General features: G+C 70.4%; 112 protein-coding genes and 2 riboswitches (2 of these 114 cut by a window edge). Of the genes, 66 read left to right on the top strand and 46 right to left on the bottom strand.

From position 1 onward, the window contains the following. The 4 genes in view from TTY48_RS11870 to mnhG are tightly spaced (each overlapping or abutting the next) and all read left to right on the top strand, a layout consistent with a single transcriptional unit that may run on beyond the window. A protein-coding gene (locus TTY48_RS11870; protein WP_220657683.1) for a Na+/H+ antiporter subunit D crosses the window boundary here: on the top strand, positions 1 to 1406 show its 3' portion. Its footprint begins 274 nt before the window's first position; the window shows 1406 of its 1680 coding nt (coding positions 275-1680); the start codon falls outside the window, past its left edge; it ends in the stop codon at positions 1404 to 1406. Next, positions 1399 to 2100 carry a Na+/H+ antiporter subunit E gene (locus tag TTY48_RS11865; RefSeq protein WP_220657682.1) on the top strand — a complete coding sequence of 234 codons (702 nt, stop codon included), beginning with the start codon at positions 1399 to 1401 and terminating at the stop codon, positions 2098 to 2100. Before TTY48_RS11870 ends, TTY48_RS11865 begins: the two co-directional genes overlap by 8 nt. Continuing rightward, positions 2097 to 2396, top strand: a complete 300-nt coding sequence (locus TTY48_RS11860; protein ID WP_220657681.1) for a monovalent cation/H+ antiporter complex subunit F — start codon at positions 2097 to 2099, stop codon at positions 2394 to 2396. The genes TTY48_RS11865 and TTY48_RS11860 overlap by 4 nt, the downstream gene beginning before the upstream one ends. After that, positions 2396 to 2728 carry a monovalent cation/H(+) antiporter subunit G gene (gene mnhG / locus TTY48_RS11855; protein ID WP_220658562.1) on the top strand — a complete coding sequence of 111 codons (333 nt, stop codon included), beginning with the start codon at positions 2396 to 2398 and terminating at the stop codon, positions 2726 to 2728. Before TTY48_RS11860 ends, mnhG begins: the two co-directional genes overlap by 1 nt. Here the strand turns inward: mnhG and TTY48_RS11850 are convergent. From TTY48_RS11850 to TTY48_RS11795, 12 genes are all read right to left on the bottom strand, one after another. After that, positions 2725 to 3738: a pyridoxal-phosphate dependent enzyme gene (locus TTY48_RS11850; protein ID WP_220657680.1), complete on the bottom strand. Its 1014-nt coding sequence runs from the start codon at positions 3736 to 3738 to the stop codon at positions 2725 to 2727. The two genes, mnhG and TTY48_RS11850, sit on opposite strands and share 4 nt — an antisense overlap. Next, positions 3735 to 4652 carry a hypothetical protein gene (locus tag TTY48_RS11845; protein WP_220657679.1) on the bottom strand — a complete coding sequence of 306 codons (918 nt, stop codon included), beginning with the start codon at positions 4650 to 4652 and terminating at the stop codon, positions 3735 to 3737. Before TTY48_RS11845 ends, TTY48_RS11850 begins: the two co-directional genes overlap by 4 nt. Next, positions 4649 to 5872, bottom strand: a complete 1224-nt coding sequence (locus TTY48_RS11840; protein WP_220657678.1) for an MFS transporter — start codon at positions 5870 to 5872, stop codon at positions 4649 to 4651. Before TTY48_RS11840 ends, TTY48_RS11845 begins: the two co-directional genes overlap by 4 nt. Continuing rightward, positions 5869 to 6663, bottom strand: a complete 795-nt coding sequence (locus tag TTY48_RS11835; protein WP_220657677.1) for a Rossmann-like domain-containing protein — start codon at positions 6661 to 6663, stop codon at positions 5869 to 5871. The genes TTY48_RS11840 and TTY48_RS11835 overlap by 4 nt, the downstream gene beginning before the upstream one ends. Further along, the gene (locus TTY48_RS11830) at positions 6660 to 7658 is read right to left on the bottom strand and encodes an ABC transporter substrate-binding protein (RefSeq protein ID WP_220657676.1); all 999 of its coding nucleotides are present in this window, start codon (positions 7656 to 7658) and stop codon (positions 6660 to 6662) included. The genes TTY48_RS11835 and TTY48_RS11830 overlap by 4 nt, the downstream gene beginning before the upstream one ends. A 22-nt stretch (positions 7659 to 7680) precedes the next feature. Next, positions 7681 to 8433: an ABC transporter ATP-binding protein gene (locus TTY48_RS11825; protein WP_220657675.1), complete on the bottom strand. Its 753-nt coding sequence runs from the start codon at positions 8431 to 8433 to the stop codon at positions 7681 to 7683. After that, entirely contained in the window at positions 8430 to 9413 is a 984-nt protein-coding gene (locus TTY48_RS11820; protein ID WP_220658561.1) for an iron ABC transporter permease, read from the bottom strand. Before TTY48_RS11820 ends, TTY48_RS11825 begins: the two co-directional genes overlap by 4 nt. A gap of 155 nt (positions 9414 to 9568) precedes the next feature. Then, the gene (locus tag TTY48_RS11815) at positions 9569 to 10207 is read right to left on the bottom strand and encodes a LysE family translocator (protein WP_220657674.1); all 639 of its coding nucleotides are present in this window, start codon (positions 10205 to 10207) and stop codon (positions 9569 to 9571) included. Further along, the gene (locus tag TTY48_RS11810) at positions 10204 to 11340 is read right to left on the bottom strand and encodes a glutamate--cysteine ligase (protein WP_255585753.1); all 1137 of its coding nucleotides are present in this window, start codon (positions 11338 to 11340) and stop codon (positions 10204 to 10206) included. Before TTY48_RS11810 ends, TTY48_RS11815 begins: the two co-directional genes overlap by 4 nt. Positions 11341 to 11342: 2 nt before the next feature. Then, positions 11343 to 12080 carry a superoxide dismutase family protein gene (locus TTY48_RS11805; protein WP_220657673.1) on the bottom strand — a complete coding sequence of 246 codons (738 nt, stop codon included), beginning with the start codon at positions 12078 to 12080 and terminating at the stop codon, positions 11343 to 11345. A gap of 84 nt (positions 12081 to 12164) precedes the next feature. Beyond that, entirely contained in the window at positions 12165 to 12590 is a 426-nt protein-coding gene (locus TTY48_RS11800) for a LytR C-terminal domain-containing protein (protein WP_220657672.1), read from the bottom strand. Between the two features lie 67 nt (positions 12591 to 12657). After that, positions 12658 to 12984, bottom strand: coding sequence for a DUF3263 domain-containing protein (locus TTY48_RS11795; protein ID WP_220657671.1), 327 nt, complete (start codon positions 12982 to 12984; stop codon positions 12658 to 12660). Between the two features lie 116 nt (positions 12985 to 13100). Here TTY48_RS11795 and TTY48_RS11790 point away from each other — a divergent pair, with 116 nt between their 5' ends. Genes TTY48_RS11790 through TTY48_RS11780 form a run of 3 tightly spaced genes read left to right on the top strand, consistent with a single transcriptional unit; the run spans position 13101 to position 15036 of the window. Then, a complete protein-coding gene (locus tag TTY48_RS11790) occupies positions 13101 to 13697 on the top strand; it encodes a peptide deformylase (RefSeq protein ID WP_220657670.1) in 597 nt (198 codons plus the stop codon). Beyond that, positions 13697 to 14566: a GNAT family N-acetyltransferase gene (locus tag TTY48_RS11785; protein WP_220657669.1), complete on the top strand. Its 870-nt coding sequence runs from the start codon at positions 13697 to 13699 to the stop codon at positions 14564 to 14566. Before TTY48_RS11790 ends, TTY48_RS11785 begins: the two co-directional genes overlap by 1 nt. After that, positions 14563 to 15036 (top strand): DUF1990 family protein, encoded by a 474-nt coding sequence (locus TTY48_RS11780; protein ID WP_220657668.1) that lies wholly within the window; start codon positions 14563 to 14565, stop codon positions 15034 to 15036. Before TTY48_RS11785 ends, TTY48_RS11780 begins: the two co-directional genes overlap by 4 nt. A 10-nt stretch (positions 15037 to 15046) precedes the next feature. Here the strand turns inward: TTY48_RS11780 and TTY48_RS11775 are convergent, their stop codons facing one another. Further along, positions 15047 to 15382 carry a GNAT family N-acetyltransferase gene (locus TTY48_RS11775; RefSeq protein WP_220657667.1) on the bottom strand — a complete coding sequence of 112 codons (336 nt, stop codon included), beginning with the start codon at positions 15380 to 15382 and terminating at the stop codon, positions 15047 to 15049. Between the two features lie 126 nt (positions 15383 to 15508). Between TTY48_RS11775 and TTY48_RS11770 the strand changes: the two genes are divergently transcribed. From TTY48_RS11770 to thiD (TTY48_RS11750), 5 genes are all read left to right on the top strand, one after another. Further along, positions 15509 to 16348: an ABC transporter ATP-binding protein gene (locus TTY48_RS11770; RefSeq protein WP_220657666.1), complete on the top strand. Its 840-nt coding sequence runs from the start codon at positions 15509 to 15511 to the stop codon at positions 16346 to 16348. Next, positions 16345 to 17481: an ABC transporter permease gene (locus TTY48_RS11765; RefSeq protein WP_220657665.1), complete on the top strand. Its 1137-nt coding sequence runs from the start codon at positions 16345 to 16347 to the stop codon at positions 17479 to 17481. The genes TTY48_RS11770 and TTY48_RS11765 overlap by 4 nt, the downstream gene beginning before the upstream one ends. A 31-nt stretch (positions 17482 to 17512) precedes the next feature. Next, a riboswitch (TPP riboswitch) is annotated at positions 17513 to 17624 on the top strand. Then, positions 17621 to 19303 (top strand): phosphomethylpyrimidine synthase ThiC, encoded by a 1683-nt coding sequence (thiC, locus tag TTY48_RS11760; RefSeq protein WP_220657664.1) that lies wholly within the window; start codon positions 17621 to 17623, stop codon positions 19301 to 19303. It overlaps the preceding riboswitch by 4 nt. Further along, positions 19300 to 20187, top strand: coding sequence for a bifunctional hydroxymethylpyrimidine kinase/phosphomethylpyrimidine kinase (gene thiD, locus TTY48_RS11755; RefSeq protein WP_255585647.1), 888 nt, complete (start codon positions 19300 to 19302; stop codon positions 20185 to 20187). Before thiC ends, thiD (TTY48_RS11755) begins: the two co-directional genes overlap by 4 nt. 10 nt (positions 20188 to 20197) lie before the next feature. Then, positions 20198 to 21040: a bifunctional hydroxymethylpyrimidine kinase/phosphomethylpyrimidine kinase gene (gene thiD, locus TTY48_RS11750; protein WP_220657663.1), complete on the top strand. Its 843-nt coding sequence runs from the start codon at positions 20198 to 20200 to the stop codon at positions 21038 to 21040. Here thiD (TTY48_RS11750) and TTY48_RS11745 read toward each other — a convergent pair. The 3 genes from TTY48_RS11745 to TTY48_RS11735 form a co-directional block, all read right to left on the bottom strand. Further along, positions 21006 to 22175 (bottom strand): AbrB family transcriptional regulator, encoded by a 1170-nt coding sequence (locus tag TTY48_RS11745; protein ID WP_255585646.1) that lies wholly within the window; start codon positions 22173 to 22175, stop codon positions 21006 to 21008. The genes thiD (TTY48_RS11750) and TTY48_RS11745 overlap by 35 nt on opposite strands. A gap of 165 nt (positions 22176 to 22340) precedes the next feature. Then, complete coding sequence (locus tag TTY48_RS11740) at positions 22341 to 23105, bottom strand: hypothetical protein (RefSeq protein WP_220657661.1); 765 nt, start codon at positions 23103 to 23105, stop codon at positions 22341 to 22343. Beyond that, the gene (locus tag TTY48_RS11735; RefSeq protein WP_220657660.1) at positions 23102 to 24040 is read right to left on the bottom strand and encodes an ABC transporter ATP-binding protein; all 939 of its coding nucleotides are present in this window, start codon (positions 24038 to 24040) and stop codon (positions 23102 to 23104) included. The genes TTY48_RS11740 and TTY48_RS11735 overlap by 4 nt, the downstream gene beginning before the upstream one ends. A gap of 166 nt (positions 24041 to 24206) precedes the next feature. Between TTY48_RS11735 and TTY48_RS11730 the strand changes: the two genes are divergently transcribed. Together TTY48_RS11730 and TTY48_RS11725 are read left to right on the top strand one after the other, a co-directional pair. Further along, positions 24207 to 25067 (top strand): LuxR C-terminal-related transcriptional regulator, encoded by an 861-nt coding sequence (locus tag TTY48_RS11730; protein WP_220657659.1) that lies wholly within the window; start codon positions 24207 to 24209, stop codon positions 25065 to 25067. 142 nt (positions 25068 to 25209) lie between these two features. Next, positions 25210 to 26562 (top strand): MFS transporter, encoded by a 1353-nt coding sequence (locus TTY48_RS11725; protein ID WP_255585752.1) that lies wholly within the window; start codon positions 25210 to 25212, stop codon positions 26560 to 26562. Between the two features lie 10 nt (positions 26563 to 26572). On the opposite strand, the gene TTY48_RS11720 is transcribed toward TTY48_RS11725, so the two are convergent. The 3 genes from TTY48_RS11720 to thiO form a co-directional block, all read right to left on the bottom strand. After that, on the bottom strand, positions 26573 to 27349 hold the full coding sequence (locus TTY48_RS11720; RefSeq protein WP_220657657.1) for a thiazole synthase: 777 nt from the start codon (positions 27347 to 27349) through the stop codon (positions 26573 to 26575). Next, a complete protein-coding gene (gene thiS / locus TTY48_RS11715; RefSeq protein WP_220657656.1) occupies positions 27342 to 27539 on the bottom strand; it encodes a sulfur carrier protein ThiS in 198 nt (65 codons plus the stop codon). Before thiS ends, TTY48_RS11720 begins: the two co-directional genes overlap by 8 nt. Further along, the gene (thiO, locus tag TTY48_RS11710) at positions 27530 to 28558 is read right to left on the bottom strand and encodes a glycine oxidase ThiO (RefSeq protein WP_220657655.1); all 1029 of its coding nucleotides are present in this window, start codon (positions 28556 to 28558) and stop codon (positions 27530 to 27532) included. Before thiO ends, thiS begins: the two co-directional genes overlap by 10 nt. Beyond that, positions 28553 to 28678, bottom strand: a riboswitch (TPP riboswitch). It overlaps the preceding gene by 6 nt. A gap of 32 nt (positions 28679 to 28710) precedes the next feature. Here thiO and thiE point away from each other — a divergent pair. Then, positions 28711 to 29382, top strand: coding sequence for a thiamine phosphate synthase (gene thiE / locus TTY48_RS11705; RefSeq protein ID WP_220657654.1), 672 nt, complete (start codon positions 28711 to 28713; stop codon positions 29380 to 29382). On the opposite strand, the gene TTY48_RS11700 is transcribed toward thiE, so the two are convergent. Beyond that, positions 29369 to 29839 (bottom strand): NUDIX hydrolase, encoded by a 471-nt coding sequence (locus TTY48_RS11700; protein ID WP_220657653.1) that lies wholly within the window; start codon positions 29837 to 29839, stop codon positions 29369 to 29371. The two genes, thiE and TTY48_RS11700, sit on opposite strands and share 14 nt — an antisense overlap. Before the next feature lie 148 nt (positions 29840 to 29987). Here TTY48_RS11700 and TTY48_RS11695 point away from each other — a divergent pair, with 148 nt between their 5' ends. From TTY48_RS11695 to TTY48_RS11685, 3 genes are read left to right on the top strand one after another with little or no spacing between them, the layout of a single operon-like run. After that, on the top strand, positions 29988 to 31325 hold the full coding sequence (locus TTY48_RS11695; protein ID WP_220657652.1) for a hypothetical protein: 1338 nt from the start codon (positions 29988 to 29990) through the stop codon (positions 31323 to 31325). Beyond that, positions 31322 to 32302 (top strand): glutamate ABC transporter substrate-binding protein, encoded by a 981-nt coding sequence (locus TTY48_RS11690; protein WP_220657651.1) that lies wholly within the window; start codon positions 31322 to 31324, stop codon positions 32300 to 32302. Before TTY48_RS11695 ends, TTY48_RS11690 begins: the two co-directional genes overlap by 4 nt. A 12-nt stretch (positions 32303 to 32314) precedes the next feature. Beyond that, entirely contained in the window at positions 32315 to 34621 is a 2307-nt protein-coding gene (locus TTY48_RS11685) for a serine/threonine-protein kinase (protein ID WP_220657650.1), read from the top strand. Between the two features lie 4 nt (positions 34622 to 34625). On the opposite strand, the gene TTY48_RS11680 is transcribed toward TTY48_RS11685, so the two are convergent. Genes TTY48_RS11680 through TTY48_RS11665 form a run of 4 tightly spaced genes read right to left on the bottom strand, consistent with a single transcriptional unit; the run spans position 34626 to position 38125 of the window. After that, on the bottom strand, positions 34626 to 35081 hold the full coding sequence (locus TTY48_RS11680; protein ID WP_220657649.1) for a hypothetical protein: 456 nt from the start codon (positions 35079 to 35081) through the stop codon (positions 34626 to 34628). A gap of 31 nt (positions 35082 to 35112) precedes the next feature. Then, positions 35113 to 35937 carry an ABC transporter ATP-binding protein gene (locus TTY48_RS11675; RefSeq protein WP_255585645.1) on the bottom strand — a complete coding sequence of 275 codons (825 nt, stop codon included), beginning with the start codon at positions 35935 to 35937 and terminating at the stop codon, positions 35113 to 35115. Further along, entirely contained in the window at positions 35934 to 37034 is a 1101-nt protein-coding gene (locus TTY48_RS11670) for an iron chelate uptake ABC transporter family permease subunit (RefSeq protein ID WP_220657648.1), read from the bottom strand. Before TTY48_RS11670 ends, TTY48_RS11675 begins: the two co-directional genes overlap by 4 nt. Further along, positions 37031 to 38125: an iron ABC transporter permease gene (locus TTY48_RS11665; RefSeq protein ID WP_220657647.1), complete on the bottom strand. Its 1095-nt coding sequence runs from the start codon at positions 38123 to 38125 to the stop codon at positions 37031 to 37033. Before TTY48_RS11665 ends, TTY48_RS11670 begins: the two co-directional genes overlap by 4 nt. A gap of 45 nt (positions 38126 to 38170) precedes the next feature. Between TTY48_RS11665 and TTY48_RS11660 the strand changes: the two genes are divergently transcribed. Further along, a complete protein-coding gene (locus TTY48_RS11660) occupies positions 38171 to 39121 on the top strand; it encodes an ABC transporter substrate-binding protein (protein ID WP_220657646.1) in 951 nt (316 codons plus the stop codon). 6 nt (positions 39122 to 39127) lie between these two features. Here TTY48_RS11660 and TTY48_RS11655 read toward each other — a convergent pair whose 3' ends face one another. The 5 genes from TTY48_RS11655 to TTY48_RS11635 form a co-directional block, all read right to left on the bottom strand. Beyond that, positions 39128 to 40696, bottom strand: a complete 1569-nt coding sequence (locus TTY48_RS11655) for an adenylate/guanylate cyclase domain-containing protein (RefSeq protein ID WP_220657645.1) — start codon at positions 40694 to 40696, stop codon at positions 39128 to 39130. Continuing rightward, complete coding sequence (locus TTY48_RS11650) at positions 40696 to 41856, bottom strand: acetate kinase (RefSeq protein ID WP_220657644.1); 1161 nt, start codon at positions 41854 to 41856, stop codon at positions 40696 to 40698. The genes TTY48_RS11655 and TTY48_RS11650 overlap by 1 nt, the downstream gene beginning before the upstream one ends. After that, positions 41853 to 43985, bottom strand: a complete 2133-nt coding sequence (pta, locus tag TTY48_RS11645; protein WP_220657643.1) for a phosphate acetyltransferase — start codon at positions 43983 to 43985, stop codon at positions 41853 to 41855. Before pta ends, TTY48_RS11650 begins: the two co-directional genes overlap by 4 nt. 21 nt (positions 43986 to 44006) lie before the next feature. Beyond that, positions 44007 to 45017 (bottom strand): glucose-6-phosphate dehydrogenase (coenzyme-F420), encoded by a 1011-nt coding sequence (fgd, locus tag TTY48_RS11640; protein WP_220657642.1) that lies wholly within the window; start codon positions 45015 to 45017, stop codon positions 44007 to 44009. A gap of 95 nt (positions 45018 to 45112) precedes the next feature. Then, positions 45113 to 46039: a SpoIID/LytB domain-containing protein gene (locus tag TTY48_RS11635; protein WP_220657641.1), complete on the bottom strand. Its 927-nt coding sequence runs from the start codon at positions 46037 to 46039 to the stop codon at positions 45113 to 45115. 232 nt (positions 46040 to 46271) lie between these two features. Between TTY48_RS11635 and TTY48_RS11630 the strand changes: the two genes are divergently transcribed. Further along, the gene (locus TTY48_RS11630; protein WP_220657640.1) at positions 46272 to 48140 is read left to right on the top strand and encodes an ABC transporter ATP-binding protein; all 1869 of its coding nucleotides are present in this window, start codon (positions 46272 to 46274) and stop codon (positions 48138 to 48140) included. Positions 48141 to 48147: 7 nt separating this feature from the next. Here TTY48_RS11630 and TTY48_RS11625 read toward each other — a convergent pair whose 3' ends face one another. Both TTY48_RS11625 and TTY48_RS11620 read right to left on the bottom strand, forming a co-directional pair. Then, positions 48148 to 48501: a VOC family protein gene (locus TTY48_RS11625; protein WP_220657639.1), complete on the bottom strand. Its 354-nt coding sequence runs from the start codon at positions 48499 to 48501 to the stop codon at positions 48148 to 48150. Position 48502: 1 nt separating this feature from the next. Then, positions 48503 to 49327: a MerR family transcriptional regulator gene (locus tag TTY48_RS11620; RefSeq protein WP_220657638.1), complete on the bottom strand. Its 825-nt coding sequence runs from the start codon at positions 49325 to 49327 to the stop codon at positions 48503 to 48505. A 57-nt stretch (positions 49328 to 49384) separates the two neighbouring features. Here TTY48_RS11620 and TTY48_RS11615 point away from each other — a divergent pair, with 57 nt between their 5' ends. Next, positions 49385 to 49879, top strand: coding sequence for a nucleoside deaminase (locus TTY48_RS11615; RefSeq protein WP_220657637.1), 495 nt, complete (start codon positions 49385 to 49387; stop codon positions 49877 to 49879). Further along, a complete protein-coding gene (locus TTY48_RS11610; RefSeq protein WP_220657636.1) occupies positions 49876 to 50601 on the top strand; it encodes an ankyrin repeat domain-containing protein in 726 nt (241 codons plus the stop codon). Before TTY48_RS11615 ends, TTY48_RS11610 begins: the two co-directional genes overlap by 4 nt. Positions 50602 to 50605: 4 nt before the next feature. Here TTY48_RS11610 and TTY48_RS11605 read toward each other — a convergent pair whose 3' ends face one another. Together TTY48_RS11605 and TTY48_RS11600 are read right to left on the bottom strand one after the other, a co-directional pair. Then, a complete protein-coding gene (locus TTY48_RS11605) occupies positions 50606 to 51184 on the bottom strand; it encodes a hypothetical protein (protein WP_220657635.1) in 579 nt (192 codons plus the stop codon). A 129-nt stretch (positions 51185 to 51313) separates the two neighbouring features. Beyond that, a complete protein-coding gene (locus TTY48_RS11600; protein WP_220657634.1) occupies positions 51314 to 52303 on the bottom strand; it encodes an alpha/beta hydrolase in 990 nt (329 codons plus the stop codon). A 152-nt stretch (positions 52304 to 52455) separates the two neighbouring features. Here TTY48_RS11600 and TTY48_RS11595 point away from each other — a divergent pair, with 152 nt between their 5' ends. Then, on the top strand, positions 52456 to 56364 hold the full coding sequence (locus TTY48_RS11595; protein WP_220657633.1) for a Pls/PosA family non-ribosomal peptide synthetase: 3909 nt from the start codon (positions 52456 to 52458) through the stop codon (positions 56362 to 56364). Positions 56365 to 56378: 14 nt separating this feature from the next. Here TTY48_RS11595 and TTY48_RS11590 read toward each other — a convergent pair whose 3' ends face one another. Further along, complete coding sequence (locus TTY48_RS11590; protein WP_220657632.1) at positions 56379 to 56678, bottom strand: zf-HC2 domain-containing protein; 300 nt, start codon at positions 56676 to 56678, stop codon at positions 56379 to 56381. 180 nt (positions 56679 to 56858) lie between these two features. Between TTY48_RS11590 and TTY48_RS11585 the strand changes: the two genes are divergently transcribed. The 30 genes from TTY48_RS11585 (at position 56859) to TTY48_RS11440 (ending at position 85657) form a co-directional block, all read left to right on the top strand. After that, positions 56859 to 57449, top strand: a complete 591-nt coding sequence (locus TTY48_RS11585; protein WP_220657631.1) for a sigma-70 family RNA polymerase sigma factor — start codon at positions 56859 to 56861, stop codon at positions 57447 to 57449. A 13-nt stretch (positions 57450 to 57462) separates the two neighbouring features. Next, positions 57463 to 58476, top strand: a complete 1014-nt coding sequence (locus TTY48_RS11580) for an ABC transporter substrate-binding protein (protein ID WP_220657630.1) — start codon at positions 57463 to 57465, stop codon at positions 58474 to 58476. Between the two features lie 8 nt (positions 58477 to 58484). Further along, positions 58485 to 59519: an iron ABC transporter permease gene (locus tag TTY48_RS11575; protein WP_255585643.1), complete on the top strand. Its 1035-nt coding sequence runs from the start codon at positions 58485 to 58487 to the stop codon at positions 59517 to 59519. Further along, positions 59516 to 60307 (top strand): ABC transporter ATP-binding protein, encoded by a 792-nt coding sequence (locus TTY48_RS11570; RefSeq protein ID WP_220657628.1) that lies wholly within the window; start codon positions 59516 to 59518, stop codon positions 60305 to 60307. The genes TTY48_RS11575 and TTY48_RS11570 overlap by 4 nt, the downstream gene beginning before the upstream one ends. A gap of 41 nt (positions 60308 to 60348) precedes the next feature. Then, positions 60349 to 61590 (top strand): cytochrome P450, encoded by a 1242-nt coding sequence (locus TTY48_RS11565; RefSeq protein WP_220657627.1) that lies wholly within the window; start codon positions 60349 to 60351, stop codon positions 61588 to 61590. Beyond that, positions 61587 to 62501 (top strand): isocyanide synthase family protein, encoded by a 915-nt coding sequence (locus tag TTY48_RS11560; RefSeq protein ID WP_220657626.1) that lies wholly within the window; start codon positions 61587 to 61589, stop codon positions 62499 to 62501. Before TTY48_RS11565 ends, TTY48_RS11560 begins: the two co-directional genes overlap by 4 nt. A gap of 23 nt (positions 62502 to 62524) precedes the next feature. Next, complete coding sequence (locus TTY48_RS11555; RefSeq protein WP_220657625.1) at positions 62525 to 63745, top strand: cytochrome P450; 1221 nt, start codon at positions 62525 to 62527, stop codon at positions 63743 to 63745. Next, positions 63742 to 64320, top strand: a complete 579-nt coding sequence (locus tag TTY48_RS11550; protein ID WP_220657624.1) for a TetR/AcrR family transcriptional regulator — start codon at positions 63742 to 63744, stop codon at positions 64318 to 64320. The genes TTY48_RS11555 and TTY48_RS11550 overlap by 4 nt, the downstream gene beginning before the upstream one ends. A 2-nt stretch (positions 64321 to 64322) precedes the next feature. Then, positions 64323 to 64802 (top strand): GNAT family N-acetyltransferase, encoded by a 480-nt coding sequence (locus tag TTY48_RS11545; RefSeq protein ID WP_220657623.1) that lies wholly within the window; start codon positions 64323 to 64325, stop codon positions 64800 to 64802. Between the two features lie 50 nt (positions 64803 to 64852). Further along, complete coding sequence (locus tag TTY48_RS11540) at positions 64853 to 65680, top strand: hypothetical protein (RefSeq protein WP_220657622.1); 828 nt, start codon at positions 64853 to 64855, stop codon at positions 65678 to 65680. Positions 65681 to 65718: 38 nt separating this feature from the next. Beyond that, complete coding sequence (locus tag TTY48_RS11535) at positions 65719 to 67083, top strand: M1 family metallopeptidase (protein ID WP_220658557.1); 1365 nt, start codon at positions 65719 to 65721, stop codon at positions 67081 to 67083. Positions 67084 to 67116: 33 nt separating this feature from the next. After that, the gene (locus tag TTY48_RS11530) at positions 67117 to 67749 is read left to right on the top strand and encodes a PaaI family thioesterase (RefSeq protein WP_255585642.1); all 633 of its coding nucleotides are present in this window, start codon (positions 67117 to 67119) and stop codon (positions 67747 to 67749) included. Between the two features lie 42 nt (positions 67750 to 67791). After that, on the top strand, positions 67792 to 68859 hold the full coding sequence (locus TTY48_RS11525) for a S9 family peptidase (protein ID WP_220657621.1): 1068 nt from the start codon (positions 67792 to 67794) through the stop codon (positions 68857 to 68859). After that, positions 68856 to 70052 (top strand): saccharopine dehydrogenase family protein, encoded by a 1197-nt coding sequence (locus TTY48_RS11520; protein WP_220657620.1) that lies wholly within the window; start codon positions 68856 to 68858, stop codon positions 70050 to 70052. The genes TTY48_RS11525 and TTY48_RS11520 overlap by 4 nt, the downstream gene beginning before the upstream one ends. Further along, a complete protein-coding gene (locus tag TTY48_RS11515; RefSeq protein ID WP_220657619.1) occupies positions 70037 to 70870 on the top strand; it encodes a PaaX family transcriptional regulator C-terminal domain-containing protein in 834 nt (277 codons plus the stop codon). The genes TTY48_RS11520 and TTY48_RS11515 overlap by 16 nt, the downstream gene beginning before the upstream one ends. Before the next feature lie 108 nt (positions 70871 to 70978). Then, positions 70979 to 71350 (top strand): YciI family protein, encoded by a 372-nt coding sequence (locus TTY48_RS11510; protein WP_255585640.1) that lies wholly within the window; start codon positions 70979 to 70981, stop codon positions 71348 to 71350. A gap of 30 nt (positions 71351 to 71380) precedes the next feature. Next, a complete protein-coding gene (locus TTY48_RS11505) occupies positions 71381 to 72652 on the top strand; it encodes an RNA polymerase sigma factor (RefSeq protein ID WP_255585639.1) in 1272 nt (423 codons plus the stop codon). Positions 72653 to 72693: 41 nt separating this feature from the next. Further along, positions 72694 to 73698 (top strand): dTDP-glucose 4,6-dehydratase, encoded by a 1005-nt coding sequence (gene rfbB, locus TTY48_RS11500; protein ID WP_220657617.1) that lies wholly within the window; start codon positions 72694 to 72696, stop codon positions 73696 to 73698. 124 nt (positions 73699 to 73822) lie between these two features. Further along, entirely contained in the window at positions 73823 to 74449 is a 627-nt protein-coding gene (gene kstR / locus TTY48_RS11495) for a cholesterol catabolism transcriptional regulator KstR (protein WP_220657616.1), read from the top strand. 129 nt (positions 74450 to 74578) lie between these two features. Beyond that, complete coding sequence (locus TTY48_RS11490) at positions 74579 to 75397, top strand: ABC transporter permease (RefSeq protein WP_220657615.1); 819 nt, start codon at positions 74579 to 74581, stop codon at positions 75395 to 75397. Continuing rightward, complete coding sequence (locus TTY48_RS11485) at positions 75397 to 76218, top strand: ABC transporter permease (RefSeq protein ID WP_220657614.1); 822 nt, start codon at positions 75397 to 75399, stop codon at positions 76216 to 76218. Before TTY48_RS11490 ends, TTY48_RS11485 begins: the two co-directional genes overlap by 1 nt. Positions 76219 to 76226: 8 nt before the next feature. Further along, positions 76227 to 77261 (top strand): MlaD family protein, encoded by a 1035-nt coding sequence (locus TTY48_RS11480; protein WP_220657613.1) that lies wholly within the window; start codon positions 76227 to 76229, stop codon positions 77259 to 77261. Positions 77262 to 77264: 3 nt separating this feature from the next. After that, complete coding sequence (locus tag TTY48_RS11475; RefSeq protein ID WP_220657612.1) at positions 77265 to 78263, top strand: MlaD family protein; 999 nt, start codon at positions 77265 to 77267, stop codon at positions 78261 to 78263. Beyond that, positions 78260 to 79252 (top strand): MlaD family protein, encoded by a 993-nt coding sequence (locus tag TTY48_RS11470; RefSeq protein WP_255585751.1) that lies wholly within the window; start codon positions 78260 to 78262, stop codon positions 79250 to 79252. The genes TTY48_RS11475 and TTY48_RS11470 overlap by 4 nt, the downstream gene beginning before the upstream one ends. Beyond that, positions 79222 to 80337, top strand: a complete 1116-nt coding sequence (locus TTY48_RS11465) for an MlaD family protein (RefSeq protein WP_220657610.1) — start codon at positions 79222 to 79224, stop codon at positions 80335 to 80337. The genes TTY48_RS11470 and TTY48_RS11465 overlap by 31 nt, the downstream gene beginning before the upstream one ends. Beyond that, positions 80334 to 81353, top strand: a complete 1020-nt coding sequence (locus TTY48_RS11460) for an MlaD family protein (protein WP_220657609.1) — start codon at positions 80334 to 80336, stop codon at positions 81351 to 81353. Before TTY48_RS11465 ends, TTY48_RS11460 begins: the two co-directional genes overlap by 4 nt. Further along, positions 81350 to 82432 carry an MlaD family protein gene (locus TTY48_RS11455; protein ID WP_220657608.1) on the top strand — a complete coding sequence of 361 codons (1083 nt, stop codon included), beginning with the start codon at positions 81350 to 81352 and terminating at the stop codon, positions 82430 to 82432. Before TTY48_RS11460 ends, TTY48_RS11455 begins: the two co-directional genes overlap by 4 nt. A gap of 21 nt (positions 82433 to 82453) precedes the next feature. After that, positions 82454 to 84538, top strand: a complete 2085-nt coding sequence (locus TTY48_RS11450) for an acyl-CoA dehydrogenase (protein ID WP_220657607.1) — start codon at positions 82454 to 82456, stop codon at positions 84536 to 84538. A gap of 126 nt (positions 84539 to 84664) precedes the next feature. After that, on the top strand, positions 84665 to 85450 hold the full coding sequence (locus TTY48_RS11445; protein ID WP_220657606.1) for a 2-keto-4-pentenoate hydratase: 786 nt from the start codon (positions 84665 to 84667) through the stop codon (positions 85448 to 85450). An 18-nt stretch (positions 85451 to 85468) separates the two neighbouring features. Beyond that, the gene (locus tag TTY48_RS11440) at positions 85469 to 85657 is read left to right on the top strand and encodes a ferredoxin (RefSeq protein WP_220657605.1); all 189 of its coding nucleotides are present in this window, start codon (positions 85469 to 85471) and stop codon (positions 85655 to 85657) included. Positions 85658 to 85746: 89 nt separating this feature from the next. On the opposite strand, the gene dmpG is transcribed toward TTY48_RS11440, so the two are convergent. Continuing rightward, complete coding sequence (dmpG, locus tag TTY48_RS11435; RefSeq protein WP_220657604.1) at positions 85747 to 86796, bottom strand: 4-hydroxy-2-oxovalerate aldolase; 1050 nt, start codon at positions 86794 to 86796, stop codon at positions 85747 to 85749. Next, positions 86793 to 87701: an acetaldehyde dehydrogenase (acetylating) gene (locus TTY48_RS11430; protein ID WP_220657603.1), complete on the bottom strand. Its 909-nt coding sequence runs from the start codon at positions 87699 to 87701 to the stop codon at positions 86793 to 86795. The genes dmpG and TTY48_RS11430 overlap by 4 nt, the downstream gene beginning before the upstream one ends. A 40-nt stretch (positions 87702 to 87741) precedes the next feature. On the opposite strand from TTY48_RS11430, the gene TTY48_RS11425 reads away from it, so the two are divergent. Together TTY48_RS11425 and TTY48_RS11420 are read left to right on the top strand one after the other, a co-directional pair. Continuing rightward, a complete protein-coding gene (locus tag TTY48_RS11425) occupies positions 87742 to 88500 on the top strand; it encodes an IclR family transcriptional regulator (RefSeq protein WP_255585638.1) in 759 nt (252 codons plus the stop codon). A 129-nt stretch (positions 88501 to 88629) separates the two neighbouring features. Then, complete coding sequence (locus TTY48_RS11420) at positions 88630 to 89526, top strand: DUF559 domain-containing protein (protein ID WP_220657601.1); 897 nt, start codon at positions 88630 to 88632, stop codon at positions 89524 to 89526. 53 nt (positions 89527 to 89579) lie between these two features. Here the strand turns inward: TTY48_RS11420 and TTY48_RS11415 are convergent, their stop codons facing one another. From TTY48_RS11415 to TTY48_RS11405, 3 genes are read right to left on the bottom strand one after another with little or no spacing between them, the layout of a single operon-like run. Continuing rightward, a complete protein-coding gene (locus TTY48_RS11415; protein WP_220657600.1) occupies positions 89580 to 90275 on the bottom strand; it encodes a nuclear transport factor 2 family protein in 696 nt (231 codons plus the stop codon). Continuing rightward, positions 90276 to 91037, bottom strand: coding sequence for a glucose 1-dehydrogenase (locus TTY48_RS11410; protein ID WP_220657599.1), 762 nt, complete (start codon positions 91035 to 91037; stop codon positions 90276 to 90278). It abuts the gene before it with no gap. Positions 91038 to 91042: 5 nt separating this feature from the next. Beyond that, positions 91043 to 91933, bottom strand: a complete 891-nt coding sequence (locus TTY48_RS11405) for a 3-oxoacyl-ACP reductase (RefSeq protein WP_220657598.1) — start codon at positions 91931 to 91933, stop codon at positions 91043 to 91045. Between the two features lie 122 nt (positions 91934 to 92055). Here TTY48_RS11405 and TTY48_RS11400 point away from each other — a divergent pair, with 122 nt between their 5' ends. The 4 genes from TTY48_RS11400 to TTY48_RS11385 are packed head-to-tail and all read left to right on the top strand — an operon-like array spanning position 92056 to position 97519. Beyond that, positions 92056 to 93240, top strand: coding sequence for an acyl-CoA dehydrogenase family protein (locus TTY48_RS11400; RefSeq protein WP_220657597.1), 1185 nt, complete (start codon positions 92056 to 92058; stop codon positions 93238 to 93240). Positions 93241 to 93259: 19 nt separating this feature from the next. Beyond that, positions 93260 to 94342: an acyl-CoA dehydrogenase family protein gene (locus TTY48_RS11395; RefSeq protein WP_220657596.1), complete on the top strand. Its 1083-nt coding sequence runs from the start codon at positions 93260 to 93262 to the stop codon at positions 94340 to 94342. After that, positions 94339 to 95982 (top strand): GMC family oxidoreductase, encoded by a 1644-nt coding sequence (locus TTY48_RS11390; protein WP_220657595.1) that lies wholly within the window; start codon positions 94339 to 94341, stop codon positions 95980 to 95982. The genes TTY48_RS11395 and TTY48_RS11390 overlap by 4 nt, the downstream gene beginning before the upstream one ends. Positions 95983 to 95989: 7 nt before the next feature. Beyond that, positions 95990 to 97519: a long-chain-fatty-acid--CoA ligase gene (locus tag TTY48_RS11385; protein ID WP_220657594.1), complete on the top strand. Its 1530-nt coding sequence runs from the start codon at positions 95990 to 95992 to the stop codon at positions 97517 to 97519. Here TTY48_RS11385 and TTY48_RS11380 read toward each other — a convergent pair. Next, a complete protein-coding gene (locus tag TTY48_RS11380) occupies positions 97505 to 99097 on the bottom strand; it encodes an ATP-dependent DNA ligase (protein ID WP_220657593.1) in 1593 nt (530 codons plus the stop codon). The two genes, TTY48_RS11385 and TTY48_RS11380, sit on opposite strands and share 15 nt — an antisense overlap. Before the next feature lie 63 nt (positions 99098 to 99160). Further along, complete coding sequence (locus TTY48_RS11375; RefSeq protein ID WP_220657592.1) at positions 99161 to 100741, bottom strand: succinic semialdehyde dehydrogenase; 1581 nt, start codon at positions 100739 to 100741, stop codon at positions 99161 to 99163. 57 nt (positions 100742 to 100798) lie between these two features. Between TTY48_RS11375 and TTY48_RS11370 the strand changes: the two genes are divergently transcribed. After that, positions 100799 to 101806, top strand: a complete 1008-nt coding sequence (locus TTY48_RS11370) for an LLM class F420-dependent oxidoreductase (protein WP_220658554.1) — start codon at positions 100799 to 100801, stop codon at positions 101804 to 101806. Here the strand turns inward: TTY48_RS11370 and TTY48_RS11365 are convergent, their stop codons facing one another. The 3 genes from TTY48_RS11365 to TTY48_RS11355 are packed head-to-tail and all read right to left on the bottom strand — an operon-like array spanning position 101807 to position 104059. Next, positions 101807 to 102448 (bottom strand): hypothetical protein, encoded by a 642-nt coding sequence (locus TTY48_RS11365; RefSeq protein ID WP_220657591.1) that lies wholly within the window; start codon positions 102446 to 102448, stop codon positions 101807 to 101809. A gap of 5 nt (positions 102449 to 102453) precedes the next feature. Continuing rightward, on the bottom strand, positions 102454 to 102951 hold the full coding sequence (locus TTY48_RS11360) for a pyridoxamine 5'-phosphate oxidase family protein (protein WP_220657590.1): 498 nt from the start codon (positions 102949 to 102951) through the stop codon (positions 102454 to 102456). 4 nt (positions 102952 to 102955) lie between these two features. After that, complete coding sequence (locus TTY48_RS11355; RefSeq protein WP_220657589.1) at positions 102956 to 104059, bottom strand: nitronate monooxygenase family protein; 1104 nt, start codon at positions 104057 to 104059, stop codon at positions 102956 to 102958. A 120-nt stretch (positions 104060 to 104179) separates the two neighbouring features. Between TTY48_RS11355 and TTY48_RS11350 the strand changes: the two genes are divergently transcribed. Then, a complete protein-coding gene (locus TTY48_RS11350; protein WP_220657588.1) occupies positions 104180 to 104971 on the top strand; it encodes a crotonase/enoyl-CoA hydratase family protein in 792 nt (263 codons plus the stop codon). A 111-nt stretch (positions 104972 to 105082) separates the two neighbouring features. Here the strand turns inward: TTY48_RS11350 and TTY48_RS11345 are convergent, their stop codons facing one another. Next, positions 105083 to 106645 carry an AMP-binding protein gene (locus tag TTY48_RS11345; RefSeq protein ID WP_220657587.1) on the bottom strand — a complete coding sequence of 521 codons (1563 nt, stop codon included), beginning with the start codon at positions 106643 to 106645 and terminating at the stop codon, positions 105083 to 105085. 76 nt (positions 106646 to 106721) lie between these two features. Between TTY48_RS11345 and TTY48_RS11340 the strand changes: the two genes are divergently transcribed. The 3 genes from TTY48_RS11340 to TTY48_RS11330 are packed head-to-tail and all read left to right on the top strand — an operon-like array spanning position 106722 to position 109935. Next, entirely contained in the window at positions 106722 to 107684 is a 963-nt protein-coding gene (locus TTY48_RS11340) for an OB-fold nucleic acid binding domain-containing protein (protein ID WP_220657586.1), read from the top strand. Continuing rightward, on the top strand, positions 107684 to 108763 hold the full coding sequence (locus TTY48_RS11335) for a thiolase domain-containing protein (RefSeq protein ID WP_220657585.1): 1080 nt from the start codon (positions 107684 to 107686) through the stop codon (positions 108761 to 108763). The genes TTY48_RS11340 and TTY48_RS11335 overlap by 1 nt, the downstream gene beginning before the upstream one ends. Next, positions 108760 to 109935 carry a thiolase domain-containing protein gene (locus TTY48_RS11330; protein ID WP_220657584.1) on the top strand — a complete coding sequence of 392 codons (1176 nt, stop codon included), beginning with the start codon at positions 108760 to 108762 and terminating at the stop codon, positions 109933 to 109935. Before TTY48_RS11335 ends, TTY48_RS11330 begins: the two co-directional genes overlap by 4 nt. 97 nt (positions 109936 to 110032) lie before the next feature. Here TTY48_RS11330 and TTY48_RS11325 read toward each other — a convergent pair whose 3' ends face one another. Beyond that, positions 110033 to 111256, bottom strand: a complete 1224-nt coding sequence (locus TTY48_RS11325) for a cytochrome P450 (RefSeq protein WP_220657583.1) — start codon at positions 111254 to 111256, stop codon at positions 110033 to 110035. A gap of 243 nt (positions 111257 to 111499) precedes the next feature. Here TTY48_RS11325 and TTY48_RS11320 point away from each other — a divergent pair, with 243 nt between their 5' ends. Together TTY48_RS11320 and TTY48_RS11315 are read left to right on the top strand one after the other, a co-directional pair. After that, a complete protein-coding gene (locus TTY48_RS11320) occupies positions 111500 to 112660 on the top strand; it encodes a steroid 3-ketoacyl-CoA thiolase (protein ID WP_220657582.1) in 1161 nt (386 codons plus the stop codon). Between the two features lie 2 nt (positions 112661 to 112662). After that, positions 112663 to 113207, top strand: the 5' portion of a protein-coding gene (locus TTY48_RS11315) for an NAD-dependent epimerase/dehydratase family protein (RefSeq protein ID WP_220657581.1). It continues 442 nt past the right edge of the window; 545 of the gene's 987 nt are visible here — the first part of the coding sequence; the start codon lies at positions 112663 to 112665; its stop codon lies beyond the right edge, outside the window.

Here is a 113207-nt window from a genome sequence, read left to right as displayed (position 1 = left end):
TGCTGCTGGTCTCCACCGTGGTGCTGCTCGGCGTGCTGGTGTACTCGGTGGGACAGGGTATCCGCGACGGCGACGAGAACCAGCCGGTGTCGATCTTCTTCCCCACCTACCTGGTGCTCGCGGCGGGTGTGTGCAATGCCTTCCTCTCGGGCGACCTGTTCAACCTGTTCGTCTCCTTCGAGATGCTGCTCGCCGCGAGTTTCGTGCTGCTCACCGTGGGCGGCAGCGCCGACCGGGTGCGGGCCGGCGTCTCGTACGTGATGGTGTCGATGCTCTCGTCGGTGGTCTTCCTGCTGGGCATCGCGTACGCCTACTTCGCCACGGGCACGCTGAATCTCGCGGACATGGCGATCAAACTGCAGGACCTGCCCTCGGGTACCCGCACCACCCTGTTCGCGGTGCTGTTGGTGGCCTTCGGGATCAAGGCGGCGGTGTTCCCGCTGTCCACCTGGTTGCCGGACTCCTATCCGACGGCGCCCGCACCGGTCACCGCGGTCTTCGCGGGCTTGCTGACGAAGGTCGGTGTGTACGCGATCATCCGGGCGCACACGCTGCTGTTCCCCGGCGGCGCGGTCGACAACGTGCTGCTCATCGCAGCGCTGTTGACGATGATCGTGGGCATCCTGGGTGCGATCGCGCAGACCGACATCAAACGTCTGCTCTCGTTCACCCTGGTGAGCCACATCGGCTACATGATCTTCGGCATCGCTCTGTCCACGCCGCTGGGCCTGAGCAGCTCGATCTACTACGTGGCGCATCACATTCTGGTGCAGACAACGCTGTTCCTGGTGGTGGGCCTGATCGAACGCCAGGCCGGCGCGGCATCGCTGCGCCGCCTCGGTGGACTCGCCGCGGCCAGCCCGGTGCTGGCGATCCTGTTCTTCCTGCCGGCGCTGAATCTGGGTGGTATTCCGCCCTTCTCGGGATTCATCGGCAAGGTGGGCCTCCTGGAGGCGGGCGTGCAGGTGGGTTCGGTGCTGGCCTGGGTGTTGGTGGCGGGCAGCGTGATCACCAGCCTGCTGACGCTGTACGCGGTGGCCCGCGTGTGGACGAAGGCCTTCTGGCGGGCCCGCGCCGATGCTCCGGAGGGCCAGCTCGCCGGTGCGCATCCCGAGGCGCTGCTGGCCGATGCCGATGACATCGAGTTCGCCGATCGCGAGGATCCGGGCCGGATGCCGATCAGCATGGTGGCACCCACGGCCGCGCTGTTCGCGGTGGGCCTGGCGATCGCGGTCTGGGCCGGACCGATGTTCGACGTCACCGACCGAGCCGCGGAGCAGCTGATCGGCCGGGTCGACTACGTCGAGGCGGTGCTCGGTCACGAGGGTGCGCTCAAGCTCAAGAACGCCGACGGTACGCCGGTGATCCACGACGATGCGGCGAAGGCGGGTGGGAACCATGGCTAAGAAGCTGGTGCACCGGATCCTGCCCGATCTGACCGACGGCCGGGCGGTGCTGGCCAAGCTCGCCCAGTTGGTGTGGCTGGACGCGGTGTGGGTGATGCTGTGGGGCCGGATCACGCCGGGCAACATCCTCGCCGGCCTACTGGTGGGCGCGGCGATCCTGTTGCTGCTGCCGCTGCCGCCGGTGCCGGTCGAGGGCCGTGTGCACATCTTCTCGCTGATCAAGCTGGGCCTGGTCTTCATCGCCGAGATGCTCAAGTCGTCGGTGCAGGTGGCGTGGCTGGCGCTGCGGCCGGGCGGCCCGCCGATGAGCGCGGTGCTCCGCGCGAAGGTTGAGGTCAAGTCCGATCTGGTGCTCACCCTGCTGGTGGACATGATGAACCTGATCCCGGGCACCATGGTGCTCGACATCGACACCAAGCGCCGCCTGCTGTACGTGCACGTGGTGGACGTGAGCAGCGAGAAGGCCGTGCGCCAGTTCTACCGCAGCACAGCGCGACTCGAGCGCCTGTTCATCAGTGCCTTCGAGCGGGACAACGAGTGGCACGCGAGCCCGCTGCACGGCGTCGACGACGATTACCACGATCTCTCGCTGAACGAGCGCACGAATCGCGATGCCCGTGCCATGGCGCAACCGGAGATCGACTACCGCCGCGAGCAGCGGGGCGAATCGCCGCAGCAGGAGGGACAGTCATGACCGTGGTCTTCGTGGTGACCGGCGTGATCCTCGTGATCGCGGCGTTCATCACCGCCTACCGGCTCCTGGTGGGCCCCAACACTCTCGACCGCGTGGTCTCGGTGGATGCGCTGGTCGCGATCGCAATGGGCGGGCTCGCGGTGTGGGCGGCGTACAGCGGTAACTCGTCGGTGATTCCCGGTGTGGTCGCGCTGTCGCTGATCGGCTTCGTCGGTTCGACGTCGGTGGCCCGGTTCCGCGTGCCCGATGATGCGGGGACCGCCAAACCCGATGCGCCGAAGGGCGGTGGCAAGTGATGGTTCTCGATGTGATCGCCGCGATCCTGATGATCACCGGCGCGGTCTTCGCCCTGACGGCCGCGATCGGCATCGTCCGGTTCCCGGATACCCTCACCCGGATGCACGCCGCCACGAAGCCGCAGACGATGGGCCTGCTGCTCCTGCTGGGCGGTGCGGCGATCGTGCTACGCGATTCGGTGGACGTGTGGATGCTGGTGCTGGCCGGGCTCTTCGCCCTGCTCACCGCACCGGTCGTGGCACACCGCGTGGGCCGCGTGGCCTACCAGGAGCAGCGGCTGCGCGATCAAACCATCGAGATCGAGGACATGGAGACCGGCGCCCGCGATTAGGCCGGCGCGGGCCTGCCCGCCCACCGCATGCGCGACCACGGCAGCTCCACGTCCTCCGGCCGGGTGACCGTCAGCGGCCGCGGCCGGGGACCTGTCGACGGTGCGGTGGCCAGTGCCCGCGCGTAGCGGTGCCCCGTGTCGGGTAGTACCTGCACGGTGGCGTCGACGGGCGCAACGTCGGGCTCGTCGTCCTCGTGCCCGGCGACCGCGTGTCCGGCGCCGGACGACAGGCCGGCGAACAGCGCGTACTCGCGCAGTAGGTCGTGGGTGCCGGTGCGGGCCACCTCGAACGAGACCCAGTGGATCACGTCGTAGAGCCCGTGCCGCACGTTGTCGAACGTGATCGACGAGCCGATCCCGGCGATCAGCATGTCCGGGTCGTCGACGTGCTGCGAGCCGAAGGTGATGCTGCCGAAGGGTTGTACGCCCACCAGTTGCACTGAGAGCCCCGAGTCCTCGAGGCCGAGCCGCAGCGCACCGCTGGAAACGCCGGAGCCGACGGGCGCGACCAGCCGGATCGATCGGATCCCGGCGTCGGTGAGTTCGGCTGCGACGGTGCGTGCGATCTCGCGATAGCCCAGGTAGTGCACCGGGTCGTGGTACTGCCGCATCCAGTGCAGGTCCGGGTCTTCCGCCAGCAGCTCGGTGACGCGGCGGACCCGCCGGTCCTGATCCAGCTTCAGGGATTGCGACGACGGCATTTGCTCGAGCTCGACGCCGAGGGCGAGCAGCTGCAGCCGAAGGGTCTCGTCGATCGTGGTGGATCCGATGATCCGGCAGTGCACTCCTCGCTCATGACAGGCCAGCGCCAGGGCGTAGGCGTAGATGCCGGACGAGGAGTCGATCACCCTGCCGCCCGGCTGAACTCGGCCGGAGTCGATCGCTGCGGCGAGGGCGGCGCGGGCCGAGGCGACCTTCATGGATTCGAACCGCAGCAGATAGCGGTGCTCGGTGGCACGGATCAGCGCCGGGGTGCTGAGTGCCTCGCCGATATGCCGAATCGTCCTCATGCTGCGCCCCCGATCGGGAGCGGTTCGGCGTCGACGTACAGGCCCAATTCCCTCGCGGCAGCGCAGGTGTGGGCGATCGCCTCGGGCGGATGGGCGGCGGCGAACAACAGGCCGGCGACGTTGCCGGAATGCGCTACCTGCACGCCGAGGGCACCGCCGTGATCGCCGACCGCGAGCAGCAGTTCCAGATCGGGTTTGTGATGCCGGGTCTGATTGAGCCGGGCACTGCGGGTCGCGACCGCACCGATCGCGGCGGCATCACCCGCTCGCACCGCGGCCCGGAGCGTGCGGCGCAGTTCCTCGTAGTCGTCGACGTCCGCGGCGCCGGTGATGGGCAGCGCCAGGGTGTCGACGGGGTCGCCGAGCCGACAGCGCAGCAACAGCATCGGCGGCAGGCCGGCGCCCAGTTCCTCGATCACGTGGCCGTGCCGGTGTGCGAACAGTACCGGCCGGTCGGCCCAGAGGGGGTCGGAAGCGCCCTCCGCTGCGACGGTGAGCCGGGCGACGACGTCGACGTCCAGCTCGACGGACGCCGAATCCGCCACGGCCCGCACCGCGGCGAGTACATCGGCGGTCGAGGAGCCGAGCCCGAGCCCGACGGGCATCGTCCGAGTCACCGCGAGCTCCCCGCCGGTGAACGGGACGCTGCCCTGCTCACGGAGGTGGCGGATCGTCGCGCGGGCCGCACTGCGGGCCTTGCGTAGGCCCCGCCCGCTCCCGCACCCGCTGCGCACCGAGCCCGATCGATCCGGCACGAAGACGGCGACCGACGCGAGGCTGCGTACCGGCACCGTCACCAGGCCGGGGCACTCACCGAGCTCGGGGCAACGGAAGCGGCCCTGGAGGATCTCGCCGTGGTGGCCGGTGCTGCGCCCCACGCCCCGGCCGCGGGGCGCGGCCCGGTGCGCGCTCACGCCGTTGGTCCCGTGCTGTTCGCCACCCGCTCGGCGGTATCCGCGCGACGGGCGCGCCATGCGAAGACGCCGGCGAGCAAGGTGGCACCGCCGAGGACCACGCCGACACCGGTCCAACCGCCCACGGCGAGCGCCGCGCCGCCCAGGGTAGCACCGGCGAAGACACCGACGCTTTGGGCCGCCCCGTTGAGCGAGAGCACGGTGCCGCGCACCTGCCCCGCCCCACGCACCAGGGTCGTCGTGACCGCCGCGGCGATCACCGCGTGCGATGCGGACACCAGCGCCACCATCACCCAGGAGATCGCCACGTGCGGCGCCGTGTACAGCACGACCATAGATAGGGAGGCGACGAGGATCGCACTGACCACGGTGCCGAACAAACGGTCGGCGCCGCGGTCCTGCATCACCCTGCCGCCCAGGAAGTTCCCGAGGAAGAAGGCGAGACCGGAGGTGGCCCACACCAGGGAGAACCATCCGGTGCCGATGCCGAATCGCGCTCCGAACGCGGCGGCGATGTAGGCCAGCGAGCCCATGAAGGCAAGCGTGCGCAGCAGCGAGATCGCCAGAGTGTCCAGCGCGCCCGGGATGGACCGCACGGTCCGGAAGGCCTGCAGATAGCTGACCTTGGTGTGCCCTCCACTCGGATCGGGGTGCCGGGCGACGAACGCGGCGACCACGAGCAGCACCACGGCCGCGGCAGCCATATCGGCGCGCCACCCCCACAGCACCGCGGGCAGGGCCAACACCGGGGCGGCGAGCACCGCAGTCAGCGTCATGGTCGACGAGACCAGGGTCGCCGCCCGCGCGGATGCCGCGGGCGAGTCAAATCGATCGGCCGCCATCGCCGACAGCGCGGGGTTCAGAACAGCTGTGCCCGCGCCGATCAACAGACAGAAGGCGATCCACGCGGCGGTGCTGCCCTGGAGCGACAGGCCGCAGCCGGCCGCGAGCACCAGCAGCGCGAGCGCGGCGACCGAGGATCGGGACAGCCGGTCCAGCAGCGGTGCGGCCGCCACCCCGACCAGGAGCGCCGCCACGCCACCGAGGCCGCGGAGGCTGCCGATCAGGTCGACGCCCGCGTGGGCATCGGCGGCGATGGCGACCAGGAAGTTGGCCATAACGGTGAACGGCACGAGCCCGAGTGCGGCGGCGGCGAGCATCGGCCACACTGCGCGGATCAGCACCCGGTCCGGCACCGGACGGTCGGCGGGGGCGCTCATGGCACGTCCCGGTAGAGATACATCGGCGAGGCGTCGGCGGAGAACTGGGAGAACGGAAAGTGCTCGGCGGAGAGGGCGGTCAGGCCGGCACCGAGGAAGGCACGGGCGACGGCGGCACCGCTCTGGGCGTACACCGCCAGCGGCAGGTCGCGCTCGCGGCAGCTGGCGATGATCTCATCGAAGGTACCGTTGCCCAGCGTCATTCCGGTGGCCAGCACGGCGTCGGCGCGTGCGATCACCTCTTGGTGGTCATCCGCCACCGGATCGCCCCAGTGCGTGAACTGCAGATTGCGATCCGCGGGCAGGGGTTCGCCGCCACGGTCGCGGATGGCGGCGACAAGGGGATTCACGACGCCGATCAGCGCGACCCGCGCGCCCGGCGCGAACGAGAGCAGTTCGGCCACGGCGGCGTCGCGGGAGACGGCGCGCACGTCCGGTGTCCCGGTCGGCAGGATCCGGGTCTCGGCGCGCGGGTCGTCACGGTGCGGAGAGACGGCACCCAGGGCGGCGTCCGCGGCCGCGATCCGCACGGGCTGGGCCGCGTGGTCGAGCAGCGCGGCGAGCGGTTCTCCGGACAGGTCGGCGATCTCCGGTCCGAGCTCGCCCTCTTCGAAGGCACAGGCGCCGAACGCCTCTCCCACGCGCACGAGGACGTAGCGGTTGCGGTAGCGCTGATCACTGCCCGCCAGGCGGGTGCCGTGCGAGACGAAGAAGACGCTGCGGGCGACCTGATCGCCGGCAGCGTCGCGCGCGAGGTCGACGACGTCGGCGACGGTGCCGGGGGCGGTCATCGGGTAACTCCGCTCTGCTCGAGGTAATCCGCGAGCGTCGATGCGGCGTCGAGATTGCGGGCGCCGGCAACCAGTTCGGCGTAGTCCACCACGCGGATCCGGTCTCCACGGACCGCGGGAGAATCCTTGATCGGCGATGCCTGGCGCAGGTAGTCGATCTTCTGCTGCGCGGGCTGCTTGTCGTAGTCGACGATGACGATCACCTCGGGCTGCGCGGCGACGATGGACTCCCAGCCCACGGCGGTCCAGCGGCCGTCCACGTCGTGCGTCACAGATCGGCCGCCGGCGAGCGAGACCACCTGGTCGGCGGCGGCGCGACGGCCGGCGGTGTAAGGCTCAGAGGTACCGGAGTCGTAGATGAACACCGACGGTTTCACGCGCTTGCGGTCGGCCCGTTCCTGCAGCGCACGTTCCCGGGCGCGCAGTTGGTCGACCAGTGCGGCGGCGCGGTCCTGCACCCGGAAGATCGCCCCCAGGTTGGTGAAGTCGGCGTAGGTGTCCGCCAGAGGGTTCGCGGCGCGGTCGGCGGGCTTGTCGCCGTAGTTGTAGCAGGTCTCCTCCTGCATGTAGCTCCCGATCCCCAACGTGTTCAGTGAATCCGGCGTCACGCCCCGCGCCGGGCTGAAGCCTGCCTGCCAGCCCGCGAAGACCCAGTCGGCCTTGGCGGCGACGAGCGGCTCCTGTGTCAGTACGCCGTCGCTCAGCACCGGCACCTTGGCGTACTCGGCCCGGTAGGGAGACTTGGCGATGACCCCGTTCACCGTCTTGGGCAGTACGATTCCCTTGATCCGATCGGTGAGGCCCAGGGCGAACATCTTCTCGATCGCGGAGACGTCATAGGGCACTGCTGCGGTCGGCGACGGATAGTGCTGCTGGACTCCGCAGTTGGTCACTTCGATCGGTGCGGCCGTCGGTTCCGCGGTGCGGGCGCCGCACGCAGCGGTGACCGCAACGGTCGCCGCGAGGGCGGCGGCGATCAGGGGACGGGTGGGCATGGTGGTCCTTTCGGTGGTTCGGTCAGAGCTCGAAGCTCACGCGTGGTGGCCGCCCGGCGGCGACCGGGGCGATGGTGGGACGGATGCCGTAGACCGCGGCGATGCGGTCGGGGTCGAGCACGTGGGCGGGGGTGCCGACGGCGGCCACCCGCCCCGCATCGAGAAGCACGAGCAGATCGCAGCTCTGGGCGGCGAGGCCGATGTCGTGGATGGCCGTCACGGTGGTCTTGTCGGTGTCGCGGAGGTACCGCAACAGGTCGATCTGGTGCCGCACGTCGAGGTGGTTGAGCGGCTCGTCGAGCAGCAGCACCGGGGTCTCCTGAGCCAACGCTCGGGCGATCAGAACGCGCTGCCGCTCTCCGCCGGAAAGATCCAGCACGCTGCGATCCCGCAGGTGGGCGACGCCGGTGGATTCCAGTGCCGCCGCGCACGCGCGCGCGGCGGGCGCGGTCCCGGCATCGCCGTGCGCGAAGCGCCCCAGCATCACCGTCTCCTGCGCGGTGTAGCCGAGGTGCCCGGTCTCGCTCTGCGTCACGGCGGCGACCCGTCGGGCACCGTCGCGCCGGCGGATGGTCGCGAGGTCGGTGCCGCCCACCCGGACCCGGCCCGAGGTGGGCGTGAGGGCGCGGTAGAGGCATCGCAGCAGAGTCGATTTCCCGCTGCCGTTGGGACCGATCAGGCCCACATGAGCGCCGGATTCCACCTGCAGGGTCACCTCTGTCAGCGCCGCCCGTCCCCCGAGTTCGACGGTAACGCGGTCCATCTCGATTCTCATGCGGCGCCTCCGAGGAGTCCATCGCGACGGCGGAGCAGATACAGGAACACCGGTACCCCGACGAGCGCGGAGACGATGCCCAGCGGCAGCTCGCGGGGCGCGACCACGAGCCGGCTGAGCAGGTCGACCCACACCAGCAGGAGCGCGCCGACCAGGGGCGCGAGCAACAGGACCCGGCGGTGCAACGGCCCGACTACCATCCGGACCGCATGCGGCACAACCAGTCCGACGAAGCCGACTGTGCCGGCGATGGACACTAGGACCGAGGTCATCACCACGACGAGCAGGAACAGCCACAGCCGCGCGCGCTGCGGGTCGAGGCCGAGCGCTGCCGCGGCCTCGTCGCCCTGCGCCAGCACGTCGAGCACGCCGGACATCCGGGCGGCGATCGCGGTGCACACCGCCACCGTGGCCGCGACCAGCGGGAGCACCGACCACTGGGCGGCGCCGAGTCCGCCGAGCAGCCAGAACATCACCGACCGCGCGGCATCGCCGACAGGGTCGAAGAAGACGATGGCACCCGCCAGGCCTTGGAAGGCGAAGGCCAGTACGACACCGGTGAGCACCAGCCGGACGGGGCTGAGCGCGCCGCCGGGCGAGCGGCTGAGCAGGTAGACCAGCGCGGAGGCCGCCAGCGCGGTGAGGAACGCCGCTCCCGCCGTGCCTGCTACACCGAGCCCGGCGACGACGCCGGTGGTGACCACGAGGCTGGCGCCCACGGAGGCACCGCTGGAGATGCCGAGGATGAACGGATCTGCGAGCGGATTGCGCACCAGCGCCTGGCACGCGACCCCGGCCACGGACAGGCCCGCGCCGACGAGGGCGGCGAGCAGCACCCGCGGCACGCGCAGTTCCCACACGATGGAGTACGCGGTGCGGTCCTCGTAGGCCAACACTCCCCCGCGCAGCGCCGCCCAGATCAACCGCGGAATGTCGCCCAGCGGCACCGTTGCCGCACCCTGTGACACGGCCACGACCATCGACGCGACCAGCGCCGCGCTCAGCACGGCGGCGGCCACTGCGGGGCGTGCGACACGCCGTCGGCGAGTGGGGGAGGAGTTCACCGAGCAAACATAACGATAATCATTATCGTTAAACAAAGACGCATGCGTCTATGCGACGCGAGCGGGTCGGTTCAGTTCGGGTTGCCGGCGGCGACCAGGCCCACGCCGAGCCCGATCATCGTGGCCCCGCCCGCTCCGCCGACGGCCCGCAGCCGCCGGGGCGACCGGGCGAACCAGTCGCGCGCACGGGCGGCGACGAGTCCCCAGATGCTGTCGCTGATCGCGGCGATCACGCAGAAGATCACGGCGAAGATCAGCATCTGGCGCGTGGTCGATCCCGCTGCGGGGACCACGAACTGGGGCAGCACCGCAGCGAAGAAAACCAGGTTCTTCGGGTTCGTCAGTCCCACCACGACGCCCTGCCGGACCGACCTCAGATGGGCGGCGCCGCGGCGCTCCCCGGTTCCCGCGTCGAGATCGAGGTCCCCTCGGCTGCGGATCGCCTGGACACCGAGGAAGCACAGGTACAGGCCGCCGATGATCTTCAGTGCGAGGAAGAAGACCGCCGAGCGGGAGATCGCGGCCCCCAGACCCACGGCCACCAGCACCGCGAGCAGGAACGAACCCAAGGTGCCGCCGAGCGCGCTGGCGACCGCGACGGAGCGGCCGTGTGCCAGCGCCCGGCCGACCACGAAGAGCACGCTCGGACCGGGCACCACGATGAGCAGGAGTGCGGCGCCGACGAAGGCGAGCAGATGCGCGGCCGTCATGGGATCACGAGATCTCCGGTGACGGAGCGCACCACCTCACGGTAGGTGTCCACGTTGCAGATCCCGTCGGCTACGGCGCGCTGCCGCTGGTAGGAGGCCCCGCGGCGCGGGATGTCTTGTACCGCACGCAGTTCCCGTTCGCAGTCGAGCCGCCGCGCGATGGGCGTCAGCTGCTCCAGCAGCTCGTCGAGGTCCTCGGTGACGAGCCGCTCGTTGTTGTCCGCATCCTGGATGATGATGGCGTCCAGGCCGTATCGGGCCGCGCGCCACTTGTTCTCCTGAACGTGCCAGGGCGGCAGCGTGGGCAGGGTCTCCCCCGCATCGAGCCGGCCGTCGAGCCACACCACCAGGCAGTGGATCAGCGCCACCACGGCCTCGAGCTCCGCGAAGCTCGACATGCCGTCGCAGATCCGCACCTCGATGGTGCCGAGATGGCACGCGGGGCGGATGTCCCAGCGGATCTCGTTGAGGTGATCGATGATCCCGGTGGTCTTCTGATCGTGGACGAAGCGCTCGAACTCGCCCCACTGCTCGAACTGGAAGGGCAGGCCCGCGGTGGGCAGCTGCTGGAACATCATGGCCCGGGTACTGGCGTAGCCGGTGTCGTGCCCGCCCCACATGGGCGAGCTGGCGGAGAGCGCGAGCAGGTGCGGGTACTGGTTGAGCAGTGCCGAGATGATCGGCAGCACCTTGTCGCGGTGATTCACGCCCACGTGCACGTGCACGCCCCAGATGAGCATCTGCCGGCCCCACCACTGGGTGCGCGCGATCAGCTCGTCGTAGCGGGGATTGTCGGTGAGCTGCTGGGCGTTCCACTGCGCGAAGGGATGGGTGCCGGCGCCGAACAGATCGACACCCAGCGCGTCGGCCGCGCCGCGCACCACGTGCAGGGTCCGCGCCAGGTCGGCCATCGCCTCGGCGGTGTTGTCGCAGACGCCGGTGACCACCTCGACGGTGTTGCGCAGCATCTCTGAGTGCACCTGTGGTGCGATCTCCGGGCTCGCGGCCCGCACACCGTCGAACAGCTCGTCCGCACGGCTCACGAGGTCCGCGGACTCCCTATCGACGAGGGCGAATTCCCACTCGACGCCGATCGTCGGCCGCGGCGACGCCTGGAAGGCGACGGGCTCGATGATTAACCGACCTTGATCACGCCGCAGGCGATCCGGCCGCCCGCGTCGCCGGTCATCAGGGTCTGCTCGTCCGGCACGGGCTGGCCCGGAACGATGTTGGCGTACTTCGACGCGGGAACGTTGCCGAAGTTGTCCGCCTTCTCGTGGATCATCAGCGCGTTGCCGTCGGCGTTCTTCTTGATGTCGGCCAGCGTGAAGGCGCCGGTGCTGGTGACGGTCTGGCCGGTGCCGTTGGCGTTGACGTACACCGAGACCAGGTCGCCGGTCATCGGGTGCCCGGTGGCGCCGGCCTTCTGCCAGTGACCGCCGGCCGAACCGAAGTTGGTGGCGGAACCGGGAGCGCCGTTCTTGGCGACGGAGTTCGGCTCGCACTTGCCGACCTCGTGGATGTGCATGCCGTGGAAGCCGGCGGGCAGGCCGGTGACCCGTACGTCGACCACTACCACGCCGTCCTTCTCGGTGAAGGTGGCCTTGCCCGCGCTGCTGCCGTCGGGCTTGACCAGCGAGGCCTCAGCCGATCCGGCGGCCGGGGCGCCGCCCTCGGCGGGCTTGTCCGCACCGTGCGCCTCGGGGGCGAGGCTGAGCACCGGGCCCTGCGCGGGCACCGTCGCACCGGTGACGACCGCAGGGGTGGTGCCGGCGCCCGGCTCGGCGGGCTTCTCGTTGTTGACACAGCCCGTCAGGGCGAGCGCCGCCACCGGGAGGATCGCGATCGGGGCGAGGTACTGGCGCTTCGTCATCGAAGACTCCTTATGCAACGGCTACCTGGGCTGAGCTTGCGCAAATCATATCGGGCCCGGATCGGCCGCTGCGGACAGGACCTACTACTTCCTCACGACCGCGACGGCGATGGCGTTGCCGCACGCCTCGAGCCCGGCCGGACGGGCCGCGGTCGTCGAGCCCGGGAGCGCGGTGGCCACGGTCTTCGCCTGCGCTTCACCGCCGTCGTCGAAGTAGACGGTGGTGGCGCGCGGGGCCGCGGGGCGCGCGGGCCACACGGCGGTCTCCTCCTGCGGGGGCATCCCCGCCTTGGTGAGGCGATCGGTGGCATCGGCGAGCGGGGCCTTGTTCACGGAGATCAGGCACACCGTGGGCTTCTCGCCCGCGGGGGCGGCGGCGGAGGTCTGCGTGGCCGCCGCGTTCAGCTTCGCCTCCTGGGCGTTGAGCGCGGCCTGCGGATCGTCGTCCCGGGTCACGTAGCCGTGCACACCCAGCGCCGCGAAGAGGATCGCGAGCGAAATGAGGATCATGACGATCGCCCGAATCGGGACGGGGCGACTGTTCGAAGTACTGCTCACAACACTGAACTGTACGGGATCAGGTGATCTCGAAGCCGAGCTTGCGGGCCGCGCGGGCCTTCTGCCGGCTGGCGCGCACGCGGCGCAGCCGCTTGACGAGCATCGGGTCCGCGGCGAGCGCCTCGGGGGTGTCGACCAGCGTGTTCAGCACCTGGTAGTAGCGGGTCGCCGAGAGTCCGAAGAGCTCCTTGATGGCGTCTTCCTTGGCCCCGGCGTACTTCCACCACTGCCGCTCGAATGCGAGGATGTCGTGCTCGCGACGGGTCAGGCCGTCGTCGCCCCGCTCCTGGTCGAGCTGCGCGTCAGTTCTGGCCAGGTTCTGCGCGGCCGCACCGGCGCCCTCCATGCGTTCCCCTCGCATTCGAAATAACACTGCTGTAGTTCGCGACAATCTAACCACGGTGAAGATCGCCGGGGTGGGGCTGCGGGGGCGTGTCGCCCAGACGACTAAGTTCTTAGGGCATGGCCGTACTTCCCATCGTCATCGTCGGCGACCCCGTTCTGCACACGCCGACCACCCCGGTCGAGCTCGACGCGGACGGCAGGCCCGCGGCCGAGATCGTCGCGCTGCTCGACGACATGCTCGAGACCATGGACCGCGCGAACGGCGTGGGGCTCGCCGGCAACCAGGTGGGCCGGGACCTGCGCCTGTTCGTCTACGACTGCCCCGATGAGCAGACGCACGAGCGGCGCCGCGGCGAGGTGATCAACCCCGTGCTCACCACCTCGGACATCCCCGAGACCATGCCCGATCCGGACGACGACTGGGAGGGCTGCCTCTCCGTTCCCGGTGAGTCCTTCCCCACCGGCCGCGCCGACTGGGCCAAGGTCGTCGGCACCGATCGCAACGGCGATCCGGTCGAGATCGAGGGCACCGGGTTCTTCGCGCGGATGCTGCAGCACGAGACGGGGCACCTCGACGGATTCCTCTACACCGATGTTCTCGTGGGGCGGTACGCGCGCCAGGCGAAGAAGTTCATCAAGAAGAACGGGTGGAATCAGCCCGGACTCACCTGGGTGCCCGGCACCGTGGACGATCCGTTCGGGCACGACGACTGATGTCCCCCGTCTCCGGTGACCGGGTGGTGGTCCGCCACCTCCTGGACACCGGTGCGGCAACCGACGTCATCGGGCGGTTGGTCGCCGACGGTGACCCGGTGGTCGTCGAGCGCGACGGCACCGAGCACGTGATCGCCCGGTCGGCGATCGTGGCGATGAAGACGGTGCCGCCCCGCCCCGTGCGGGCGAGCGAGATCCGGTCCCTGGATCTGGCCCGTGCCCGCGGCTGGCTCTCGCTGGAACACGCCTGGGTGGACGGGTGGTTCTGCCGCGCGGCTCCCGGCGTTCCGGGCAATCGCGCCACGTGCGCCGCTCCCCTGCATCCGGACGCGTCGCTCGACCGGCTCGCCGGTCCGCGCGCCTGGTTCGCCGAGCGCGGCGTGCCCCTCCGGCTCACCGTCTCGGACCGGTTGATCCGGGGCGCGCCGCCACTCGATCAACAGACCGATGTGCTCACGGGCCCGGCGGCGGCCGGTCCGGCCGATGGCGTCGGACTCGCGGACGGACCCGATGCGGGCTGGCTGTCACTGGTCGGCACGCCCGCATCCCTGGTCACCGCGGTCGACGGGGCCGTGCGGTTCGCCTCGATCGTCGACGGTGGAGCGACGGTGGCGGCCGGCCGCGTCGCGATCACGGCCGATGCGGCGGGGAACCTGTGGGGCGGGATCGGATCGGTCACCGTGGCGTCGGCGCATCGTCGGCAGGGGCTCGCGACGCGGGTCATGGCCGCGCTCGGCGCCGCCGCGGCGGAGGCGGGCGCGAGCCGGGTGTACTTGGAGGTGGTGCGCGACAACGATGCAGCGCAGGCGCTGTACCGCGGGCTCGGGTTCACCGTCCATCACGGCTACGGCTATTGGACCGAGTCGTGACCCGGCCGAGCGAGCCCAGATGGGAGGGCGCGCCGTCCGAGTACCGGCGGTCCGAGGTGAGCGCCCGGGTCGGTCGCGGCGACGAGGCCTGGGCGCGCGCCGCGCGCGAGGTGCTCCACTGGGGCGTGAAGACCGCGAGCGGATTCTCGGTCTCGACCGACGAGCGGGTGCACCCCGGGCTGCGGGTCACGGTCACGGCGAGGGTCGCGGGCGTCACGGTGACCGAGCCGGTCGAAGTGGTGGAGGTGGTCGACACGGCGGATCGCGTCGGCTTCTCCTACCGGACTCTGCCGGGACATCCGGTCCGCGGTGAGGAGGCCTTCGTGGTGCACCGGGACGGCGACGACGTACTGCTCACGGTGCGCTCACTGACCCGACCCGCGCCCCACGGATTCTGGCGTGCCGCCTATCCGGCCCTGCGGGTGGCACAGGCGGTGGCGCACCGCCGCTACCTGCGGACGTTGCGCTGATCGCAGCGATTCAGGCGCGCGCCGAGGCCACCACATCCTGGTACTGCGGGAACCGGGCGAGGAAGCCGCGCACGTAGGTGCACACGGGGATCACCTGCCGCTCCCGCGAACGCGCATCGTCGAGCACGCCGGAGACGATCGCGCGGGCGAAGCCCTGCTTGCCGAACTTCTCCATCACCACGGTGTGCAACAGGATCACGTCGCCGTGGTCGGTGAGTTCGTAGCCCACCACGCCGATCAGCTCGTCGCGGGACCAGAGTTCGAATCGATCGCGCACGGGATTGTCGTAGAGCCGCAGCTCACCCAGTTCCAGCGTGGGCGGCGGGACGTCGACCGTGTCTGCCATGAGACCTCCATCTGTGATGCGGATCACTTCACCGTACGCCGACACACTGACATGTCGCCGGACTCGGCGCGAGTGTTTTCACGCCTGTCACATTTCGCGATCATGAATCTCCGATACCTTGTTGCCATGACCATGGTCGCCCGCAGCCTCACGCGGAGTTTCAAGCAGCACGTGGCCGTCGCCGATGCCACCCTCACGCTGACTCCCGGTCGGATCACCGGCCTCGTCGGGCCGAACGGCGCGGGCAAGACCACCCTGCTGCTGATGCTGGCGGGACTGCTGCGTCCGACGAGCGGCACCGTCGAGCTCGACGGTGCGCCCATCGCACCGGAGGATCTGCGCACCCGGGTGGGCTGGATGCCCGATGTCTTCGGCACCTGGGACTCCCTGACGCCCACCGAGATCCTCACCACCTTCGCCAAGCTCTACAGCACGCCGGCCGGTGCCGCGAAGGCCCGCGCCGCGGAGCTGCTCGACCGGGTTCACCTGTCCGAGTTCGCCGACCGACCCGCGCAGGTGCTCTCCCGAGGGCAGAAGCAGCGCCTCGGATTCGCCCGCGCCGTCGTGCATTCGCCGCCGATCCTGCTGCTCGACGAACCCGCCTCCGGGATGGATCCGCGCTCGCGGTTCGAGCTCCGGGATTCGCTGCGCGCCCTGGCCGACGGTGGCTGCGCCGTTCTCGTCAGCTCGCACATCCTGTCCGAGCTGGGCGAGATGGTCGACGACGTGGTGATGATGGCCGGCGGGCGCACCGAGGCCCCACCGGAAACCGCGACGAGCACCTGGCGGATTCGGGAGGTGGGCGAACCCGCCGGTGCCGGAACCTTTCTCACCTTCGATTCCGAGGCCGACGCCGCGGCACACCTCGCCCAGCAGGTCGCCGCGGGCGTGCACGTGGTGGAGTTCGCCCGGGCCACCAACGCCCTCGAGGATTCGTACTTCGCACTGGAGGCCGACCGCACATGAGCGCTTTCATGAACTGGTGGCGCACCGTCGGCGTGCTGGTCGGGCTGGAGCTGCGCCAGCGCACCCGCGCCACCCGCTGGCGCGTCCTGCTGGGCGCCTTCTTCCTCATGGTGAGCGCGGTCGTCTTCGGGCTGCTGTGGTTCATGACCGCGACCTCTCCGGACAGCGGCCGGCAGACGTTCGGCGAGAACCTCTACTTCATCGTGCTGGGATTCGTGGGCTTCCTCGGATTGGTCGTCGCGCCGACGATGACGGCCACGTCGATCAACGGCGACCGCAAGGACGCCACCCTGGCCGTCGTGCAGGCGACCCCCGCCGGCGGGCTGCAGATCGCCGCCGGCAAGGTGCTGGGCGCCTGGATCGCCTCTTGTGCGCTGCTCCTGGTCGCGTCGCCGTACCTGATCTGGGGCACGATCGAGGCGAACTACCCGGTGTGGGCATCCGTGCTCGGGATCGCCTGCGTCGCCGTGCTCTTCCTCACCTACTGCGGGATCGGTCTGGGGTATTCGGCACTGCTGTCGCGCCCCATCGGATCCGCGTCACTCACCCAGCTCACGATGCTCTTCCTCCTCATCGGGCTGCCGATCCTCGCGGCGCTGCTCACACCCGTGACCAAGGAACGGATCGCGGCCGATCGCCCGGTGTGGACCTACAGCGACACCGGCGAGAGCGGCACCTGCCGTATCGAGCGGACCGAGGTCACCGTGGAGCACACCGAGCGGATCTGGTGGATCGTGGCACCGAATCCCGCGGTGGTGCTGGCGGATGCGGCCGCCCAACGCGACACCGGACGCGACGCCGCCCGCGAGCGGCGCAACTGGGCCGACTACGGCCCCGCCGGACGACCCCGGCCACCGTCCGAGTCGGCTCTCGGCGATATCGCGGACTCGATCTCCAAGCTCCGCACCGCGCCCCAGCCGAATCAGGACCGAACCTGCGCCGAGGTCGGGTACTGGTCGGGCAACGACACCTACTATCTGCGCTCCGGACGCCGCACCGACGGCTATCTCGGCCACACCTGGTACTGGGGTCTGCTGGCGAACCTCGCACTGGGCGGGATCGGAGTGGCCTTCGCGGCCCGCCGCCTGCGCGTTCCCGCAGGGAACCTGCCCAGGGGCGTGCGTATCGCCTGAGACTGCGCGCCGAGTGCGTTAGGCTCGGAAGCGCACACCACACGGGAGCTCGTCGCAACGAGCTGAGAGGACGCCTGACGCGGGCGTCGACCGAACGAACCTGTCCGGGTAATGCCGGCGTAGGGAGAAGGAGTCCCGCATGTCCAATTCTGTCTCCACTGAAGTCAGCACCGTCACCGTCGGCCCGATCGTCGGATCCGCGAAGCGCTACACCGAGGTCGACGGGGCGAACGGCCCGCTCCGCGTGCCCTTCCGCCGCATCTCACTGACCAACGGCGATCACCACGACGTCTACGACACCTCGGGGCCGTACACGGAGTACACCGCCGAAGATCAGCTCCACGATCTGCAGGCGGGCCTGCCCAAGACCCGTGACGCCTGGAACAAGCCCGCCGCCGTGGACGGGGCGAGCACCCAACTCGCCTGGGCCCGTGCGGGAATCATCACCGACGAGGTGCGCTTCGTCGCGGCCCGCGAGGGTTTCGATCCCGAGTTCGTGCGCGCCGAGGTGGCCGCCGGGCGTGCGGTGATCCCCGCGAACCACCGGCACCCCGAGCTGGAACCGGCGATCATCGGCAAGGCCTTCGCGGTGAAGATCAACGCCAACATCGGTAACTCGGCGGTCACCAGCTCCATCGCCGAGGAGGTCGAGAAGATGGTGTGGGCCACCCGCTGGGGCGGCGACACCATCATGGACCTGTCCACCGGCAAGGACATCCACGAGACCCGCGAGTGGATCATGCGCAATGCCCCCGTTCCCGTGGGCACCGTGCCGATCTACCAGGCCCTGGAGAAGGTCAAGGGCGATCCCACCAAGCTCACCTGGGAGATCTTCCGGGACACGGTGATCGAGCAGTGCGAGCAGGGCGTCGACTACATGACGGTGCACGCGGGTGTGCTGCTGCGGTACGTGCCGCTGGCCGCGAACCGGGTCACCGGCATCGTGAGCCGCGGCGGCTCGATCATGGCGGCGTGGTGCCTGGCGCACCACCAGGAGTCCTTCCTGTACACCCACTTCCGGGAGCTGTGCGAGATCCTGCGCGAGTACGACGTGACCTTCTCGCTGGGCGACGGCCTGCGGCCCGGCTCCATTGCGGACGCGAACGACGAGGCCCAGTTCGCCGAGCTGCGGACGCTGGGCGAGCTGACGAAGATCGCGAAGTCCTATGGCGTGCAGGTGATGATCGAGGGCCCCGGTCACGTGCCGATGCACAAGATCGTGGAGAACGTGCGGCTCGAGGAGGAGCTGTGCGAGGAGGCGCCGTTCTACACGCTCGGTCCGCTGGCCACCGATATCGCGCCGGCCTACGACCACATCACCTCGGCGATCGGCGCCGCGATCATCGCGCAGGCGGGTACGGCGATGCTCTGCTACGTGACGCCGAAGGAGCACCTGGGGCTACCGAACCGCGACGATGTGAAGACCGGCGTGATCACCTACAAGATCGCCGCGCACGCGGCCGATCTCGCCAAGGGACACCCGGGGGCGCAGTCGCGGGACGACGAACTGTCCAAGGCGCGCTTCGAATTCCGCTGGATCGACCAGTTCAATCTCTCGCTCGATCCGGATACGGCCCGCGAGTTCCACGATGAGACCCTGCCCGCCGAGCCGGCGAAGACCGCGCACTTCTGCTCGATGTGCGGGCCGAAGTTCTGCTCCATGCGGATCAGCGCCGATGTGCGGGCCTACGCGCAGGAACACAACCTGGTGACCCAGGAGGACATCGACGCGAAGCTGGCGGCCGATATGGCGGCCAAGTCGCAGGAGTTCGCCGATGCGGGTGGGCGGGTGTACATCCCGCTCGAGACCGCGCAACGGTGACCACTCCGCGCAGGGTGACGGTGGGCGCACCGTCGACCCTGCCGACCGCGCCGCGCGGCACCGCCCCGCACCGCGTACTGACCATCGCCGGATCGGATTCCGGCGGCGGCGCGGGCATCCAGGCCGATATGCGGACCTTCGCGATGCTCGGTGTGCACGCGAGCGTGGCGATCACCGCGATCACGGTGCAGAACAGCGTGGGCGTGCAGGACTTCCGCGAGGTTGACCCGGAGATCGTGGGTGCGCAGATCCGTTCGGTGGCCGGCGATATCGGGGTGGAGGCGGCGAAGACCGGGATGCTGGCCTCCACCGCGATCATCGAGGCGGTCGCGGCCGCGGTCGACGACGGGGACATCGGCAAGGGCCGGACCGCGCCCCTGGTGGTCGACCCCGTCGCGGCGTCGATGCACGGCGATCCCCTGCTGGCGACGGACGCGCTCGCCGCGCTGCGCACCGTACTCCTGCCCCGCGCCACCGTGGCCACCCCGAATCTCGACGAGGTGCGGCTGATCACGGGGATCGAGGTCATCGATGCCGCGTCGCAACGCGATGCCGCGCGCGCCCTGCTCGATCTGGGCGTGCAGTGGGCCCTGATCAAGGGCGGTCACCTGCGTGATTCCCCGGACAGTCCCGATCTGCTCACCGACGGCTCCGAGGACGTCGAACTGGTCGCGCCGCGGGTTCCCACCGGCCACGACCACGGCGCCGGCGATACCCTCGCGGCGGCGATCACCGCGGCCCTGGCGCACGGACGCTCCGTGCCGCAGGCCGTGGAATTCGCGAAGGCGTGGGTCACCGAGGGGTTGCGCTGGGCCTACCCGCTGGGCGCCGGCCACGGCCCCGTCAACCCGCTGTGGCGGGTCGCCGCGCCGGCCGAGGACTAGCCTGGCAGGCATGCAGCACCTGCCCCTGCCCGGATTCGGCGAGACGCCGGTGCGGGTGATGACCATCGCCGGTTCCGATTCGGGCGGCGCCGCCGGTCTCCAGTCGGACCTGCGCACGTTCGCCCTCGCCGGCGTGCACGGCACCAGTGCGGTCACCGCGGTCACCGTGCAGAACAGCCTGGGTGTCACGGGTTTCCATGCGATCCCCCCGGAGACGGTGGCGGGGCAGATCCTCGCGGTGGTCGCCGACATCGGCGTGAGCGGTGTGAAGACGGGGATGCTGGCGAACGCCGGGATCATCGATGCCATCGCCGATACCGCGGCGGATGTCGGGATCGGGGAGCACATCCCGTTCCTGGTCGATCCGGTGTGCGCCTCGCAGCACGGCGATCCTCTGCTCACCCCGGAGGCGCTCGACACCCTGCTGCGGCGGCTGTTCCCGCTCGCCTGGGTGGTCACTCCGAATCTCGACGAGGTGCGGCTGATCACGGGGATCGAGGTGGTCGATGAGGCCACCCAGCGCGACGCCGCGCGGGCCCTGCACGATCTGGGAGCCCGCTGGGCACTGGTGAAGGGCGGGCATCTGCGCACCGCGGTCACCAGCACCGACCTGCTGTACGACGGCACCGACTTCCTGGAGTTCGAGGCGCAGCGCATCGACACCCGGCATGATCACGGCGCGGGCGACACCCTGGGTGCCGCCACCGTCTGCGCTCTGGCGCACGGCTGGTCGGTCCCCGAGGCGATCGCCTTCGGCAAGGACTGGGTCACCCGGTCGCTGGCCGCCGCCTACCCGGTCGGGGCGGGGCACGGCCCCGTCAACGCGTCGTGGCGGCTGCGTCCGGACGCTTGAGCATCGCGAGGCGGTTCATCGCCACCACGATCAGCGGGAGCGCCAGCACCACGATGATCAATCGCAGGCTCTGCACCGTGGCTATCAGCGCCATGTTCGCGTCGCCGCTGCCGGCGGCACTGGCCACGACCGCGTTGATGCCGCCGGGGGTGGTTGCGAGGTAGGCGTCCGCGAGCGGGACGCCGGTGATCCGGGCGGCCGCCGCGGCCAGCAGGGCCACCACACCGCAGAGGAAGACGATGCCCACACCGATCGCGGGCAGCAGGTGCGCGAGGCGGCGCAGCATGCGGCGGTCGAACATGAGGCCCACCTCCAGGCCCACCACGATCAGCAGCAGCTCCTTGAAGGCGCCCTGCGGCGCGAAGCCGCGTGTCAGCTGGGCGCCGCCGATCACCGCCGCCACCAGCATCGGCCCGATGAGGCCGCCGCCGGGGAGCTTCAGCTTGCGCCCCAGCCACATTCCGGCCATGGCGAAGACGATGGCGATGGACAGTCCGGCGATCTGGTCGCCGCGGCCCACGATCTGCAGGTCGGTCACGCGGCGGCCCGTGGTGGTCGCGGCGGTTCCGGCGAGCGCGGTCATCACGAACGGAGCGGTGAGGCTCACCAGCAGCACGCGCGAGTACTGCATTACGCCCACCACGTCTTTGCGGGCGCCGAGCTCGTCGCACAGGGTGACCACGGCGGACGATCCGCCCACCATGAGTCCGAGGGTCGCGGTGCGCTGGTCGAGTGCCGCCACGAACCGGCTCAGTGCCCAGGCCGTGAACATGGACAGCACGATGGTGAGGATGGAGATCAGCAGGAAGGGCGCGATCACCGGCCCGACGATGCGGATGGCCTCGAGGTTGAGGTAGCTGCCAAGCATCACTCCGATGAAGGCCTGGGTCCACCGGCTCGCATCGGCGGGGACCGAGATCTCCCGGCCCAGGAAGATGCGCAGGGCGGCGCCGAGGGCGAGCGCGGCGAGCAAGGACGGTGCGGGGACGCCGAACAGCGAGGCGACCTCGGCGGCGATCCAGGCCACGAGCACCACCGCGAGATACCGGGGCACCCGCCCCGTGCACGCCTTACGGAGCCGCGCGGCCCGGCTCGGGGCGCGCCGCCGGGCGCCGCCGTCCTGCCCGGTGGGCATGGGCGACGCCTCCTCGACGACTGGCGGCTGCGCGGTCACCCTTCCTATGTAGCACTGCGAACGATCTGGCGAAAGGTGGGTGAGCAGATGTTCACGTGATCCTCATACAGAACGTGACCTGCGCGTTCCCGAACGCCGTACGGCGGTTCGGGTCACAGGAGCCGCTCAGGCGTCCCGTCGGGCGATCAGCGCGACCGCCCCCGCCCACAGCGCACCGATCACCACGATCAGGTAGATCAACGAACCCCACGCGGGCCACGGCATCGTGGTCGACGGCAGGGCGATCCCGAGCAGATTCTCGAAGTTCGTCATCGGGAGGTACGGCGCGGCGTCCCTGGTCTGCGGCACCGCCGAGATCACGCTCTCGACCACCAGCATGTACGCCAGCAACACGGTGATCGCACCCGCGGCGTTGCGGATCGCCGTTCCCACGGCGACCCCGAGGATCGAGGCGAGGCCCGCGGCCAGCGGCAGGGTGAGGTAGGCGCTCGCCCCCGCGCCGGTGGCGGAGAAGCCCGGCCCTCCGCCGCCGATCAGCAGGAACAACCCCATCGCCAGCCATTCCGCCACCAGGAAGGCCAGCGCGCACACCACGGCGACCACCGCGGTCTTGGCGGTCAGGGCGATCGGGCGGTTCGGCACCGCGAGGAAGGTGGTGCGGATCGTGTTGAACCGGACCTCGCTGGTGATCGACAGGATGCCGACCACCGCGGAGAAGATCACCGCGATACCGGGCATCCCGGCCAGGCCGGTGAAGGGTGCCAGGGCGAGCAGGATCCCGTCCTCCGAGGTGGACTCGGTGTTGCGGGTCACCCAGGCCACGAGCGCCACGATCACCAGCCCCAGGGCGATCGACGATGCGAGGGTCCAGCGAGTGGCGCGCACGGTGGAGAGCTTGACCCACTCGGCGCGGACGGCACGAACGATCATGCGGCACCTCCCAGGCCCCGGTACTCCACGGCCGCACCCGTGAGTTGCATGAACACCTGTTCCAGCGAACTCTGTTGCGGCGCGAGCTCACTGAGCGGAAGGGATTCCGCGGCGGCGATCTCCCCGACGGTGTCGCTGGTGGCACCCCGCACGGTGATCACGGTCCGGCCACCTCCTCCGGGCGCCGCCTCGGCGGCGATGCTCACCTGCAGGCCGCGGGCGGTGAGGGCCTGCGCGAGGTCGCGCTCGCGCGGACTGCGCACGCGCACCGAGTGTTCCGAGTTCTGCGCGATGAAGTCGGCCATGGTGCCGTTCCACACCAGGTGGCCGCGTCCCACGATCACCACGTCGTCAGCGGTGAGCGCCATCTCGGCCAGCAGGTGACTGGAGACGAAGACGGTGCGGCCCTGTGCGGCCAACGATTTCATGAACGTTCGCACCCAGACGATGCCCTCGGGGTCTAGGCCGTTCACCGGCTCGTCGAACATCAGGACCTCCGGGTCGCCGAGCAGCGCACCGGCGATCCCGAGCCGCTGCGACATGCCGAGCGAGAAGCCGCCCGCCTTCTTGTTCGCCACATCGGACAGGCCCACCATGGACAGGCATTCGTCCGCGCGGCTCGACGGCAGCCCACTCGCGGCGGCGAGCCACCGCAGATGATTGCGGGCCGTGCGATTGGGGTGCACCCACTTCGCGTCGAGCAGGGCGCCCACCTGAGTGAGCGGCCGGTCGATGGTGGAGTACTCGCGGCCGCCGATGGTCGCGGTGCCGGCCGTGGGCCGGTCGAGCCCCAGGATGCAGCGCATCGTCGTCGACTTCCCCGCCCCGTTCGGGCCGAGGAATCCGGTCACCCGGCCGGGCCGCACCGCGAACGTCAGGTCGTTGACCGCTTGCACGGCTCCGTACGTTTTCGTCAGTCCCGAGACTTCGATCATGAATTCACGCTAGCAACCGCGGACCGCCTCCGGGTGGGACGCGCTGCTACCTCGATCGGCGAAACGGACGCCGAGGAGGTGGATCGTCGACACGTGATTCAGGTCACTGGGGACAGTCGGACATGTCATGATGATTCACCTGATGTCGTAGCCCCGGAGAACCGTCATGCCCGCCCGTCCCACCGGCCTCGCGCCGGTCGTCGACCTCGACGCGGCGCGGTCGGCCCTGCGCACCATTCGCACCCGTACCGAACTTCCTGTGTCCTTCGTGGGCCTGGTCGATACCGACCGCGTGGTGCTCAGCGGCGGCGTCGGCCTGCGGACGGCGGCGCTCGACGGCCTGCCGGTGGCGCGCGGCGCCGGCCTCGGCGGGCACGTGCTGCGCACCGGGCGGCCCACGGCGGTCGCCGACTACAGCACCGCCGGGATCACCCAGCACTACCACGCGCAGGTCGCGGCGGAGGGCCTGCGCTCGATGGTCGCGATGCCACTCACGGTGAACGACACCGTGCGCGCGGTCTTCTACGCCGCCGACCGGCGCGAGTCCACGCTCGGCGACACCGTGCTCGGCGCGGTCTCGCGCACCGTCCGGGAATTGGCGCAGGAGTTGCGGATCCGCGAGGAGGTGGAGCGCCGGGTGCGGTTCGCCGAGGCGGCGGCCGCCGAGCGCAGCGCCCTCGGCGGCATCGATCGCGAGCTGCTGCGCGAGGTCTTCTCGGAACTGCGCACCATCGCCGGGGAGATCGCCGACGGTGCGGTGCGCGCCCGGTTGGAATCGGCGTGCGGCCGCATCTCCGGACTCGGCCGCAGCCCGAGCGAGGCGCCGCCGCAGCGCCCACTCACGGCGCGCGAAGTGGATGTACTCGCCCAGGTGGCCCTGGGATGCACCAACACGGAGGTCGCGCAGCGGCTGTCCATCGGCGCCGAGACGGTGAAGGCCTACCTGCGGAGCGCGGGCCAGAAACTGGGCACGCGCACCCGCTTCGAATCGGTCACCCGGGCCCGCAGCCTGGGACTTCTCCCCTGATCCACAGGGCTACCCCCTTTCGGGGGTACCGCGACTGTGACGAGCATCACTAGGTTTCTGGCACGTCCTTTCGACCCCAGGAGCGAAGTTGAGCGCACCCGAACTCCCGACCGTCCCGAAGCCCAAGCTGCGCCGGGTGGCGATGGCCAGCTCGATCGGCACCACGATCGAGTTCTACGACTTCTTCATCTACGGCACCGCGGCAGCGCTGGTGTTCCCCACGATCTTCTTCTCGAACATGAGCCCGGGCGTGGCCACACTGGCCTCGTTCGCCACCTTCGCCGTGGCCTTCTTCGCCCGTCCGGTGGGTGCGATCCTGTTCGGGCACTTCGGCGATCGGATCGGCCGCAAGCGCACCCTGGTGTGGACGCTGCTCATCATGGGCGCCGCGACGGTGATGATCGGCCTGCTGCCCGGCAGCGAGACCGGCGTCTTCGGGCTGTTCCCGAACGGCATCGGCACACTCGCGCCGGTGCTGCTCGTGGTGATGCGCTTCTTCCAGGGTTTCGCCGTGGGCGGCGAGTGGGCCGGTGCCACGCTGCTCACCGCCGAGTACGCACCGAAGGGCAAGCGCGGCCTGTACGCGATGTTCCCGCAGCTGGGACCGTCGTTCGCGTTCTTCCTCTCCAGCGGCACGTTCCTGCTGTTCACGCTGACCGCGGGCGATACCAAGAACGCCGACAGCGCCTTCATGACCATCGGCTGGCGCGTGCCCTTCCTGCTGTCGGCGCTGCTGGTGCTGGTGGGCCTGTGGGTGCGGCTCACCGTGGAGGAGACCCCCGTCTTCACCGAGGTCCGCAAGCGGGCGATGAGCGAGATCAACCGCACCAAGCTGCCCTTCCTGGATGCGATCCGCTTCCAGTGGAAGGAGATCCTGATCGCCGCCGGTGCGCTGGCCTCGCTGTTCTCGCTGTTCTACATGGGCACCGCCTTCCTCACCAACTACGCCACCAAGAACCTGGGCTTCCCGCGCACCACGGTGCTGGCGATGGGCATGGCCGGCGCGGTCTGCTTCGGGCTCGCGATCGCCGCGTCGGCGGTCTACTCCGACAAGATCGGCCGCCGCAAGGTGATCATGACCTCCTGCGGGCTGGCCGTGGTGTGGTCGCTGGTGCTGTTCCCGATCCTGGACACCAAGAGCCTGCCGATTTACGCCGTCGGCCTGATCGGCACGCTGATCATCTTCGGCATCGCCTACGGCCCGGCGGGCGCCGCGCTGCCCGAGATGTTCCACGAGCGGTACCGCTACACCGGGGCCGGCCTGGGCTACAACCTGGCGGGCATCCTGGGCGGCGCGATTCCGCCGCTGATCGCCGCGAAATGGGTGGCCGATGGCAACCAGCTGTGGGTGGGCTACATGCTGGCCGGGCTGTCCGCCGTGAGCGTGCTCTGCTGCTACCTCATGGTGGAGACCAAGGACCACGACATCGTCGAGACCCCCGTGACCGATGGCACCACGGCTCCCACCGCGGACGACGACCTCGCCCCGGTGTGACCCGGATCCGCTAGGTGCCCAGGCGTCCGTCGATCGGTGACGACGCCTGGGCCCAACGGCGTTGCGGCATGCGCCCGGCGGCACGCGCCAGCCGCCCCGCCTCCACGGCCAGCCGCATCGCGGAGGCCATCGCCTCGGGATCGGAGGCTCGGGTCACCGCGGAGGCCAGGAGCACGGCGTCACAGCCGAGTTCCATCGCGAGCGCGGCATCGCTGGCGGTGCCGATCCCCGCGTCCAGGATCACGGGCACATCGCTCTGCGCCACGATCATTTCGATGTTGTGCGGGTTGAGGATTCCGAGACCGGTACCGATCGGTGACCCGGCGGGCATCACCGCGGCACAGCCCACATCGGCCAGTCGGCGCGCCAGGATCGGATCGTCGTTCGTGTACGGCAGCACCACGAATCCGTCCGCCACCAGCTCTTCGGCCGCCTCCACGAGCGCGACCCCGTCGGGGAGCAGCGTCTCATCGTCGCCGATCACCTCGAGTTTGATCCAGTTCGTCCCCAGGGCCTCTCGGGCCAGCCGCGCGGTGAGCACCGCCTCGGCCGCGCCGAGGCACCCCGCCGTGTTCGGCAGGGGGGTGATGCCCAGGCCGCGGATCAGGTCGAGCACGCCGCCGCCCTCGGCCAGGCTCGTCCGGCGCAGCGAGACCGTGGTCAGCTCCGTCCCCGACGCCACCAGCGCGGCCCGCAGATGCTCCAGGTTCGCGCTGCCGCCGGTCCCGGTGATCAGCCGCGAACCGAACTCGCGGCCCGCGATCACCAGAGCGTCCGGCTCAGCCACCCTGGACCGCCGTGAGCACCTCCACGTCGGCGTACGCCGGCAAGGCCTCGTCCCAGCCCGACCGCGGGTGCACGGCGCCGTTCACCGCGATGGCGACGCCCTTGTCCGGCAGGCCGAGCAGCTCCAACAGCGCCACCGCCGAGGTGCCCTCGGGCACCTCCCGGTCGTCACCGTTCACCGTCAATTCCATGCGTGCACCTCCTGATCGAGCACCATATCCACCGCCCGCGCGCCCGTGACCGGTGCGAGCAGAATTCCGTTCCTACCGTGCCCGGTGGCGGCGAACACCCGGCCGTCCACCCGGCCGAGCAGCGGCAGGTTGTCGGGGCGGGTGGGCCGCAGTCCCGCGGTGACCTCCACCAGCTCGTACTCGCGGAGGAAGGGCAGCACGGTGAAGGCGTCGCCGAGCAGTTCGACCACGGGGCCCACGCGGGGCGCCAGATCACGGTCGTTCTCGTACTGGGTGGCACCCACCACCACGCCGTCGGCGCGGGGCACCACGTACACCGGTCGACCGTGCACCCGGGCCCGGACCGTCACCTCCGGGGGCGGCAGGCACGACGGTGCGCGCCGGAGCCGCACCACCTCGCCCTTCACCGGGCGCACCGCGCAGCCCGGCAGGAGATCGACGGAAGCGGCTCCAGCACAGACGATCACGGCGTCACCCGGGAGTTCCGACGGTGCGCGGACGGCCTCGGCGCGCAGCTCCACACCGGTGGCGGCACAGGCCGCGAGCAGCGCCCGGTGCACGAGCCGATTATCGACCGCGCGCTCCGACGGTGCCTGTGCGGCCGCCCGGATCCGCGGCGCGGCACCGGGAATCGTCCGCAGCGCCGCGGAGGGACGGAGCGCTGCGAACAGCCGCTCGTCCCCCACGGCGGTGGTCACGGTGGCGAGCTCTTCCGCATCACCGTCGTCGACGGCGAGCCACACGGTGCCGCGGGCGGTGATCAGCGGACCGTCGGCGTAGGGCTGCAGCGCGGTGGCGAACCCCTCCCAGAGGGCGAGCGATTGCGCACCGAGGGCGAGCAGCCCCTCCTCGCCGGGCCAGGCCTCGGAGTAGGGCGCGAGCATGCCGCCCGCCACCCACGAGGCACCGGACCCGGGCGCGGGATCGTAGACGGCGACGCGTGCCCCGGCGCGCGCCAACGACCAGGCCACCGTGAGCCCGACGATGCCCGCACCCACAACGGAGACACTGCTTTTCACCTGCAAGATCCTTCCTTCGCCGGCATTACCCGGATCAGGTCTGACGGTCAGGGACGGCTCGTGCCCCACTCTCAGCTCCTCGTTCATCGTGCGATGCCCGGAGCTCCCGTGTGTTCGGCGACCAGCCTACCCCCGGCGTCTACCCTGGGCGCATGGTCTCCCCGCGCGAACGCCTCGTTTCGGCCCGCCTGTACCTGTGCACCGACGCCCGCCGCGAGCGCGGTGACCTGGCGGAGTTCGTCGCGGCCGCGCTCCGCGGCGGCGTCGACATCGTGCAGCTGCGCGATAAGGGGTCGGCCGGCGAGCGCGAGTTCGGTCCGCTGGAGGCGAAGCAGGAGATCGAGCTGGTGGCCGAGCTGCGCGAGATCGCGCATGCGCACGGCGCCCTGGTGGCGGTGAACGATCGGGCCGATGTCGCGCTCGCGGCCGGCGCCGACGTCCTGCACCTCGGCCAGGACGATCTCCCGGTCGCGGTCGCGCGCCGGATCGTGGGCGACGAGGTGGTGATCGGCCGGTCCACGCACGACGCGGCGCAGGCGGCTGCCGCGGCGGCGGAACCGGGCGTCGACTACTTCTGCACCGGCCCGTGCTGGCCCACGCCGACCAAGCCCGGACGCACCGCACCGGGACTGGAGCTGGTGCGCGGCACTGCCGCCAGTGCGCCGGACCGGAAGTGGTTCGCCATCGGCGGTATCGATCTGGACCGGGTGCCCGAGGTGACCGCCGCGGGCGCCGACGCGATCGTGGTGGTCCGTGCGATCACCGCCGCCGACGACCCGGAGGGGGCGGCCCGCGCGCTCCGCTCGGCGCTCAGCTCTCGTTGAGAGACTGCAGCTGAACCTGAAGTTCGGGCCAGCTCTGCGCGAAGGCGGGGTGCAGGCGCCGGTCGGGCACTGCGCCCAGGTGCACCCACTCCAGCGCCGTGGACTCCTCGTTCGGGATCAGGTCGCGGGGCTCGACCAGCCGGGCCAGCACTGTGGTGTAGGTCCACCCGACTTCCGAGCGGGCGGTGACCACCTCGGAGAGCACCTCGAGCGAGGTGGGCGGAAGACCGGTCTCCTCGAAGGCTTCTCGCAACGCGGCATCGGCCGCGGACTCGTGGGAATCGCGGGCACCCCCGGGCAGCGCCCAGGTTCCACCCTGGTGACTCCACCACGCGCGGTGCTGGAGTAACACCTTCGACTCGTCTGGCGACAAGGCCAGTAGGCCCGCGGCGCCGAACCGGCCCCAGTACCGGGAACCGTCCGGGTCGCGGACCCAGCCGTTCCCGTCACCCAACATGCGTCCACCGTAGCGGACACGATGGCGGCACGGGCGGGGAAAATGCCGCGTCATGAGCGACCGATCGGCCGCTTCGCGCGATAGGGTCGAACGAGCCGGAACAGCGGAACCATCCGTTGCCGGCGGCGACACGAGAGAGGTGCGAACGGTGACGGCCACGGCGTCGAAGAATCGACAGCTGACCTCGCTCCGCCTCCGGTCCTTCCCCGAGTCATCGGTCTTCGCCGAACTCCGCGAGTTCTTCACCTCCAGCCCCGGAAAACTGGTCTCGATGGCCATCGTGCTCGTGACGATGTGCCTGTTCACCGGATGGTTCACCTCCGCCGGCCAGCTCTCCCGTACCGATGTCCTGCAGCAGAACCTGTCCGACTACGAGCCCCGCGCCCATGCCGCCCAGGTGCTCTACAGTTCCCTGTCCACGGCGAACGAATCCGCGAACGCGGCCTTCGTGGCCGGCGGTCTCCCTGCCGACGAGATCCAATCCAGCTACCGGCTGGCGCTGGCCACCGCCGGCAAGGCGCTCGTCACCTCGGCCACGAGCCTGCCGCCCGAGGACACGAAGGCGCACGAGAACCTCGACACCATCGCGATGAACCTGTCGGTGTACACCGGTCTGGTCGAAACGGCGCGCACCAACAACCGGCTCGACAACTCGGTGGCCGCCGCGTACCTGGCGACCGCGTCGACGCTCATGCAGGAGACCCTGTTGCCCGCCGCGGAGTCGTTCTACCGCGAGGAGGCCGACAACCTCCGGGACACGCACTCGAAGTTCGCGTCCCCGCCGTGGGCGATCTACGGTGTCCTCGGCATCACGCTCGCGTCGGTGCTGCTCACTCACCAGTACCTGGCCCGGCGCACGCAACGCACCATGAACCGGGGCCTGCTGGTCGCGGCCACCGCCCTCACCGTGGCCCTGCTGTGGGTGCTGATCGCCAGCCTCACCTCGACTACCTTCTCCCTCCGCGCCGAACAACGCGGCACCGCGGCGGTGGACTCGTTGACGCAGGCCCGCACGCTCACGCAGCAGGCCCGGTCGATGGAGACGATGGCGCTCGTACAGCGCGGCGCCGGCCGCGGCACACCGCCGGAGGCCTTCGCGCAGACCCTCGGCCAGGCGCAGGCGACGCTGGAACAGATGGACACCGAGGACCCGGAGATCCGCGCCGCGGTCGACGGTGCGCGGGGCGACGCCCGGCGCTGGGTCACGGCGCACCAGGTGATCGCGGCCCGCGAGGCCACGGGCGATTACCTCGGCGCCACCCGCGTCGCGATCGGCACCGATCCCGATTCCGCGGCCGTGGCCTACCGCGCGCTCGACGATCACCTCACCAACGCGATCGCCCGCGCCCGGACCCTGTACCGCGACAACGTCAACACCGCGCGGTACGCGATCGCCTACTCCGGTCCCGGCGCCTTCGTGCTGTGCATCGTCGCGGCCGCCGGTGTCGCGGCCGGTTTCTACCCGCGAGTCAGGGAGTACCGATGATGCGCCGGACCCTGGGCGGGATCGCCCTCGCGCTGAGCGTCACGCTCGCCACCTCGGCGTGCGTGGTCTCGGCGCCGGAGGCCCCCGGCGATGCGGTGACCTCCTTCCCGCAGCCGATGCCGGGGTCCGGCACGGTGGTTCCGCCGGACACGCCCCTGCCGGCCGAGGTGGCGATGTGCCCGGGCACGCCGTCACCGTCGTCGCTCCCGCCTGCCGGACAGATGGTGCCGGGCACCACGATGGCCGATATCTTCGACCGCGGGCGGCTGGTGGTGGGCATCGACATCGGCTCGAACCTGCTGTCCTTCCGCGATCCGATCACCGGTGAGATCAAGGGATTCGACGCCGATATCGCGCACCAGATCGCGGCGGCGATCTTCGGTGATCCGAACCGGGTGCACTTCCGCATCCTCTCGACGGCCGAGCGGCAGCAGGCGCTGATCGACGGCACCGTGGACGTTGTGGTCAAGACGATGAGCGCCACCTGCGACCGGGCCAAGCAGGTGGCCTTCTCCGCCACCTACTTCATCGCGCAGCAGCGCATCCTCGCGCCGCGCGGCGCGCCCATCAACACCGTCGGCGACCTGTCCGGCCGCCGGGTGTGCGAGGTGCGCGGCACCACCTCGCTGGACCGGGTGCGCCGACTGGTGCCCAGCGCCACGGTGATCGCGGCCGATTCCTGGTCGGACTGCCTGGTGATGCTCCAGCAGCAGCAGGTGGACGCGGTCTCCACCGACGATGCAATCCTGGCCGGGCTCGAGGACCAGGACCCGAACCTCACTGTGACGGGGCCGTCGATGGGCCTGGAGTACTACGCGGTGGGGGTCGGGAAGAATCGCACCGACCTCGTGCGTTTCATCAACGGCGTACTACTGCGCATGGCCTTCGACGGAACGTGGATGCGGCTGTACAACCAGTGGTTCACGCCTACCCTCGGGCAGGTGTGGTCGGCACCCGCGGCGCAGTACACCGGGTAGGAGGTGATGGACATGCCCGACGAGGAGCACACGCAGGCGCAGGTCGTCGTCTTCGACGACGAGCAGCCGGAGGAGCACAGCGGCACCGTCGGTGTGCCGATGGATGCGATCTTCGACACCGAGCCGCCGCCCGTGGGCACCCAGGTCACCGCCGTACCTCCGCCCGATCAGGCGGTGGAGACCTCCGCGACGCCGCGATTCCAGCACAATCCGATGCCGCGCGCCGTCACCACGCGGATGCCCGGTCGGCGCCGGGTGGGCGGCGGACTCGTGGAGATCCCCCGGATCACCGAGGTGGACCCGTCCGAGGCCATCACCACCAATCCGATCATCGCCGAGGGCAAGCGGTACTGCTGGAACTGCCGCAAACCGGTCGGCCGCGCGCACGACGGTGAGCCGGGCCCCCTGATCGGCACCTGCCCGCACTGCGGGGCGCGCTTCTCCTTCGAGCCCGCGCTCAAGGCCGGCGACATCGTGGCCGACCAGTACGAGATCCAGGGCGCGATCGCGCACGGCGGGATGGGCTGGATCTACCTCGCCACCGACCTCAACGTGGTCGACCGCCCGGTGGTGCTCAAGGGCCTGCTCAATTCCGGTGACGCACAGGCACAGGCGGTGGCGGTCTCGGAGCGCCGGTTCCTCGCCGAGATGACGCATCCGTCGATCGTGAAGATCTACAACTTCGTCGAGCACCCCGATCCGGACGGCACTCGGATCGGGTACATCGTGATGGAGTACGTGCCCGGCAAGACCGTCAAGGAGATCCTCGCCGAGGCCGAATCCAAGGTGGAGGTCGAACAGGCCATCGCCTACATCCTGGAGGTGCTGCCCGCGCTCGGATACCTGCACAGCCTGGGCCTGGCCTACAACGATCTCAAGCCCGACAACATCATGATCAGCGAAGAGGACGTGAAGCTGATCGACCTGGGTGCGGTGGCCCCGCTGGGCGGCTACGGATACATCTACGGCACACCGGGTTTCCAGGCACCCGAGATCGCGAAGACCGGCCCGACGGTGGCCTCCGACGTGTACACCGTGGGCCGCACGCTCGCCGTGCTGGTGGCGAAGATCGCGATGGACAAGGGCCGGTACGTGGACGGCCTGCCCTCCCCCACCGACGATGCGACCCTGGCCCGGTTCAACTCCCTGTACCGGCTGCTGGTGAAGGCCACCGCGGAACAGCCGGAGGAGCGGTTCTCCTCGGCCGCGGAGCTCAACGATCAACTCCTGGGCGTGCTGCGGGAGTGCCTGTCCACCAAGTCCGGTGAGCCTCGGCCCGGCCTGTCGATGGTCTTCACGCCGCAGCGCTCCACCTTCGGTGTCGAATTGATGCTGCGCGCCGTCGATCCGGATCCCGATGTCCACGACGATATGCTGCGGGCGCCGGAAGTGCTGGCGGCGCTGCCGATCCCGATCGCCAATCCGTCCGATCCGGCGGCCGGCGTGCTGGCGCTCACGATGCGCAGCGATCCCACGCAGGTGCTCGACTCCCTCGCCGAGCTGCGGGAGACGATGGCTGGCACCGTGGAGATCGATCTGGCGGAGGCCCGGGCGCACCTGGAACTGGGCGAGGTGGATGCCGCCACCACGTTGCTCGATTCGCTGGCCGCGCGGGAGCCGCACCGCTGGCAGGTCACCTGGTACCGCGCCGAGACGGCGCTCATGCAGGGCGAGTACGCCACCGCCTACGACCACTTCGAGGCGGTCACCGACCAGGCGCCGGGTGAGGCGGCACCGAAACTGGCCGCCGCCGTGGCCGCCGAGTTCTGTTATCTCTCCGGCGAATCCGATCCGGACGGGTGGCGCGACCGGGCGCGGGAGCGCTACGAGGGGGTGTGGCGCACCGATCGCGGCATCATCTCCGCCGCCTTCGGTGCGGCCCGGATGCGCCGCGCCGCCGGCGATATCGTGGGCACGGTCGAGATCCTGGACCAGGTGCCGTCCACCAGCCGGCACTACCACAACGCGCTCTGCTCCTCAGTGGTCGCGCTGGTGCACGGGCGCGACCTCGCCGAGGTCACCGAGGGCCAGCTGCACGAGGCGGCGCGGCGGGTGCGCACGCTCCCGAAGTCGGAGTGGCGCAGGCTGCAGCTGCGCGCCCTGGTGCTGGGCGTCGCGCTCGGCTGGGTGCAGCACCGCAATCAGCACGGCCGCCTCGACGGGACCGCCACCCTGCTCGATCACGCCCTCACCGAACGCGGTCTGCGCAAGGCCACCGAGAAGGCGCTGCGCGATCTCGCCGCGCTGGCCGAGCGGAAGCGACAACGGCACGCACTGGTCGATCTCGCCAACGCGATCCGGCCGCGCACCCTGTTCTGAGCCTCTAGGTGCTCACACGAACGTAGGCATGTTCCACTCCACGATCGGGATCGAGCAGCGTCAATCGGCTCTGGTCGACTGCCACGACCAGCGCGGTCGTGGGGTCACCCGGATCTTGGACGATCAATCTCCCTTGGGCGGAGTCTTTTTCGCGAATGATTTCCCAGTGCGACGCCGGCTGGGAGCCGGTCTCGTCGGTGGTGACCGATCCGTCTTCCTGATAGCGGATGAATCCCCAATCGGATGCCGCACCATCGAGCCGCCAGGTTCCGACAATCAGTTTCCGCGCCCGATCCAGCTCAGGGTCGACTCGCTGGTCCGCTGGGGCACTCGGGACCAACGACGTCGTGGTGGATTGCGACGATTCCGGACTCGTTTGGGACTGACCACACCCTGCCAGCGCGCCGCATCCAGCGATCGCAAGACCGATGCCCAGGATCCCTATCCGCCTGCTCAGCACGATCCGTACCCCGACGTCTTCCTCGGCTGGGCTACTCGCCCACGCGGCGCGCGCCGATCGGCACGATCAGCGGGCGGCCGGGCGCCACGGGATCGTCGATCACCTTCGACTGCAGGCCGAAGACGTCGGCGAGCATCTCCTCGCTGATGATGTCCTGCGGTGCGCCCTGCGCCACGATGGCGCCGTCCCGCATGGCGACCAGGTGATCGCTGTACCGGATGGCCAGGTTCAGGTCGTGCAGCACCATCACCACGGTGCGGCCCTGGCCGCTGAGCTCGTCGACCAGGTCCAGCACGTCCAGGGCGTGCGAGAGATCGAGGAAGGTGGTGGGCTCGTCGAGCAGCAGCAGCTCGGTGCCCTGCGCCAGCGTCATCGAGATCCACACGCGCTGCCGCTGACCGCCGGAGAGCGAGTCGACGGGGCGGTCGGCGAGGTCGCGCACACCGGTCTGTGAGAGCGCCGCGTCCACCACGTCGGCGTCGTCGGAGGACCACTGCCGCAGCCAGCTCTGGTGCGGGTGCCGGCCGCGCGCCACGAGGTCGGCCACGGTGAGTCCCTCGGGGGCGGTGGGGCTCTGCGGGAGCAGCCCCATGGTGGTGGCCACCTGCTTGGTCTTCATCGTGGCGATGTCGGTGCCGTCGAGTACCACCTGGCCGCTCGACGGCTTGATCAGCCGGGCCAGCGTGCGCAGCAGCGTCGACTTGCCGCAGCCGTTCGGGCCGATGATCGTGGTCACCAGACCGGTGGGGATGTCCAGGCTGAGGTCGTCGAGCACCGTCACCTGGCCGTAGCCCGAGGAGACAGCGCGCGCCCCCAGCCGGGAGGGGGCCGCCTGCCGAGTGTCGATCGCGCTCATTTCTTGGCTCCCTTGATGTTCTGACGGACGAGGAGGTACACGAGGAACGGGCCACCGGCCGCGGCCGTCACGATGCCCACCGGCATCGGGACCGGGAACACGGTGCGGGCCACCAGGTCCGCGCACAGCAGCAGAGCGGCGCCCATGGCCGCCGCGGGGATGAGCGGCGGGGTTGCCAGCCGGGTCAGGCGCATCGCCAGCTGCGGGGCGACGAAGGCGACGAAGGCGATCGGTCCGGCCGCGGCGACGCCGGCGGAGGCCAGCAGCACCGAGGCGATGAGCAGCGTGGCGCGGTTGCGGCCCAGCCGCACGCCGAGGCCGCGGGCCACGTCGTCGCCGAGTTGCACGGCGCGCAGCGGGAAGGCGGCACCCATCGCGATGATCGCGGCGGGCACGCCGAGCCCGAGGGCGGCCCACACATCGCTCCAGTCGCGGCCGTCGAGTGATCCGACGAGCCAGGCCTGGGCTCGGGCCACGTCGCGGATGTCGGCGCGCACCAGCATCCAGTCGATGAGCGCCCGCATCAGCGCGGTGATGGCGATGCCCACCAGGATCAGCCGCATACCGTCGACCCCGCCGCGAACGGCCAGCAGGTACACCAGGGCGCCGGTGACGAGCCCGCCGCCCAGCGCGAACAGCGGCAGGCCCACATCGGTGTTGAGGGTGGCGGCCAGCGTGCTGGTGGAGGTCACCAGGAACACCGCTGCCACGCCGGCACCGGCGGTGATACCGAGGATGTCGGGGCTGGCCAGCGGGTTACGGGCGATCGACTGCACGATCGCGCCGGACATTCCGAGCGCCGCACCCACCGTGACGCCGACCAGCGCGCGCGGCAGCCGCAGGTCCATGACGATGAAGTCCGTCATCGCGTCACCGCGGCCGATCAGCGCCTGGAGCACATCACCCAGGCTGAGCGGGAATTCGCCCATCCGGATGCTGAGGCAGAAGGCCACGAAGGCCACCGCGACGAGCACCGCGGTGACGAACACCGGCCAGGGCCGCCAGACCATCGAGAGCACGGATCCGAATCGCATTCCGGGACGGATCGGAGGAAGGTCGACTTTCGCGTCCTGGACCGTGTCCTGCGTGTCGGTCATACCGTGACCGCCTTCCGCCACCAGACGAGTGCCACGAAGAAGGGCGCGCCGACCATCGCCACGACGATGCCCACCTCCAGCTCGCCGGGACGGGCCACGACGCGGCCCACGATGTCGGCCGCGAGTAGCAGCCATGCGCCGAGCAGGGCCGAATAGGGCAGCAGCCAGCGGTAATCGGGACCGGTGAAATAGCGGGTGATGTGCGGCACCATGAGTCCGAGGAAGGCGATGCTGCCGCAGGCGGCGGTCGCGGCACCGGCGAGCAGCGTCACGGCCACGATGCCGACGGTGCGCGCGAGGTTCACGTTGAGGCCGAGCCCCTTGGCCACATCGTCGCCGAGGTTGAGCAGGTTCACGGCGGGCCCGTTCGCCAGTGCGAGCAACGCACCGATCACGAGGAAGGGCGTGACCGCGCCGATCACGTCGAAGCCGCGGCCCACCACCGCGCCCGCGTTCCAGAACCGCAGCGCATCGAGGGAGGCGTTGTCGCTGAGCGCGATGGCCGAGGTCATCGAGCTGAGGAAGAGGCCAACGCCGGTGCCGGCGAGCACCAGGGTGAGCGGCGAGGCGACGCCGCCGCCCAGGCTGGAGAGGCCGAAGACCACGATCGCGGCGACGGCGGCGCCGAGGAAGGCAAACCACACGTACTGCAGCGGCTGGGTGAGGCCGCCCAGGAAGATCGCGCACACCACGGCGAACGCGGCGCCCTGGGTGATGCCCAGGATGCCGGGGTCGGCGATGGGGTTGCGGGTGTGGCCCTGCAGCAGCGCCCCCGCAAGGGCGAGCGCGGCCCCGGCCAGCAGGGCCAGGATGGTGCGCGGCACCCGGAGCGTCTGCACGATGATCGCGGCCTCGTTGAGCTGCGGATCGCCGGGGTTCGGGCCGGTGGTGTAGCGGTAGAACAGGCCGTCCCAGACCGCGGACGGTGCCAGATCGCGCGAGCCGATGGCGAGCGAGGCCACCACGGTGGCGGCGAGCAGGACCGCCAGGAGCATCAGCCCGGCGAGACGTTTGCGCCGCCGGGCCGAGCCCGCGCTGGGCCGCGCGGAGGACGACGGGGAATCGCGCGTCGTCGAGAGATCTACGGTCACCCCGCTAATGGTAGGCTGCCCTTCATTCTACGGAGGGACCCACCCATGAATTCGTCGCCGCGGGGCCTGGTCAGGACCGCTGCCGTCGCCCTCGTCACACTACTCGCCGCCGCGCTCGCGGCGTGCGGTTCGTCGAGCGATTCCGCGCCGTCGAGCACTCCGCCGGGGTCCGCGAAGCGCATCGCCTCGCTCGGCCTCGGTGACGTGGACACCCTGTTGGCGCTGGGCGTGGTGCCGGTGCTCGTGGCGCCGTGGGCCCAGGACGCGACCGAGCCGGTGGGCGAATGGTCGAAGCCGCTCCTGCAGGGCCAGCAGCCCGCGATGGTGCTCGGCACCGGCAACGGGGTCGACGGGAAGGCCATCGAGACCATCGCGGCGTCCAAGCCCGATCTGATCGTCGCGGTGAACTCGGGCTTCGACGACGCCACCTTCGAGCGGCTCCGGTCGATCGCGCCCGTGATCCGCCGCCCCGCCGAGTTCGCGGCCTGGGGCGTGCCGTGGGAGACGCAGGTCCGCACCATCGCGGCCGGAGTAGGCCTCGCCGGACAGGGCGACGCGCTGATCACCAAGACCAACGACACGATCGCCCGGACGAAGGCCGATCACCCGCAGTACCAGGGGAAGTCGGCGGCCACGATCCTGCCGAAGTCCGACGGCGGCTTCTACGCCTACGCCGGCACCGACGGCCGCGGACAGGTGCTCACGATGCTCGGATTCACCCTGCCTACAGCGATTTCGGGCCTGGTCCCGGCCGGCAAGTTCTACGCCGATGTCTCGGCGGAGAACCTGCAGCTGCTCGACCTGGACACCCTGGTGTACCTCGATTACGGCACCAAGCAGAGCGAGGAGACGGCCTTCCGGGCGCTCGCGGTGAGCCGGGACAACCGGGTGACGCGGATCGATCGCACCCTGGGCAATGCCATGTCGATGCCCAACCCGGTGACCCTCGACTGGGTGCTCAAGACCTTGCCGCCGAAGCTGCCGACGTTCTCCTGAGGCCGCTCAGCCCACCGCGAGGTACATGCGCGTGGGCTGATTGCGTCCGCGCAGCACCTCGACGGGCCCGGGGCTCCAGTGCCGGCATTCGCTCGCATCGGCGGCGGCCACCGCCGGGGCCGACGCCCAGGGCACCAGGGGATCCGCCTTCGCCGCGGTCGACAGGCGTGATGCCTCGTTGACCGGATCGCCGATCACGGTGTACTCGAACCGATCCGCGGCGCCCACGTAGCCCGCGACCACCACGCCGTAGGTCACCCCGCACCCGGCGCGCACCTCGGGCACCTCGCGGCGCAGCCGGGTCATCATCGCGCGGGCCGCCGCCAGCGCGGCGCCGGCGGGATCGCTGAGCGGGGCCGGGGCGCCGAAGATGGCGAGCACCGCGTCGCCCTCGAACTTGTTGACCAGGCCGCCACGACTGTTCACCTCCGCCACCACCACGCCGCAGAACCGGTTGAGGATCTGCACCACCTCGCCGGCCGGGCGCTGCGCGGCGAGCTCGGTCGATCCGACGATGTCGATGAAGATGACCGCGACGCGCTGTTCGACGCCGCCGAGCTCGGGTTCGGATTCGATGGTGGCCCGGGCCACCTGCTCGCCCACCTGCCGGGCGTACAGGTCACGGACGCGCTCGCGCTCGCGCAGGCCCGCCGCCATCTGGTTGAAGCCCGACTGGAGATTGCCCAGGGAGGTGCCGTCGTAGACCACCACCTCGGTGTCGTACCGGCCCTCGCTCACCCGCCGCATCGCCGCGGTCACGCTGCGCACCGGCGCGGAGATCCGCGCGACGCCCAGCTGGTTGAGCACGGCGCCGGACACCAGTCCGCCGGCGGCGAGGGCGCACACGCTGATCGCGATGCCGCTCACGGTCGTGGGCTCGATGAAGGCGAAGGCACCCACCAGCACCACACCGGCCATGGGCAGGCCGGAGCCCAGCACCCACAGGGCCAGCGAACGGGCCTGCAGGCTCTGATTACGCGGCTCGGGCTGGTAGGTCTGCAGCACGATCGCGGTCACGGGCCGCAGGCTGAACTCGACCAGCAGCATCGTGATGCCCGCGGTCACCAGTCCGGCCCCGAGGATCACCAGCGAGACCTTCGGCACGAGGTGCGGGTCGTAGAGGCCGTAGAGCCACCCGAACAGGATCGCGGCCACCAGCCAGTTCACCAGCTCGAAGACGTAGATGCGCCGCGGCAGGGCGAGGGTCTCCTTCGCCTGCTCCTCAGTGGGGGGCGCGCCGCTGCCCACCCAGCGCAGGGTGGTGTACACGTGCCAGGTGCCGTAGAGGATGCCGAAGACCAGTCCGACGGTGATGTACGCCGGGAGGATCACGGTGTTGATGTCGCTGAGTTCGGGTTGCCGCACCGACGGCTCGGGGATCCCCACCAGGATCAGCATCGCCGCGAATCCGGCGCCGAGCAGCGTGCACACGGCGATCGAGACGGACAGCAGGATCACGGTGCGCAGGCGTCGCGACTGCGCGCTCTCGCCGACGGTTCCCAGCAGCGGAGAGCCGTAATCCCCTCCCCCGTCGTCCGTTCCGGCGTCCCCCGGGGCCGAGTGCCCCAGGGGCATCAGAGGGCCGCCGCGTCGCGGGCTATCGCCAGCTCCTCGTTGGTGGGCACCACCAGCACGGCCACGGGGGCATCGTCGGGCGAGATCCGGCGGGGCTCGCCCGACCGCACCGCGTTCCGCTCGGGATCGACGACGATGCCGAACCGCTCCAGCCCGGCGAGGGCGTCGGCGCGCACACCCGCGGCGTTCTCACCGACCCCCGCGGTGAAGGTGATGGCATCCACTCCGCCGAGGTCCACCAGGTAGGCGCCGATGTAGCGGCGGAGCCGGTGGATGTACACGTCGTAAGCGAGTTTCGCGTCCTGGTCACCCGATTCGATGAGCGTTCCCAGTGCGCGGAAGTCGTTCTCCCCCGCCAGTCCCTTGAGACCGGAACGGCGGTTGAGCAGGTCGTCGATCTGGTCGATGTCCATGCCCAGGCTGCGGCCCAGGTGCAGCACCAGACCGGGATCGATATCGCCCGACCGGGTACCCATCACCAGGCCCTCCAGCGGGGTGAGGCCCATCGAGGTGTCCACGGCCCGGCCGCCGCGCACCGCCGAGGCGGAGGCGCCGTTGCCCAGGTGCAGCACGATCTGGTCGACCTCGGCGTCCGGCCGGCCCAGGAACTTCGCGACCTGCTGCGAGACGTACTGATGCGAGGTTCCGTGGAAGCCGTAGCGGCGCAGGGCGTGCTCCTGCGCCAGCTCGCGGTCGATGGCGTAGGTGGCGGCCGCGGCGGGCAGGTCGAAGAAGAAGGCGGTGTCGAAGACGGCCACCTGCTTCACCTTCGGCAGCAACTCGCGCGCCACCTCGATGCCCTCGGCGTTGGCCGGGTTGTGCAGCGGCGCCAGCGAACTGAGGCGGCGGATCTCCGCGAGCACCAGATCGTCGATGATCGTGGGCGAGTGGAAGGTGCGGCCGCCGTGCACCACCCGGTGTCCCACGGCGGCGAGCCCCTCGGGCGTGCCCGCACCGGCGGTCAGATCGAGGCCGCGCTCGGCGAACTCGTCGAAGACCAGCCGGAGGGCGGCCTTGTGGTCGGGGACCTCGGTCTCGCCGATCCGCTCGACGATGCCGCCGTGCACCACCTCGCCGGTCTCGGGGTGCAGCAGTTGATACTTCAGCGACGAGGAGCCGGAGTTGAGGACGAGGACGGCGCCCGCCACCGCACCGGTCATGACTGCTGCTCCTTCGCTTCGGGCTCCGCCGCGGAGAAGGCCTGCGCCTGGATCGCGGTGATCGCCACGGTGTTCACGATGTCCTCCACCAGGGCACCGCGCGAGAGATCGTTGATCGGGGCGTTGAGCCCCTGCAGCACGGGGCCGATCGCGACGGCGCCCGCCGAGCGCTGCACCGCCTTGTAGGTGTTGTTGCCCGTGTTGAGATCGGGGAAGACCAGCACGGTGGCCTTGCCCGCGACCGGGGAGTCGGGCATCTTCGACGCCGCGACGCCGGGGTCGACCGCGGCGTCGTACTGGATCGGGCCCTCCACCAACAGTTCCGGGGCGCGCTCGCGGACCAGGCCGGTGGCGGCCCGCACCTTGTCGACGTCGGCGCCGGTACCGGACTCGCCCGTCGAGTACGAGAGCATCGCCACCCGCGGGTCGATCCCGAACTGCGAGGCCGTCTGCGCCGAGGAGATCGCGATGTCGGCGAGCTGGGTCTCGGTGGGATCGGGCACCACGGCGCAGTCGCCGTAGGCCAGCACCTTATCGGCCAGGCACATCAGGAAGATCGACGACACCGTGGAGACACCGGGCTTGGTCTTGATGATCTCGAAGGACGGCCGGATGGTGTGCGCGGTGGTGTGCGCGGCACCGGAGACCATGCCGTCGGCCATGCCGAGGTACACCATCATGGTGCCGAAGTAGCTCACGTCCACCACGGTCTCGGCGGCCCGCTCCAGCGTCATGCCCTTGTGCTTGCGCAGCTCGTAGTAGGTCTGGGAGAACTTGGCGATGAGGTCGGTGGCGCGCTTCGGGTCGATCACGTCGGTATCGCCGAGGTCCACGCCCAGTTCCGCGGCGCGGGCCCGCACGCGGGACTCCTGGCCGAGGATCGTCAGATCGGCCACCTCGCGCTGCAGCAGGCGGCCGGCGGCGCGCAGGATCCGGTCGTCGTCGCCCTCGGGCAGCACGATCCGCTTGCGGTCCGCGCGGGCCCGGGCGATCAGGTGGTACTCGAACATCTGCGGGGTGACCACGCCGGGGTTGGAGACCTGGAGCGCATCCATCAGGTCCTCGGAGACCACGTACCGCTCGGTGAGCGCGACCGCTAGGTCCACCTTGCGGGCGGAACCGGGCCCCACCCGCCCTCGGGTCTTGGCCGCGATCCGCGCGGTCTCGTAGGTGCCGTGCGGCACCGAGACGATGGGCAGAGTCGGCTTGAGGCCGTCGACGAGGGCCGCCGTCATCGGGTGCGGCGCGTAGCCACCGTTGAGGATGATGCCGGCCAGCGACGGGAAACCGTTGGCGCGGTGCGCGTTCACCATCGCCAGCAGCACCTCGGAGCGGTCACCCGGTGCGATCACCGCGACGCCCTCGGTGACCCGTTCCAGGCTGTGCTCGGCCGTCATCCCGGCCACCAGCACGTCCATCGCCTCACGCGAGAGCAGCTCCGGATCGCCCCAGAGCAGCTTGCCGTCCATCGCCTCCATGAGTTCGCCGACGGTGGGCGCGGTGAGCACCGGCTCCTCCGGCAGCACCCACACGGGCAGCCCCGTCGCGGCCTTGAGGGCGTCGCACACCGCGTCGAGCTGGCCGGGATCGCACCGGTTCGCGATCACCGACGAGGTGTGGGCGTGGTTCGCCTTGATCTCGGCCATCGACTGCTCGGCCACCGAGACCACCTGCTCGGGGGTCCGGTCCAGCGCCTTCACCGCGAGCAGGATGGACGCACCGAGGTTGGCTGCGATCCGAGCGTTGAAGGACAACTCGGTGGGCGAGGTGACGTCGGTGTAGTCCGAGCCCAGGATCAGCACGAAATCGCACTTGTCGGCCACCGCGTGATAGCGGCTGACGATCTCGGCGATCGCCGCGTCCGGATCCTCGTGCACCTGGTCGTACGAGACACCCACGCACTCGTCGTAGTCGAGATCGGCCGTGGCCTGCTCGATGAGCAGCTCCAGGATGTAATCGCGCTGCTCCCCCCAGGTGCGGGGGATCGGACGGAAGACGCCGATGGTCCAGCCCGTGGAGGTCAGCAGGTTCATCGCGCCCAGCGCGATGGTCGACTTCCCGGTGTCCCCCTCGGGGGAGGCGATGTAGATGCTGGTCGTCGTCGGGGATCGGTCAGCGCTCGCGGACATGGCTTTACTATCGCAGCCCGGTCAGCCCAGCGCGCGCAGCCGGGGGGCCAGATCGCGCTGGAAGTTGTCCAGGAAGCGGCGCTGGTCGTGGCCGGGGGCGTGGAAGACGAGGTGGTTCAGGCCGGCGTCCACGTACTGCTTCACCGCGGCCACCGCCTCGTCGGGATCGGAGGAGACGATCCACCGCTTGGCCACCTGCTCGATCGGCAGCTCATCGGCCAGGCGCTCCATCTCGGCGGAGCTGTTCACGCTGTGCTTCTGCTCCGCGGTCAGCGACAGGGGCGCCCAGAACCGGGTGTTCTCCAGTGCGAGTTCGGGATCCGGGTCGTAGCTGATCTTGATCTCGATCATCTTGTCCAGCGCGTCGAAATCGCGGCCGCCCAGCTCGGCGCCCTCCTTGGCGGCGGGGATCAGCTTCTCGGTGTACAGGTCCATGCCCTTGCCCGAGGTGCAGATCATGCCGTCGCCCGCGCGGCCGGCGTACTTCGCCACCACGGGGCCGCCCGCGGCGATGTAGACGGGCACGGGACGCTCCGGAATGTCGAACAGGACGGCGTCCTTGGTGTGGTAGTAATCGCCGTCGAAGTTGGTGATCTCGCCCGACCACAGCTCGCGCATGAGCCGCACGGATTCGCGCAGGCGGGCGAACCGCTCCTTGAACTCGGGCCACTCGCCCTGGAAGCCGGTGGCGTACTCGTTGAGCGCCTCGCCGCTGCCCACGCCCAGGAAGATCCGGTCGGGGTACATGCAGGCCATGCTCGCGAAGGCCTGCGCCACCACCGCGGGGTTGTAGCGGAAGGTGGGCGTCATGACCGAGGTGCCGATCTTCACCCGCTCGGTGCGCTCGCCCACGGCCGCCATCCAGGCCAGCGAGAACGGGGCGTGGCCGCCGTTCACGCGCCAGGGCTGGAAGTGGTCGCTCACGGCCACCGAGTCCATGCCCGCGGCCTCCGCCGCGACCGCGATCTCCACCAACTCGCGGGGCCCGAACTGCTCCGCCGATGCCTTGTACCCGAGCTGCAACTTCGCCATGGGATTCACCCTACTGTCCCCGGCCGACATCGCACCCGGGACGTGTGCGGCGCCTACGGCATCGGGATGACGGGGTGGGGATTGCGGTGTCGGGATTACGGGGTCGAGGCGCCGGCCGGGTCGTCGATGCGGGACGCGCCGTACTCGGTCTCGTAGACGCGTCCGTTCTGGGACATCACCCACCCGGTGGTGCTGGCCACGGCGGCGTCGGTGCGCGGGTCCTCCCGGTCGAGGCCGCCGTAGACCTGCGAGGCCTGGGTGTCGTCGAAGGTGTCACCGCGTTCGGCGCCGCGGACCAGGGCGTACGACCGCGCCGCGATCGCCTGCGCCTGGAGCGCCGCACCGCCGCCCTGATCGGCCCATCCCGGCGAGCTCTCGACGGGCACCACGCTGCGCACGTAGTCCTCGATGCCGACGATGTTGAGCACCTTGCCGTCCCGGGCCACGAGGCTGCCGCGGTACCCGGCGTTGCTACCGCAGAAGCGCAGCACCTGGTCGGCGGGGAGCGACTGATTCGGCGAGGGCGGGTTGACGGTGCCGTCCGGCACCTCGAGCGTGCCGAGCACCTGGCCGCCGCACCCGGCGCGCACCGTCGCGGTCGTCCCGGAGATGCTCACGGCCTGGCCGGGGGCGAGCGATTTGCCGGCGATGAGTCCGCCGGCGGGCGCGACCACGTCGAGGCGGTTCTGGTCGGTCAGCCGCACGGTGATCGGCAGGCCGGTGTGCACGGCGCCGATCGTGGTGCCCGGGTAGTAGCGGTCCAGGATCTGCTGCACGGTCCAGCCCTGTTTCGCGTACCCGAAGGCGCCGAGCTGGCTCATGCCGCGGCCGTGTCCGCCCGCGCTCCCCGGGGCCACGGCGTTGCCCGGCGAGGTGTCGTCCACGAGGGTCGGCTCGGCGGCGGGGCCGAAGCCGGTGAGGGCGCCGCCGATCACCAGGGCGGGCACCACGGTGACGATGGCGGCGCGAGCAGCGCGCAATCGTCGAGAACGACGAGGTCCGCCATCGATCCAGACGGGCATCGGGTCTCCTTCGGTCTGAGGTCGGCGCCGTCACCAGGGGCGACGAGCCGGTGGGTCGCGCGCGATCGCACCCGGACAGGCGTGATTATTGAGACTATTGGGGCTCAAGTTACCATTGAGGGTTGTGTTTCGCCTAGCGGTTGCGATTTCACGGCACGGAACGGCCGTCCCTGTTCCGCTGTCGGCGAACGATCTAGACATCAACGTAACTTGAGGTCCTAGCCTTGTATGCATGAGCATGGAATCGGTCGCCTGGGACACCCTGTACCGCGGGACGCGCGCGCTGGACGCACCGTCGCGCCGCCCGATCGAGACCCTGCGCCGGATGGGACCGTTCGCCCGGCCCCACCGGTGGCGGCTCACCGCCTTCCTCGCGCTGTCGGTGATCTCAGCGCTGCTCGCGGTGGCCACTCCCCTGCTGGCCGGCCGGGTCGTGGACCGGATCGTCGGCGGCGGCCCCGTCAGCGTGGTGGTGGAACTCGCGGTGCTCATCGCCGTGATCGCGATCGTCGGCGCCGGCATCGACCTGCTGTCGCGCTGGTTCTCGTCCCGGATCGGCGAGGGTCTGATCTACCAGCTGCGCACCGCGGTCTTCGATCACGTGCAGACGATGCCGGTGGCCTTCTTCACGCGCACCCGAACCGGCGCACTGGTGTCCCGGCTCAACAACGACGTGCTCGGCGCACAGCGCGCCTTCTCCGACACCCTCGCCGGCGTGGTCACCAACGTGGTCACGCTGCTGCTCACCCTCGGCGTCATGCTCAGCATCTCCTGGCAGATCACCCTGCTCGCTCTGGTCCTGCTGCCGGTCTTCATCCTGCCCTCGCGGCCGATGGGGCGGAAGATCGCAGGGATGTCGCGCCGTGCCGCGCGGCACAACGCCAGCATGAGCGACCAGATGACGGAACGCTTCTCGGCACCGGGCGCCACGCTGGTCAAGCTGTACGGCCGGCCCGAACGGGAATCGCAGGAGTTCGCCGCCCGCGCGGCCGCGGTGCGCGACATCGGGGTGAGCACCGCGATGGCGCGGATGCTGTTCGTCACCATGCTCACGCTGGTGAGCTCGCTGGCCCTGGCCCTGGTGTACGGACTGGGCGGCTTCTACGCGCTGCGCGGGGAGTTGCAGGCCGGCGCGGTGGTGGCCCTGGCGCTGCTGCTCACCCGGCTGTACGCGCCGCTCACCGCGCTCGCGAACGCCCGGGTCGAGGTGATGACGGCGCTCGTCTCCTTCGAGCGGGTCTTCGAGGTGCTCGATCTGGTGCCCATGGTCCGGGACGCACCCGACGCCGTGACGATCGACAAGACCCCCACGCAGCTGCGGTTCGACGGCGTGAGCTTCGCGTACCCGTCGGCCGAGAAGGTCTCGCTGGCCTCCTTGGAGGAGGTGGCCCAGCTCGACACCCGGGGCGGCGAGACGGTGCTGCACGACGTCTCCTTCACCGCCGCACCGGGTTCCATGGTGGCGCTGGTCGGCAGCTCGGGCGCGGGCAAGTCGACGATCGCGCAGCTCGCCACCAGGCTCTACGACCCCGACGCCGGGTCGATCACCCTGAACGGCACCGATCTTCGCGATATCACCGCGCAGTCACTGCATTCCGCGGTCGGCCTGGTGACCCAGGACGGGCACCTCTTCCACGACAGCATCCGCTCGAACCTGGTGCTCGCCAACCCGGAGGCCACCGACGCCGAGATCGCCGATGCGCTGCGCCGGGCCCGCCTGACGGAGCTGATCGCGCATCTGCCCGACGGACTCGACACGGTGGTCGGCGAGCGCGGCTACCGGCTCTCCGGCGGCGAACGCCAGCGGCTCACGATCGCCCGCCTGCTGCTCGCGCAGCCCTCGGTGGTGATCCTGGACGAGGCCACCGCGCACCTGGATTCGACGTCCGAGGCGGCGGTGCAGGCGGCGCTGGGCGAGGCCCTGGCCGATCGCACCTCGCTGGTGATCGCGCACCGGCTGTCCACGATCCGCGCGGCCGACCTGATCCTGGTGCTCGAGGCGGGCCGGGTCGTCGAACGGGGCACGCACGAGAGCCTGCTGGCCCAGGGCGGACGGTACGCCGAGCTCTACCGCACCCAGTTCGCCGATCAGGCGGCGTGAAGCCCGATCAGCCCTGGGCGATGCAGAACTCGTTGCCCTCGGGGTCGGTGAGCACGGTCCACGTCACGCCCCACTCGTTGTGATCACGAACGTGCTTCGCGCCCAGTGCCACCAGGCGATCGACCTCGGCCACCCGGTCATCGGCGTGCAGGTCGACGTGCATGCGGTTCTTCACCGTCTTGCCCTCCGGGACGGCGAGGAACATCATCCGCGGCAGTGCGGCGTTCGCGTAGCCGATGGTGCGCATGAAGGCATTGCCGTCATTGTCGTCCACGGGGACGTCGAGCGCTCGCGACCAGAACTCGGCCTGGCCGGCCACGTTCGCGCAGTCCAGGTTGATCATCTGCAGTGTCAGTGCCATCTCAGTTCTCCTTCGGTGCGGCGGCCAGGACGGGCCACCAGATCTCTGTGCGCAGGTCCGCGGGGGTCGCGGCCGCACAGGGGTCCACGAGGTAGCGCTCGATGATGGCGGCGCCCGCATCGGTCGCATTACGAGCCACCCAGGCACCGAGCTGCCCGTAGGTCTCGTCGAACTTCTCGTACGAGCCGTGGTGCACGGCAACGGCGCACAGCGCGCGGCCCAGTCGCCGGTTGCGCACCCGCCCGGTCACCGCGCCGGGGCCGGACACCGGCAGCAGGGCCGAGACCTCCTCGATCTCGGCGACCTGCGACGGGTACTCCGCCATCGACGGCCCCGTCACCGTGAGACCCGCGGCCGCGGCGCACGATTCGAGCTCGGAGTAGGCGGCGTCGAGGAACTGCGGCAGCCCGGCGTGCTCCACGGTGGCATGGATCTCCAGGACGTCGACCGACCCGAATTCCCGCAGGTGCGTGGGGGTGTGGGCGATCGGCGCCGTCACGTCCTGCAGGGCGACGATGGCGCGTTCGAGATCGGCCCGGCGCTCCCGCAGGGTGGCCTCGTGTTCGGCGAGGATCGCACGGGTCACCTCCGGATCGCGGGCGTCGAGCACCCGCGCCACCGCTGCCAGCGGCAGGTCCAGGTCGCGCAGCCGGGTGAGCACCGCGGCATCGTGCACCTGCGCGGCGTCGTAGAGCCGGTACCCGCTCTCCGGGTCGACCGCCGCGGGCACCAGCACGCCCTGCTCGTGATAGCGCCGCAACTGCTTGACCGACAGCAGCGTGGCGCGCGAGAACATGCCGATCGACATGAGTCCGGTTGCGTTCACAGACAGAGTATGGAGTCTCCCCCTACCGGGAGGGTCAACCCCGCTACGGTCGGATCCATGAGCATCACCGCCCCCACCGCCGCCGATCTGCCGCACCTGCGCCGCTGCGTCGAACTCGCCCGCGAGGCGCTCGACGCCGACGATCAGCCCTTCGGTTCGCTGCTCGTCGACGCCGCGGGCGTGGTCCGGTTCGAGGACCGCAACCGGGTGTCCGGCGGCGATGCCACGCGGCACCCCGAGTTCGAGATCGCGCGGTGGGCCGCCGACCACCTCTCCGCAGCGGAACGCGCCACCGCCACGGTGTACACCTCGGGCGAGCACTGCGCCATGTGCAGCGCCGCGCACGCCTGGGTGGGGCTCGGCCGCATCGTCTACGCCGCGAGCACCGAGCAGCTCGTGGCCTGGCACGCCGAGTGGGGCGTGACCCCCGCACCGGTCGCGGCGCTCGCGATCGGCGAGGTGGCGCCCGGCATCCCGGTGTCGGGTCCGGAACCCGCACTCACGCAGGAGGTGCGCGCCCTGCACGCACGCGCCGCAGGCATCACGGCGTGAGGCGCCTCGTAGCTGCGGGCCTCGTGCTCGCGCTCGCGGGCTGCTCGGTGGAGAGGCTGCCACCCGGGCCGGCATCGGTCAGCGCACCGTCGAGCGGCGCACCGTCGTCGTCGGTCCGCCCGGCCCCGAACCCCGAAGCCACCAGGGCGCTGGCGTCCGCGATCGCGACCAACGACGAGGCCGGGGCCCGCGCCGCGCTCGCCGCCGGCGCGGAGCTCGAACGCCGCGGGGCCGCGGGCCGCACCCCGCTGGTCGCGGCGACCAAAGCCGGAAACACCCCGATCGCGCTCGCCCTGCTCGATGCCGGCGCCGATCCGAACGCCAAGGACGACATCCAGGATTCGGCGTACCTGTACGCGGGCGCGGAGGGGATGACGGAGATCCTCGCCTCCACGCTGCGCCACGGGGCGGACGTGCGCAGCCTCAACCGGTACCGCGGAACCGCCCTGATCCCCGCGTGCGAACACGGGCACGTGGAGAACGTGAAGCTGCTCCTGGCCGCCGGGGTCGATGCCGATCACGTGAACGGCTCCGGCTGGACCTGCCTGCTGGAGGCCGTGATCCTCGGCGACGGCGGCCCGGAACACGTCCAGACGGTGCGCCTGACCCTGGACGCCGGCGCGAACCCCGCCCTCGGCGACTTCGACGGTGTCACGCCCCGCCAGCACGCCGTGCGGCGCGGCCAGACGGCCGTGGTCGCCGAGTTCGATCGACCGCGGTAGGGTCTCATCTCCGTCGGAATCGTGGACCGATCCAGACGACCAAGCCGACCAGAATTACCACCGCAACGATGGCACCCGCGATCGCTCCCGGGCTCTCGCGATAGAACGGTTGCCGCAGATGGAACAGCCACGACTGCGGCGCACCCGACAGCCGAGTCTCCGGCGCATCCGGACCAGGGGATTCGCCCGGCAAGTCTCTGGAAGCTCCACTGGGGCTGGACAGAACGGCATTCCCGCACACCGGATGCACCCACCGCGAATCCTGGCGTTTGACCACCAGGGTCACCTGCTCGCTGCTATCGAACCGGCTTCCGCAGGAGGTGTAGGTGGCGGATTGCGTGCGGATCACTGTCACCTTCTCCGGTGGAGCTCCGTACATCGAGCTGACCCGCACTTGGAGATCCGTGTCGCGAAATCCGACGCGCTGCGCTTGCACCACACCGCGGATCACCACGAGATCCGGCGGGATCTCCCGCTGGACGGCACAACTGCACGCCGACGCCGTGCCCGCGACGCCGGGGATCACCACACCGATCCCCATCACGACCACCAACGCGCACAGCGCTGCGATCGCGCGGCGCACCTCAGAGCCTCCGATGACGAATAGTCATGGTGCGAGTTTACGTTCTCGATTCACAGCTTCGGTGCCGAACTGCGGTCACGCGGACGGAATCACCGCGGTTTCGCACCGAAGTTCGCGGGCGGGAGGCCGCTAGGACGCGAGGTGCCGCTCCTGCTCGGCCTGGACGGCGGTCTCCCCCGCCTCGGCCTCGGTGAGCCGGTCGGAGAGGAAACCCACGGTCACCTTGTAGGCGTCCCACGATTCGGGGGTGAGTCCCGCACTGACCACGAAGGCGTGCACCTGGCCGTCGTAGATGTGCACCTCATTGCGGATGCCCGCCCGGTCGAGCGAGGCGTGCAGCTCCAGCGAGTCGACCATGAGCGCCTCGCGGTCGGCGGCGAACAGGACGCTCGGCGGGAAGTACGCGGCGGTGGCGTCCGTGGTCATGTCCTCCGGACCCCGCAGCTCCTCGGGTCCGCGGCCGAGCACGGTGCGCAGCTTGCGGATCTTGCCCAGCGGCAGCATCGCGTCGTGCCGCGACGAGCGCGGCAGGACGGCGCTGATGTCGAGGAAGGGCGAGAAGCCGGCGAAGGCGGTGGGCCGCTGGATACCGGCCTCGGCGGCGTACTGGATCACCTTCGCGCACACGAATCCGCCGGCGGAGTCTCCCGCCACCAGGATGCGGTCGACCTCACCAGAGTCGAGCAGCTCGCGGTAGGCGGCGAAACCATCGGCCACCGAGGTGCCCACTCCGCCGTCGGGGTACTGGCGGTACTCCACGTTGTAGACGGGAACCCGCAGGCCGCGGGCCAGGAGCACGGCGATCCGGCGATGGGTGTCGAGGTTGCAGCCGATGAACGCGCCACCGTGGTAGTAGATCAACGCGGCGCGCGGGTGCGGATCGGCGTCGCCCTCGGGGACGATCAGCTCGGTGGGGACGCCGCCGAGCGTGATCTTCTCGATCCGTACACCGCGGACCGACTGGGGTACGCGGCTCAGGTAGGGCTCCGCGGCGCGGAGCAGCGGCAGTGTGCGGTCGCTCATGGGGAACAGCCGGAAGATCGTTTTCATCACGATCCGTACGAACCACAGGACGATGCGCGAACGCAGGCTCCGGCCACGATGGGCGATGACCGCCATCTCGACTTCTCCCTTTGCTACTGACCAGTATTTCTAAGAACAGCGTAGCTCTGCCCGCGCCTACTGCGGTCCCGGTGTGACCTGACACAATCGTCGCGAAGTGATGTGTTCTCTGTCGTCCGCGCCGTAATCACCGGAGGAAGTCGGCCACCGTGGTCCCGAACGAGATCCCCCCGCAGTACCTGTTGTCCGCGCTGGCACCCGCGCCGCGGACCCTGATCGACATCCTCGAGGCGTCCGTCGAGGCGTACCCGGAAGAACCCGCCATCGACGACGGTGACTCCGTCCTCACCTACTCGGAGCTGTGGGAGGAGGTGCTGGAGGGCGCCGCCTTCCTCGGCCGCAGCGGCGTCCGTGCGGGTGATCGCGTGGGCGTGCGCATGCCGTCCGGCCACCGCTCGCTGTACGTGGCGATCCTGTCCACGCTGGCCGCCGGCGCCGCCTACGTCCCCGTGGACGCCGACGATCCGCAGGAGCGCGCCGACCTCGTCTTCGGCGAGGCCGACGCCGCCGCCATCTTCACCGGCGACGGACTCTGGCGCGCACCGTCGACCAAGGAGCGCGCCGCGGCCATCGAGGCCGGGACCGAGCAGCCCGGCAACCGGCTCCCGACGCCTGCGGACGATTCCTGGATCATCTTCACCTCGGGCTCCACGGGCACCCCGAAGGGCGTGGCCGTCACCAACCGCAACTCGGCGGCCTTCGTCGACGCCGAGGCCCGGCTGTTCCTGCAGGACGAGCCGCTCAAGCCCGGCGACCGCGTGCTCGCGGGCCTGTCCGTGGCCTTCGACGCCTCGTGCGAGGAGATGTGGCTCGCGTGGCGGCACGGCGCCTGCCTGGTGCCCGCGCCGCGCTCGCTGGTGCGGTCCGGCATGGACCTCGGGCCCTGGCTGGTGTCCCGCGACATCTCGGTGGTGTCGACGGTGCCCACCCTGGCCGCGATGTGGCCGGCCGAGGCCCTCGAAGCCGTCCGCCTGCTGATCTTCGGCGGCGAGGCCTGCCCACCCGAGCTGGCGCAGCGGCTCGCCGTCGACGGCCGCGAGGTGTGGAACACCTACGGCCCCACCGAGGCCACCGTCGTCGCCTGCGCCGCGCCGCTCGACGGGCAGGGCCCCGTCCGCATCGGTCTGCCGCTGCAGGGTTGGGACCTCGCGGTCGTCGATCCCGCGACCTCGCTACCGGTCGCCGTCGGTGAATCCGGTGAGCTGGTGATCGGCGGCGTGGGCCTGGCCCGCTACCTCGATCCCGCGAAGGACGCGGAGAAGTACGCGCCGATGGAGACCCTCGGCTGGGAGCGCGCCTACCGCTCGGGCGACCTGGTGCGGCTCGAACCCGAGGGCCTGCTGTTCGAGGGACGCGCCGACGACCAGGTGAAGGTGGGCGGACGCCGCATCGAGCTCGGCGAGGTCGACAACGCCCTGCAGAACCTCCCCGGCGTCTCCGGTGCCGCCGCCGCGGTCCGGAAGAACTCGGCGGGAACCTCGATGCTGGTGGGCTACCTCGCCTCCACCGACCCCGACTTCGATCTCAAGGCCGCCCGCGAGCAGCTCGCCGAGCAGCTGCCCGCCGCGCTGGTGCCCCGGCTCGCCCTGATGGACGAGCTGCCCACCCGCACCTCCGGCAAGGTCGACCGCAACGCCCTGCCCTGGCCGCTTCCCGGCGCCGACGACACCGATACGGGCGATCTCACCGGCACCGCTGCCTGGGTCGCCGAACGCTGGTCGGGCATCCTCGGCGCCGCGATCACCAGCGAGGACGCCGACTTCTTCGCGGAGGGCGGCGGCTCGCTGAGCGCCGCCCAGCTGGTGACCGCGCTGCGCGAGCAGTACCCGTCGGTCACCGTCGCCGATCTGTACGACCACCCGCGCCTGGGATCCCTTGCCGGGTACCTGGACTCGCTGCACCCCGCCGAGGTGGCCGAGCCGCGTGAGGTGCGCCCGACGCCGCGGTCGACGGGGCTCGCCCAGATCGTGCTGTCGGTCCCGCTCACCACGCTGACCGGTCTGCAGTGGCTGACATGGATGGCGATCGCCAACAACGTCTTCGCCTGGGCCACCGGCTCGGATCTGCTGCCCACCCTGAACTGGTGGACTGTGCTCGCGCTGTTCCTGGTGTTCATCACCCCGATCGGCCGGATGACGCTGTCGGTGATCGCGTGCCGACTCCTGCTGCGCGGCCTGGAGCCCGGCGTGTACCGGCGCGGCGGACCGGAGCACCTGCGGCTGTGGATCGCGGAGCGGTTCACCGCGGCGTCCGGTGCCGAGAACCTCTCCGGCGCACCGTGGATGATCTACTACGCCCGCGCGCTCGGCGCCACGATCGGGCGCGGCGTTGACCTGCACAGCCTCCCGCCGGTCACCGGCATGCTGGAGCTCGGCGACCAGTGCTCGGTGGAGCCCGAGGTCGATCTCGCGGGGCACTACCTGGACGGCGACGAGCTGCACATCGGTGCGATCAGCATCGGTGAGGAGGCCTCGATCGGCGCCCGCTCGACGCTGCTGCCGGGTGCGAAGATCGGCCGTCGGGCCGAGGTGGGCCCCGGGTCCGCGGTCTTCGGCAAGGTGAAGGCCAAGCAGCACTGGGCCGGCTCGCCCGCGGAGAAGATCGGCAAGGCCGAGCATCCGTGGCCCTCGGAGCGCCCGCCGCGCAAGCCCCAGTGGGTGTGGATCTACGGCGTCAGCTCGATTCTCCTGGCCGGCCTGCCGATGCTCGCGATCGGCGCCGGACTCGCCCTGCTCGGGTGGGTGGTCAAGGACGCGAGCAACCTCAAGGAGGCCACGCAGCAGGCGCTTCCGGCACTGCCGATCGCGGTGATCGTCTCGCTGGTGGTGTACGCCCTGCTCACCCTCATCGCGGTGCGCCTGCTGTCGATCGGGCTCAAACCGGGTTACCACGCGGTGCGCAGCCGGGTGGGCTGGCAGGTGTGGGCCACCGAGCGCCTGATGGACGCCGCCCGCACCTTCCTGTTCCCGCTGTACGCCTCGCTGCTCACGCCCATCTGGTTCCGCATGCTCGGCACCAAGGTGGGCAAGGACGCCGAGATCTCCACGGCGATGGTCATTCCCAAGTTCACCTCGATCGGCGACGGCTCCTTCCTCGCCGACGACACCATGGTCGGCAGCTACGAGCTGGGCGGCGGCTGGATGCGCATCGACGAGGCGAAGATCGGCAAGCGCGCCTTCCTCGGCAACTCGGGAATGACGGGACCGGGCCGCCGGGTGCCCAAGGACGGCCTGGTGGCCGTGCTGAGCGCCACCCCGTCGAAGGCCAAGAGCGGAAGTTCGTGGCTGGGCAGCCCTCCGGTGCGCCTGCGCCGCACGGCCGGGAACACCGATTCCACGTTCACCTACAACCCGTCGCGCGCGCTGCGGTTCGCCCGCGGCAGCGTCGAGACCGCACGCCTGCTCGCGGTGTTCGTGAGCTTCGGCCTGGGCCTGGGCGTGCTGGTGGCGCTGAACTACTTCGTGATCAACGTGGGCTGGTGGCTCGCGGCGCTGCTGTCGGGCGTCGTGCTGTTGGTGGCGGGCGCGGTCGCGTGCTGCGTCGCCGCGGCCGCGAAGTGGTTGGTGGTGGGCCGGATCGGCCGCGAGGAGCATCCGCTGTGGAGCTCCTTCGTGTGGCGCAATGAGCTGTCGGACGCGTTCGTCGAGTGCGTCGCGGCCCCGTGGTTCGCGCACGCGGCCACCGGCACGCCGATCCTCAACCTGTGGCTGCGGATGCTGGGCGCGAAGATCGGCCGCGGCGTGTGGTGCGAGACCTACTGGCTACCGGAGGCGGATCTGGTGACGCTCGGCGATGCCGCGACCGTCTCCCGCGGCTGCGTTGTCCAGACCCACCTGTTCCACGACCGGATCATGGCCATGGACACCGTGGTGCTGGGCAAGGGCGCCACGCTGGGACCACACTGCGTGGCGCTGCCCGCATCGTCGGTGGGCGACGGTGCCACGGTCGGCCCCGCGTCGCTGGTGATGCGCGGCGATTCCGTGCCGCCGAACACCAAGTGGCAGGGCAATCCGATCTCACCGTGGGTGTTCAACCAGGGCAAGCGCAAGCGCGACTGATCGCGGCGGCGGCCTCAGTGCGTCGAACGGCAGGCGCAGAGGTCGCCGCAGGTGCACTCGGGCTCGCAGCGGCAGGTGTCGCCGCAGCCGCAGATGGTGCGCAGATCGACCAGCGGCAGCAGCCGCGCGTGCAGGTCGGGGGCGCTCTCCACCGGGCGCAAGGCGAGGCGGCGGCCGATGCGGCGGCCCTGCTCCAACCACGCGGCACACGCGGCGCACTCGCCGAGGTGCCGCACCAGGGCGGCCCGCTCGGCGGGACCGAGCTCACCGTCGAGCTCCGCGGACAGGGCTCCGCGCCACGACTCGCAGTGCATCGCACCCTCCTCTGCGCTCCGGACCCACACCCTGCCCTACGGTATTAGTCGTCTCGGAAGGCGGGATGGTTCCCGGGAATCGGAACCATTCTCACCTGCGATGATTCCGTCACAGAAGCATTCGGGCGACCATACCCTCAGCGGGTATGACCGGTTCGCGAGATCACGTTCAATGCCCCTATGCCGAACGACGAAGCCGAGGTGAGCGCCGCGACCGGCGCTGCCCTGCGCGCCGGTCGGGGCGACGGTGCCGCCCTCGCCGACTTCGTCGCGCTCACTCAACACGATGTGCGGCGATTCATCGTGCTCGTCGCCGGTGCGGCGGAGGCCGACGATCTGGTGCAGGAGACCTACCTGCGCGCGTTCGGCGCGCTGCACCGGTTCGAGGGCCGCTCGTCGGCGCGGACCTGGCTCGCGAGCATCGCCCGACATGTGGTGGTCGACGCGATCCGGCACCGCTGCGCCCGTCCCAGCCTGGCGGTGGGCGACGGTTCCGACCTCGACGGCCTCACCGACGGCGCACCCCGACGCGATGTGCCCGAGCACGCCCGCGTCGAGCTGCGCGATCTGCTCGACCGCATCGACGCCGACCGGCGTGAGGCGCTGGTGCTGACCCAGGTGATCGGGTTCAGCTACGCCGAGGCCGCCGAGATCGTGGGCTGCGCGGTGGGCACCATCCGCTCGCGGGTCGCGCGCGCCCGGGCCGACCTGCACGCACTCGTCCACGGCGAGGCCGCGGACTCGGTCCGCACAGCGCGTGCGGCCGGATGATCGAGGAGAAGCCATGCCGTCCGTTCCCGTCCGGAGTCTGATCGTCGCGCTGGCAGCGGGATCGGCGATCGCCGGCTGCTCCCCGGTCGAATCGGCACCGTCGCCTGCGGCACAGGGCGCCGACTTCACGCTGTGCGACGGGAGCACCGTGAAGGTCGACCGCACCCCGGATGCGATCGCGACCGGAAACACTGCGGCACTGGAGCTCCTGCTCCGCCTCGGGGCCGGGAACAAGGTGGTCGGGACCGCGTGGTCCGACGGCGCGAAGACCCTGCCGGCCGATGTCCGCGAGGAGGCCACGCGCGTCCCCTCACTCGGCGCCCGCGCCGCCGATAAGGAGAAGCTCCTCACCTCCGGTGCGCAGGTGTACGTCGACCCGTACGACGGCATGGTCATGATGGGGGTGCCCGGACCGTCCGCGGCGGACTTCGCCGCGGCCAAGATGCAGCGGATCGTGCTGCGTTCGTCGGCCTGTGCCGCAACGCAGAACAAGCCGGTCACCGATCTCGGCGAGGTCGAACAGGACATCCGCTCGCTCGCCGCCCTCGTGGACCGGCGCGGCGACGGCGACCGGCTGATCGAGCGGATGCAGGCCGCGGTCGACGGTGCGCCGAAGGCCCCCAACCACCGTCCGTCGGTGCTGTACCTCACCCCGGGCCGCGACGATGCGCAGGCCACCAGCGTGGGCAACCGACAGATCGCCAACGCCGTCATCGCGCTGGCGGGCGGCCGGAACGTCTTCGATCGGACCGATAAGGCGCAGTTCGCCGCCCCGTGGGAAACAGTGGTGGCCACCTCCCCCGACCTGATCGTGCTCGCCGTGACCCGGCAGGACTCCGATGCCAAGGTCGACGCCGCGTACGAGGCCGCGGTGGCGAAGCTGCGCGCCGATCCGCGGACCGCCGGCCTGACCGCGGTGCGCGAGAACCGGATCGTGCGCGCCTTCGCCGAGGACATGTCGCTGCCCGGCGTCGAGAACGCCACGATGGTCACCACTCTGGCGAACGCACTCAACGGAATTCGATGATCCGCTCGGTGCGCCTTCCGGCACTGTGGGCGGTCGGCGTACCGCTGCTCGTCCTGCTGATCGCGCTCGGCGTCAGCTACGGCTCCACGGATATCGCGCTCGGCGATGTCTGGCGGATACTGCTGCACCAGCTGACCGGCCGCCCGATGGTCGAGGGCAGCACCGAGATCATCGTGTGGCGGGTGCGCTTCCCCCGGCCCGTGCTCGCGGCGCTGATCGGTGCGGGGCTCGGCGTGGTGGGCGTCGCCGTGCAGGCCATCGTGCGCAATCCGCTGGCCGATCCGTACCTGCTCGGCATCTCCTCCGGCGCCTCGCTCGGCGCGGTCGCGGCGCTGGTGACCGGCGGCGGCGTGGCGGGATCGCTCCTCCCCCCGATGTTCTCGCTCCCCGCGGCGGCCTTCGCCGGCGCCTTGCTGGCCTTCGCCGCGGTGTGGCTGGTGGGCGCGCGCGGACCGGGCGTGGCTCCGCTGCGACTCGTGCTCGCCGGGGTCGCGATCGGACAGATCCTCTCCTCGTTCACCAGTTTCCTGGTGCTGCAGTCGAAGGACATCAATCAGACGCAGGGCATCCTGCACTGGCTGATGGGCAGCCTCGCCGGCGCCATCGGCCCGGCTGTCCCGATCGTCGGTGCCACGGTGCTGCTCGGCTGCGTCGTGCTGTTCGGCCTGGCCCGGCCGCTCAACGCGCTCGCGATGGGCGATGAGACGGCCCACGGGCTCGGCATCCGCGCCGGCCGGGTCCGCACCGCGGTCTTCGTGCTCACCAGCCTGATGACCGGGGTGATGGTGGCCTTCTCGGGCGCGATCGGCTTCGTCGGCCTGGTGATTCCGCACATCGCCCGATTCCTGGTGGGCGCCGATCACCGCCGCGTGATCCCGGCGGCGGCATTGTGCGGTGCGGTCCTGCTGTGCGCGGTCGACCTGCTGTGCCGGCTCGCGACCCGCGTGATCGACCAGGAACTACCGGTCAACGTGGTCTCGGCGCTGATCGGTGCGCCGGTCCTGCTGTACCTCGTGTCGCGGTCGCAGCGGCGGATCGCATGAGTGGCATCACGGTCCGCGAGGTCGCGGTCACCCTGGACGGCGCGACCATCCTCGGCGGCGTCTCCGTGCTCGCGCGGCCCGGTGAGATCACCGGGGTGATCGGCCCGAACGGCAGCGGTAAATCGACCCTGCTGCGCACCGTCTACCGGCATCTGAAGCCGTCGGCGGGTTCGGTGTTGATCGGCGACGAGGACCTGCGCGCGCTCTCGCCGGGCGAGACCGCGCGTCGGATCGCGGCGATGCCGCAGGAACGGGGCTCCGAGTTCGATCTGACGGTGCGCGATGTGGTGGCGCTGGGCCGGATTCCACATCAGGGCAGGTTCGGCCGCGAATCCGCCGAGGACCGCGACCGCATCGACACCGCTCTCGCCGATGCCGCACTGCTCCCGCTCGCGCATCGCAGTTTCGCGTCGCTGTCGGGCGGCGAGCGGCAGCGGGCCCTGCTGGCACGGTGTTTCGCGCAGGACGGCCGGGTCCTGGTGCTCGACGAGCCGACCAATCACCTCGATCTCGCGCACCAGGCCCAGCTGCTGACGCTGCTCACGCGCCGGGCCACGACCACGCTGATCACAGTGCACGACCTCAACGCGGCCGCGGCCGTGTGCGATCGGCTGCACGTGCTCTCCGAGGGCCGGATCGTGGCCGGCGGCACCCCCGCCGAGGTGTTGACACGGGACCTGCTCGCCGACGTCTTCGGGGTGCGCGGCGAGGTGATCCGCCATCCGAACACCGGCCGTCTCCTCGTGGCGGTCGACTACCTCGGGGACGACGCGCGACCCGAGGCCTGATCGCCGGGAACTTCCCGCCGCCCGCATCCGACTCCTCTTACATGCGCCCCTCCGTCACGCCCCCGCGCGTCCCACTTCACGGTGACGCCTACTACCGCGCCCCGCACACCGTCTTCGACGAGCTCACCGCCGCGGGACCGGTGCACCCCGTCGACTTCCCGGCGGTGCACGCCTGGCTGGTCACCGGATACGACGCGGCCGTCGCGGCACTGACCGACGAGCGTCTGGGCAAGGACCATTCGCGGGGCAACGCGAACTGGCGGGCCCGGGCGTCGGTCATGGCGGAACCGCAGCACAGCCGGCTGCAGGCGCACCTGTTGCATCAGGATCCGCCGCGGCACACCGTGATGCGCGCACTGGTCACGGGGGCGTTCACCGCCCGGCGGTCCGAACAGCAGCGACCGTCGATCGCGCGGCACGTGCGCGCACTGATCGACGGCCTCCCCGCGTCCGGCACCGTCGACCTGGTCGCACGGTTCGCCGCGAAGCTCCCCCTCCTGGCGCTCGCCGATGCGATCGGCCTGCCGCCCCACCACGTGGACCGGTTCGACCCGGCCTGGGGCGGGGTGGTGGCACCGGTGGGACCCGACGATCCTCGCCGTCCCCGGTACGAGGAGCTGCTCCGCGGGCTGGAGGGTTTCATCGCCGATGTGATGGACCATTTCGCCGACGGCGGCGGCGATCCCGAGTGTCTGCTCGCCCGGTTGGTGGCGGCCGAGCAGTCCGGCGAGATCGACCGCGACGAACTGCGGTCGATGATCTTCCAGCTGCTCGCGGCCGGACAGGACCCGGTGACCAATCAGCTCGCGCTCTCGGTGCTCGCGCTGCTGCAGCATCCCGATCAGTTGGCCGATCTGCGCGCGCATCCGGATCGGATCGCGACCGCGGTCGAGGAGCTGCTGCGCCGCGAGAGCGCCTTCGTCCTGACCACCTGGCGGTTCTTCGATCGGGACACCGAGTACGGCGGGCACACGGTGCCCGCCGGTGATTCGGTGATCGTCTCGCTCATGGCCGCCAACCGCGATCCGGCACGGTTCGCCTGCCCGCACGCGGTGGACCTGCAGCGCTCCCCCAACCCGCACCTGGCCTTCGGGCACGGCGCGCACTACTGTCCGGCGGCGGCGCTCGCACGGATCGAACTGCAGGAGGCGCTGACCGCGCTGGTGTCCCGGCTCGACGGGCTCCGCTTGGCGTGCACCGTCGACGATCTGGAGTACTTCCATGCGCCGCTGGCGCGCGGGATCCGCAGCCTCCCGGTCACCTACGACGGTGTGCGCGCGTGAGCGATCGAGCCGAGGACGTCCTGCGAGTCCTGCTCCCGTGGCGCCGGGTGGCGGGCGACGGCGGCGACCGGGCCGCCGACTGGCCCGTCCAACTGGCGGCGATCCGCGAGCGCATCGCGGCGCAGGCACCGATCGAGTTCGTGCTGCCCGCCTTCCCGTGCAAGTCGCCCAATCCCGACAAGGTGGCGGGCCATCTGCCGGACGAGGGGGAACGGCTCGCCCTGCGCAACCTCGACGCGTGGGCCGGACAGATCACTCGGATCCATCCACCCGGCGCCCGCATCGTGGTCTGCTCCGACGGACACGTCTTCACCGATGTGATCGGCGTGCCCGACACGGTGGTGACCGCGTACAACGCCGCACTGCGCGAGATGATCACCGCGGAGGGCCTGTCTCACGTGAGCACCTTCGGTCTCGACTCCATCTGGGAGACCGAGGCTTTCGCCACCAAGCGCGACCGCCTGGACCGGGAGTGGGCGCCGACCCGCGAGGAGGTGCGTCGCGCAGTGCTCGCCGAACCGCAGACCGCGCGGATGCTGCAGGGGATGACCCGGTTCATGGTGGGTGACACCGCCGAATGGTCCGGCTCGAAATCTCAGCTGCAACGCGCGGCGAAGCGCAGGGCGTACGAGCTGCTCCGCCTCAGTCGCGCATGGGGCGATCTGCTGGCGCACGTCAAACCCGAGGCGGTCCGCCTGTCGATCCATCCGCAGGCGCCGGGGTCGGAGAAGTTCGGCATCCGGCTGATCGACGCCGCCGACGGGGCCTGGGCCACGCCCTGGCACTCAGTCCTGGTGTATCGGCGGGACGGCCGCCCGGCCCTGGTACCGCACCGCGAAGCACGACGACGCTTCCAGCCCGTGGTGGCCCGGGGCCGCATCAGCCACTACGTCGAACCATTGACAATCTGACTTGATCGCCCAACAATCGAGACATGATGGCTTCAATGTCTCATCGCTACACCCCTCGGTCCGGCGCGACCTGGGCCGATCCGTGGCCGATGTACCGCTCACTTCGCGAGCACGAGCCGGTGCACCACGTCGACACCGGCGAGGACGGCGACTACTACGTGCTCGCCCGCCACGCCGATGTCCTGGCGGCGCTGCGCGACAGCGCCACCTTCTCCTCGGCATCCGGACTCACCACGGTGTACGGAGAATTGGAACGCACCGGCCTGCAGGACAATCCGCCGATGGTGATGCAGGACCCGCCGCAGCACACCGAGTTCCGACGCCTGGTCTCACGAGGATTCACTCCGCGCCAGGTGACCGCCGTCGAACCCGCGGTCCGCGACTTCGTGGTGGAACGCATCGAGCGGCTCCGCGCCGAGGGCGGCGGCGACATCGTCGCGACACTGTTCAAACCGCTCCCCAGCATGGTCGTGGCGCACTACCTCGGTGTGCCCGAGGAGGACCGGGCGCGGTTCGACGACTGGACCGAACGCATCGTCGGCGCCGCCGCCGAGGCGGGTACCGACATCGCCGCCATGGGGCCGGAGGTGGCCACCGCGATCGGCGAGCTCATGGGCTACTTCGGCGAGCTGGTGGAGCGCCGTCGCCGCGAGCCCGGCGACGACACCATCAGCCACCTGGTCGAGGCCGGATACGGGGCCGACGGTGACGTGAGCGGACTGCTGTCCATCCTCGGCTTCGCCTTCACGATGGTGACCGGCGGCAACGACACCACCACCGGCATGCTCGGTGGCGCCGTCGAGATGCTCTCGCGCCACCGCGATCAGTGGCGACTGCTCGCCGGCGATCCGGCCCTGATCCCGGACGCGGTCGAGGAGTTCCTCCGGCTCACCTCGCCCGTCCAGGGGCTCGCCCGCACGCCGACCCGGGATGTCACGATCGAGGGCGTGAGAATCCCCGCCGGGCGCAAGACCCTCCTGCTGTACGCGAGCGCGAACCGGGACGAGCGGGTCTTCGGCCCGCGCTCCGAGGAGCTCGACGTGACCCGCCGGCCGCGCGAGATCCTCACCTTCGCGCAGGGCAATCACCACTGTCTGGGCGCCGCCGCGGCACGCATGCAGTCACGGGTGGCACTGCACGAGCTGCTGACCCGCGTCCCCGACCTCGAGGTCGATGCCGAATCCCTCACCTGGGCGCCGGGCAACTACGTGCGCCGGCCCATCTCGCTGCGGGTGCGCACGTGAACTGGCAGGCCGCCCGCGAGCGTGACGCCGCCGACCGCATCCTGGCCTCGGTCTCCGAGCTCTTCGCGCGCGACGGGGTGGCCGCGGTGGGCATGGCCGAGGTGGCGCAGGCCGCGGGCTGTTCGCGCGCCACGCTCTACCGCTACTTCCCCAACCGGCAGGCCCTGCACGCCGCCTTCGTCCAGCGCGAGGCGCAGGCCGTGGCGGCGACGGTGCGCGAGCGGGTCTCGGCGATCGACGATCCGGGCGAGCGCCTGGTGCGCGCCCTCCTCACCGCGGTCGAGCAGGTGCGTGCCGCGCCCGCACTGGCGGCGTGGTTCGCCGTCGACGAACCGCCGGCGGGTGGCCTCGCCTCCCGGTCGGCGGGGATCGATGCGGTCGCCTTCGGCCTGCTCAGCGAGCTGACGGGCGCCTCCGATGCCGAGAGCGCGCCGGCTGCGGCGCGCTGGTTGGTCCGGGTGGTGGTCTCGCTGCTCTCCCACCCGGAGGCCGATCCGGGGGCCGAGGAGGACCTGTTGCGCCGGTTCGTGATCCCGGCGGTGCTCACGGATCCCACTCTCGCGACTACGGTGTGACGGTGACCGACGGTTTCCAGATCGCCCCGTTCAGCCCCTCCGATGTAGCGGAGTTGCTGGTCCTGCAGCGCTGCTGCTGGGTGCAGGAGGCCCTCGCCAACGACAGCCTGCAGATCCCTCCGCTCACCGAGACCCACGACGACATCCTGGCCTGGGCCTCCGAGTGGACCACCGTGGTGATGCGGCTCGACGGCCGACTGGTGGGTGCCGGACGGGGCCGCGCCGAGGCCGACGGCACGTGGCACATCGGGCGCCTCATGGTGGCACCGGATCTGGCCGGCCGCGGCCTGGGCACGCAGCTCATCGCCCTGATGGAGGCGCTCGCACCCGAGGACACCCGCGAGTTCCTGATGTTCACCGGCGCGGGGAGTGCACGCAACATCCGCACCTACGAGCGCGCCGGCTACCAGGCCTCCGCACCCGAGGCCCCGCCTGCGGGCCACGGCGTCCCCACCGTCACCCTCCGCAAGCCTCGCCCCTGAGCCATTCCTTGTTATCGTGATGACCGAGTTCACGATCAACAGGGGGTGCCGTGGCTGCGCGGTCGGAGTTCGCGACGAGGGTGCGGAAGAACCTCGGCATCGCCTCGATCGTCACCTTCGCCGGCCTCGGTATCGGCCCCCTCGGATTCGTCGTCGACTTCCTGCCACGCGGAATGCAGGAGACCGTGACGAACGCCATGACGCTGGTCTTCTTCTGCTCACCACTGCTCTTCCTCGTCGCGCTCGCGATCCCCGTCGTCACCAGCCCCAAGGGACCGACGACCCACGGTCCGGTGCAGGCGCTGGTACCGCGCTGGCTCCTCGCCGTCGCCACCCTGGTGACGATCCCCGCACTCGGAGCGCCGCGGTTGTTCTCCGACCCACTCCTGCGCAACACCGAGGTCACCGATTTCGGGCGGTTCCCGTTCACCGCGGTCGCGTGGACGATGTACGCATGCTTCCTCGCGGGCCTGATTCTCACGGTGGGCATCGTCGCGGACTGCCGGGGACGCGCGGAGCTCGATCCAGCGGATGAACCCCGCACGCGGCGGATCATCGCGACGCGGGCGGTGACCGCGCTGATGCCCCTGGCCGCGATGTGCTGCGCCCTCGCCGCGTTCGCGGTCGGAGCGGCGGGCTCCTACTACCGGGATCGAGCAGACCGAGGAATCCCGCCGCCGCAACGCTGGGCGTTCGCCGCGGACCCGGCCGCGGCCGGCGGTGCGATCGCGGTCCTGATCACGGCCGCGGTCCTGGCGATCGCCGCAGCGATCATGTTCGCCTCGCCACCGGTGGGCGATCGGTCCCCGAATCTCCCCGATGTTCACGACGCGGCCGGGTCGCCGCGCAACGGTCCGGCGACACCGCCGGTAAGGTGATCACCCGACCCCAGAGCGAAAGGCAGGTGCGGACCGTGGTGCGCAAGTCGGCGAAGCCGAGGCCCGGTGCCGCGCCGAACCTCCAGCACGCCCGCGCCGTCGATCCCTACATCCCCGGCCACGGCAATCCCGGCTACCGCATCTCCCGCTACGACCTGGAGATCGAGTACAAGGTGGCCAGCAACCGCTTGGCGGGCAAGGCGGAGATCACCGCCACCGCCTCGGAACCGCTGCGCCGATTCTCGCTGGATCTGTCCGATTCCCTTGCCGCATCGAAGGTCTCGGTGAACGGTCGCCGTCCGGCTCGGTTCACGCAGCGCGGCGGCAAGCTCGACATCACGCTCGCGACGGAGGTGCCCGCGGGCGCCGCGATGACACTGTCCATCCGGTACGCCGGCACGCCCCGCCCCATCCGCTCCACATGGGGCGAGGTGGGCTGGGAGGAGCTCACCGAGGGAGTCATCGTGGCCTCGCAGCCGAGCGGCGCACCGTCGTGGTTCCCGTGCGACGACCACCCCGCCTCCAAGGCCTCGTACCGGATCGAGATCACCACGGACTCGCCGTACCGCGTGGTCTCGAACGGCGTGCTCACCTCCCGACGGGTGGCCGCGGGCCACACCACCTGGGTCTTCGAGCAGGCGGCCCCGATGGCGAGTTACCTCGCGACCATCCAGATCGGCGCCTACGAGTCGGTGAAGGTGGCCGAGAAGCCGGTGCCCATCCGGGCGGTGCTGCCGCCGCGGCTGCGCCGCCAGTTCGAGCGCAGTTTCGGCAACCAGGAGCGCATCATGCGCGCGTTCACCCGCTGGTTCGGGCCGTATCCGTTCCCCGAGTACACCGTGGTGATCACCGACGACACGCTGGAGATCCCGGTCGAGGCGCAGACGGTGTCGATCTTCGGTGCCAACCACTGCGACGGGACCCGCGACGCGGAGCGACTCGTGGCGCACGAGCTGGCACATCAGTGGTTCGGCAACTCCCTGACCCTGACCCGCTGGAAGGACATCTGGCTGCACGAGGGTTTCGCCTGCTACGCCGAGTGGCTGTGGGCGCAGGAGTGCGGCGAGGCCACCACACAGCAGATGGTGGCGCGCTATTACGCCAAGCTCGCGAACTCGCCCGCGAACATCCTGATCGGCGATCCGGGCCCGGACGACATGTTCGACGACCGCGTGTACAAGCGCGGCGCGATCACGGTGCACGCTCTGCGGGTGGCGCTGGGCGATCCGGCCTTCTTCACGCTGCTGCACGAATGGACCTCGGAGTACGCGCACGAATCGGTGACCACCGAGAACCTCGTCACACTCGCCGCGAAGCACAGCCCGGAGCCGCTGCGCGACCTGTGGCGCACCTGGCTCTACGAGACGCCGCTGCCGCCGTTGCCCGTGCTCGAATCCCACTGAGCGCAGCCGAATTCGCTGCGCTAACCTCGGACGGTGAGCACCTCCGAGACCCCCCGCCGCGTGGACCGCCGCTCCGAATTCCCGAAGTTCCAGCCCAGGGAGGCGCCGCCCTCCTTCGGTGGATTCGTCGAAGCCGTTCGCGACCTGCTCGATCTGTCCGTGGCCGCTGATGCCGACGATGCCGCCTACGCCGCGGCCGCCGCGCAGGTCCGGGAGGCGGTCGACACGCTCGAACCGTACCGGGAGGTCAAGGAGGGCGACGGGCCCGCGAACCGGGTGTCCGATCTGCCGGGCCGCGGCAGCGCGATGCAGACGCCCTGGCGGATGGTGAAGTTCGACGAGAGCGGCGTGCGCTCGCTGCTCCGGTTCCGCCGGGCGCACGTGGGCGGCAACAACGCCGCGCACGGCGGCATGATCGCCAACGTCTTCGACGAGCACCTCGGCTGGATCGTCTACAGCGGCGGCCATCCGCTGGCCCGCACCGCCTACCTCAACGTCTCCTACTGGCGCGTGGCCCCCGTGGGACCCGAGCTGATCGTGGACGGCTGGGTGGATCGGGTGGAGGGCCGCAAGATCTACGTCGCGGCCACCCTCTCGGATCAGGAGGGGAACGTGCTCGCGGAGTGCAAGGCGCTGATGATCGGCCTTCTGGAGCATCACGTCTAGAACTATCTTTTTCATTTCGATCGTTTTTGCTACGATCGTTTCATGAAGAGTCGGTATTACGCGCTCGGTGCGCTCCTCCTGGCGGTCGTCGTGGTACTCGGCGGCGGTGCCTGGGTCGTGGGGGCGAACACCTTCGGCTACGACGAGCAACGGGTCACCATCCCCGTCACCGACGCGCTCGCCGCGGGCGGCAGTGCCCCCGACGCCCACACCGGGGGCCGCCTCGACGGTCTGCTGACCACACCGAAGGGCAGCTCCGGGCCGCACGGCCTCGTGGTCATGGTGCACGGCGACGGCGCCGCGAACGCCACCCGCGACGACGGCTACAAGCCGCTGTCCGAGGCCTTCGCGAAGGCCGGTTTCGCCACGCTGGCGTGGAACAAGGCCGGGGTCGACGGTTCCCCGGGCAACTGGCTGCAGCAGTCCCTGGCCGACCGCGGCGCGGAGGTCGCGGCGGCCCTGGACTGGGCGCGCGGACGCCCGGACATCGATCGCTCCCGGATCGGCGCCTGGGGCGTCAGCCAGGCCGGCTGGGTGCTGCCGGAGATCTCCGCGCGGCGCCCGGACATCCGGTTCCTCATCCTGGTCGGCGCCGCGGTCAACTGGCTGCGCCAGGGCGAGTACAACACCCTCGCCGAACTCAGGGCGGCCGGCGCCTCCGAGGAGGACCGGACGCGGGCCCTGGACCGTCGGGCCGCGAGCGTGGCCCTCCTCCGGCAAGGGGCCGATTACGGGACCTACCTCGCGTCGACGGTCGACGATCCGCCGATGTCCGCGGACCGGTGGGGGTTCGTCGAGCGGAACTTCCGCGCCGATGTCACCCCCGCCATCCCGGCGATCGCGGTGCCCACACTGCTGATCCTGGGCGACGCCGACCGCAACGTGGACGTCGACGAGACCGCCCGCGCGTACGAGGCGGGGATGCGCCCCGGGCTGCTCACCGAGCACCGCTTCCCCGGTGCCACCCACAGCATCACCCGCGATGACATCGAGTACCGCGCCGACGAGCTCACCGTCGCGGCCCGCGCGATCTTCGCGCCGCGCTCGATCTACGCCCCCGGCTACCTCGATCTGCTCACGCGGTTCACGCAGCAGCAGGGCGCCCGATGAGGGTCGCGGTGCTCGGCGCCGGCGGTATGGGCGCGCGGGCCGCCGCGACCCTGGCCGATCTGCCCGGGATCGACGGATTGCTGGTCGCCGACCGCGATGCCCGCCGTGCGGCGGATCTGGCGGGGCGCCTCGCGGACCGTCGGGCGGGCGTGACGGCGCGCCGCCTCGACGTGACCGACGGCCCCGCCCTGCGCGCGCTGCACGCGGAGGTCGACCTCGTGCTCAGCACCGTCGGGCCGTTCTACCGGTACGGCGTCGCCGTGCTGCGGGCGGCGATCGAGACCGGGACCGGGTACGTCGACATCTGCGACGACTGGGAGCCCACGTTGGAGCTCCTCGACCTCGATGCGGACGCCCGGCGCGCCGGGGTGTGCGCGGTGGTCGGCGCGGGCGCGAGCCCCGGACTGAGCACCCTGTTGGCGGCCGAGGCGACGGCCCGGCTGGACGCGGTGCGCCACGTGTACACCGCGTGGCCCGTGGATGCGGGCACGTCGGCGGCCGCACGGGGCGACGACGGCGATCTCACCGCCGGAGCGGCCGCGGTGCACTGGATGCACCAGTGCAGCGGCCGGGTCGCGGAGATCCGGGACGGCACACGCGCGCATCGCCGGCCACTGCGCCCGGTTTCGCTGCAGCTGCCCGGTGGGCGCAGCGGCACCGGATACACCGTGGGCCACCCGGAACCGATCACGCTGTCGCGCACCGTGTCCCCGTCGGGAGATGCCGCGTGCCTCATGCTGCTCCGCCCCGGCACCGCCGCCTACCTCGACGTCCTGCGGCGCGACATCGACTCCGGAGCACTCACCCCTGAGGACGCTGCCGGGTTGCTCGGCGCACCGTCGGCACTGCGCGTGATCCGCTCGCTCCCCGGCGGTTTCGGGCGGTACCGGCGATCCGCCGGGGATCTGCCCGCGTTCTTCGCGGCGGCGGACGGCACCGCCGACGGCGCGCCGCGCCGGGTGCTCGCCCGGCTGGAATCGCCTGCCGGGAGCGGACTGTTCGCCGATATGGCGGCGATCACCGGGGCCCCCGCCGCCTTGATCGCCGTCCAACTCGTGGACGGCTCGAATCCCCCGGGCGTGCACCCGCCCGATGCGATCGTCGACCGGCCCCGCCTGTTCGGCGATCTGGCGGTAGCGTTTCCGGGAACCCGGATCGTCGTCGAGGAGGAGCCCGGATGCCTGACGGCGTGATCAGCACCCGCGCGCTCATCGAATCGATGCTGCGTTCGGACGCCACCATCGATGCGGGCGAGCTGTACGAGGTGGCCGGACTCCTCGGCATGGGCGATCAGCAGGTGCGGCTGGCGATCAAACGACTCGTCGCGGAGGGACGGTTCACGCACAGCGGCCGCGGGCGCGGCGCGGTCCTCACCGCGACCGACGCCACGCGGGCCGGGATCGAGCCGGACCGGGAGCACGTGCGGTTGATGTACGCGCAGGATCGCGGCGAAGCGCCGTGGGACGGGGTGTGGCACCTGGCCGGATTCGGCGTCCCGGAGTCGGCCCGCGAGGCCCGGACCGGGCTGCGGGATGCGATCCTCGCGCTCGGCGGGGCCCCGGTGCAGGGCGGTCTCTACGCATCGCCGCATGCCTGGGAGGAGGCGCTCCGCGGCACCGCCGCCGGCCTCGGCGCCTCCGCCTACCTCACGACCCTGAGTACCTCCGACCTCGACGTGGGCGGTGCCCGCGGCGTGGCAGCGGCGGCGCGCCTGTGGCCGCTCGACGAGCTGGCCGACGGGCACCGTCGGCTCGCGGTGCTCGCGGACGAGACGCTCGACCGGGTCGGCGAGGCCGGTCACGCCGACCGGCTGGCGATGACGGTGGCCCTGGTCGCCGAGTTCACCCGGGCCCACGAATCCGACCCCCTGCTGCCTCCGGAACTGCTCCCCGCGGACTGGGCGGGCACCCGCGCCCGCGCCCGCGCCGACCGGGCATGGACCGCGCTCGCCGCCGCCGAACCCGACTCCGACCTGCGGTTATTGCGCTGGTTCGACGCCCCCTCCGCCTGACTCGGAAAAATCTTCCGGGCCGATGTCGAAGTGGCGGTCCCTCGTTCGACGTCCGTGCGACAGTGCAAGAAACCGCTCACAGAAGGACTGATCGATATGCCACGTTTCATGGGACTGGTACGGATGGAAGAGGGCGCCGCGGTCGGAACGCCGCCGCAGGCGTTGTTCGATGCGATGGACGCCTACATCGGCGAGCAGGCCGCCAAGGGCGTCTTCCTGGACGGCGGTGGCTTGTACGGCACCGAGGACGCGGTGAACTTCGTGGTCCGCCAGGGCGAGGTCACCCGGGTCGACGGCCCCTACGCCGAGGCCAAGGAGGTCGTCGGCGGGTGGGCGCTGCTGCAGTACGACACCGTCGAGGAGGCGATCGCCGGACAGCAGGACTTCGCCGACCTGCACGCGAAGTACTGGCCGGAGGTGTCCATGGTGGCCACGCTCCGTCAGATCTCCGACGAGCAGCCCACGCCGTCCGACGCCTGACGCACCGGTGGTGGTCCTAGGCTGGTGTTCGTGCCAGCCGGGACCACCGCCGAAGCGATCACCGCCACTTGGCGGGCCGAATCGGTCCGCCTCGTGGGCGCGCTCACCCGGATGACGCGCAGCATCCAGCTCGCCGAGGACCTCGCGCAGGACGCGCTCGTCGCCGCGCTCGAACAGTGGCCCACCGCCGGTGTGCCGACCAATCCCGCGGCCTGGCTGATGACCACCGCCAAGCGCCGCGGTATCGATCACATCCGCCGCGCGGAGACCCTGCGCCGCAAGACCGAGGAGCTCGGCCGTGACCTGCGGGAGGAGGACGGCATGCCCGACCTCGACGCCCAGGTGGATTTCATCGAGGACGATGCGCTGCGCCTGATCTTCCTGTCCTGCCATCCCTCGCTCACCCCCGAGTCCCGCGCCGCCCTCACCCTGCGCGTGGTGGGCGGCCTGACCACCGGCGAGATCGCCCGCGGCTTCCTGGTCTCGGAATCGACCATGGGGCAGCGGATCTCCCGGGCGAAGAAGACCCTCACCACCGCCCGCGCGGAGTTCGAACTCCCGACGGGCGCCGAACGCGAGCGCCGCCTCGACGATGTGATGGCCGTGATCTACCTGATCTTCAACGAGGGCTACGCCGCGACGGCGGGCGACGACTGGATGCGTCCCGAGCTCGCCCGCGAGGCGATCCGCCTGGCCCGGATGCTGGCCGGCCTGGCCCCCGACGAGCCGGAGACCCACGGCCTGCAGGCCCTCGTCGAGCTGCAGGGCTCGCGCCTGGACGCGCGGGTCGACACGGCCGGCCGGCCGGTACTGCTCGACGATCAGGACCGGGCGCGCTGGGACCGGCTGCTGATCCGCCGCGGCCTCGGGGCGCTGGCCCGCGCCGAGGAGCTCGCGCGCGCCGGGCGGCCGGTGGGCCGCTACTACCTGCAGGCCGCGATCGCGGCACAGCACGCGCGCGCCGCGTCTCCCGCCGAGACCGACTGGCCCCGCATCGCACGCCTGTACGACGCGCTGGCGCAGGCCGCACCCGGTCCGGTGGTGGAGGTCAACCGGGCGGTGGCGCACGGCCGGGCCTTCGGTCCGGACGCCGGGCTCGCCGTGCTCGACGCCGTCGATCCGGCGGCGCTGGGCGATTCCCCGCTGATCCCGAGCGTGCGCGGCGATCTGCTGGAACGCGCCGGACGCCATGCCGAGGCCGCCGCACGGTTCGACGAGGCGGCGGAGCGCACCCGCAACGCCGGGGAACGCACCCTGCTGGCCGACCGCGCGGCGCGCAGCCGGGCCGCCGTTCACGGATAGCCTGCGCGGACCGGACGTTGCAGCCGCACTACCCTGGTCGCATGAACATCGTGGTCACCGGCGGCGCCGGTTTCATCGGCGCGAACTTCGTGCGGCGCACCGTCGCCACCCGTCCCGATGCGGCGATCACCGTGCTCGACGCCCTGACCTACGCGGCCAACGAGTCCTCGCTCGACGAGGTGCGCGGTTCCGTCGACTTCGTCAAGGGATCGATCACCGATCCGGCGGTGGTCGACGAGCTGGTGGCGGGCGCGGACGCGGTGGTCAACTTCGCAGCCGATACCCACAACGACAACTCCCTGTCCGATCCGTGGCCCTTCCTGGACACCAACATCCGCGGTACCGCGGTCCTGTTGGACGCGGTGCGCCGGCACGATGTGCGGCTGCACCACATCTCCACCGACGAGGTCTTCGGCGATCTGCCGCTGGACACCCCGGAGCGGTTCACCGAGGACACCCCGTACCGCCCGTCGAGCCCGTACTCGGCGTCGAAGGCCTCATCGGATCACCTGGTGCGGGCCTGGGTGCGCAGCTTCGGGGTGCGGGCCACGATCTCGAACTGCTCCAACAACTACGGGCCGTACCAGCACGTGGAGAAGTTCATCCCGCGACAGATCACCAACGTCCTCAGCGGGGTGCGGCCCAAGCTGTACGGCACGGGCGTGAACGTGCGCGACTGGATCCACGTGGACGACCACAACGATGCGGTGTGGGCGATCCTCGACCGGGGCGCGATCGGCGAGACCTATCTGATCGGGGCCGACGGTGAGCGGTCCAACCGGGACGTGCTGGCGATGATCCTCGAGGTGATGGGACGCCCGGCGGACGACTTCGATGTGGTGCCCGACCGCGCCGGACACGATCTGCGGTACGCGATCGACTCCTCGAAGATCCGCCGCGACCTGGGGTGGGAGCCCGCACACGCCGATTTCGCCGGCGGTCTCGCGGCGACCGTCGAGTGGTACGCGGCGCACCGGTCGTGGTGGGAGTCGTCCAAGGTCGGGGTGGAGGCCGGATACGCCCGCCGGGAGCAGCCGGGAGTGTGATTTTCGTCGAATAGGGGCCGGAAACCACAGGTATCCAACGATAACCTGTTTCAATTGTCAAAACCTCCGGGCGCCTCGATCAGGCCGCTCGGAGCCACGTCGATCGAAACAGAGGTGACCCTCCATGCCGCCCGAAGGCACAACCGCCGCCGCTCCGGTAGCCCCCGCCGCGCCCGCCCGCGACGAACTGGACACCGCCGGCCAGCGGGAGCGTCGCAAGCGGATCATCGACGCCACGCTCGCCCTGGCCCGCAAGGGCGGCTACGACGCCGTGCAGATGCGTGCCGTGGCCAAGAAGGCCGATGTGGCCCTGGGCACCCTGTACCGCTACTTCCCGTCGAAGGTGCACCTGCTGGTCGCCGGCCTGGTGAGCCAGTTCGAGCGCGCGGGCGACCGGATCGGCAAGGCGACGGTGCCGGGCGACACCAACGCCGAGCGCCTGATGTTCGTGCTCGACCGCAACACTCAGGCCCTGCAGCGGGCACCGCTGCTCACCGAAGCGATGGTGCGCGCCTTCATGTTCGCGGATGCCACCGCCGCGGCCGAGGTGGAGCGGGTCGGACGACTGCTGGAGGGGATGTTCGCGCACGCACTCGGCGTCGAGAACCCGACCGACGAACAGCGCGACACCTTCCACCTGATCGCGGACGTCTGGATGGCCAATCTGGTCGCCTGGGTCACCCATCGGGCCTCGGCTTCGGAGGTGCAAAAGCGCCTGGGTGTCGCGGTCAATTTGCTGATAAAAGACTGAGAAAGACACCCTGTCATCGCAGGTCACCCGGTAAACAACTGAAACACGTACTAGTTTTGCCGCCCGCTTGCTACGCTCCGTTCGCACCTAGCGGAAGAGGAGCGCGATGCTGGAGTTCGGAGACGTGGCGTGAGGGCCGCGGCGCTGTACCGGCTGTACCAGTTCGCGGCGATCTTCACCCGCAGCCTGGCGACCATCGGCCGGTCGGTCCTGCTGGCCCGGTCGATCATCGTGTGGACGGTGCGCGGCATCGTCAAGGGGAACTTCGCAGTCGGTGAGACCATCACCCAGGCCGTCACCCTGCTGCGCGTCACCACGCTGCCCGCCATCCTGGTCGCGATCCCCTTCGGCGCCGTCGTCTCGGTGCAGGTGGGCGCACTGGTCGACACGGTCGGCGCCAACTCCCTGGTCGGCGCAGCCAGCGGCATCGGCATCATCCGGCAGGGTGCCCCGCTCGCCACGGGTGTCCTGCTCGGCGGTGTCTGCGCCTCCGCCATCGCCGCCGACCTCGGCTCGCGCACGGTCCGTGAGGAACTGCAGGCGATGCAGGTCATGGGCGTCGATCCGATCGCCCGCCTGATCGCGCCCCGCATGCTCGCGCTGATGATCATCGCGCCGATGCTGCTGGTCGCGATCGTCGCCGTCGCGATGCTCATCGCGCTCACCGTCTCCGTGTGGCAGTTCGGGCTCAGCTCGGGCGGCTTCTGGTCGTCGTTCGGCGCCTTCTCAGCACCGTCCGATCTCGCCTTCGCGGTACTCAAGTCCGAGACCGGCGCCATGATCGTCGGACTGGTCGCGGGCCTGCGCGGCCTGGAGGCCAGCGGCGGTCCGCGCGGCGTGGCCGACGGCGTGAACTCCTCAGTGGTGCTGTCGATCACGCTGATCTTCCTGTCCTTCCTGGGACTCACCCAGATCCAGACCATGTTCTTCCCGAGTCAGGTGGCGTGATGACCACCGCCTCAGCCTCGAAGCCCGTCACCGCGGTCGCCCGGATCGGCGAAGCCGTCCTGTTCGTCGCGCAGTCGATCTACCTGGTGCCCGTCGCGCTGCGGAAGTACCGCGGCGAAACCTCCAGTGTGCTCAAGACTCTCGCTTGGGGCCGCGGTTCGGTGATCGTCGACGGCGGCGTCGTGGTGATGATGGTGATCCTCGGCGCGGCCAGCGGCGCCGCCGTGGCGATCGAGGCCTACGCGGGCCTGAACCTGATCGGCTTCGGGCCGCTCACCGGCGTCATCGGCGGCCTGGCGAACATCCGGGAGATGATCCCCATCTCCGCCGGCATCGGCTTCGCCGCCCAGGCCGGCTGCCGCATGACGGCGCAGATCGGCTCGATGCGCATCGCCGAGGAGATCGACGCCGTCGAGGCACTCGGCATCCGCTCGATCCCCTACGTGGTGAGCACCCGCCTCATCGCCGGCATCGTGGTGGTGATCCCGGCCTACCTGCTCACGCTGCTGCTGGCGTTCCTCACCTGCAAGCTGATCGTGGTGGTCTTCCACGGCCAGGCGCAGGGCACCTACAACCACTACTTCGAGCAGTTCCTCAGCCCGGGCGACATCCTGCTCTCCACGGTGAAGGCCGTCGTCTTCTGCGCCGCGGTCACCATCATCCACTGCTACTACGGCTATTTCGCCAAGGGCGGCCCGGAGGGCGTGGGCCTGGCCAGCGGTCGCGCAGTGCGCGCCAGCCTGGTGACGGTGCTGACCCTGGACTTCATTCTGACCATCGTGATGTGGGGCGTCACTCCCACGATCATCTTCAAGGGATAGGGGGACCGATGTACGAACTGCTCGGAGGAACCCTGCAGCGCCAGCAGAAGATCTTCGTCACGCTGGGCGCGGCCGCGGTGGCGGTGGCGTTGATCGGCGTGCTCGTGGCCGTGATCTCCTCCCGGATCCCGGATTCCGATGATCGGCTGGCGCTCACCGTCGAATCGGCCGATGTGGGTCCCGGCGTGAAGGCCGGTACCCGGGTCACCCTGCGCGGGGTGCCGGTCGGCGAGGTCAAGGCCGTCGAGATCCCCCGGCCCGGCCAGGCCCGGGTGGCGATCCGGCTCGACCAGGGCGGCATCCGCGGCCTCACCGACGCGCTCGCCGTGCGGTACCAGCCCGGCAACTACTTCGGCGTCACCGAGATGGCGCTCCTGCCGCGCGGCGGTGGCACGGCGCTGCGCAGCGGCGCCACCCTGCGGCCCCCGTCGAGCAACGACACCATCTCCGATCTGCTCACCCGCAGCTCGATATCGGTGGGCGGTGTGATGACACCGCAGCTCATCGACGTCACCAAGAAGGCCACCAAGTACACCCAGGCGATCACCCCGCTGCTGGAAGTGGCCTTCGCCGTCGAGCGGCAGAACGCGCTGTCGACGCAGGTGCCGATCGGCACCACCCTGCGCACCGTGCGCACCACGGTCGACGGGGTGCCGGGCATCATCGAGGCGGCCTTCGAGGGCTGGTTCGTCCCGCAGCTGCGCGGCGGTGAGAAGGCCGGCACGCTCGACTTCGTCGTGAACTCCTACGACAAGGTCGATGCCACCACCACCCTGCTCGGCACCGGCTTCTTCACCCCGCTGGCCGACATGTTCGGCTCGCACGAGGCGGATTTCAAGCCGGGAACCGTCCTGCTGCAGGTGATCATGGACGCCACCACCAAGGTGATGCGCACCGTGAGCATCCCGCGCCAGGTGATCCCCATGATCTCGGGCCTCAACTCGGCCTTCGTCACCGTCCCGGAGGGCACCGCGCTGCGCATGAACGTCGTCGCCGACCGCTTCCCGGCCGCCGCCTCGGTCCTGTCGACGGGGGGTCGCTGAGCCATGCGCACCAAGAACACTCGCGCCGCGATCTGGCTCGCGGTCGCCCTGGTGATCACCCTGCTCGTCTCGGCGGGCATCTTCGCCGCGCTGCGCAATCCGGTGGACGGCGACACCCGCGGCTACGAGGCCCACCTGTCCGACGCCTCCGGCCTGCGGGTGGGCAGCGATGTGCGGCTGCGCGGCGTGCTCATCGGCAAGGTCACATCGGTCGACGTGCGCGGCACCGACACCGGCAACGAGGCCGTGGTCGGGTTCACCGCGCAGAACCAGCATCCGGTCACCTCCACCACGCGCGTGGCCGTCAAGTACCGCAACCTCACCGGTGAACGCTTCATCGAGGTGGAGCCCGGAACCTCGGGTGGCGGCATCCCCACCACGTCGATCCCGATGTCGCGGACCACGCCGTCGTTCGACATCACCACGCTGTTCAACGGTCTCGCCCCGGTGCTGCGCACGCTGAGCCCGGACGATGTGAACGAGCTGACCCGCAATCTGCTCGGCCTGCTGCAGGGCGACGACACCACCGCCGCGCAGACCTTCGGCGCCATCGACAAGATCACCGCGAACCTCGCCGACCGGCAGGTGGTGATCAAGACGCTGATCGACAACGTGACCCGCGTGGCGAACATGATCAACGACTACTCGCCGCAGGTGGTGGAGTTCGTCACCAACTTCGATCTGCTGCTGACGAAGGTGCTCGAGAACCTCGACGAGTTCCGCCGGACCGCCACCTACGGACCGGGTTTCGGCGCCGCGACGAACCGCACGCTCACGGCGCTCGGACTGTCCAAGGAGCTCGATGTGGAGCGCCTGTTCACCACCGCGTTCAAGGACCCGCAGGCGGCGGTCCAGGCGATGAGCAAACTGCCGGGCCTGTTCACCGGCGTGGCCGCGCTCCTCGGCACCCCGCCCACCACCTGCTCCAAGGGCGAGGCCCAGCTCCCGAAGTCGACCACGGTGCTGCTCGGCGGCACGAATGTGACGGTGTGCCTGAAATGATCTTCACCGGCCGTCCCCCGTTCCGGGGGCTCATGACCCGCACCACCAAGATCGGTGCCGTCGCGGTCACGATCGCGCTGCTCATCACCGCCGGGCTCGCGTACGTGTACGTGCGCCCGCCCGGCCAGAAGGAGCTCTCGTTCACCACGCAGGACGCCGCGCTGATCAAGGCGGGCGTGGAGGTACGCGCCTCGGGCGTCCGGATCGGATCGGTCAAGTCCGTTGAGCTCGAACGCGATTCCGTCCGGGTCACGGCGCGCATCGACGACGGGGTCTTCGTGGGCGATCAGACCTCGGTCGCGGTCCGCATGCTCACCGTGGCCGGCGGCTTCTACGTGGCCGTCACCTCGGCGGGCAAGGCCGCGTTGGGCGACAAGCCGATTCCGAGCTCCCGGGTGAGCCTGCCGTACAGCATCGGCGATCTGCTGCAGGACGTCCCCGAGAAGCTGGTGCCCATCGACCGTACCCAGCTCGCAACGTCGATCAAGGCGCTGAGCACCGGCCTCGACGCCAACCCCGGCTCCGTCGACAACATCGTCGAGGGCGTGAACTCACTGGTCGGGCAGCTCACCGAACAGCGTGATCAGGTGGGCCGCATCATCAACGTGAGCACCCAGTACGCCACCGGCTTCGCCGATCAGCGGGAGACCATCATGACGATGATCCGCAAGGCCTCCCTCGCGATCGTCACGCTGGACCAGACCGCCGCCAACTTCGGGCTCGCCTATGTGGGCCTGGCGGGCATGTTCGGCAAGATCAAGCCCTTCCTCGATCTGTACTGGAAGTACCGCGAGCAGCTCGGGAACGCCTTCACCACCATCGAATCCGCGCTGAAGACCACGAACGTCACCATCCCCGCCATGATCGGCGAGCTGCAGAAGTCGATCGACACCATGCAGAAGGGGCTGGAGAAGCAGGGCAAGCCGATGTCGCCCGACACCGTCCTCGCCAGCAAGCTGTGCTTCCCCACCGCGACGGTGAGCTGCTGATGCGGCCCGGGAAGATCGGCCTGCTCACGGTCGTCGGCACGCTCGCGCTGACGGCGGTCCCGGTGGGCACCGGGACCGCACAGGCGGCCTCGTCGAGCACGCTGTGCGCCTTCCTCGCCGACGGCATCGGTCTGTATCCGGACAACGACGTCACGCAGATGGGCGTGAAGATCGGCTCGGTCCGCACGGTCGAACCGCAGGCCGACGGCGTGAAGGTCACCTTCGACGTGTCCGGACGCACGCTGCCGGCGTCGGTCAAGGCCGTCACCCGGGCCACCTCGATCCTGGCCGACCGCACCCTCGAACTCGTGGGCAACTACTCCACCGGTCCCACCCTCGGCTCCGAGAACTGCATCGGCCGGAACAACACCGCCACCCCGAAGTCGATCTCCGAGACCACGGAATCGGCGACCCGCCTCGTGGATTCGGTCACCGAGGGCGGCGCCTCGGCAGATCTCGGGAAGCTGCTCACCACGCTCGACAAGGAGGTCGGCCCCAGCGTTCCGCCGCAGGCCGCCCGCAGCCTCACCAACCTGTCGACGCTGCTCAGCGATCCCGCCGGTTTCCTCGGGGACGTGACCACGGTGGTCAGCAACGTGCGGCCGCTCATGCAGAGCTTCGACGCGCAGTGGGGCGAGATGCTGCTCACGCTGCAGCACGCGGCCAACGTGATGGATCAGTACGGTCGCGTCACCTTCCCCGCGGTCTCCGAGATCTTCCAGACGCTGCCCGTCTTCTTCCTGGTCGGTGACGATGCGATGCGCCGCTACGGCGCGATCCTGCGGCCCGGTGGCACGCTCGCCGCCGATGCCGTGAAGCTGGCGGCCACATCGGTGCGCTCGAACGAGGCGCTCGCGAAGATGCTCCCGGTATTCGGGTCCCAGATCGCGCCCTACCTGCCCCGGGGCGACGGTGCCGAGACCACCGTGGCGGGCGTGCCCGTCACCACGGTCGCCACGCGCGATCCGGCGGCCCTGTGCGCCCGCGTCAATGCCGAGGTCCCGGGCGCGTGCTCGGTGGCCGGCGGCTCCGCCCAGGTGGCCACCGTCAACCTGCTCCAGCTGCCCCTCCAGGGAGGTCGATGATGAGGCGAACGGTGCGGTGGCTACCGCGTCCGGTATCGGCCACCCTCGCGGTGGTCGCCGCCGCCACCCTCACGGGGTGCACGGTGAGCCCGGCGAACATGGACCTGCGCAATCCGCTGTCCGACGGTGATCAGTACGAGTTGAAGATGGAGTTCGCCGACGTCCTGAACCTCCCGGTGGGCGCGCGGCTCGCGCTGGGCGGGCTCACCGTGGGGCGGGTCAAAGCGGTCTCGCTCGGGGAGTCCGCGGCCACGGTCACCACCCGCGTGGACAAGACCGTCGCGCTCCCGTCCGACATCCACGCCTCGGTGCTGCAGGACACCCTGCTCGGTGAGGCCTACGTGCGGCTCGAGGCGCCCGAGAAGCCCTCGCCCAGCTCCACTCAGCTGCGCGCCGGGGCCACGCTTCCCCTCGCACAGACGAGTCCGCCGCGATCGGTGGAGAGCACCCTGACGATTCTCGCCGACTACTTCGGCAGCGGTTCGGTGCAGGACATCAGCCGCACCATCACGAAGCTGAACACCTCACTGCCCAAGGAGCGCCCGCAGTTCGAGCAGCTCTCCAACCAGCTCAGCCGTGATGTGACGGGTATCGGCGCGTCGACCGCCGAGGTGAACCGTCTCCTCGATTCGGTGTCCGAGATGGCGGACCGCACCGCCAAGCAGGAGGCCAACTTCAAGTACACGCTCAGCCCGTACAACATGAAGTACTGGAAGAACCAGGGTAAGCTGATGTCCAACATCGGCGTGCTGCTCCCCGCCGTCGGCGGCATGCTGCAACAGGGGTACTGGCTGATCCCGCTGATGAACTCGTCATCGGACCTGTTCGAACTGCTCACCGCCGATATGGTCTCGCTGGGTACCGCCATCCACGGCGGCTCGATCCTGGTGAACAAGAACCTCGCCCCGTTCGTCGCCAAGCCCACCGTGAAGGTGGAGTCCGTGCGCAGCGCGAGCGGCGAGGACCTCTCGCCGTCCGCGGTGAAACTCCTGCGGATGATCGGACAGGCACGATGACGCGCTCGGGTCTCGCCTCGGCCCTGGGGCTGGTGGCTCTGGTCGTGGTCTCGGTGCTGCTGCTGGGACAGCAGGGCGTGCAGTGGCTCTCGCCGTCCGGACAGCGCACCGCCTACATCCAGCTGACCGACGCGAACGGGCTCATGGAGGGCTCGCGAGTGCTCGACCGCGGTGTCGAGGTGGGCACCGTGAAGGCGCTGCGCGTGGACGCCGATCGGGTCGAGGTGGAGGTGCGCTACGCCAAGGACACCCGGATCAACGCCGGTGCGAGGGTGCGGGTCCAGAACCTCTCCGGCCTGGGCGAGACCTACCTGACGCTGTCGAAGGGCGACGGTCCGCCGCTGCCCGACGGTGCGCGGCTGGCCGGGATCGTGGACACCTCGGACTCCACCATCGGCGCCCTGTCGAGTTCGCTGTCGCGCTTGATGAGCCAGCTCGATCCGGGCACGGTGCAGCGACTCCTCAAGCGGGCCGATGCGGCGCTGCCGGAACAGCAGCAGACGGTGCCCACCATCGATGCCGGCGCGGTCCTCACCGCCACCGCGATCCTGCGGCAGCTCCCCGATATCGGGGACATCCTCAAGTCCTTCAACTCGATCACGCCGCGCGCCGATCAGATCGGGCCGCTGCTGCTCTCGCTCGACGCCCCGCTGCGCACCTTCGGCAAGGGCTACGGCGAGATGGCTCCGTTCGCTGTGTCGTACATCATGGAGGGCGACTACCCCAACGTGATCAAGGACGGCATGCTGGAGCTGTTCAAGGTGATCCAGAAGTTCGAGGACGATGCCGCGCCCAGCGTGAAGTACCTCTCGGAGCTCGTGCTGCCCTCGGCTCGTGCCATCGCGGAGCCGCTGTCGACGATCAACGCGGGCCAGTTGCTCGACACCGCTTTGGGATCGGTGCGCGGCCGCGACGGTGTCACGCTGCGGCTGGCACCGGCGGGCGGCGCACCGCAGCCCTCGGCCCGGCCGTCCGCGGCACCGTCCGGCTCGCCTTCCGTCGCGGCGTCGCCGAAGCCCTCCGGGAAGCCGGCACCGTCCTCGCCCGCACCGTCGCCCTCCCCCACCAAGCCCCGCTGATCCGCGGGCCGAAGGAGAACCGTGGCCCTCGCCGTCACCGATGTCCAGCTCGCGCTGTCCGATTCGATCCGGGATTGGGCCGAGCGCGCCCATCCGATCGACGCGGTTCGGTCGGGTGATTCCGGCGCCGCCGAGAAGGTCTGGCGCGGGCTCGCCGAGATCGGCGTCTTCGGCATCACGCTGGCGGAGGAGCTCGGCGGCATGGGCGGAACCGCCGAGGACGCGGCCGCGGCGGTCGAGGCGGCCACGCTGGCGCTCGCGCCGGGGCCCGTCTCGGGGACCGTCACGGTGGCGGCCCTGCTGGAGGACCTGCTCCGCGGCACCGACCGGCTGGCGGCGGTACGTGAGTCCCTGGCGGCGGGCGAGGCGCGCGCGGCGCTGGTGCTCGGTGGCGACGGGGCCCTCGCCGTCGATGCGACCCCCGGATCGCACCTGCTGGTGGCGTCCCCGTCCGGCACCTGGCACCTGCTGCCCCCGGGGCATCCCGGCGTCGTCGTCGAACCGCAGGAGGCGTTGGACGCCTCGCGGCCCCTGGGCCGGATCCGCCTGCAGGAGCCGGTCTTCGCGCAGGATACGGAGGTTCCCGGGCTCACCGCGGAGTCCGCGCGCGCCTGGTTCGGCACCTTCGCGGCCGCGGAGGCGTCGGCCGTGGCGTCGTGGGCCCTGCGCACCGCCGCCGAGTACGCGAAGGTGCGCGTGCAGTTCGGCAAGCCGATCGGTTCCTTCCAGGCGATCAAGCAGATCACGGCCGACATGCTGTGTCGCGCGGAGCAGGCCGCCGCGCTGGCCTGGGACGCGGCGCGTAGTGCCGGAACCGGTGCCGAGCACGAACTGGCCGCCGCGGTCGCGGCGGCGGGGGCGGTGGACGCCGCGGTCGCGAACGCCAAGGACGCGATCCAGGTGCTCGGTGGCATCGGCTTCACCTGGGAGCACGACGCGCACCTGTACCTGCGGCGCGCCGTGGCCCTGCGCCAATTGCTCGGCGGCACCGACGGTCTGCGGCGCCGGGCCGCCGAACTCGCGCGCCGCGGGGTGCGCCGCACCTACGACTACGCGGTGGAGGGCGACCACGCGGGTGCCGCCGCGCAGGCGCAGGCGATCGCCGCGCTTCCCGAGGGCGAACGTCGCCGCGCCCTGGCCGAATCCGGTCTGCTGGTGCCGCATTGGGCGCCGCCCTACGGCCGCGGCGCGGGTCCGGCGGAGCAGATCGTGCTGGACGCGGCGCTCGATGCCGCGGGGGTCGAGCGGCCGCCGCTGGTGATCGGGGCGTGGGCCGCGCCCACGGTGCTGGAACACGGCACCCCGGAGCAGGCGGAGCGCTTCGTGTGGCCCACGCTGCTGGGCGAGATCACCTGGTGCCAGCTGTTCAGCGAGCCGGAGGCCGGATCCGATCTGGCGGCGCTGCGCACGCGTGCCGTCCGCACCGAGGGCGGCTGGCTGCTCACCGGGCAGAAGGTGTGGACCTCGCTGGCACACGCCGCCGATTGGGCGATCTGCCTGGCTCGCACCGATGCCGAGGCTCCGAAACACAAGGGCATCACCTACTTCCTGGTCGATATGCGCTCCCCCGGGATCGAGATCCGGCCGTTGCGCGAGATCACCGGCGACGAGCGGTTCAACGAGGTCTTCCTGGAGGAGGTCTTCGTGCCCGACGAGTGCGTCGTCGGGCAGGTGAACGGCGGCTGGCGGCTGGCGCGCACCACGCTCGCCAACGAGCGAGTGGCGATGAGCGGCAGCGGCCTCGGCGCCCGGCTGGAGGCACTGATCGACCGCCCCGAGATCGACGATGCCGAGCTCGGCGGCCTGATCACCGAGGCCGCCTCGTGCGCCCTGCTCGATCTGCGTGCCGTGATCGCCAGCGTCGGCGGACAGGACCCGGGCCCGGCGTCGAGCGTGCGCAAGTTGGTGGGCGTGCAGCACCGTCAGGCGGTCGCGGAGGCCTGGCTCCTCTGCCTGGGTCCCGACGGTGCCCTCGCCGGCCCCGAGGATCCTGAGGATGAGCGCTACGAATTCCTCCTCACCCGCTGCCTCTCCATCGCCGGCGGCACCTCCCAGATCCTCCGCAACGTGGCCGCCGAACGCCTCCTCGGCCTCCCCCGCGACTGACCCCCTCTGACTTAACGTTGTTAGCCCACACCGCCACCAGGCGATTCGCCTGCACACACTGCTAGCTACCCATCGGTAGCGAGCGGTTTCGCCGCGCAGCAATGGAACGTGTTCTACCATCGGGGCATGGATGAATCCGCCGTCTCCGCAGCGGCCGACGCCCTGCTGGGCGCGTACACCACCGGAACCCCGATCGAGCCGATCATCGGCACGTTCCCGGAGGCCACCATCACCGACGCCTACCGGATCCAGCAGGAGCAGGTGCGCCGCTGGGAAGCCGCGGGCGACGCGGTCAAGGGCCACAAGGTGGGCCTGGCCTCGCTGGCGATGCAGCGTCAGATGAACGTCTTCGAGCCCGACTTCGGCCACCTGACGGCGTCGATGTTCCACCTCGAACACCTTCCGATCGACGCGTCGGGGTGGCTGCAGCCGCGGATCGAACCGGAGATCGGCTTCATCCTGGGGCGCGAGCTGCGCGGCCCCGGCGTGACCGTCGCGGATGCGATCCGCGCCATCGACTACGTGGTCCCGGCACTGGAGGTGGTCGATTCGCGGATCCGCGACTGGAACATCTCGATCGTCGACACGGTGGCCGACAACGCCTCGTCCGGCGGGGTCGTCCTCGGCAGCAAGCCCACCCGCATCGACGCCCTCGATCTGCGTGAGGTGGGCTGCACCTTCTGGATCAGCAACAACCAGGTGGGCACCGGTACCGGTGGCGCCGTCCTCGGCTCCCCCATCAACGCCCTGGTGTGGCTCGCGAACACCGTCGGACCGCTGGGGACCACGCTCGAACCCGGCCACGTCGTCCTGCCCGGATCGATGACGCGGGCCGAATCCGTCCGACCGGGCGACACCGTCGTCGCCGATATGGGGCCGCTCGGCTCCGTGACCGCCGTCCTCGCCCCGTAACACCCGAAGGAGAACCTCATGAAGATCATCATCGGCGATGCCTGCACGGGTTTCGGTGTGTGCGAAGGGATCCGGCCCGACATCTTCGAGGTCAACGACGAGGGCTTCGCCGAAGCCACCGACGAGGGCCTCACCGACGCGGACAAGGAAGACGTGGAGTACGCGATCAGTCAGTGCCCCACGCAGGCGATCCGCCTCGAAGACTGACACCGTACTGACTTAACAGCGTTAGCAGCAGACGTCTCCTCAGGACGCCGTGTGGGCTAACGCTGTTAAGTCGTGTCCGGGGTAGGCGTTTAGACCTTCTGCGCCGCGGACATCTCGACCGCGATCGCGATGATCATGTCCTCCTGGCCGCCCACGTAGCCGCGGCGACCGCACTCGTACAGGATCTCGTGCGCGGGAACGCCGTACCGGTCCGCCGCCCGCTCGGCGTGCAGCAGGAAACTGGAGTACACCCCGGCATAGCCCTGGACGATCGAGCTGCGGTCCATCACCGGCAGGCGCGTGATGTACGGCTTCACCACGTCCTCCGCGGCCGCCATCAGGGCGTCCTTATCGGTGCCGGTGCGTACTCCGAGCCGCTCGAAGGTCGCCGCCAGCACCTCGGTGGGCGAGTTCCCCGCGCCCGCACCGAGCGCCAGGAGCGAGCCGTCGATCTGCTTGGCCCCTGCGCGGTAGGCGAGCACCGAGTTGGCCACGCCGAAGCTCAGGTTCTGATGCCCGTGATAGCCCACCTGCGCGTCCTCGCCGAGCTCGGCGACGAGTGCGGCCACGCGCTCGCCCGCATCCTCCAGGATCAGTGCCCCGGCGGAATCGACCACGTACACGCACTGGCAGCCGGCATCGGCCATGATCCGGGCCTGCTTCGCCAGCGCCTCGGGCGTGGACATGTGCGAGAGCATGAGGAAGCCCACGGTCTCCAGTCCCAGATCCCGTGCGGCGCCGAAGTGCTGGATCGAGACATCGGCTTCGGTGCAATGGGTGGCGATGCGCAGCGCGCCCGCCCCGAGATCGGCCGCGACCCGGATGTCCTCGACGGTGCCGAGGCCGGGGAGCATGAGCACGGCGATCTTCGCCTGCTGCGCTTCGTCCACGGCGGCGGCGATCAGCTTGCGCTCGTCGACCAGCGAGAAGCCGTAGTTGAAGGTCGACCCGCCCAGGCCGTCGCCGTGCGTGACCTCGATGAGCGAGACACCCGCATCGTCGAGCGCGCGCACGGTGTCGCGCACGTTCTGCTCGGTGAACTGGTGGGCCATCGCGTGGCTGCCATCCCGCAGCGAGGTGTCGACGATGCGCACGTCGCGGTTCGGGTCGCTCCACAGGGCGCCGTTGATCCCGGTCATGCGTTCACTCCGTTCAGGATTCGCTGCGCGATGAGTTCGCCCGCGCGCGCGGCGGCCGCGGTCATGATGTCGAGGTTGCCCGCGTAGGTGGGCAGGTAGTCGCCGTTGCCCGCGACCTCCAGGAACACGGCGACGCGCGCCTTGCCCTCCCAGCCGGGTCGGGGCTCGTCGTACTGCGGCGGCGCCTTGAGGGTGTATCCGGGCACGTACACCTGCACATCGGCCACCATCTGCTCGATCGAGGCGGTGATCGCGTCCCGATCGGCATCGGGGTCGATGGCACAGAACACCGTGTCCCGCATGATCATCGGCGGCTCGACAGGGTTGATGATGATGATTGCCTTGCCCTTGGCGGCGCCACCGACCTCTTCGATGGCCCGCGCCGTGGTCTCGGTGAACTCGTCGATGTTGGCACGGGTGCCGGGTCCGGCGGACCGGGAGGAGACCGAGGCGACGATCTCCGCGTAGCTCACCGGCGTGATCCGGCTGACGGCGTGCACGATCGGGATGGTGGCCTGCCCACCACAGGTGATCATGTTGACGTTCGGGGCGTCGATCTTGTCCTCGAGGTTCACCACCGGGCAGGTCAGCGGCCCCACCGCCGCCGGCGTCAGGTCGACCGCCACGATCCCGGCCTCGGCGTACCGCGGCGCGTTCGTCAGATGCGCCTTCGCCGAGGTCGCCTCGAAGACGATGCGCGGCGGTTCCGGCTGCGCGAGCAGCCAATCGACGCCCTCCGCCGAGGTCTGCAGTCCCAGTTCGGCGGCCCGCTTGAGGCCGTCCGATTCCGGGTCCACGCCCACCATGTACTTCACGTCCACGTGCTCGCTGCGCCGTAGCTTGGCCAGCAGGTCCGTGCCGATGTTCCCCGGGCCGACGATGGCCGCGGTCACCTTCTCCGTCATAACCCCCACGATGCGGTGCGGTGGCTGCCACACTCAATGCATGTGTCCCGCTGAGCGGAACGACGGTGCGGTGGTCGCGCGCGTCGCCGCGCTGCTCGCCGCCTATCGCCCGGGCGACGGTGCACTCGGGGTGTCCGAGCTGGCCCGCCGCACGGGTCTACCGAAGTCGACCGCGCACCGTCTGACCGGGAACCTGGTGGACGCGGGCCTACTCGAACGCTCGGGAACATCACTGCGACTGGGACTTCGATTGTTCGAGATCGGCCAGCTCGCGACCGGGCACCGCGATCTCGTCGATGCCGCGCGACCGGTGCTCGCCGACCTGCGATCCGCCACCCGCAACACCGTCCACATGGCACGGATGGAGGGCACCGAGGTCGTCTACTTCGAGGTACTGCCCGGTCCGGACGCTCCCGATCTGGCCTCCCGGGTGGGCGGCCGCATGCCCGCGCACGCCACCGGCGTGGGGAAGGCGATCCTGGCCTTCGCCGGCGAGCAGGCCCTCGCGCCGGTGCTCGCCACCGGCCTGCCCCGCCTGAGCACCCGCACCATCACCTCCCCCGTGATCCTGCGCCGGCAGCTGCAGCGGATCCGCGAAGAGGGGGTGGCCTACGAACGCGAGGAGTCCGGGAACGGGACGGTCTGCGTGGCCTGTCCGATCCTCGACGCCGACGGTGCCCCGGTCGCCGCCGTCTCCGTGGCCGGCTGGAGCAACCGCATGCGCCCGGAGCGGGTGGCCCCCGCCGTCCGCGCCGCAGCCCTCACCCTCTCCCGCGTGGCCTCCGCCGCCCCGTCGTAACCCCCGGCCCGCCCCACCCCTGTCCCGACTTAACGTCGTTAGCCCACATCTCGTCCTGGGAGAACAGCTACCCGAAGTGCAACCAAGTCCGGTTCGGAGCCGAATCCGGCGCCGGTGCGTCCAATGGGTATGGAGGAATTCGAGCGCGAGGTGTTCCTGTCGCGGGACCTGATCGCCGCCGAGGGACGCTACGCGGTCGAGCGGAGTCACCGCTGCGTCACCGGCGGCGTCCGGGTGCGGCGCGGCGTGCAGCCCGACATCGGTCATCTCGCCACCGCGATGCTGCGGCTGTACCCCGAGTCCACGCTGTGCGGCTGGTCCGCGGCCCGGCTGCACGGGCACACGATGGCCGGCTCCCGGACGCTCGTCGAGGTGATGGGGCCGCGGCAGATCCGGCGGCGCGGCGTCATCTGCCGGATGGCCGCGCTGGAACCCTCCGAGATCGTGGTCGACGGTGCGCTGCGGTACACGTCCGCCGTCCGGACCGCCATCGACCTGGCGCGATACACCCCCGGGGATGAGGCGATCGCGGCCATAGATCAGTGCCTGCGCGTGCACGGGCGTCCGGCCACGGCCACCCGGCCGGCGTGGGTCCGGCGCCCGGCGATGACCACGCGCGCCGCGATCGAGCGCGAGCTCGACCGGCGCGAGTGGTGGCGCGGGACTCGGGTGCGGGCCGTGCTCGACGAGGCGGACGAGCGGGCCGAATCACCGTGGGAGTCCTTCGCGCGCCTCACTCTTCACCGCGTCGGCCTGGTCACGATGGTCCCGCAGGTGCCGGTGTTCGACGGTGCCTACTACCTCGACCTCGCTGATCCGGAGCTCAAGGTGGCGGTGGAGTACGACGGCGCGCATCACCGCTCCGCGCAGCAGCATGCGCACGACGCGGAGAAGTGGAACGCCCTGCAGGCCGACGGGTGGCGGTTGATCATCGTGACCGCCGGACCGCTCGCGCATCGTCCGGACGTGTTGATCCGGCGGGTCCGCGCCGCGATGGCGGAGCGCGACGGCCGAGCTACCGCCTAGTCACTAGCAATCGATGCAGGTGTTTCCCCAGGACGGGGTGTGGGCTAACGACGTTAAGTCGGGAAGTGGAGCCTGATGGCGGGGGACCCGGCGGCGGTAGGGGTGGTGGGGGTGAAGTCGACGAGGGCGAGGCCGCGCCGGGTGCCGTCGAAGACGGTGACGGTGACCATCGGTCCGGCGGCGAGGGCCTTGCCGGTTCGGAGCCCTTGCGCACGCAATAGCTCGACGGCGCGACGACGGCCCGCCGACCCGACGCCGCGCAGTCCCGCGAGGAAACCGGCCGCCGCCTGCACACCGAGAGTGCGGAAGAGCCTCGGCCCCAGGATGGTTCCCGCCGCCAGACCACGCGGTCCCGAACGCAGCAGTTGCGCGATCATTCCGCGCAGCTCCCAGTGCGCGTACAACCCCGCGATCCGCGCGGTGTCCCCCTCACCGACCACGGTGTAGCGCAGGTGCATCGGGATGTGCAGGGTGACACCGGTGCTCATGGTGGTGTGCACGGTGAGATCGCGGATCATGGTGCCCCCGTCGATCACATCGTGCTCCACGTCGAAGACGATCCGGTTCGGCGCGATGAACATGTCGTAGAACCGGCTGATCGCCTCAGACGTGGTCTGCGGGCGTGAGCCCACCGGGTCGTGCACCTGCCCGTCCGGGGCGAACAACGCCGTCCAGGCGGCCTTGTCGTGCGCGGCGACGGCGGCCGGCGAGGCCTCGACGACCGCGCGGATCGCTGCAGCCGAAGGCATTTACAGCTTCAGTGCGTGCGTCGCGGTGGCGCCACCGTCGGCGACGAACTCGGCGCCCGTGCTGTAGCTGCTCTCATCGGAGGCGAGGAACAGTACGAGCGAGGCGATCTCGTCGGCGGTGCCCTGCCGGCCGATCGGCAGGCGCTGCTTGAGCCAATCGGTGGGCGGCTCGTTGCCACCCAGCGCATCGGCCACCATCGCGGTGTCGATCATCCCGGGGTGCACGGAGTTGACGCGGATTCCGTACTGGCCCAGTTCCATCGCGGCGGACTTGGTCATTCCGCGGATCGCGAACTTGCTGGCGGTGTACGCGGTCAGGTACGGCATGCCGCCGAGCCCCTCGACCGAGGAGGTGTTCACGATCGATCCGCCGCCGGCGGCCTTCATCGGCTCGACCGCGGCGCGCATGCCGAGGAAGCAGCCGAACTGGTTGATCCGGATCACGCGCTCGTAGTCGGCCAGCGCGGTCTGCTCCAGGGCCGAGAAGAGCAGCACGCCCGCGTTGTTCACCAGGATGTCGAGGCCGCCGAAGGACTCCTGCACCGCGGAAACCGCGGAGGCCCAGTCGTCCTCGCTGGTCACATCGAGATGCCGGTACACCGCGGCGGGGCCGAGCTCGTCGGCGAGGGCCGCACCTTGCTCGTCGAGCACGTCACCGAACAGCACCTGCGCACCCTCGGCCACGAAGCGACGCACCACGGCGGCGCCCTGACCCCGTGCGGCGCCCGTGACCAGCGCCCGCTTCCCCTGTAGTCGCGCCATCACGATCACCCTTCCAGCTGTGCGGCGACGAACATGCGGTCGTCGCGGTCCGCGAAGTAGCCGCCCACGGCGGCCGCGAGATCGGCCTCGTCCCACTGACCCGATGCGGCGTCGAATCGCTGCTCCAGGCTGGGCGGCGCCATCAGCGCCACCATGCCGCCGTGCACCACGAACACCTGGCCGTTGATCTTCTCCGCCTCCGGACCGGCGAGGAAGCGCACGAACCGGGCGACGTGATCCACCGAGAGCGGGTCGACGGTGCCGTCGGGCGCGTCGCCGAAGACGCCCTCGGTCATGGCCGTCCGGGCGCGCGGGCAGATCGCGTTGGCGCGCACCCCGTACCGGCCGAGACCGCGGGCGGTGGCGATGGTGAGCGCCGCGATGCCGGCCTTCGCCGCGGCGTAGTTCGGCTGCCCCACGGAGCCGAACAGGAAGGCCTCCGACGAGGTGTTGATCACCCGGCCGTAGACCTCGCCGCCCGAGGCCTTCGCCGCATCGCGCCAGTACGCGGAGGCGTTGCGGGAGAGCAGGAAGTGGCCGCGCAGGTGCACGCGGACCACCGAATCGAACTCCTCGTCGGACATGGAGAAGATCATCTTGTCGCGGCAGAATCCGGCGTTGTTGACCACGATGTGCAGCCCGCCGAGGCCCTCGGCCGCCGCCATCAACGCATCGGCGGTCTCCCTGTCGCCCGAATCGCCGAGCACGAGTTCCGCGCGGCCGCCCTCGGCCCGGATCTGTTCGACCACGTCCTTCGCGGCCGGTGCCACATCGCCGACCACCACCGCGGCGCCGCCACGGGCCAGGGCCAGGGCCTCCGCCCGGCCGAGTCCGGCGCCCGCGCCGGTCACGATCGCCACCTTGCCGTCGAGGTTCGCCAGTGCGCCCTGCGTCATCGCGCCACCCTTCCCATGAGAACGTGTTCCATCGAACGATCCGCGATCGTTCACACCTGGGAAATTACCGGTATGGGCGCCGATTCGCTTCACTTTTCTAGAACTTGTTCTACAGTGGCGCCATGCGGATCGACCACACCCCGGAGCAGCGGGAGTTGCGCGCCACGCTCCGCGCCTACTTCGAGCAGCTCATGACGCCCGAACGGCGCGAGGCCATCATCGGCGGCCCCTCGGGAGAATACGGCGACGGCGAGGTCTACAAGGAGATCACGCGCAAACTCGGCCACGACGGCTGGCTCGCGATCGGCTGGCCCGAGGAGTACGGCGGGCAGAACCGCCCGATGCTCGACCAACTGATCTTCACCGACGAGGCCGCGATCGCCGGCGTGCCGGTGCCCTTCCTCACCGTGAACACCGTGGGCCCGGCCATCATGGCCGGAGGCACCGATGAGCAGAAGGCGCAGCTGCTGCCCGGCATCGCCGCGGGCGAGACCCACTTCTCCATCGGCTACTCCGAACCCGAGGCCGGCACCGACCTCGCCGCTCTGCGCACCCGCGCGGTGCGCGACGGCGACGACTACGTGATCAACGGCCAGAAGATGTGGACCTCGCTCATCGAGTACGCCGATTACATCTGGCTGGCCGCCCGCACCGACCCCGAGGCGACCCGGCACAAGGGCCTGTCGATCCTCATCGTGCCCACCGGCTCGGACGGCTTCTCCTGGACCAAGGTGCACACCGTGGCCGGCCCCGGGACCTCGGCCACCTACTACGAGGACGTGCGCGTCCCCGCGACCTCGCTGGTGGGCGAGCTGCACGGCGGCTGGAAACTGATCACCAACCAGCTCAATCACGAGCGGGTGGCCCTCACCTCGGCGGCGCCGCTGCTCGACTCCGAGCGTCAGGTGCGGCACTGGGCGCAGAACACCAAGCTGGCCGACGGTTCGCGGGTGATCGACGCGGAGTGGGTCCAGACGCATCTGGCCCGGGTGTACGCGCACGCGCAGTACCTCAAGCTGCGGAACTGGAAGATCGCATGGGCGGCCGATCACAGCGAGCTCGGTCCGGCCGACGCCTCCGCGACCAAGGTCTTCGGCACCGAGTACGCCACCGAGGGCTATCGCCTGCTGATGGAGGTGCTCGGCAGCGCCGGCATCATCCGCGCGAAATCGCCCGGCACGCTGCTCCGGGGCCGGATCGAGCGGCTGCACCGCAGCTCGCTGATCCTCACCTTCGGCGGCGGCACCAACGAGGTCCAGCGCGATCTGATCGCCGGCGCCGGACTCCACCTGCCCGTGAGCCGCTGAGACGCGAAAGAGGCATCGCATGGACTTCACCGTTCCCGAGGCGCAGGCCGATCTCGCCGCACTCACCCGGCGGATCACCGAGGACTGGGCCGCGAAGAATCCGCACCCCGGCGATTCGGGGCTCGACCGCGACCTGTGGGCCGTGCTCGCCCGGTCGGGCATCCTCGATGCGGCGTTGCCCGCGTCGATCGGCGGCGGCGCGCTCGGCATCACCGCGCACGCCGCGGTCCTCACCGAACTGGGCCGCACCGTGGCCCCCGCGCCCTACCTCGACTCGATCCTGGTGGGCGCCGAGACGATCGTCGAGTACGGCACACCCGCCCAGATCGAGCAGTGGGCGCTCCCCGTCCTGCGCGGCACGGATACCGTTGCCGCCGTCTTCGGCGACGACCACACCGGCTTCGTGGCGACGGTCGCGGGCGACGGCTGGCGGCTCAACGGCGCGCAGACCGCCGTCTCGTCCGCCGCCTTCGCCGACACCCTGCTGATCGAGGCCGATACGCCGGACGGGCCCGCCCTGTTCCTCGTCCCCCGGGATGCCCAGGGCATCAGCGTGACCCGCCAACACGTGGTGAACGGCACCGACACCGCCCTCGTCGAGGCCGCGGCCGCGCCGGTCCCCCGGGACGCCCGGCTGGTCGGCCAGGACGCTCCGGCCCGCGCACGACGCCTGGCCACCATCGGATGGTGCGCCTGGCAGGCCGGGGTCACCGAGCGCGCCCTGGAACTCACCGCCGAATACGCCCGTACCCGTGAGCAGTTCGGTAAGCAGATCGGCTCGTTCCAGGCCGTGCGGCAGCGCCTGGCCGATGCCTACATCGACGTGGAGGCGGTGCGCCTGACGGCACTGGAGGCGGCCTGGCGTGAAGCCGAGGGGTTGGACGCCGCCGCCGAGATCGCGACCGCCAAGTTCTGGGCGGCCGAGGCCGGACACCGGGTGGCGCACACCACCGTCCACGTGCACGGCGGCGTCGGCATCGACACCGAGCACCCCACCCACCGCTACTTCGTGGCCGCCAAGCGCGCCGAGTTCGCGCTCGGCGGGGCCACCGCACATCTCCGCGCCCTGGGCGCAATTCTCGCCGGAAGGAACCCCGCATGATCCGCAAGCTGTACAAGACCGCCACGGTCCCGCTGTCGAACTCCGAGACGGTCGATTACATCGTGGTCGGCTCGGGCAGCGCCGGCTCGGTGGTGGCGGGGCGGCTCGCCGACACCGGTGCCACCGTCGCGCTGCTGGAGGCCGGGCGGGCCGACAACACCCGGATGACGCAGGTGCCCGGCATGATCACCATGGTGCACACCGTGCCGCAGATGAAGGCGCGGGTGGCGTGGAAGCAGAACTCGGTACCGCAGAAGTTCGCCAACGACCGCACGATCCCCATGACCCGCGGCAAGATCCTCGGCGGGTCCAGCTCGATCAACGGCATGCTCTTCGTGCGCGGCAACCGGGCGAACTACGACTCCTGGGCCGACGAGGGGGCCAAGGGCTGGGACTACGAGGGCGTGCTGCCCGCGTTCAAGCGGCTGGAGAACTGGGAGGACGGTGCCAGCGACCTGCGCGGCAGCGGCGGCCCCATCGAGGTCACCCGCCAGCGGGACCTCACCGAGGCCACGAAGTCGTACATGGAGGCACTGTCCGGCACGCTCAACACGCCGCGGATCGAGGACTACAACGGTCCCTCCCAGGAGGGCGTGAGCGTCTTCCAGGAGAGCGCCGCGGGCGGCACTCGCTACAGCTCCGCGCAGGGCTACCTGCGCACCGCGCGCCCCAACCTGCGGGTGCACGTGAACGCGCACGTCAAGCGCGTGGTGATCGAGAACGGCCGGGCCACCGGCGTCGAGGTGCTCGAGGGCAGGGGCGTGCACACCATCCGCGCCAACCGCGAGGTGATCGTTTCGGCGGGCGTGATCGGCACCCCGCAGATCCTGATGCTCTCGGGTGTCGGACCGGCGGCGCACCTGCGCGAGAAGGGGATCGACGTCCAGGTCGACCTGCCCGTGGGGCAGAACCTGCACGATCACCTGTTCGTGCCCACCACCTTCCTGATGAAGGACGCCGTCAACAAGGGCACCCCCGCCTACTTCGCGAAGGGTCTTGCGGCGGAGGTCCGTAAGCCCGGCACCACGTGGATGGCGCGCACCGTCTTCGACGCGGTCGGCTTTGTCCGGACCTCCTTCGCCAAGGACATCCCCGATCTGCAGATCCACTGTCTCCCGTGGAACTACCCGGTCCCGAATCAGGACGCCGACAAGCTGCACATGGTCGATCCGCGCCCCGGCCTGACGATCCTGCCCACGCTCATCTACCCGAAAAGCCGCGGCGAACTGCGCTTGAACTCCGCCGATCCGCTCGACGCGCCGCTGATCGACCCGGCCTACCTCAGCGATCCGCAGGACACCGAGGTGCTGATGGAGGGCATCGGCATGGTCCGCGAGGTGATGAACCATCCCGCCGTGCGCGGCAAGGTGAGCGAGGAGTTCACGCCCGGTGCGGCGCTCAAGGACGATGCGGCGCTGCGACGCGAGCTACCCAACCGCGTGCACTCGGTGTACCACCCGGTGGGCACGTGCCGGATGGGCACCGATGAGCGTGCGGTGGTCGATCCGGAGCTGCGGGTGATCGGCATCGAGGGCCTGCGCGTGGCCGATGCGTCGATCATGCCCTCGATCACCGGCGGCAACACGAACGCACCGTCGTACATGATCGGCGAGATGTGCGCCCGGTTCCTGGGCGCCTGATCCGGCCGTGAGCATCGCCGACCTGCTGCTGGCCCGCGCCGATGATCCCGGCGTGGGCCTGCGGGCCGGCGATGCCTCGTGGACGTGGGCCGAGCACGTCGCCGATTCGGCGCGACGGTCCGCCGTCCTGGCCGAGCTGTTGCCCGACGGTGCGCCGCCGCACTTCGGGGTGCTCGCCGACAACGTTCCCGAGTTCTCGCTGTTGCTCGGTGCCGCCGCCCTGTCGGGCTCGGTCCTGGTGGGGCTCAATCCGACTCGCCGCGGTGCGGCTCTCGCCCGGGACATCGCGCTCGCCGACTGCCAGGTGGTCTTCACCTCGGGCCGGCACGCTGCGCTGCTCGACGGGCTCGATCTCGGTGTCCCCGTGATCGATCTCGACGGTCCCGCGTGGGCGACCCTGGTGGACCGCGAGGCCGCAGCGCCGGGGGCCGCCTTCGGACCGGATCGGCTCCTGGCCCTGGTGTTCACCTCGGGCACCAGCGGCGAGCCGAAGGCGGTGCAGGCCACCCACGGCAAGTTCGAGGGCGCGGGCGTGATGCTCGCGCAACGCTTCGGCCTCACCGGCGACGACGTCGCGTACATCTCGATGCCGATGTTCCACTCCAATGCACTGCTCGCGGGCTGGGCGGTCGCGCTCGCCGCCGGTGCGACGATCGCGCTGGCGGAACGGTTCTCCGCGAGCGGATTCCTCGCCGACGTACGCCGCTACGGCGCCACCTACGCCAACTACGTGGGCACGCCCCTGTCGTACATCCTGGCCACCCCGGAGCGGCCGGACGATGCCGACAACCCGCTGCGCGTGCTCTACGGCAACGAGGGCCGGTCCGACGACATCGCCGCCTTCGCGCGACGATTCGGCTGCCACGTTCAGGACGGCTACGGTTCCTCGGAGAACGGCGTCGCGATCGCCCGCACCCCGGACACGCCGCCGTCGGCGCTCGGACCGCTGCCGCCGGGCATCGCCGTGTGGAAGCCGGAGACCTCGATCGAATGCCCGCGCGCGGAGATCGGCGCCGACGGTGCGGTGCTCAATCCCGACGAGGCGATCGGCGAGCTGGTGAACACCGCGGGTACGGGCGGATTCTCGGGCTACTACAAGGATCCCGCCGCCGAGGCCGCGCGTTCGGCCGGCGGCGTGTACCGCACGGGCGATCTCGCCTACGTCGATGCGGCGGGTTTCGTGTACTTCGCTGGCCGCACCGGCGATTGGATGCGGGTGGGCGGCGAGAACCTCGGCGCGGCCCCGATCGAGCGGGTGCTGTTGCGGCATCCGTCGATCGCGGAGGCCGCGGTGTACGGCCTGCCGGACCGGGTGGGCGAGCAGGTGGCCGCCGCGATCGTGCTCGCGCCCGGGGCCGAGCTGACGCCGGATCAGATCGACGGATTCCTCGCCGCGCAGCCCGATCTCGGTCCGCGGCAGCGGCCCCGGCGGCTGCGCATCGTCGACGAACTACCGCGCACCCCGTCGTTCAAGGTGCTCAAGCGGGCCCTGCGGTCCGACGGGATCGCGGCGACGGTGCCGCTATCCGGGCAGTAGGGCGCGCACCGCATCGATGGTGTCGGCCTCGGCCGCGGTCTTATCGGGCCGGTACCGGAGCACGCGCGCGAACCGCAGGGCGACGCCGCCGGGGTAGCGGCGGGAGCGCTGCACCCCGTCGAGCTCGATCTCGACCACGATCTCCGGCTGGAGGTACACGGTGTGCTCATCGCGGTGGGCGCCGGGAGCGGAGCGAGCGGGCCCGGTGTGATCGGCACCGGAATCGGCCCCGAGGGTCTCGGATCGCTGGTGCTTCGGGAATTCCTCGGTCTGCCAGCGCAGCAGCGCATCGGTGAGTCCCTTGAAGGTCTTGCCCACCATGATCGGCTCGCCACCGTCCGGATCGCGGGCACCCAGGTGCAGGTTCGAGAGCATCCCGGTGCGCCGGCCGTACCCCCATTCCGCGCCCAGCACCACGAGATCGAGCGTGTACGACTGCTTCACCTTCTGCCAGGCGCGGCCCCGCCGCCCCGCGGCGTAGGGCGAGTCCAGGGCCTTGACCATCACGCCCTCGTGCCCCGCCGCGAGGGCCGCCGCCAGGTGCGTGGCGGCCTCCTCCGCCGACGGACGGGTCAGCGCGGGGATGCGCAGCTCGCCCGCCACCCGATCGAGCGCCTCCAGGCGCACGGACAGGGGCTCGTCGAGCAGGTCGCGGCCGTCGAGGTGCAGGCAGTCGAAGAAGAAGGGCCGCAACACGGAGCTCTCGTCCGTCCCGGACTCCGTGGAGCCGAACCGACTCATCGTCTCCTGGAAGGGCCGCGGCCGCCCCGCGTCGGTGAGCGCGAGGGATTCACCGTCGAGCACCACGGAGGTGCACGGCAGCGCCAAGGCGACCGCGACGATCTCGGGCACCGCAGCGGTGATATCGCGCAGCGTGCGGGTGTACACGCGCACCGCATCGCGGTCGCGGTGCACCTGGATCCGCGCGCCGTCGAGCTTGAACTCCACGCTCACGTCCGGCCCCAGGTCGGCCAGTGCCGCGGGCAGATCCGCGGCGGGCGAGGCCAGCATCGGCGACACCCCGCGCAGCACCTCCAGACCGAATCCCGCCAGCGCGTCCTCCCCGCCGGACAGTGCGGCCGCCGCGGTCTCCGGCAGCGAGCCCGAGAGCATCGCGGCGCGGCGGACCGTGGCCAGCGGCACTCCCGTCGCGCGGGCCACGGCGTCGGTCATCACCCCGGCGAGCGCCCCGTGCCGCACTTCGCCGGTGATCAGGCCGATCAGCAGCCGCCGTTCCTCGGCGGTCGCGCGGCCGAACAGCGCCGTGAGCAGTTCACTGCGCCGCGCCACCGAACCCGTGCCCGCCGTGCCCGCGAGCTCGTCGAAGGCGGAGGAGACCTCCGCCACGGTGAGCGACGGGTCGGCCGCGGGCGGCTGCTGGTCGACGATCTTCGCCACCCCGCGCCACCCGGTGCCCAGGCGTTCCTGCAGCAGTGTGCCGGACAACCACGCCACCACGGGGCGCACGTCCGCAGCGTCGGCACCGCGGAGCAGCCGGGCGAGCGTCTCGATCTTGGCGGTGCGGGCACGGGTCTGCCCGACCTCGGTGGATGCGGCGACGACCTCGGTGAACAGCACCCCTCGATTGTGGCGCAGCCGTCCGACAAACTGGGCGCGAGGACAGCGCGAGGCCGGGTTCGATCAGCGGATGCGGAGCTTGCGCATCAGGCGCAGCACCTGGATCGTCTGCTTCGCGTACTGGGTATACGTCTGGCCGGGGCGCACCCCGTAGACCTGCTTCTTGAGGGTCGCGAGGTTGGTGGTGTCGGTGTACTTGAGCAGTCCGGCATCGCCGTGGCGCACACCCACGCCGGAGGCCTTCCAACCGCCCGACGGGGTGCCCTTGCTCGCGAAGGACGCCGCGAAACCGTCGTTGATGTTCACGTTCCCGGCCTCGAGCTGCGCACCGATGCGGGCAGCGCGGCGCAGGTCCTTGGCCCACACGCTGGCGTTGAGGCCGTAGCGGGTGTCGTTGGCCAGGCGCACCGCCTCCTCGTCGGTGGAGTACCGGAACAGGGAGACCACGGGGCCGAAGGTCTCGGCGGTGGCGAGGTGCATATCGGGTGTGACGCCGGTGAGCACCGTGGGCGCGTAGAAGGCAGGGCCGACATCGGTGCGGGCCCGGCCGCCGCAGAGAACGGTGGCGCCCTTGGCGCGGGCGTCCTCGACGTGCGCGGAGACGCGTCGCAGTTGGTCGGGCGAGGCGAGCGAGCCCATATCGGGTTCGTAGTCGTAGGTGGCGCCCAGGCTCAGCGCGCCGGCGGCGGCGACGAAACGGCGGGAGAACTCGTCGAAGATGCTGTCGTGGATGTACATCCGCTCGATGTGCATGCAGGCCTGGCCCGCGTTGGCGAAGACGGCGAAGATGGCGCTGGTGACGGCCTCGTCGAGGTCGACGTCGTCGAGCACGATCATCGGGTTCTTGCCGCCGAGCTCGAGGCTGCAGCCGATCAGGTTCTTGCCGGCCCGCTCACCGACCGTGGCGCCGGTGGCACTGGACCCGGTGAACATCACGAAGTCGGATTCGTCGATCAGCGTGGGGCCCACGTCCGGCCCCTGCCCGCAGACCACCTGGAACAGCCCCTCGGGGGCGCCGGCGCGGCGCAGCAGCTCGACCCCGTAGAGGGCGGCGAGAGCGGTCTTGTTGTCGGGCTTGAGCACCACGCCGTTGCCCGCGATGAGGGCCGGGATGGCATCGGAGAGGGCCATCGCGAACGGGAAGTTCCACGGCGCGATCACGCCGATCACGCCCTTGGGGCGGTGCAGCTCCACCGAATTGCTGAGCACCGGCACGGGGCCGCCGCGGCGGCGGGAACGCAGCAGCCGGGGCGCCGCCTTGAGGTAGTGGCTGATCACCATGGGGACGTCGCAGGACTCCTCGAAGGCCATCCGCCGGTTCTTGCCGGTGCCGCTCTGGATCAGGTCGACCAGCAGCTCGTTGTTCTCGAGGATCAGCTCGTGCAGCCGCTTGAACACGGCGAGCCGCTGTTCCAGCGGGCGCTGCGCCCACTCCTGCTGGGCCGTGCGCGCGGTCTCGAAGGCCGCGGTGACGTCGGCCGGGGTGGACTGTGGGAGCGGCCCGATCGGTGCGCCGGTGAACACCTCGATCATCGGGAAGGCCTCGCGGCTGCCGTCCGCGACGACGAGTGCGGTGAGACTCCCGATCACCTCATCGGTGATGCGCGGGGGCAGGGTGTTGCGGAGCTGTGTGGGCGAAGCCATACCGAACTGTAACCCAAATCCTAGAACTTGTTCTAGATTCGGGTGATGGTCAACGATCTGAACGTAGGGCTGAACCTCGGCTATTGGACCCGCGGTCCCGAGGACCACACCGAGGCGGTGATCGCCGCCGACGAGCTGGGCTACGACTACGCCTTCACCGCGGAGGCCTACGGCTCGGACGCCTTCTCCACACTGGCCTGGTACGGGTCGCGGACCACGCGGATCAAACTGGGCACCGCGGTGGCCCAGATCCCCGCGCGCACGCCGACGGCCACGGCGATGCACGCCCTGACGATCGACGGACTGTCCGGTGGCCGGATGGTGCTCGGCCTCGGCGCATCGGGGCCGCAGGTGGCCGAGGGCTGGTACGGCAACCCCTTCCCCAAGCCGCTGGCCCGCACCCGCGAGTACATCGACATCGTGCGCCGGGTGATCGCCCGCGAGGAGCCCGTGACCAGCGCCGGACCGCACTATCCGCTGCCCTACCCGGGCGGCACCGGCCTCGGCAAACCGCTCAAATCGATCGCCCTCCCGGTGCGGCCCCGCATCCCGATCTTCCTCGGCGCGGAGGGCCCGAAGAACGTGGCGCTCTCGGCCGAGATCGCCGACGGCTGGCTGCCGCTGTTCATCGACCCCGCCCAGGTGGACTCCATCTACGGACAGTCGCTGGCCGGCCGCCCCGAGGGTTTCGAGATCGCCGCGACCGTCTCGGTGATCGTCTCCGACGATCTGGACGCGGCACTCACCCAGGCCAAGGTCCCGCTCGCCTTCTACATCGGCGGCATGGGGCACAAGTCCACCAATTTCCATCTCGACCTCATCGGCCGTCTGGGCTACGCCGACGCCGCCGTCGCGGTGCAGGAGAAGTTCCTCGCGGGAGATCGGGCCGGGGCCGTGGCCGCGGTCCCCGACGAGCTCGCCGATTCGATCACCCTGGTGGGCCCCATCGAGCGGATCGCGGAGCGGTTGCAGCTCTGGCGGGACAGCCCCGTCACCACGGTGCTGTTCAGTGGCGTGCGCGACGAGCCCACGCTTCGGAAGCTGATCGAGGCCGCGCGCGGGTAGTCAGCGGCGGCCGAAGGTCAGCGCCAGGTCCCACGGGTCCAGCCCCCATCGACCGATCGCCTCGGACATCAACAGCGGTACCGCGGCGATCGTCTCGGGGTTCAGGGGTGCGCTCATGGTCGCGCTCGGGCAGTCGCCCTCGAGGAACGCCGCCCACAGCAGCGAATCCTCGGGCGGCGGTTCCGCTTCGACGACGATGGCGTGGTCGGCACCGTCGGGCAGCACGGCGAACAGGCACAGCGGCGCGAGACCCGGGCCCTGCGCTCCGGGGCCGATCACCAGGAACTCGTAGGTGTCCACGCAATGCTGGACGGCCCGGGCCAACAGCTCGCCGAAATCCTCCCGCGTGCCCCGCGAGGGACGTTTGGCCTCACGCAGTTCCACCGTCTGCGCGGCCATCGTGAGGCCGCCGGCGGTCTGCACGGGCAGCCGCGGGCGCACGATCAATGCACCGTCGGTGAGCTCCGCGCTCTCCCGGAAGTGCGACTCCGACAAGGCCGTCCGACCGAGCCGGCCGGTGCCCTGGGTATCGCGCAACCAGGCATCGTCGGGCACCGCCCACAGCCGGTCGGTCCCATCGTCCGACCACGTGCGAACCAGCCCACCGACGCACGGGCTCAATTGCACCTCGATACCGGACACGGGCGTCAGAGGTACTGGGCGGTGTTGCCGCTCACGGGCATCGGGGGCATCCCCAGTTTGCGATGGTCCCAGCTGCGGGTGCGCGCGGTACGCAGCCGCACGGCGACGCGCTTGTTCATCATGGCATCGATCGCGGGCTTGAGCTCCTCGGTGTACGGACCGAAATAGCGCTCATAGACCTGCTCGCACACCGCACGCACCGTCGCCTCGTCCTCGACGATCTCCGCGGTGCCCTCGATGGCGATGCCGCGCAACTGGTCGTAGGAGTCGCCGGTCTCGATCGAGGCGCTCATCACCGGATTGCGGCGAAGGTTCACCACCTTCTGCGATTTGGCCTTGGTCTCGATCCACAGATCGCCGTCGATCACGGCGTACCACATGGCCACCAGGTGCGGAGCGCCGCTCGCGCCCACGGTGGCGATGGTCGCGGTGCGGCTCCGGTCGAGGAACTCGGCGATCTCCGCCTCGCTCATCTGGATCTGGCCGCGCTGATTGGTTCCCATGACGTCAGCGTGCCAGGTTCAGGCGCTCGACGGAATCGTCGAACTCGCCGACCAGTTCGGCCATGATTTCCGCGACCGGTCGCACGGCGTTCATCCGGCCCACGATCTGTCCCACGGGCATCGCCACCACGGACGGATCGCCCGATGCGCTGATCCGCTTGTGCGCCTCGCCCACCAGCAGGTTCTGCAGGGGCATGGGCAGGGCCGACGGTGCGCCGGCCTGCTCCCAGGCCTGCGTCCACCGGGTCTTGAGCAGGCGGGCCGGCTTCCCGGAGAAGATCCGGGTGCGCACCGTATCGGCGGAGGTCGCGGCCACCAGCGCGTCCTGCATGGTCTGCGACTTGGTGTGCGTCTCCAGGTATTCGGTGGTGGTGAGCCAGTAGGAGCCCATCCACACCCCGTCGGCGCCGAGCGCGAGCGCCGCGGCGATCTGCCGGCCGGAGCCGATCCCGCCGGCCGCCACCACCGTGGCCTCGTCGCCCACGACGTCCACGATCTCGGGGAGCAGCACCATGGAGGCGATCTCACCGGTGTGACCACCCGCCTCGTAGCCCTGAGCGATCACGATGTCGACGCCGCTGTCGACGTGCGCGCGGGCGTGGGTCGCGCGGCCGGCCAGTGCGGCCACCTGCACACCCTTGTCGTGCGCCGCCACGATCACATCGTCCGGCGGGGATCCGAGGGCGTTGGCGATCAGGGCGATGCGGTGCTTGAGTGCCACCTCCACGTGTGAGCGCGCCACCGAGTGCAACCAGCCGAGTACCCCGGCGCCGGCCTCACCCTCGGGCAGCTCCGGCACGCCGAGTTCGCGGAGCGTGCGTTCGACGAAGGCGCGGTGCTCCTCCGGGATCAACTCGGTGAGGTCGCCCGCCGAACCCTCCGTGGGTACCTTGTTCGGCATCACGATGTCCACGCCGTACGGGCGACCGCCGGTATTGGCGTCCATCCAGTCGAGCACGGCGTCCAGCTCGTCGGGATCGTTGAACCGCACACAGCCCAGCACGCCGAGCCCGCCGGCCCGGGAAACGGCGGCGGCCACGTGTTCCGACGGGGTGAACGCGATGATCGGGTACTCGATGCCCAGATCGTCACACAGGGGTGTGCGCATGTGATTCCTCCTGAAGAGAGCTTTCCACCAAACTAGAACGTGTTACTGTCTGGCGAAGCGGAATCTCCGCATTCCCATCGATCCCGGTCCGGGAGCTCTCGCCTGACAAAGGAGCGCGCCATGTCCGACGCCCCGCACGCCCTCGTCGAACAGCGCGGCCACACGCTGATCATCACGATGAACCGGCCGCACGCCAAGAACGCCCTGACCGGCGAGATGCTGCGGATCATGACCGAATCCTGGGATCGGATCGACACCGATCCCGAGATCCGCAGTGCCATCCTCACCGGCGCCGCCGGCGCCTTCTGCGCCGGCGCCGATCTGAAGAACATGGCGAAATCGAATCCGGGCGACACCATGTCCAGCGGCGGCTTCGATCCCGCCCGCATCCCCGGCCTGATCAAGGGACGCCGCCCCAGCAAACCGCTGATCGCGGCGGTGGAGGGGGCGGCCATCGCGGGCGGAACGGAACTGTTGCAGGGCACCGATATCCGGGTGGCGGGCGAGAGCGCGCGGTTCGGCGTCTCGGAGGCGAAGTGGAGCCTGTTCCCGATGGGCGGCTCCGCCGTCCGGCTGCCGCGGCAGATCCCGTACACCGTGGCCGCCGATCTGCTGCTCACCGGCCGGCACATCACCGCGTCCGAGGCCCTGGAGTACGGCCTCGTCGGCCACGTGGTGCCCGACGGCTCGGCCCTCGACAAGGCGCTCGAACTCGCGGAGCTGGTGAACGCCAACGGACCGCTGGCCGTGCAGGCCATCCTGCGGACCATGCGCGAGACCGAGGGCATGCACGAGGAGGAGGCCTTCAAGATCGACGCGGCGCTCGGCCTCGCGGTCTTCAAGTCCGAGGATTCCAAAGAGGGCCCGCGCGCCTTCGCCGAGAAGCGCAAGCCCGTCTTCCACGGCCGCTAGCCGCGCACCGTCGCCCCTCCCTCGCTGACTTAACTGCGTTAGCCCACACGAATCCCGAGAGGATTCTGTGGGCTAACGCAGTTAAGTCAGGGAGACGGGGCCGCGGGGCGGTCAGGCGAACCGGGCGCGGAGCGCCTTCTTGTCCGGCTTACCGAGGGGGCTGACGGGGATCGCGTCGACGATCTCGACGGTCTTCGGGGTGTACACCGCGCCCTTGCGCTCACGCACCAGATCCCGCAGGCCCTCGACATCGATCGTGGCGCCCTCGCGCGGGACCACCACGGCGGTCACCGCCTCGCCCCACTTCTCGTCCGGCACACCGATCACGGCCACCGCGGCGACGGCGGGATCGGTTGAGATCACGTCCTCGACCTCCCGCGGGAAGACGTTGAAGCCGCCCGTCACCACCATGTCCTTCTTCCGGTCGACGATGTAGAGGAAACCCTCGTCGTCGAACCGCCCGACGTCGCCGGTGTGCAGCCAGCCGTGCGCGGTGGCCTCGGCGGTCTGTTCGGGCTTGTTCAGGTACCCCTGCATCACGAGCGGGCCGCGCACGCAGATCTCCCCCGGCTCCCCTTCCGGCACACGGTTTCCCGCATCGTCGAGCAGTGCGACGTGCACCCATGGCACCGGCTTTCCGCAGCTGGCGAGCCGTTCCGGGCGCTCCGCGCGAGCCTTGGCGTGATCCTCGCGGGAGAGCACCGCGATGGTCATGGGGCACTCCGCCTGGCCGTAGAACTGGAAGAACTTCGGGCCGATCCGGTCGATCGCCTCGGCGAGGCGCGACGGCGAGATCGCCGAGGCGCCGTAGAACACCGTCTCCAGGCTGGACAGGTCGTAGTCGTCGAACTTCGGATGATCGAGCAGCGCGTACAGCATCGTGGGCACCAGCATGGTGGCGGTGATCCGGTACTTCTCGATCGCGGCCAGCACCGCCTCGGGCTCGAACCGGGGCAGCACCACCATCGATCCGCCCGCCATCGAGGTGGGGTTCCAGAAGGCGCCGCCCGCATGGCTGAGCGGGGCGCACACCAGGAACCGGATCTCCTGCGGCCAATCCCATTCCGTGCGTTGGATGCGCAGCAGTGCGGCACCGCCGGTGTAGCTGAGCATGACGCCCTTGCTCTTGCCGGTGGTTCCGCCGGTATACGCCAGACTGGCGGTGGTGGACGGGTCGGCGGTGTGCGCGGCGAGCGGTCGCGGCGCGAACCGGGCCGCCGCCGCGGTGAGGTCGGTTCCCACCTCCGTGGGCCCCAGGGAGAGCAGGGTCTTCAGCCCCGGAACCCGTTCCCGCAGTTCGGCGGCGCGCTGTTCATAGAGCCTCGGATCGTAGATGAGCGTCTCGATCCCGGCGTCCTCCATCACGTAGACGTGGTCGTCGAGCGATCCCATGGGGTGCAGCGCGGCGAACCGGGCCCCGGTGATCAGGTTGGTGGACTGGGCGATCAGGACCTCGTGCCGGTTGCCCGCGAGCATCGCGACCGGGCTCCCCACCCCGAGGCCGAGCTCGGCGTAGGCCTGCGCGTAGCGGCTGATCTCATCGCGCACCTCGGCGTAGGTCAGCATGCTGTCACCCGAGGGGCCGGTGACGTGCACCGCCGTCCGGCCGGGATAGGCGTCGAGCGAGCGGAGCAGGATATCGCCGACGAGCGGCTCCCGATGCAGATCGTCCATGAATCCACGGTAAGCCCATAAAGCCTTTTCCGGCATACCCTTGCGCCAAAAAGTTAGAACATGTTTCACTCGGGTGGTGACTGCCGAACCGCAGACGCTCTCCGCGCCGATGATCATGTCCTTCGACTACACCCGATCACTCGGGCCGGTGCTGAGCGCGTTCATGACCAACCTCCGCGAGCGCCGCATCGTCGGCACCCGCGACGCCGCCGGGCGGGTGCACGTGCCGCCCCTGGAGTTCGACCCGGACACCCACGCCGCACTCACCGAGGTGGTGCCGGTCTCGGACACCGGCACCGTGGCGAGCTGGTCGTGGAACGCGCACCCGGTGGACGGTCAGCCCTTCGACCGGCCCTTCGCCTACGCCCTGATCCGGCTCGACGGTGCCGATACCGCGCTGCTCCACGCGCTCGACGTGACCGACCCGGCACAGGTCAGCTCCGGCATGCGCGTGCGCGCCCGGTGGGCCGACGAGCCGACGGGGGCGATCGGCGACATCCTCGCGTTCGAGCCCGGCGAGGGCGCCGGGGTCCCGGACGGGACGGCCGAGACGGACGATCCCGTCACGATCCTCACCACGCCGGTGGAGCTGCACCTCGAGCACTCCGCCTCGGTACCCGAGACCCGGTACCTGCAGGCACTCGCCGAAGGACGACTGCTGGGCCAGCGGTGCTCCACGTGCGGCAACGTCTACGTGCCTCCGCGCAACGCCTGCCCCATCGACGGCATCCCCACCACCGAGGAGGTCGACCTGCCGGACACCGGCGTGGTGACCACCTTCTGCGTGGTCAACGTGCCCTTCCAGGGACAGCGGATCAAGCCGCCCTACGTGGCCGCGTACGTCCTCATCGACGGCGCGGACATCCCCTTCCTGCATCTGGTCCTCGGCTGCGAACCGTCCGAGGTCCGCATGGGCATGCGTGTACGCGCGTCGTGGAAGCCCCGCGAGGAATGGACCGAGAGTCCCGGGAACATCTCGCATTTCGAGCCGACCGGGGAGCCGGACGCGCCCTACTCCAGCTACGAGAAGCATCTGTGATGAGCACACGACACTGCACCGATCCCGACGGCTCCGTCGCCGTCGTCGGCTACGCCGCCACCCCGTGGCTGCGCGCCGCCGAGACCACCACCAACGGCGTGGAGATGCTGATCCCGCTGTTCGCGGACGTCTTCGCCCAGACCGGGCTCACCAAGTCCGATATCGGATTCTGGTGCTCCGGATCGTCGGATTACCTGGCGGGCAGGGCGTTCTCGTTCATCGCCGCGATCGATTCGATCGGGGCGGTGCCGCCGATCAACGAATCGCACGTCGAGATGGACGCCGCCTGGGCGTTGTACGAGGCGTGGGTGAAGATCCGCACCGGCGAGGTGGACACCGCGCTGGTGTACGGCTTCGGCAAGTCCTCCGCCGGCACGCTGCGCCGCACGCTCACCATGCAGTTCGATCCGTACACCGTGGCACCGCTGTGGCCGGACTCGGTCTCCGTGGCCGCGTTGCAGGCACGCGCGGGAATCGACGCGGGTGCGTGGACCGAGGCCGAGATGGCCCAGGTCGCCGCGCGTAGCCTCACGGACGCCACCGCCAACCCGGCCGCGCAGTTCTCGCGCACCGTCGACGCGGACACCCTGTTGAACGAACCCATGTGGGCGGATCCGCTGCGGCGGCACGACATCGCTCCGGTCACCGACGGTGCGGCCGTCGCGATCCTCGCCTCCGCGGAACGCGCCCGCGAACTGCGAGAGAACCCCGCCTTCCTCACCGGCCTGGAACACCGGATCGACTCACCGGCGCTGGGATCGCGTGATCTCACGGCGAGCCCGTCCACCACGGCGGCGGCCCGGGCGGCGGGCGCCGAGGGCGTGCAGCTCGCCGAGCTGCACGCCCCGTTCACCCACCAGGAGCTCATCCTGCGCAAGGCCATCGGGCTGACCGACGACACGCGGATCAACCCGTCCGGCGGCGCGCTCGTGGGGAACCCGATGTTCTCGGCGGGCCTCGCCCGCATCGGCGAGGCCGCTCGGGCGATCTGGGACGGCAGCGCCGAGAAGGTGCTCGCCCACGCCACCGGAGGCCATGCCCTGCAACAGAACCTGATCGCCGTGATGGAGGCCAAGTGACCGCGCACCGCACCGCCGTTCTCGGCACCGGCCAGACCCACCATCGCGCCAAGCGCACCGATGTCTCCATGGCGGGGCTCATCCGGGAGGCCGTCGACCGCGCCCTCGAGGACGCCTGCGTCGGCATGGCCGATATCGACGCCATCGTGATCGGCAAGGCGCCGGACATGTTCGAGGGCGTGATGATGCCCGAGCTCTTCCTCGCCGATGCACTGGGCGCGGTGGGCAAGCCGCTGCTCCGCGTCCATACCGCCGGTTCGGTGGGCGGTTCCACCGCGGCCGTGGCGGCGGCGCTGGTGAAGGCGGGCGTGCACCGCCGCGTGCTCACCGTGGCCTGGGAGAAGCAGTCCGAGTCGAACGCCATGTGGGCACTGTCGATCCCGGTGCCCTTCACCGTGCCGGTCGGCGCGGGCGCGGGCGGCTACTTCGCCCCGCACGTGCGCTCGTACATCCGCCGGTCGGGCGCACCGTCGCACGTGGGCGCGATGGTGGCGGTCAAGGACCGGCGCAACGGCGCGCTCAATCCGCTCGCGCACCTGCACCAGCCCGATATCACCCTGGAATCGGTGCAGGCCTCCCAGATGCTCTGGGACCCCATTCGTTTCGACGAGACCTGCCCCTCGTCCGACGGTGCCTGCGCCATCGTGCTCGGCGACGAGGACGCGGCGGCGCAATCCGAGGCCGCGACGGGCCGCCGACCGGGCTGGGTGCTCGCGACCGCGATGCGGACCGAGCCGCTGTCCTACGCCGGACGCGAGCACGTGAGCCCGCAGGCGGGCCGGGACGCCGCGGCCGCGCTGTGGCGCGACGCCGGAATCACCGATCCGCTCACCCAGGTGGACGCCGCCGAGATCTACGTCCCCTTCTCCTGGTTCGAGCCGATGTGGCTGGAGAACCTCGGATTCGTCCCGGAGGGCGAGGGGTGGAAGCTCACCGAATCCGGCGGCACCGAGATCGGCGGCACGCTGCCGGTCAACCCCTCGGGTGGCGTGCTCTCCTCCAACCCCATCGGCGCGTCGGGCATGATCCGCTTCGCCGAAGCCGCCAAGCAGGTGATGGGCCGGGCCGGGGACTACCAGGTCGACGGTGCGCGCACCGCCCTCGGCCACGCCTACGGTGGTGGCTCGCAGTACTTCTCCATGTGGCTCGTAGGCGCCGACAAACCGGCCTGACGGCCGGCGCGATCCTCGCGATCCACGCGTTTCGCGGGCACGCACGACGAAGCCCCCGGGAGATTCCCGGGGGCTTCGTCGTGATCCGGCGGACGGCCTACTCGTACGCGACCTTCCAGTGCTTGATGCCGTTGAGCCAGCCGGACCGCAGCCGCTCGGGCTCCTCCAGCTGCCGGATGTTCGGCATCACATCCGCGATCGCCTTGAACATCAGGTCCATCTCCAGGCGCGCCAGGTTGGCGCCCACGCAGTGGTGCGTTCCGGAGCCACCGAAGCCGACGTGCGGGTTCGGGTCCCGGAGGATGTTGAAGGTGTACGGGTCCTCGAAGGCGTCCTCGTCGAAATTGGCCGAGGCGTAGAACAGCGCCACCCGCTGCCCCTTCTTGATCTGCTGTCCGCCCAGCTCGATGTCCTCGAGCGCGGTGCGCTGGAAGACCGAGACGGGAGTGGCCCACCGGACGATCTCGTCCGGCGCGGTGCGCGGGCGCTGCTCCTTGTAGATCTCCCACTGATCGGGGTTGTCGACGAAGGCCTTCATGCCGTGGCTGATGGCGTTGCGGGTGGTCTCGTTGCCGGCCACGGCCAAGAGCAGCACGAAGAAGGCGAACTCGTCGCTCCCGAGAGCCTCACCGTCGATGTCCGCCTGGATCAGCGAGGTCACGATGTCGTCCATCGGACAGCCGCGGCGCTCCTCTGCGAGGTTCCACGAGTAGCCCATGAACTCGGTCATGGCCGTCATGTAGTTGCCCTCGAACTCGGGATCGTCGTAGGCCATCATCGAGTTCGACCAGTCGAAGAGCTTCTTGCGATCCTCCTGCGGCACGCCGAGGAGCTCGGCGATCGCCTGCAGCGGCAGCTCGCTGGCGACCTGTTCGACGAAGTCGCCGCCGCCGGTCTTGCGGGCCTCGTGCACGATCTGCTCGGCGCGCTCGGCGAGCGCGTCGTGCAGCGACTGCACCGCCTTGGGGGTGAAGCCGCGCGAGATGATGCGACGGGTCTTGGTGTGCTGCGGCGGGTCCATGTTGAGCAGCAGCATCCGCTGCACGTCGATCTGTTCGCGCTCGATCTCCGGGCCGAACCGGACGATGGCGCCGTTCTCCCAGTTGGAGAACTGCTTCGGGTTGCGCGAGATGGCCTTGATGTCCTCCAGCTTGGACACCACCCAGAAGCCGCCGTCGTCGAATCCGGTGGTGCCGGGTGGGATGTCCTGCCACCACACCGGTGCGGAACGCCGCAGCTCGGCGAATTCGGCCTCCGGCCGCCGCTCCGACCACAGGTCGGGACTGGTGAAATCGAATCCCGCGGGGAAGTGCACGCTCACGCCGCCTCCTTCAAGCGCCTCGACCTGGGACTGGCCAGGCGTATCTGAAACATGTTCTACTCATTGAAGCACAGTCGGCCGCGCCGTGAGCTAGATTGCGAAGGACGCACTGTGCTCAGTATTCACACAGGCCAGAAGAGTCCACTCGCGCGGCCGCGGCGCCTCGACAGGCGGCCGGATCAGCGCCACAATCGAGAACGTGCTCTACCCACGTGGTGGAGCAGAAGGTGAGGATCGATCGATATGGGAACCCCCGTCATCGTCGACGCCGTCCGTAGCCCCATCGGCAAGCGCAAGGGCTGGCTCAGCGGCCTGCATCCCGCAGAGCTGCTCGGCGCCACCGTGACCTCGCTGCTCGATCGCGCCGGGATCGACCCGGCCGAGATCGAGCAGATCATCGGCGGCAACGTGACCCAGGCCGGCGAGCAGGCCGGCAACATCACCCGCATCGCCTGGCTCAACGCGGGCCTGCCGGAGCTCACCGGCGCCACCACCATCGACGCGCAGTGCGGTTCCGCCCAGCAGGCCACCGGCCTGATCGCCGGCCTCATCGCGACGGGCGCCATCGCCGCGGGCGTGTCCTGCGGGGTCGAGTCGATGAGCCGGATCCCGCTGGGTGCCAACCGCGGCACCGGCCTGGGCACGCCCCGCCCGGACTCGTGGACCATCGACATGCCGAATCAGTTCGAGGCGGCGGAGCGGATCGCGCAGCGGCGCGGCTTCACCCGCGAGCAGGTCGACGCGTTCGGCGTCGCGTCGCAGCGCAAGGCGCTGCAGGCCTGGGCCGAGGGACGATTCGACCGCGAGATCGCGCCGCTCAAGGCGCCCGTGATGGCCGACGGTGCCGCCACCGGCGAGACCACGCTCGTCTCCCGCGACCAGGGGCCCCGCGAGAGCACCGCCGAGGGGCTCGCCAAGCTCAAGCCCATGCTCGACGGTGGGCTGCACACCGCGGGCACGTCGTCGCAGGTGTCCGACGGTGCCGCCGCCGTCCTGCTCATGGACTCCGACCGGGCCGCCGCGCTCGGCCTCACCCCGCGGGCGCGCATCGTCTCGCAGGCACTGGTCGGCGGCGAGCCCTACTACCACCTCGACGGCCCCATCCGGGCCACCGAACGCGTACTGGAGCGATCCGGCCGCGCGCTGAGCGACATCGACCTCTTCGAGGTCAACGAAGCCTTCGCCTCGGTGGTCATGTCGTGGCAGTCGGTGATCGGCCCCGATCCCGAAAAGGTCAACGTCAACGGCGGTGCGATCGCGCTCGGCCATCCCGTCGGATCGACCGGCGCCCGGCTCATCACCACCGCCCTGCACGAGCTCGAGCGTCGGGACGCCTCGACCGCCCTGATCGCGATGTGCTGCGGTGGCGCGATGGCCACGGGCACCATCATCGAGCGGATCTGAGCATGCGGGTAGCGGTCACCGGCGCAGCCGGATTCGTCGGCGGGAACCTTCTGGAGCGGCTCGTCGAGCAGGGGCACGACGTGGTCGCGATCGACCGGACCGATTCCCCGCACGCGCCCGAGGGCGTGCGCTGGGTGCAGGCCAGTGTGCTGGATCCGGCGGCGATGCGCGCGGCGTTCGAGGGTGTCGAGGTGGTGTATCACCTGGTCGCGATGATCACGCTGCGCATGCAGGACGAGAACGCCTGGCGGCTCAACACCCAGGGCGTGGCCACGGTGGCCCGGGCGGCACTCGATGCGGGTGTCCGGAAAATGGTGCACCTCAGCTCGATCCATGCCTTCGACCAGGACCTCGTGGACGTGATCGACGAGACCGCGCCGCGCTCCGAGCGCCCCGAGATCCCGGTCTACGACCGGTCCAAGTGGGCGGGCGAACAGGAACTGCGGAAGGTGATCGACGACGGTCTCGACGCCACCATCTGCAACCCCACCGGCGTGTGGGGGCCTGCCGATCACGGTGCCGCACTGTCCCGGCTGAACCGGCTGGC

Origin of the sequence: Tsukamurella sp. TY48 (genome assembly GCF_019656655.1) — a bacterium.
Classification (GTDB): Bacteria; Actinomycetota; Actinomycetes; order Mycobacteriales; family Mycobacteriaceae; genus Tsukamurella; species Tsukamurella strandjordii.
This window is presented reverse-complemented; position numbering and strand designations above follow the sequence as displayed.

Coding starts and splice junctions, on each gene's coding strand:
- TTY48_RS11865 (WP_220657682.1), top strand. CDS start 1,399: ATGGCTAAGAAGCTGGTGCACCGGATCCTGCCCGATCTGACCGACGGC.
- TTY48_RS11860 (WP_220657681.1), top strand. CDS start 2,097: ATGACCGTGGTCTTCGTGGTGACCGGCGTGATCCTCGTGATCGCGGCG.
- mnhG (WP_220658562.1), top strand. CDS start 2,396: ATGGTTCTCGATGTGATCGCCGCGATCCTGATGATCACCGGCGCGGTC.
- TTY48_RS11850 (WP_220657680.1), bottom strand. CDS start 3,738: ATGAGGACGATTCGGCATATCGGCGAGGCACTCAGCACCCCGGCGCTG.
- TTY48_RS11840 (WP_220657678.1), bottom strand. CDS start 5,872: ATGAGCGCCCCCGCCGACCGTCCGGTGCCGGACCGGGTGCTGATCCGC.
- TTY48_RS11835 (WP_220657677.1), bottom strand. CDS start 6,663: ATGACCGCCCCCGGCACCGTCGCCGACGTCGTCGACCTCGCGCGCGAC.
- TTY48_RS11830 (WP_220657676.1), bottom strand. CDS start 7,658: ATGCCCACCCGTCCCCTGATCGCCGCCGCCCTCGCGGCGACCGTTGCG.
- TTY48_RS11825 (WP_220657675.1), bottom strand. CDS start 8,433: ATGAGAATCGAGATGGACCGCGTTACCGTCGAACTCGGGGGACGGGCG.
- TTY48_RS11820 (WP_220658561.1), bottom strand. CDS start 9,413: ATGGTCGTGGCCGTGTCACAGGGTGCGGCAACGGTGCCGCTGGGCGAC.
- TTY48_RS11815 (WP_220657674.1), bottom strand. CDS start 10,207: ATGACGGCCGCGCATCTGCTCGCCTTCGTCGGCGCCGCACTCCTGCTC.
- TTY48_RS11805 (WP_220657673.1), bottom strand. CDS start 12,080: ATGACGAAGCGCCAGTACCTCGCCCCGATCGCGATCCTCCCGGTGGCG.
- TTY48_RS11800 (WP_220657672.1), bottom strand. CDS start 12,590: ATGATCCTCATTTCGCTCGCGATCCTCTTCGCGGCGCTGGGTGTGCAC.
- TTY48_RS11795 (WP_220657671.1), bottom strand. CDS start 12,984: ATGGAGGGCGCCGGTGCGGCCGCGCAGAACCTGGCCAGAACTGACGCG.
- TTY48_RS11790 (WP_220657670.1), top strand. CDS start 13,101: ATGGCCGTACTTCCCATCGTCATCGTCGGCGACCCCGTTCTGCACACG.
- TTY48_RS11785 (WP_220657669.1), top strand. CDS start 13,697: ATGTCCCCCGTCTCCGGTGACCGGGTGGTGGTCCGCCACCTCCTGGAC.
- TTY48_RS11775 (WP_220657667.1), bottom strand. CDS start 15,382: ATGGCAGACACGGTCGACGTCCCGCCGCCCACGCTGGAACTGGGTGAG.
- TTY48_RS11770 (WP_220657666.1), top strand. CDS start 15,509: ATGACCATGGTCGCCCGCAGCCTCACGCGGAGTTTCAAGCAGCACGTG.
- TTY48_RS11765 (WP_220657665.1), top strand. CDS start 16,345: ATGAGCGCTTTCATGAACTGGTGGCGCACCGTCGGCGTGCTGGTCGGG.
- thiC (WP_220657664.1), top strand. CDS start 17,621: ATGTCCAATTCTGTCTCCACTGAAGTCAGCACCGTCACCGTCGGCCCG.
- thiD (WP_220657663.1), top strand. CDS start 20,198: ATGCAGCACCTGCCCCTGCCCGGATTCGGCGAGACGCCGGTGCGGGTG.
- TTY48_RS11745 (WP_255585646.1), bottom strand. CDS start 22,175: ATGCCCACCGGGCAGGACGGCGGCGCCCGGCGGCGCGCCCCGAGCCGG.
- TTY48_RS11740 (WP_220657661.1), bottom strand. CDS start 23,105: ATGATCGTTCGTGCCGTCCGCGCCGAGTGGGTCAAGCTCTCCACCGTG.
- TTY48_RS11735 (WP_220657660.1), bottom strand. CDS start 24,040: ATGATCGAAGTCTCGGGACTGACGAAAACGTACGGAGCCGTGCAAGCG.
- TTY48_RS11730 (WP_220657659.1), top strand. CDS start 24,207: ATGCCCGCCCGTCCCACCGGCCTCGCGCCGGTCGTCGACCTCGACGCG.
- TTY48_RS11725 (WP_255585752.1), top strand. CDS start 25,210: ATGGCCAGCTCGATCGGCACCACGATCGAGTTCTACGACTTCTTCATC.
- thiS (WP_220657656.1), bottom strand. CDS start 27,539: ATGGAATTGACGGTGAACGGTGACGACCGGGAGGTGCCCGAGGGCACC.
- thiE (WP_220657654.1), top strand. CDS start 28,711: ATGGTCTCCCCGCGCGAACGCCTCGTTTCGGCCCGCCTGTACCTGTGC.
- TTY48_RS11700 (WP_220657653.1), bottom strand. CDS start 29,839: ATGTTGGGTGACGGGAACGGCTGGGTCCGCGACCCGGACGGTTCCCGG.
- TTY48_RS11690 (WP_220657651.1), top strand. CDS start 31,322: ATGATGCGCCGGACCCTGGGCGGGATCGCCCTCGCGCTGAGCGTCACG.
- TTY48_RS11685 (WP_220657650.1), top strand. CDS start 32,315: ATGCCCGACGAGGAGCACACGCAGGCGCAGGTCGTCGTCTTCGACGAC.
- TTY48_RS11675 (WP_255585645.1), bottom strand. CDS start 35,937: ATGAGCGCGATCGACACTCGGCAGGCGGCCCCCTCCCGGCTGGGGGCG.
- TTY48_RS11670 (WP_220657648.1), bottom strand. CDS start 37,034: ATGACCGACACGCAGGACACGGTCCAGGACGCGAAAGTCGACCTTCCT.
- TTY48_RS11660 (WP_220657646.1), top strand. CDS start 38,171: ATGAATTCGTCGCCGCGGGGCCTGGTCAGGACCGCTGCCGTCGCCCTC.
- TTY48_RS11655 (WP_220657645.1), bottom strand. CDS start 40,696: ATGCCCCTGGGGCACTCGGCCCCGGGGGACGCCGGAACGGACGACGGG.
- TTY48_RS11650 (WP_220657644.1), bottom strand. CDS start 41,856: ATGACCGGTGCGGTGGCGGGCGCCGTCCTCGTCCTCAACTCCGGCTCC.
- pta (WP_220657643.1), bottom strand. CDS start 43,985: ATGTCCGCGAGCGCTGACCGATCCCCGACGACGACCAGCATCTACATC.
- fgd (WP_220657642.1), bottom strand. CDS start 45,017: ATGGCGAAGTTGCAGCTCGGGTACAAGGCATCGGCGGAGCAGTTCGGG.
- TTY48_RS11635 (WP_220657641.1), bottom strand. CDS start 46,039: ATGCCCGTCTGGATCGATGGCGGACCTCGTCGTTCTCGACGATTGCGC.
- TTY48_RS11630 (WP_220657640.1), top strand. CDS start 46,272: ATGAGCATGGAATCGGTCGCCTGGGACACCCTGTACCGCGGGACGCGC.
- TTY48_RS11625 (WP_220657639.1), bottom strand. CDS start 48,501: ATGGCACTGACACTGCAGATGATCAACCTGGACTGCGCGAACGTGGCC.
- TTY48_RS11615 (WP_220657637.1), top strand. CDS start 49,385: ATGAGCATCACCGCCCCCACCGCCGCCGATCTGCCGCACCTGCGCCGC.
- TTY48_RS11600 (WP_220657634.1), bottom strand. CDS start 52,303: ATGGCGGTCATCGCCCATCGTGGCCGGAGCCTGCGTTCGCGCATCGTC.
- TTY48_RS11590 (WP_220657632.1), bottom strand. CDS start 56,678: ATGCACTGCGAGTCGTGGCGCGGAGCCCTGTCCGCGGAGCTCGACGGT.
- TTY48_RS11585 (WP_220657631.1), top strand. CDS start 56,859: ATGCCGAACGACGAAGCCGAGGTGAGCGCCGCGACCGGCGCTGCCCTG.
- TTY48_RS11580 (WP_220657630.1), top strand. CDS start 57,463: ATGCCGTCCGTTCCCGTCCGGAGTCTGATCGTCGCGCTGGCAGCGGGA.
- TTY48_RS11570 (WP_220657628.1), top strand. CDS start 59,516: ATGAGTGGCATCACGGTCCGCGAGGTCGCGGTCACCCTGGACGGCGCG.
- TTY48_RS11565 (WP_220657627.1), top strand. CDS start 60,349: ATGCGCCCCTCCGTCACGCCCCCGCGCGTCCCACTTCACGGTGACGCC.
- TTY48_RS11555 (WP_220657625.1), top strand. CDS start 62,525: ATGATGGCTTCAATGTCTCATCGCTACACCCCTCGGTCCGGCGCGACC.
- TTY48_RS11525 (WP_220657621.1), top strand. CDS start 67,792: ATGAAGAGTCGGTATTACGCGCTCGGTGCGCTCCTCCTGGCGGTCGTC.
- TTY48_RS11520 (WP_220657620.1), top strand. CDS start 68,856: ATGAGGGTCGCGGTGCTCGGCGCCGGCGGTATGGGCGCGCGGGCCGCC.
- TTY48_RS11515 (WP_220657619.1), top strand. CDS start 70,037: ATGCCTGACGGCGTGATCAGCACCCGCGCGCTCATCGAATCGATGCTG.
- TTY48_RS11510 (WP_255585640.1), top strand. CDS start 70,979: ATGGGACTGGTACGGATGGAAGAGGGCGCCGCGGTCGGAACGCCGCCG.
- rfbB (WP_220657617.1), top strand. CDS start 72,694: ATGAACATCGTGGTCACCGGCGGCGCCGGTTTCATCGGCGCGAACTTC.
- kstR (WP_220657616.1), top strand. CDS start 73,823: ATGCCGCCCGAAGGCACAACCGCCGCCGCTCCGGTAGCCCCCGCCGCG.
- TTY48_RS11485 (WP_220657614.1), top strand. CDS start 75,397: ATGACCACCGCCTCAGCCTCGAAGCCCGTCACCGCGGTCGCCCGGATC.
- TTY48_RS11480 (WP_220657613.1), top strand. CDS start 76,227: ATGTACGAACTGCTCGGAGGAACCCTGCAGCGCCAGCAGAAGATCTTC.
- TTY48_RS11475 (WP_220657612.1), top strand. CDS start 77,265: ATGCGCACCAAGAACACTCGCGCCGCGATCTGGCTCGCGGTCGCCCTG.
- TTY48_RS11470 (WP_255585751.1), top strand. CDS start 78,260: ATGATCTTCACCGGCCGTCCCCCGTTCCGGGGGCTCATGACCCGCACC.
- TTY48_RS11460 (WP_220657609.1), top strand. CDS start 80,334: ATGATGAGGCGAACGGTGCGGTGGCTACCGCGTCCGGTATCGGCCACC.
- TTY48_RS11455 (WP_220657608.1), top strand. CDS start 81,350: ATGACGCGCTCGGGTCTCGCCTCGGCCCTGGGGCTGGTGGCTCTGGTC.
- TTY48_RS11445 (WP_220657606.1), top strand. CDS start 84,665: ATGGATGAATCCGCCGTCTCCGCAGCGGCCGACGCCCTGCTGGGCGCG.
- TTY48_RS11440 (WP_220657605.1), top strand. CDS start 85,469: ATGAAGATCATCATCGGCGATGCCTGCACGGGTTTCGGTGTGTGCGAA.
- dmpG (WP_220657604.1), bottom strand. CDS start 86,796: ATGACCGGGATCAACGGCGCCCTGTGGAGCGACCCGAACCGCGACGTG.
- TTY48_RS11430 (WP_220657603.1), bottom strand. CDS start 87,701: ATGACGGAGAAGGTGACCGCGGCCATCGTCGGCCCGGGGAACATCGGC.
- TTY48_RS11425 (WP_255585638.1), top strand. CDS start 87,742: ATGTGTCCCGCTGAGCGGAACGACGGTGCGGTGGTCGCGCGCGTCGCC.
- TTY48_RS11420 (WP_220657601.1), top strand. CDS start 88,630: ATGGAGGAATTCGAGCGCGAGGTGTTCCTGTCGCGGGACCTGATCGCC.
- TTY48_RS11415 (WP_220657600.1), bottom strand. CDS start 90,275: ATGCCTTCGGCTGCAGCGATCCGCGCGGTCGTCGAGGCCTCGCCGGCC.
- TTY48_RS11410 (WP_220657599.1), bottom strand. CDS start 91,037: ATGGCGCGACTACAGGGGAAGCGGGCGCTGGTCACGGGCGCCGCACGG.
- TTY48_RS11405 (WP_220657598.1), bottom strand. CDS start 91,933: ATGACGCAGGGCGCACTGGCGAACCTCGACGGCAAGGTGGCGATCGTG.
- TTY48_RS11400 (WP_220657597.1), top strand. CDS start 92,056: ATGCGGATCGACCACACCCCGGAGCAGCGGGAGTTGCGCGCCACGCTC.
- TTY48_RS11395 (WP_220657596.1), top strand. CDS start 93,260: ATGGACTTCACCGTTCCCGAGGCGCAGGCCGATCTCGCCGCACTCACC.
- TTY48_RS11390 (WP_220657595.1), top strand. CDS start 94,339: ATGATCCGCAAGCTGTACAAGACCGCCACGGTCCCGCTGTCGAACTCC.
- TTY48_RS11375 (WP_220657592.1), bottom strand. CDS start 100,741: ATGGCTTCGCCCACACAGCTCCGCAACACCCTGCCCCCGCGCATCACC.
- TTY48_RS11360 (WP_220657590.1), bottom strand. CDS start 102,951: ATGGGAACCAATCAGCGCGGCCAGATCCAGATGAGCGAGGCGGAGATC.
- TTY48_RS11355 (WP_220657589.1), bottom strand. CDS start 104,059: ATGCGCACACCCCTGTGTGACGATCTGGGCATCGAGTACCCGATCATC.
- TTY48_RS11350 (WP_220657588.1), top strand. CDS start 104,180: ATGTCCGACGCCCCGCACGCCCTCGTCGAACAGCGCGGCCACACGCTG.
- TTY48_RS11345 (WP_220657587.1), bottom strand. CDS start 106,645: ATGGACGATCTGCATCGGGAGCCGCTCGTCGGCGATATCCTGCTCCGC.
- TTY48_RS11335 (WP_220657585.1), top strand. CDS start 107,684: ATGAGCACACGACACTGCACCGATCCCGACGGCTCCGTCGCCGTCGTC.
- TTY48_RS11320 (WP_220657582.1), top strand. CDS start 111,500: ATGGGAACCCCCGTCATCGTCGACGCCGTCCGTAGCCCCATCGGCAAG.